Below are 112,603 nucleotides of genomic sequence, written 5' to 3'. Positions count from 1 at the left end.
CAGGTAGGCCACGCAGTAGCCGTTGAAGAGGCCGATCACGACGCCGACGGCCAGCCCCAGCGGCACGGCGAGCATGGGCGGCAGTCCGAACTGAACCATCATCCCCGAGGCCAGCGTGCCGGAGAGCGCCACCACCGCGCCGACCGAGAGATCGATGCCGCCGGTGAGGATGGCGGCGGTCATGCCGACCGCGATGATCGCGTTGATCGAGGACTGCAGTGCGATGTTCTGCAGGTTGCCCCAGGAGAGAAAGTTGTCGGTTGCGACGATCATGAAGACCGAGATCGCTACCAGTCCTACCAATGGAAGAAAGGCTGTGGAGCGGCGCAGCTGGGTGAAGAGTCCTCCATCAAGCGCCGGTGGTGTCGGGTGGGTTGCGGTTGCATTCATTTCAGGTGCTCCATGGCGCATTGCTTGAAGATGGGCGCTGTTGTTCAGGGTGTGTGCACAGGCCACCGGGTACTCCCCTCCGCGAATGTCCCCCGCCTTCGGCTCCTCCTTTATTTCGCTGCGGGGAGCACCCGATGCCCTGTGCACGATGGGCGCGGCCGTTGTGCTGGCCGATCAACCGGTGCTCTGAACAACGATCACGTCGATGGGGTGCCTTGCGCAGCGAAATCAAGGAGGAGGCCGCAGGCCGGGGGACATTCGCGGAGCAAGGTACCCCGTCGGCGGGAGCGCGCCCTGAAGCAACAGTCATTGCAAGCCTCCAGAAGACGTAGCGTGCCGCATGATGTCCCCCGAATTGATGGCGTCGCCCTCGAGCGTGGCCACGATGGCGCCGCCCGAGAACACCGCCACGCGGTCGCACATGCCCACGATCTCGGGCAGCTCGCTCGAGATCATGAGGATGGACTTGCCTTGGCGCGTGAGTTCGCGCATCAGGCCGTAGATCTCGGCCTTGGCGCCCACGTCGATGCCGCGCGTGGGCTCGTCGAAGATCAGCACTTCGCTCGCGTGGCCGAGCCAGCGCGCGATCACCACCTTCTGCTGGTTGCCGCCCGACAGCGTGGCCACGCGCGTCTCGATGCCGGGCGCCTTCACGCCCACGCGCTTCGAGAGTTCGGTGGCCGACTGTTTTTCCGACCTCTGGCTCACGAGCCCGCCGCGCCTGTGGCGGCCGAGGTTGTTCATCGAGATGTTGAAGCGGATCGTGAAGTCGGTGATCAGCCCCTCGACCTTGCGGCTCTCGGGCAGCAGGCCGATGCCGTTCTCCAGGGCCTCTGTCGGGTCGCTCAGCCGCACGGGCCGTCCGTTGCGCAGCACCGTCTTGCGGTGCACGCGGTCGGCGCCCATCATGCCCAGCGCGAGCTCGGTGCGGCCCGAACCGACCAGCCCCGCGAAGCCGAGGATCTCGCCTTCGTGCAGGTCGAAGCTGTTGACCGGCCCGCCCCTGGCGAGCTGGATCTCGGGCACTTCGAGCACCTTGCGTCCGCACGGCGCGGGCTGCGGCTTGGGCGGAAAGCTGTGCTCGATGCGGCGGCCGACCATCATCTCGACCAGCGCATCCACATTCGTCGCGCCCACCTCCGCATGCCCTGCATTGGCGCCGTCGCGCAGCACGCTGATGCGGTCGCACACCTCGAAGATCTCCTCCAGGTGGTGCGAGATGAAGATCATCGCCACGCCCCTGGCACGCAGCTCGCGCATGATCTTGAAGAGATGCCCGGCCTCGTTCGGCGTGAGCGTGGCGGTGGGCTCGTCGAGCACCAGCAGCTTGGCGTCGAGCGACAGCGCCTTGCCGATCTCCACGAACTGCTGCTGCGCCACCGAGAGCCGGCAGATCGGCACGCCAAGGTCGATCTGCACGCCCAGCTCGTCGAAGAGCTGCCGCGCCGAACGCTTCATCGCGGCCTTGTCCATCAGTCCGAAGCGGTTTGTCAGGTAGCGGCCAAGAAAGATGTTCTCCACCGCGTTCAGGTACGGCACCAGGCTGAACTCCTGGAAGATGATGCCGATGCCCGCCGCGATCGCATCGTTGTAGCCCGCGAAATTGCGCTCCCTGCCCTCGATGAAGATGCGCCCCTCGTCGGCTTGGTGGATGCCGCCGAGGATCTTCATCAGCGTCGACTTGCCCGCGCCGTTCTCGCCGAGCAGCGCATGCACCTCGCCCTTGCGGATCGAGAGGTCGATGCCCGAGAGCGCCTTCACGCCCGGAAAGCGCTTGGACACGCCTTCCAGCCGGAGCATCTCTTCTGGTGCGGAGGAGGAGGTCATGGCCCGCGCCGATTACCAGGTGAAGGTCTTCGCGCCCTCGGCGTCGATCAGCTTCACGTCCACCGGCACGGCGGCCGGCACGTTGGCGCCCCACTTCCTGGCAAGCGCGATGCCGATGGCCAGGCGGATCTGGTCGCGCGGGTACTGCGCGGTGGTGGCGATGAACTTCGAGCCCGGCTTCTGCATTGCCTTGATGGCTTCGGGCGCGCCGTCCACGCTCGCGAGCTTCACGTCCTTGCCGCTGGCCTCGATGGCCGCCAGCGCGCCCATCGAGCCGCCGTCATTCACGCTGAAGATGCCCTTCAGGTCCTTGTTGGCCTGCAGGATGTTCTCGGTGACGGTGAGCGCGGTGGCGCGCTCCTGCTTGCCGTTCTGCGTGCTGACCACCTTGATGCCGGGGTACTTGGCGAGCGCTTCGCGGCAGCCCTTCACGCGCTCCAGGATCGGCACCACCGGAATGCCGTCGAGGATCGCCACGTCGCCTTTCTCGCCGATGCTCTTGGCAAGGTATTCGCAGGCGAGCCGGCCGGCGTCGGTGTTCTTCGAGCCGACGAAGGAGTCGACCGGTCCCTGCGCGTTGGCATCCACCGCCACCACGATCAGCCCCGCCTTCTTGGCCGAGCGCACGGCCGACTGCACAGCGGTGGAGTCGGTCGGGTTCAGCAGCAGGATGTCGATCTTCTTCTGGATCATGTCCTCCACGTCGCCGATCTGCTTGGCCACGTCGTGCCGCGCGTCGGTGGTGACCACCGTCGCGCCGATGCTGGCCGCGGCTTCCTCGAGCGCCTGCTTCATCGTCACGAAGTAGGGGTTGTTGAGTTCCTGGAAGGTCATGCCGATGCGCAGCGGCTGCTTCGGTGCCTGCGCCTGGGCGGCGGAGGCGCCGCAGACCAGCGCGGCGGTGAGGGCGGTGGCTTTGAGGATGTTCTTCATGGTGGCTGTCTCCTTGAGGTTGTCTCTGTTTGAAAAACGCTGGCAAAGGGTCGCCCTGCGCGGCGCCTGTGCGCCGCGCCAGAAACGACGCGGGGGAACTCGGGGGCGCGCTAGGGCGGACTGGCGGCGCGCGATGCGGCGGCCTGCATGCGATGAAAACTGCGGAACTTGCTCGGCGGCATGCGCTTGTGCAGCAGGAACTGCCGGTTGAAGTTCGACACGTTGTTGAAGCCCACGTCCATGCAGACGTCGAGCACCGGCTTCTCGCTGCTGGTGAGCAGCTCGCAGGCCCGGCTGATGCGCAGCCGGTTCACGTAGCGCACGAACGACTGGCCCGTGTGCTTGCGGAAGGCACGCGAGAACGCGCTCGGGCTCTGGCCCACCAGCTCGGCCAGCATCGGCTCGCGCAGGTCGTCGCCGAGGTTGGCCGCGATGTGCGCCAGCACGTTGTTGATGGCGTGCGACATGAAGGCCTTGGGGTCGGGCTCGAACGCCGGGCTCGCAAGCCGCTGGCGGTCCTTGCTGTCCACCAGCAGTTCGAGCAGCGAGAGCAGCAGGATCACGCGGCGCAGACCGCGCGCTTCGAGCAGCGACTCCATGATCGGCTTGGCGGCAGCGGCGGTTTCGGCCGAGAACAGCAGGCCCGAGCCCGATTCGGCCAGCAGCAGCGCGATGCGCTCGAACTCGGGAAAGGTGGCCGCCATGTTCTTCGCCAGCTGCGCCGGAAACTGGATCACGATGCCGCGCCGCTCCACGCTCTGGCCCGTCGGCACGTCGCTGATCCAGTTGTGCGGCAGGTCGGGGCCCATGAGCACGAGGTTGCCGGGCTCGAAGTGGCCGACGTGGTCGCCCACGAAATACACGCCGCGGGTCTCGACGATCAGCTGGATTTCGTACTCGGGGTGGAAATGCCAGCGCACCGTGCGATACGGATAGCCGTGCGCCCAGGCGGTGAACGATTCGTCACCGCGGACTTCGACGATTTCCAGATCGGGTTGCATGGACGGTTCCTTTTCCTTGTCTCGGGGCGCACTGTACGAATCGCCCAGGGCGCCAACAACCAGAGATGGCGCCCGAAATTGATACTTTTTTGACCTTTGTGCAAGCCTGCCGGCCCAGGCATTGCATCGCAGCAAAGCCCTTTCTCCTCGGGAGAGAGGCCGTGCCGCGCGGCGATTGCTGCACTGCCGCAAGAGCGAACGGCGTGGCGTCAAGAATTCATAGGTGTTTTCCCGCCCCGCGAAGGCCCGGCGGCGGCACGGCACACTCTGGCGCCATGACGAACACCTCTTCTTCTCTCCCGGCCGCAGGCCCGCTGGCCGGCCTCAAGGTCGTCGAGCTCGGGCAGCTGATCGCCGGGCCTTTCGCGGCGCGCACGCTGGCCGACTTCGGCGCCGAGGTCATCAAGATCGAGCCGCCTGGCGCGGGCGATCCGCTGCGCAGCTGGCGGCTCCTGAAGGATGGCACCTCGGTGTGGTGGCAGGTGCAGTCGCGCAACAAGCGTTCGCTCGCGCTCGACCTGCGCCAGGCCGAGGCACAGGCCGTGGTGCGGCAGCTGGCGGCCGAGGCCGACGTGCTGGTCGAGAACTTCCGCCCCGGCGCGATGGAAGGCTGGGGCCTCGGCCCCGACGAACTGCTGGCCGCCAACCCCGCGCTCGTGATGCTGCGCATCAGCGGCTACGGCCAGACCGGCCCCTACCGCGACCGGCCGGGCTTCGGCGTGGTGGCCGAGGCCATGGGCGGGCTGCGCCACCTCACGGGCGAGCCCGGCCGCGTGCCGGTGCGCGTGGGCGTGTCGATCGGCGACACGCTGGCCTCGCTGCATGGCGTGATCGGCGTGCTGATGGCGATGCAGCACCGCCATGCCACCGTCAGCGCCGAGCATCCGAAGGGCCGCGGCCAGGTGGTCGACGTGGCGCTCTACGAGGCGGTCTTCAACTGCATGGAGAGCCTGCTGCCCGAGTACAGCGCGTTCGGCGCGGTGCGCGAGGCGGCCGGCAGCGCGCTGCCCGGCATCGCGCCGACCAACGCCTACCGCTGCGCCGACGGCGGCTACGCCATCGTCGCGGGCAATGGCGACAGCATCTTCCGCCGGCTGATGGAATGCATCGGCCGGCCCGACCTTGCGGCCGATCCGTCATTGGCCGGCAACACGGGCCGGGTGGCGCAGGTGGAAATGCTCGATGCCGCGATCGGCGACTGGACCGCGGGCCGCACGGTGGACGAGGTGCTGGCCGCACTCGATGCGGCGCAGGTGCCGGCCGGCCGCATCTACACCATTGCCGACATCGCGGCCGACCCGCACTACGCCGCGCGCGGCATGTTGCAGCAGGTGCGCATGCCCGACGGCAGCGCGCTCGCGGTGCCGGGCTTCGTGCCCAAGCTGTCGCTCACGCCGGCCAGCCACCGGCGCAATGCGCCGGCGCTGGGCGCGGACACCGACGCAGTCCTGAAGGAGATCGGCCTCAACGCCAAGCAGATCGCCGCGCTGCATGCGCGCGGGATCGTCGGCTGAGCGCTGCGGGTCAGGCGCGAAGCGACTCGATCAGGTCGATGTACTTCTGCTTCGCCTCGTCGGCGCTCAGGCCCTTTTGCGCGGTCCAGGCATCCCACTTGGCGCGCGCGACGATGTCGCTGAAGCTCGGCTTCTTGGCGGTGTTGTCGCCTTCGGTGGCCTGCTTGAAGAGGCCGTAGATCTTGAGCAGCGTCGGGTTGTCGGGGCGCTCCGGCAGCAGCTTGGAGTTGGCCTGGGCGGCTTCGAAGAGGGCGTTGAGGTCGGACATGGCGGTCGGAGTGGAAAAGCGGGAAACCCGCATCTTAAAGTGCGCGGTACCCGTGGGTACCAACGCGCGGCTCAGTCCGTCAGGCCGGCGCGCGCCAGTTCCACGTCGAGCCGTTCCTTGGCATCCGCCGGCTTCAGCGCGGCGGCCTTCTCGTAGAGCTGCGTGGCCTCGCCCAGGCGCGCATCGCCGTGCAGCATGAGCAGCGCGCGGCCGTATTCCATGAGCGCGCTCGGCGAATGGGGATGCAGCTCCAGGCCGCGCTCGAACAGCTCGACCGACATTTCGGCGCGCACGCCGTAGGTCATGCGGCCGACCAGCGCGCCCACCTTGTCGATCACTTCGGCGTGGAAGGCGGCCAGCGCGATGTGCGCATCGGCATGCTGCGGCTGCAGCTCGATCACGCGCTCGAGTGCCTCCTTGAGCTTGCTGCCGAGGCCCTGCGCCAGCGCGCGCGCCACGCTGATGCCCTGGCTGTAGCGCCCGAGCGCATAGGCCTGCCAGTAGAGCGCGTGGCAGTTGTCGGGCTCGGCGCTGGCTTGTGCGGCGGCGCGTTCGATGACCTGCCGGAACATCGAGAGCCGGACTGATTCGCGCGGCTCCAGGTAGTTGGCATAAACGGCGGTGGCCTGGTTGGCCAGCACCAGGCCCTCCGGGCCGTGCGCCAGGCCGAGCGCGGCGGCGCGCTCGAACTCGCCGTTGTGATAGAGCGCCCAGCCATCGGCCAGCGGATGTCCGCTCGGCGGGGGCGGCAGGGCGTGGCCGGCGTGCAGCCGGGGCCAGTGCCGCAGCAGGCTGTGCGCGTCATAGCGCGGCAGGTCGGCGTAGGGCAGCGGTGTCCAGGATTGCGCAGCAGCCGCGGCAACCGGGCTGGCGGACATCAGCGAGAGCGGCTTGAAATCTGGATGGGACATGGCGTTAGCGGGCCTCGGCTGCCAAATCGGCGGCGGCCTCCGCAGGCCGCACGCTTGCGGGATCATCGCCGCTGTAGGCGTTGCTCAGTGTCAGCAAATGCCGCCGCTGCTCGCCTTCGAGGTACGGCGCGAGCAGGTGCAGCGTGTGCTGGCCGCCGCGCATCAGCGCGCCCTGGGCGTGGGCCGGTTCGAGCGCCTCGCGCGGATTGCGCACGTACTCGTAGCTGAGCCAGTAGGTCAGCACCACCACCATGCTCTGGGCGAGGGTGTCGACCTCGTGCACGTCGATGTCCAGGTGGCCGGCCCGGCTCAGCCCCGCGATCAGCATGCGGATGGCGCGCGTCTTGTTCTTGAGCACCAGCTGGAACTGCGTTTCCAGGTGCCGGTTCTTGCTCAGCAGGTCGTTCAGGTCGCGGTAGAGGAAGCGGTAGCGCCAGATCAGCTCGAACAGGCTGTGCATGAAGAACCAGGCGTCTTCCACATCGTGCACGCCTTCGCTGGCATGCAGCAGCTCGTTGAGCTCGGCCTCGTAGCCTTCGTAGAGCTTGTTGATCAGCTCTTCCTTGGCGGGGTAGTGGTAGTAGAGGTTGCCGGGGCTGATGTTGAGCTCGCCCGCCACCAGCGTGGTGGAGACGTTCGGCTCGCCGAAGCGGTTGAACAGCTCGAGTGCGGCTTCGAGGATGCGTTGCGCTGTGCGGCGTGGCGCCTTCTTGGCCATGTCAGTCCCCGTTTTTTATCTCTTGGGGACACTCTAGCCTATGTGCACTGCACCATGAATGCGCCAGCGCAATGTTTTGCGGCGGCGTGCGTTGTGCACCGCCGCAAAAATGGGCCCGGAGGGAGAGCTTTCAGCCCGCCTTGGGGCTGCGCCGCACGGTCTTCTTGGTGGCGGCCGCGGGTGCTGCGCTGCGGCCCGCCGTCTTGCGGGTGGTGGTGGTGCGCCCCGTGGCCGCGGTGGGCTTGCCCGGCCGGTGATGCAGCTCGGCCTCGAGCGCGGCCACGCGGGCCTGCAGCGCGGCGTGCTCGGCGGCCGAGGGGATGCCCAGCTTTTCGAGTGCGCGCGCCACGCGCTCCTCGAAGATGTTCTCGAGCTTGCCCCACTGGCCCGCGGCCTTGGTGCCGAATTCGCTCGCGAAGCCGGCCATGCGCGTCTGTGCCTGCGCCAGGGTTTCCTCGGCGGCCTGCTGGGTCTTCTTCTGCAGGCCGGCGCCGTCCTTCACCAGCGCCTCGAAGGCCTTGCTGCCTTCCTGCTGCATCTTGGCGAAGGCGCCAAGCCCCGCAAGCCAGATCTGCTGGGCCGAGTCCTTGATGCGGTCCGAGCCCTTGTTGCCGTGGTCGTCGTCCTGGGTAGCCATGATGCGAATGTTCCTGTGAAAACAACGAGCGACTCTAGCCGCTCGGCCCGCTCATCATTAGAGCTTTATGCCTATGGCTGCGGGCTAAGCCGTTGCTCCGGCAGCGCGGCTGGCGTCCAGATGCGCCTTGGCGCGCTCCGCAAGCGCCATTTCGCCCGGCGTGCCCGGCACGTAGGGCTGCACCGGCAGCGGCCGGCCGTGCGAATCGACCGAGACGAAGACGATCAGGCATTCGGTGGTCTTGTCCATGGTGCCGCCCTTCATGTCGCCGCTGCGCACCTCGACCGAGATGTTCATGCTGGTGGTGCCGGTGTAGGCGAGCCGGGCCTCGACCTCGACCAGGTCGCCGATCATGATCGGATGGTGAAAGCGGATGCTGCCGATGAAGGCCGTCACGCAGTAGCGCTTGGCCCAGCTGGTGGCGCAGGCGTAGCCGGCCTCGTCGATCCATTTCATGACGGTGCCGCCGTGGACCTTTCCGCCGAAGTTGACGGTGCTGGGCTCGGCCAGAAAGCGAAGGGTGATGGAGGACATGCGCCGCCTTTTTGTGTGAGCCGTGGGTGGGGTTCCGATTATGCGAGCGAGCGCCGGCCGCGGCGCGCGCCGCCGGTCGGCGCGGCGCGCACGCTCAGCCGCCGCCGAACAGCTCTGCCAGCGTGCGCCGCAGCCAGGCGTTGCCGGCGTCCGCGTGGAAGCGCTCGTGCCAGTGCTGCTTGACGGCGTAGGCCGGCAGCTCGAAGGGCGGCTCCAGCAGCTTCACCGGCTCCTGCGTGGCCAGCACCTTGCCGAGGATGGCGGGCACGATCACGATCAGCTCCGTGTGCGCCACGATGCGCGCCACGCTCAGGAAGCTCGACAGGCTGGCCACCACGTTGCGCCGTAGCCCCAGCCGCGCGATGGTCTTGTCGACGATGGCGTGGCCGGTGCCCGACGAGGCCACCACCGCATGCGCCTCGCTCTCGAAGCGCTTGCGCGTGAGCCGCTCGCCGATGCGCGGATGGTTGCGCGCGGCCAGGCAGACGAAGTTCTGCATGAAGAGCGTCTGCTGGTAGAAGCCCGCGTCCAGCTGCGGCATGAAGCCTACCGCCAGGTCCACCGCGCCGTCCTCGAGCCGGCGCCCGCTCTCGGTGGAGATGATCTCGGTCTCGATGCGCACCCCGGGCGCCGTGCGCCGCAGGTGGTCGAGCAGGCCGGGCAGCAGCACCACCTCGCTGATGTCGGTCATGCAGATGCGAAAGCTGCGCGCCGCGGTGGCGGGGTCGAAGCTGGCGCGTCCGCCCTTGGCCCGGTTCAGCTGGTCGAGGATGCCGAGCACCAGCGGCTGGATCTGCCGCGCATAGGGCGTGGGCTCCATGCCGCGCGAGGTGCGCACGAACAGCCTGTCGCCGAAGTGCGTGCGCAGCCGGGCCAGTGCGGTGCTGGCCGCCGACTGCGACATGCCGAGCCGTTCGGCGGCGCTCGACACGTTGGCCGTCTTGTAGACCTCGTCGAACACCAGCAGCCATTCGAGATCGAGCTGGGCCATGGAACATCTCCTTTGCGGCAATCACTATCAAAAAACCAGATCGGGCCTATCGTCAGGGACCCGTTGCGCCAATAGTAGTGCCGGCGGAAGATCGCACTTCCCCGGAGACAACCGCCGCACGACGGCCGGAACTGCTGCTGCCCATGAACCCCACCGCCCAGAAACCCGCCGCCCCGGCGCCTGCCAATGCCGCGGAGCGCCGCAACTACTACGAGCGCATCCGCCCGCTCCACCTCACGCCGCTGTGGGAGTCGCTACATGCGCTGGTGCCGCGCGAGCCCGCCACGCCCTGCGTGCCGGCGCTCTGGCGCTACGACGAGATCCGCCCGCTGCTGATGGCGTCGGCCGCGCTCATCACCGCCGAGGAAGCGGTGCGCCGCGTGCTCGTGCTTGAGAACCCGGCGCTGCCCGGCAGCTCGTCGATCACGCAGTCGATCTACGCCGGCCTGCAGCTCATCATGCCGGGCGAGGTGGCGCCCTCGCACCGCCACGTGCAGTCGGCGCTGCGCTTCATCGTCGACGGCAAGGGCGCCTACACCACGGTGGGCGGCGAGCGCACCACCATGTACCCGGGCGACTTCATCATCACGCCGTCCTGGGCCTGGCACGACCATGGCAACGAGGGCGTCGGCGGCACGGTGGAGCCGGTGGTCTGGCTCGACGGGCTCGACATTCCGATGCTGCGCTTCTTCGACGCCGGCTTTGCCGAGAACGACGACGCCAAGGTGCAGCACGTGGCGCGCCCCGAGGGCAACAGCCTCGCGCGCTTCGGCCACAACATGGTGCCGGTGCGCCACGACCACGTGTCGCCCACCTCGCCGATCTTCAACTACCCCTACGCGCGCAGCCGCGAGGCGCTGGCCCTGCTGCAGAAGCAGGAAGCGCCCGATGCCTGGCTGGGCCACAAGCTGCGCTACATCAACCCCCTGACGGGCGGCGCGCCGATGCCCACCATCGGCACCCAGCTGCAGCTGCTGCCCAAGGGCTTCGCGGGCAAGGCGCACCGGGCCACGGACGGCACCGTCTACAGCGTGGTCGAAGGCCGCGGCATCGCGGACATTGCGGGCCGGCGCTTCGAGTTCGGGCCGCGCGACACCTTCGTGGTGCCTTCGTGGGCGCCGCTGCGCCTGTCGGCACCGGCCGACGACGTGGTGCTCTTCAGCTTTTCGGACCGTCCCGTGCAGCAGGCCATGGGCATCCTGCGCGAAGCCTTTCTCGAAGACGCCTGAAAACCGTCCGCACCATTTTTCTTTCTTCTCTTGTCTTGACCCTGTGCCGCCGCGCGCGGCAGGAGCCCACATGTCCTTCGTCTTCACGCCTCCTTCCATCGTCGGCCTGCCCATCGTGGGTTCGAGCGAGCTGTTCCCGGTGCGCCGGGTCTATTGCGTGGGCCGCAACTATGCGGCGCATGCGCGCGAGATGGGCTTCGACCCCGACCGCGAGCCGCCGTTCTTCTTCTGCAAGCCCAACGACGATGCCTCGGTGGTGCCCGTGGCCGAAGGCGAGACCGGCGCCATTCCCTACCCGCCGCTCACGAGCAACTACCACTACGAAGCCGAACTCGTGGTGGCCATCGGCAAGGGCGGCAAGGACATTGCAGTGGCAGAGGCCGCCGGCCACATCCACGGCTATGCCGTGGGCCTGGACATGACGCGGCGCGACCTGCAGATGAAGATGCGCGAAGCCGGCCGGCCATGGGAAATCGGCAAGGCCTTCGACTTCTCGGCGCCCATCGCGCCGCTGCGCACGCTGGCCGAGGTGGGCGAGATCAACGCCGGCGCCATCACGCTCGAGGTGGACGGCCAGGTGCGCCAGAACAGCGACATCACGCACCTGATCTGGTCCGTCAACGAGGTGATCGCCAATCTCTCGACGTTCTTCACGCTGCAGCCCGGCGACCTGATCTTCACGGGCACGCCCGAAGGCGTGGGCGCGGTGAAGCCCGGCCAGACCCTCAAGGTGAGCATCGACAAGCTGCCTTCGCTCACCGTGCGCATCGACTGAGCAAACGCAGCGCAGCAGAGGCCCCGCGATGAGCACATCTCCCCCGAAGAATCCCCCCACCGTGCTGCTCGTCGGCGGCGGCATCGGCGGCATGGCGGCCGCGCTGGCGCTCGCGCGCATCGGCGTTTCCATCGACCTGCTCGAGCAGAGCGCCACCATCGGCGAGATCGGCGCCGGCCTGCAGCTCGGCCCGAATGCCTTCGCGGCGCTCGATGCGCTCGGCGTGGGCGAGGCGGTGCGCCGCAACTCGGTCTTCACCGACCGGCTGGTGATGATGGATGCGGTCGACTGCGGCGAAGTGGCTTCCGTGCCCGTGGGCGAGGCCTTCCGCGCGCGCTTCAAAAACCCCTATGCCGTGAGCCACCGCGCCGACCTGCACGGCGCCATCCACGAAGCCGTGAAGCGGCATCCGCTGATCCGCTTCCACACGTCGGCGCAGGTCGAGTCCCTCGACATCGGCGCAGGCGGCGCGAAGGGCGTGGTTGCCACCACGCGCGACGGCCGGCGCTTCAAGGCCGATGCGATCGTGGGCTGCGACGGCGTGAAGTCGGTGGTGCGCGCCCAACTGGTCGGCGACGAGGCGCGTGTTTCGGGCCACGTGGTGTACCGCGCGGTGGTGCCGGTGGCCGACATGCCGGCCGACCTGCGCTGGAACGCGCCCGTGGTCTGGGCCGGGCCCAATTGCCACCTGGTGCACTATCCATTGCGCCATGGCGAGCAATACAACCTGGTCGTCACCTTCCACAGCCGCGAGCAGGAAGAGTGGGGCGTTTCCGAAGGCAGCAAGGAAGAAGTGCTTTCCTACTTCGAGGGCGTGCATGCGCGCCCGCGCCAGCTGCTCGACCGGCCGAGCTCGTGGCGGCGCTGGAGCACGGCCGACCGCGATCCGGTGGCGCGCTGGAGCGACGGCCCGGCCACGCTGCTCGGCGACGCCGCGCATCCGATGATGCAGTACCTCGCGCAGGGCGCCTGCATGGCGCTGGAGGACGCCGTCACGCTGAGCGCCGCGGTGCGGGCCTGCGATTTCGACATGCCGGCCGCCTTCAAGCTCTACGAGGCCGCGCGCATTCCGCGCACCGCGCGCGTGGTGCTGTCGGTGCGCGAGATGGGACGGCTCTATCACGCCAGGGGCGTGGAGCGGCTGGTGCGCAACAGCCTCTGGGTGGGCCGCACGCCCGAACGCTTCTACGATGCGGTCGAGTGGCTCTATGCCTGGCGGCCCGAGCATTGCCTGGACGACGCGCCGCTGCCGCTGCAGCGCCCCGTCGCGGCGCCCGGCGCCGATGTGGCCGCGGTGCTTTCGCCACACTGAGCGAGCGGGTTTCTTTCATCATCACCATTCGAGGCCACAGGCCCAGGAGACAACAAGCCATGACCTTTCCATCACGCGCATTGCTGGCAGGCGTCCTTGCCCTGGCCGGCGCCGTCGCCAGCAGCGCTGCCCTGGCGCAGGCCGCCGACTACCCGAACAAGCCGGTCACGCTGGTCACGCCCTTCGCGGCCGGCAGCGGGCCCGACGCGGTGCTGCGGCTGGTCTCCGACAAGCTCTCGCGCCTGTGGAACCAGCGCGTGCTGATCGACAACCGGCCGGGCGGCGGCGGCTTCATCGCTATCGACCAGGCGCGGCGCGCGGCGCCCGACGGCTACACGCTGCTGCAGCTCGACAGCGAACACATCGCCGCGCTGCCGCACCTGTACAAGTCGCGCAACTTCGTGACGCTGCAGCACTTCGACCCGGTGGCCTCGCTGTTTCGCACGCCCTTCTTCGTGGCGGTGTCGAGCGAGTCGAAGTGGAAGAGCATGGGCGACCTGATCGCGGCCGCCAAGGCCAATCCCGATGCCATCGTGTACGGTTCGTGGGGCGTGGGCAGCCCGGGCCACCTGGGCGCGCAGCAGCTCGAGGCGCTCACCGGCATCCGTATGCGGCATGCGCCGTTCCGCGAGGTATCGCAGCTGTTCTCCAACGTGGGTACGGGCGAAGTGCCATGGAGCTTTGCCAGCATTCCGTCGAGCCAGGGCATCTACAAGGCCGGCAAGCTGCGCTACCTGGCCATTGCCGCGCCCCGGCGCATTCCGCAGATGCCCGACGTGCCCACCATGGCCGAGGCCGGCGGGCCGGCCTCGCTCGAGGTCAACTCCTTCGTCTCGCTGCTCGCGCCCAAGGGCGTGCCGGTGGCCGTGAAGGCCAGGATCAATGCCGACGTCGCCAAGGTCATTGCCGACCCCGAGATCCGCGCGCGCTTCGACACCTTCGCCTTCGAGCCGCTGGCCTGGTCGCCCGAGGAGATCGAGCGCAACGCCGAGGCCAAGTCCAAGGTGTATGGCGAACTGGTCCGCCGCGGCAACATCAGCCTCGACTAGCGGCTCTCATTACCATTACGTTTTTTCACATTTCCTTTTCAGCTTCCATGCACGCCACCAAGAGAGCCCTCCTGATCGCCTGCGGCCTGGCCGCCGCCGCCGCGCTGCCGCTGGCGGCCAGCGCACAGAACAATGCCTGGCCGACCAAGCCGATCCGCCTGCTCGTGGGTTTTCCGGGCGGCTCCACGCCCGACATTGCCGCGCGCACCATCGCCGAGCCACTGGCCAAGGCGCTGGGCCAGCCCGTGGTGGTCGACAACAAGCCCGGCGCCTCCGGCAACATCGCCGCCGACATGGTGGCCAAGGCCACCGACGACCACACGCTGGGCATCGTCATCAACGGCAATCTCACCTCGTCGAAGATGCTGTACCCGCGGCTGCCCTACGACCCGGCCAAGGATTTCACCTACCTCTCGCTGATTGCCACGGCCCCGCTGGTGCTGGTGGCGCAGAACAACCTGCCCTCGGGCACGGCCTTCTTCGACGCCGCGCGCAAGGGCGGCGACAAGTGGAACTACGGTTCGGTGGGCGTGGGCTCGGTCGGGCACCTGGGCATGGAATTGCTCAAGAGCCGCGTGGCCGGCTTCAACCCGGAGCACGTGCCCTACCAGGGCAACCCGCAGGTCGTGACCGCGATGCTCGGCGACCAGGTGCAGATGGGCCTCATCCCGCCGGGCGTGGCCATGCCGCAGGTTCGCGCCGGCAAGCTCAAGGCCATCGGCCTCACGGGCGGCCGCAGCGCGCTGGTGCCCGAGCTGCCGCCGCTCGCCGACGCCGGCGTGCGCGACTTCAACCTCGAGGTGTGGGTGGCGCTGCTCGGCCCCGCCAACCTCTCGAAGGCCGCGCAGGCGCGCATCAGCCGCGAGATCGAGGTCATCATGAAGCAGCCCGAAGTGCGCCAGAAGCTGTTCGAGCAGGGCTGGCAGGCCGTGGGCACCTCGCCCGACGGCATGCGCCTGCGCGTGAAGGAAGAGGCGGCGATCATGACGCGCATCATCTCGGCCCGCGGCATCAAGATCCAGTGATGACGGCCGTGCAGCACAGGAAGACCCTGTCCGAGCCGGCGCGCGAGCTGCCGGTGTTCGGCGAATACGACGTGGTGGTGGTCGGCGGCGGCCCCGCCGGCATTGCCGCCGCCGTGAGCGCGGCGCGCCACGGCGCGAACACGCTGCTGGTGGAGCGCTACGGCTTTCTCGGCGGCATGGGCACCGCGGGCGGCGTGACCAACTTCGCGGGCCTCTACGGCAAGCGCCGCGGCGAGATGACGCTGCTGGTGCGCGGCGTGGCCGACGACCTGTTGGCGCGCATCGATGCGCTGGGCGGCCTCAACACCCCGCAGGACGGCATGCAGGGCCGCATCCGCGTGCGCTCCTACGACACCTCGGCCTACAAGATCGCGGCCGACCAGCTGCTGCTCGATGCCGGTGTCAAACTGCTGTTCCACGCCTGGGCCGCCGCGGTGGTGCGCGAGGGCGACCGCATCGCGGCGCTTGTCGTGGAAACCAAGTCGGGCCGGCAGGCGATCCGCGCCAATGCCTTCATCGATGCCAGCGGCGACGCCGACGTGGCGGCCTTTGCAGGCGTGCCCTTCGAAGTGGGCGACGGCCATGGCAGCGGCCTGTTTCCGACCACCATGTTCCGCGTCGGCCAGGTCGATGCGCAACCCGCGCTTGCGGCCGTCGGCGAGTTCAAGGCCATCAACGAGCTGATGGCACGGGTGCAGGCGCAGAAGCCGGGCGCTTACAAGTTCCCGCGCGAAGGCGCGATCCTGCGGCCCAACATCGATCCGCGCGAATGGCGCGCCAACGTCACGCAGATCCGCAACGCGGCCGGCCGCGCGATGAACGGCGTCGACGCGCGCGAACTCACCGAAGGCGAGCTCGAAGGCCGGCGCCAGATCGCCGAGTACTTCAAGTTCATGAAGGCCGAGGTGCCGGGCTTCGCGCAATCGGCCATCGTCGAGATCGCGCCGCAGGTCGGCATCCGCGAAACGCGCCGCATCGAGGGCCTCTATGCGCTCACGGGCGAGGACATCCTGTCGTCGGCCAGCTTCGACGACAGCATCGGCATCAACGCCTGGCCCATGGAGATGCATGCCGACGGCCGCATCGAGTGGGCCTTTCCGCGCGACGAGAGCCGCACCTACAACCAGCTGCCGTGGCGCATGCTGGTGCCGCGCACCGTCGACAACCTGCTGGTGGCCGGCCGCTGCGCCGCCATGACGCACGAAGGCCAGTCGGCCGCACGTGCGAGCGGCGGCTGCTTCGTGATGGGGCAGGCGGCGGGCACGGCCGCGGCTTCGCTGGGTGCCAGCGCGAAGTTCGCGGACGTCGACGTGCCGGCGCTTCAGAAGAAGCTGGCGGCCGACGGCGCCGATCTCGATCGCTGAGCCCCTGGCGGCGCGCTGACCGCCCCGCGACAGCCCGCGGGCGCGGCCTTTGCTATGGTCGAGGGTTGCTTCCTTCGCATTGAACGTTCTTCCTCCGATGACCACCGATCCCGCCACCGCTGCCCGCCTTGTCGCCGAACTCGTTGCGCTCATGCAGCTCGAGCCGCTCGGGGGCGACCGCTTCCTGGCGCAGAGCGAAGACATCGGCACACCCGCCGTGTTCGGCGGCCAGGTGCTCGGCCAGTCGCTCGCCGCCGCCAGCCTCACGGTGGGCGCCGAGCGGCCGGTGCATTCGATGCATGCCTACTTCCTGCTGCCGGGCGAGCATGCGCCCATCGAATACAGCGTGGACCGCGTGCGCGACGGCCGCAGCTTCACCACACGGCACGTGGTGGCGCGCCAGCAGGAACGCATCATCTTCGAGATGTCGGCCTCCTTCCAGACGGTGGACGACGGCGTCGAGCACCAGTTCGCCATGCCGGCGGTCGAAGGTCCCGAGGGGCTCGCGAGCGAACTCGACCAGCGCATCGCGCTTGGCGACCGCCTGCCCGAGCGCTGGCGCGTCAAGGGCCTGGAGCCGCACGGCATCGAATACCGCGGCGTCGAGGCCGACGACCTGCTGGCGCCGGTGGTGCGCTCGTCCGACAGCGCTATCTGGATGCGCGCCATCGCGCCGCTGCCCGACGATCCGGTGGTGCACCGCGCGCTGCTCGCCTACGCCTCCGACCACGGCCTGCTGCGCGCCGCGATGCTGCCGCACGGCCTGAGCTTCATGAGCGGACAGGTGCGCCCCGCGAGCCTCGACCACGCGATGTGGTTCCACCGCGATTTCCGCATGGACGACTGGCTGCTCTACGTGCTGGATTCGCCGAGCGCCAGCGGCGCGCGCGGCCTGTGCCGAGGCAGCCTGTTCACGCGTGACGGGCGGCTGGTGGCGTCGACGGCGCAAGAGGGGATGCTGCGCGTGAGGCGCTGAAGGGCTGGTTGCCGCTATGGCGGCGTTTCGGTGGTCATCGGCCCCGAAGCGCCGTCGCGGCTGCGCTCGTCGAGCAGCCGCTGGTAGTTGTCGCGCAGCAGGATGCCCGCGTAATACACGTGCTCGCGCATCAATTGCTCCGCGCGTGCCGCATCGCCCGAGATCACCGCATGCACGATGCGGTGGTGGTCGTCGTGCGAACGCAGGATCACGCCGTGGTCGTTCCACAGCATGATCCGGTCCGATGCGAAGGGAACCGCCTGCGCCTGCGCGCCGAAGCGCATGACCCACGGATTGCGGGCACCCTGCATCAGCGCGTTGTGCAGCCGCACGTTCATCTGCTGGTAGGGCGCCAGGTCCTCGACCAGCAACTGTCCCTTGGCCAGGATCTCGTCGCCTTCTCGCAGGCAGTCGTGCAGCAGTGCTGCGGTTGATTCGTCCACGCCGAGCGCGGCAAAGCGTCGGCATGCCAGCCCCTCGAGCACGGAGCGCACCTCGTAGGCCGCCAGGATGTCCTCGAGCGCGAACGAGCGCACCAGGTAGCCCTTCTTCGGCTGGTGATCGATCAGCCCTTCCATCGCAAGCGCGGCCAGTGCGGTACGCACCGGCGTGCGCGACACCTTGAGGCTTTCCGCGATCGGCACTTCCTCCACGCGCGTGCCGGGCGCCAGCCGGCCGCGAAGGATCCAGGCGCGCAGCGTCTCGGTGACCTGTTGGGAGAGTGTGTCCATATCAGGTATACATGATGCCAGTAGAAATCGTGAAGATAGCGCGATATTAGGGAAAACGAGGGAGATTTGAGGCTGTCATGTATACACAATGCGACCCTTCGATCAATATTCACGCTGCATCGCGCAGCCGGAGACATCGCAGCCCATGGCGGAACATCATGCACAACCCCACGGCCGGCTGGCCCTCGTGACCGGCGGCGGCCGGGGCATCGGCGAGGCCGTGTGCCGCCGCCTCGCGGCCAGCGGCTTTCGTGTCGTGGTGGCCGACATCGACGGCGGCAACGCGCGCACCGTGGCGCGGTCGCTGGGCGAGGGCCACCACTTTCGCCAGTTCGACGTGAGCGAGGAAGCAGCGGTGGAAGCGGCGTTCGAGGACATCGAAGCCCATCTGGGCCCGGTCGCCGCACTGGTCTGCGTCGCCGGCGTGCTGCTGATGCCCGGCGGCGAGCGTTCGCCCATCAAGGACACCACGCTGGAGGACTGGGAGCGCACCTTCGCGGTCAACGCGCGCAGCGTGTTCCTCTGCGGGCGCGCCTACCTGCGCCGACGCGAGGCCAGGCCGGTCGCGCACGGCCGCATCGTCACCTTCGGCTCGGTGGCGGCGCAGCTTGGCGGCTACCGCTCGAGCGCGACCTACATCGGCGCCAAGTCGGCGGTGCTCGGCCTCACCAAGGCCATGGCGCGCGAATCGGCGCACCTGGGCGTGACCGTCAACGCGGTGGCGCCCGGCCTCATCGACACCGACATGCTGCGCGGCACCGTGCGCAGCAGCGGAGCGCTGGAGGCGGCGGCCGCCAACATCCCGCTCGGGCGCATCGGCACGGTGGACGACGTGGCGGGTGCGGTCGACTACCTCGCCTCGGAGCAGGCGGCCTACATCACGGGCAACGTGATCGATGTCAACGGCGGTTACCGCATGCAGTAGGGCCCACGCCCCGCCTTCCCTTTATTCCAACGGAGACAGCACCATGAAGAAGAATCTGCTTTCGGCCCTGGCCGCCAGCGCGGCACTGTGCGCGCTGGCGCCCGCCGCGTTCGCGCAGTCCGAACCCGGCCTTACCGACAAGACCATCAAGATCGGCATGTTCTCGCCGATGTCGGGCGCCTCGATGAACTACGGCTTCGACGTGATCAACGCCGCCAGGATGTATTACGACAAGGTCAACAAGGAAGGCGGCGTGAACGGCCGCAAGATCGAGCTTGTGGTGGAGGACGACCGCTGCAATGCCAACGACCTGCTGGCCGCGGTGAAGAAGCTCACCGAGCAGGACCAGGTGTTCCTGCTCAACGGCGGGTCCTGCTCGGCGGCCGTGGTGGGCGCGCGCGAGTATGTGGAGCGCGCAAAGATCCCGCTCGTGATGCTCAACGCCTCGGGCGACGGGGCGCTGTATCCGCCGTCGAAATACATCTACGGCGCGTTCTCCATCTCGCAGCATGCGGTGGGTGGCTCGATGGTGCAGTTCGCGAGCGAGCAGCTCAAGGCGAAGAAGATCGGCTACATCAACCACGACGACGCCTACGGCGGCTGGAACCTCGAGTCGGCCCAGGCGCAGGCGAAGGCGCTCGGCGGCGTCGACCTGCAAGTGCAGTCGGTCAACCCCAACATCACCGACGTCACGGCGCCCATGCTGAAGATCAAGGCCGCCAACCCCGACGTGCTGCTGCTCACCACCTACGCGCGGCCCGTGAGCCTGATCGTCAAGCGCGCCTTCGAGCTGGGTTTCAACAAGCCCATCGTGCTGGCCGTGAATTCCACCGCCGACCTGAAGCAGCTGGTGGAGAACGTGGGCAACAAGGACGCCTTCAAGAACGTCTACATCCAGGAAGTGCTGGCCGATCTTCCCGGAGGCCCCAAGCTCAAGTGGGTGTACGACATGTACAGGGCCGCCTACCCCGACCTGGCCTCGAAACCCGGCTATCCGCAGACCTACATGCCCTACGGCATTCCCTCGGCGATGGCGGTGGTCAACGCGCTGAAGGCCGCGGGCCCGAACCCCACGCGCGAGAAGGTGCTGGCGGCGCTCTCGACGATGAAGTTCGACTCCGGCGTGATGGCCGGCCCCATCGAGTTCGGCCCGGACGACCGCGCGGCGCAGGAGGCGGCGATCTACATCAAGTTCGACGGCAGCAGCATGGCGCTGGTGCCGGGCAGCTACAAGAGCGTATGGAAGTACAAGCCCTGAGGGCGGCGGGCATGACATGAGCCTTTCGGACATCTGGCTTTTCGTGCAGCAGGGCGTGCTGTCCGGCGTCGTCACGGGCAGCGTCTATGCGCTGCTCGCGGTGGCGATCGTGATGGTCTTCAAGACCACCGACGTGCCGAACTTCTCGCAGGGCGAGATCTTCATGGCCGGCGGCTACGCGGCGCTCTTTCCCATGGTGGTGTGGGGCTGGCCCTATTGGGGCGCAGTGCTTGCGAGCATCGCCGTCACCGCGCTGCTGGCCGCACTGTTCCAGCGCGTCGTGATGCAGCGCGTGACCGCCTCGCGCGGGGTGGGCGTGCAACTGGTCATCGCCACGCTGGGCTTCGCCTACCTGCTCAAGGGCCTGGTGCGCAAGACGGGGCTGGGCGACACGCCGCGCTCGCTGCCTTCGCTGGTGCCGCAGGACCCGGTCATGATCGGGCAGGCCTCGCTCACTCTGCTCGACCTGGTCATCCTCGGTTCGGCCCTCGTGGTGATGGTGCTGCTCTACCTGATGTTCACGCGCACCCGCACCGGGCAGGCCATGCGCGCGGTGGGCATGAACCCGCGCGGCGCACAGATCGTGGGCGTGAAGCTTGGCACCATCCGCATGAAGATCTGGGCGCTCACGGGCGTCATCTCGGCCATCTCGGCGCTGCTCATCACCCCCAAGATCCTCATCACGCCCGACATCGGGCACATCGCGATCCTGGCCTATGCGGCCGCCATCGTCGGCGGCTTCACCAGCCTGCCGGGCGCGGTGGTCGGTGGCTTCATCATCGGTATCGTCGAGAACCTGGTGGGGCTGTTCATCTCGTCCAACGCCATCGTGGTCGCGCCCTTCGTGGCGATCATGGTGGTGCTGCTGGTGCGTCCGCAGGGGCTGCTCGGCGGCAAGCCGCAGGTGAAGAAGGTATGAGTACCTCTTCGATTTCTTCGCCCTGGTGGGATCGCACGGTGCTGCTCGCCATGGCGGTGGTGCTCGCGGTGCTGCCCTTCGCCACCAGCGGCTATGTGCTGTACGTGGTCAACCTGCTGATGGTGTTCACCGTGCTCGCGCTCGGCATGCATCTGGTCATCGGCGAGACGGGGCAGTTCGCGCTGTCCCATGCGGCCTTCTTCGGCATCGGCATCTACACGGCCGGGCTCATCAACAACCAGTGGCAGCCGCCGTTCTTCGTGTCGATCCTCGCGGGTGCCGTGCTTTCGGCCGCACTGGGCTGGGTCATCGGCCTGCTGGCCCTGCGCATGCGCGACATCTACCTGGCGCTCGCGACCTTCGCCTTCGGCGAGGCGATGCAGTGGGTGTTCCTGAACTGGGAGCAGGTGACCAACGGTTCCAACGGCCTGCAGATGAAGCCGGCCTCCCTTGGCGGCTACCAGCTGATGAACGACCTGCAGGCCTACCCCTTCGTGGTGGCCATCGCGGCGCTGATGCTGTGGCTCACGGTGGCGCTGTCGCGCTCGCGGCTGGGCTCGTCGTTTCGCGCGGTGCGCGAGAGTGACGTGGCGGCCATTGCCATGGGTGTGAACACGCGCGCGGTCAAGGTCGCGGCTTTCGTGCTGTCGGCGGCCTTCGCGGGCGTGGCGGGCGGCATGTATACGCTGTTCACCTCGTTCATCCATCCCGAGAGCCTGGGCTTCCAGACCACCATCCTGATCCTCACGATGGTGGTGGTGGGCGGCCTCGGATCGGTGCGCGGCGCGGTGGCCGGCGCCATGGTGTTCGGCCTGGTGTCTGAGCTGCTGCGGCAGGCCCCTTCGTACCAGGAAATCATCTACGGCGGCATCCTCATGCTCTTCATGATGTTCCTGCCCAAGGGCATGGCATCGCTCTTCGCGGTGCGCCGCAGTGAGCAGCGCACCGCATCGGTGGCCGTGATGGAGAAGCAGGCATGAGCGCGACCGCATTCCTCGACGTGCGCGACGTCAGCGTGGTGTTCGGCGGCCTCAAGGCGGTGAACGGGCTGTCGTTCCAGGTGGAGCAGGGGCGCATCCATGCGCTGATCGGGCCGAACGGCGCGGGCAAGTCGACCACCTTCAACTGCATCTCGCGCTTCTACACGCCCAGCAGCGGCAGCGTGGTCTTCGAAGGCCAGGAGCTCACGCGCGTGTCGCCGCACCGCATGGCGTCGCTCGGCATCGCGCGCACCTTCCAGAACCTGGAGCTGTTCGCCGAACTGTCGGTTCTGGAGAACGTGCTGCTCGGTACCCACGCGCGCGGGGCGAACACGCTCGGGCGGCTGCTGCGCCGCTCCGACCGCGAGACCGAGGACTTCGCGCTGCACCTGCTGGAGCGCGTAGGCCTGGCCGGCGAGCGGCATCAGCCGGCGCGCGATCTGGACTTCGGCCGCCAGAAGCTGCTCGAACTCGCACGCGCGCTCGCCATCAGGCCCAAGCTGCTGCTGCTCGACGAGCCCGCGGCCGGCCTGCGCAACCGCGAGATCGAAAGCCTCGACCGCCTGCTGAAGGAGCTTGTCGCGCGCGACGGCATCACCGTACTGCTGGTCGAGCACGTGATGCAGCTCGTGATGTCGATCTCGGACCGCATCACCGTGATGGCTTTCGGAGAAAAGATCGCGGAAGGCACGCCTGCGGAGATCGGCCGCAACGCCCGCGTCATCGAAGCCTACCTGGGAAAAGGAAATGGGAAAGGGACCGCACATGGCTGAAGCCCTGTTGTCGCTGCGTTCGATCTCGGCCGCGTATGGCCGCATCCAGGCGCTGTGCAGCGTGTCGGTCGACGTGCCCGAAGGCGAGATCGTCGCGTTGCTCGGCAGTAACGGCGCGGGCAAGACGACCACGCTCAACTGCATCTCGAACATCGTCGAGTGCACGCATGGCGAGGTGCGGCTGGCCGGCGAGCGCATCGATCGCCTCGGCTCCGACGCGCTCGTGAAGCGCGGCATCGTGCAGGTGCCCGAGGGTCGGCAGGTGTTCCGCGACATGAGCGTGCGCGAAAACCTCGACCTCGGTGCCTACCTGCGGCGCGACCGCGCGGGCATTCGAAGCGACCTCGACGCGGTGTACGAAATGTTCCCGCGCCTCAAGGAGAGACAGGGCCAGATGGCTGCCACGCTCTCGGGCGGCGAGCAGCAGATGCTGGCCATCGGCCGTGCCGTGATGGCACGTCCGCGCGTGATGCTGTTCGACGAGCCGTCGATGGGCCTGTCGCCGCTGCTGGTGGAGCAGATGTTCGGGATCATCGAGCAGCTGCACCGCGAACAGAAGATCACCATCCTGCTGGTCGAACAGAACGTGCAGCTCGCGCTGGCGGTGTCGAGCTACGGCTACATCCTGGAGAACGGCGAAATCTCGCTGCACGGGCCGGCCGACCGGCTTGCCAACGACGAGGCCGTGCGCCGCGCCTACCTCGGCGTCTGACGGCGCCTGCGCAAAAGGAAATCCCGATGCTTCTCGAAGACAAACTCGCACTCGTGACTGGCGCCGCGCGCGGCCTGGGCGAGGCCATCGCGCGCCGCATGGCTGCCGAAGGCGCGCATGTGCTGGTGGTGGACCGCGATCTTGAGATCGCGCAACGGGTGGCCGAATCGATCCGCGCGGCGGGCGGCCGCGCCGATGCCGACAGCGTCGACGTGAGCGACGCGGCGGCGGTCGATGCGCTGGCCGCGCGCATTGCAGCCTCTCGCGGGAACATCGACATCCTCGTGAACAACGCCGGCATCTCCGCGCGCTCGAAGTTCGACGAGCCCGGCGCGCGCGAGGCCTGGGACCGCGTGATGTCGGTCAATCTGCAGGGCGTGTTCAACGTGACGCAGGCCTTCGTGCCGGCGCTCAAGCGCACGCAGGGCAACATCGTGAATCTCTCGTCCATCGTGGCCTTCGGCGCAGGCATCTCCTCGGCCGGCTACGTGGTGGCCAAGGGCGGGGTGCGATCGCTCACGCAGGTGCTGGCGCGCGACCTCGCACCCTATGGCGTGCGCGTGAACGCGGTGGCACCGGGCCTGATGGTCACCGACATGACGGCCGGCCAGCGCGAGACCGAGCACGGCACCGACTGGTACCTGAGCCGCGTACCCGTCAAGCGGCACGGCGAGGCCGACGAAATCGCCGGGCCGGTTGTCTTTCTGGCTTCCTCGATGGCGAGCTACGTCAACGGCGTGGTGCTGCCGGTCGACGGGGGCTACCTGGCGGTCTGAAGGCCGCATTCCAACGGAACAAGCATGAACAACAGCAGTGAAGACAAGCCGCTCATCCTCGTGACCGGCGGCGCCAGCGGCATGGGCCGCGCCATCGTCGAGCGCATGGCGCGCGACGGCTGGCGTGTGGTGATGGCCGACCACAACGGCGAGCTCGCCGAGCGCGAGACGCAGGCGCTGCGCGCCGCGGGCCTCGACGTGGAATGCCGCGCCATCGACCTCACCGACGAACCGGCGGTGCGCGCGATGGTGCAGGCGCTGCCGCCGCTCACCGCGCTGGTCAACAATGCGGGGATCTTCGACGAGCGCAAGTTCATGGACGTGAGCTCGGCCGACTTCCGCCGCATGTACGAAGTCAACCTGCTGGCCGTGGCCACGCTCACGCAGGAGGCCGCGCGCAAGATGGCGGACGGCGCGCGCATCGTCAACATCGCGTCGCGTGCCTACCTGGGTGCGAAGAATCATCCGCACTACGTGGCCTCGAAGGCCGCGCTGGTGGGTTACACGCGCGCCAGCGCGATGGAGCTGGCGCCGCGCGGCATCATGGTCAACGCCATCGCGCCGGGGCTCATCGACACGCCGCTGCTGCGCGCGCTCACGCCCGAGCGGCTGGCCGCGCAGCTCGCGCTGCAGCCCACGGGTGCCGCCGGCCGGCCCGAGGACATCGCCAACGCCGTGGCCTTCTTCGCATCGCCATCGACCGGCTTCGTGACGGGGCAGGTGCTTTTCGTCGACGGCGGCAAGTCGCTCGGCGGCTCGGGGGCCTGATGGCGCGGCAGCAGGATGAGAAGACCACGTACGACGTCGTGGTGATCGGCAGCGGCGCGGGCGGACTCTCGGCCGCGCTCACCGCGAAGCTCGAAGGGCTCGACGTGCTTGTGGTCGAGAAGACCGACCGCATCGGCGGCTCGACCGCGATCTCCGGCGGTGCGGTGTGGGTGCCGCTCAACGACCAGGCGGAGGCGGCCGGCCACCCGGACACGCGCGAGAAGGCCCTGGCCTATCTGCAGAACACCGTCGGCAGCGCCGGCGACGAGGCGCTGCGCCATGCCTTCCTCGATGCCGGTCCGCGCGCGCTGCGCTACCTGCGCGAGCGCACCGACGTGCAGCTGGCCGCACGCACCTACTCGCCCGACTACTACCCCGACCGCGAAGGCGCAGCCATGGGCGGGCGTTCGCTCGATCCCATCGAGTTCGACGGCCGGCTGCTGGGCCCGCACTTCAAGACCCTGCGCGACCCGCTGCCGGAGTTCTGCGTGCTCGGCGGAATGATGGTCAACATGACGGACGTGAAGCACCTGCTCGGCGTCTGGCGTTCGCTCACCTCATGGAAGCACGGCGTGAAGCTGGTGCTGCGGTACTTCGGCGACAGGTTGCGCGGCCATCACCGGGGCACGCGCGTGCTGCTGGGCAATGCGCTGGCGGCGCGGCTCTTCCACAGCGTCCTGAAGCAGGGCATTCCGTTCTGGACCGGCACGCCGGCGCTGGGCCTGGAGCAGGACGCTGGCGGCAAGGTCGCCGGTGTGAAGCTGCGCCGCAATGGCAAGGAGATCACGGTGCATGCGCGTCGCGGCGTCGTCGTCGCCACCGGCGGCTTTCCGTGGAATGCCGCGATGCGCGGCCAGCACTATCCGGCGCCCACGGGTCCGTATTCGATGTCCCCGCAGGACAACGCAGGCGAGGGCATCGCAATGGCGCGCGAGGCCGGCGGCACGCTGGGTACCGGCCACGCGGGGCCGGCACTGTGGGCGCCGGTGTCGCTGCTGACGCGGTCCGACGGCAGCGTGCTGCGCTATCCGCATCTGGTGTGGGACCGCGCCAAGCCCGGCCTCATCGCGGTCGATGCGCGCGGCGAGCGCTTCGTCAACGAATCCACCTCGTACCACGAGTTCGTGCGCGGCATGTACCGCGCGAACGATAAGGCACCCGCCATTCCCGCGCTGCTGGTGTGCGACAGCGACTTCATCGAGAAATGGGGCCTGGGCCTCGCCCTGCCCGGCGGGCGCCCGCGCGAGCACCTCGTGCGCGCGGGATATCTCTTTCGCGCCGACACGCTGGAAGCGCTGGCGAAGCTGGCGGGCGTGGACCCCGCCGGCCTCGCGCGCACGGTGGCCGCCTACAACCCGCCCGCCGCGCAGGGACAGGACCCGGCCTTCGGCAAGGGCGGCGACGCCTACAACCGCTATCTTGGCGACCCGGATCACCAGCCCAATGCCTGCCTCGCTCCGCTGCGGAAGGCGCCGTTCTACGCGGTGAAGGTGTACCCAGGCGACATCGGCACCGCGCTTGGCATCCGTGCTGACGGCAGCGCCCGCGTGCTCGACGCGCAGGGCGCGCCCATCGCCGGCCTCTACGTCGCCGGCAACGACATGCACTCGGTGATGGGCGGCGAGTACCCCGCGCCCGGCATCACCCTCGGCCCCGCGCTAACCTTCGGCTGGGTCGCCGGCATGCATCTGGCCCACGGTTCCGAGGCATGCGCCTGAACGAACACAACCCGCTTCCACCCCATCATGAAAATCTTCTTCTCCCCCGCTTCCCCCTTTGTGCGCAAGTGCATGGTCGTGGCGCACGAACTCGGCGTTGCCGACCGCATCGAGAAGCTGCCCAGCGCGGCCGGCCCGGTGAAGCGCGACACCACCATCATCCCGAAGAACCCGCTCGGCCAGGTGCCCACCTTCATCACCGACGACGGCCAGGTGCTGTTCGACAGCCGCGTGATCTGCGAATACCTGAACGCCGCGCAGTCGGGCAGGCTCTTTCCCGCCGGCGGCAAGGAACGCTGGGCCCGCCTCACCGAACTCGCGCTCGCCGATGGCATGACCGGCGCCGCGCTGCTCGCGCGCTACGAGACCGTGCTGCGCCCCGAGGAACTGCGCTGGTCCGACTGGACCGATGGCCAGCTCGCCAAGGTGCACACCGGCCTCGAATGGCTGGAGACCGCCGCGCCTTCCTTCGGCGACCGCGTCGACATCGGCACCATCGCCTTCGGCTGCGCGCTGGGCTACATGGACTTCCGCTTCCCCTCGGTGGACTGGCGTGCCGAGGCGCCGAACAGCGCGAAGTGGTTCGAGGTGTTCAACCGGCGGGCTTCGATGCAGGCGACCCTGCCTGCTGCCTGATTTGCGTTCGATTCCGTGCGGGGCGCGATCACGCCGGCAGGGCACCATTCGCACACTCCCGAACGCAGGTGCAAATCCTCGCCTGGCAGGGGAAACAATTCCTTGGCTAAATGCGGGGTTCCGCATGAACGAACCAAGGAACCAAGCATGTCTTCCGAAGAAAACAAGAAAGTAGCCATCGTCACCGCCGGCGGCAGCGGCATGGGTGCCGCCGCGGCGCGCAAGCTTGCGGACGACGGTTTTCGCGTCGCCATCCTCTCGTCGTCGGGCAAGGGCGAGGCGCTCGCCGCCGAGCTCGGCGGCATCGGCGTGACCGGCTCCAACCAATCGAACGACGACCTCCAGCGGCTCGTCGACAAGGTCGTGGCCCAGTGGGGCCGCGTCGACGTGCTGGTCAACAGCGCCGGCCATGGTCCGCGCGCGCCGATCCTCGACATCAGCGACGAAGACTGGCACCGCGGCATGGACGTCTACCTGCTGAGCGCGGTGCGGCCGGCGCGGCTTGTGGCGCCGCTCATGGTGAAGCAGGGCGGCGGCGCGATCATCAACATCTCGACCTTCGCCGCCTTCGAGCCCGACCCCGTGTTCCCGACCTCGGGCGTGTTCCGCGCCGGCCTCGCGGCGTTCACCAAGCTGTTCGCCGACACCTACGCCGCGCACAACGTGCGCATGAACAACGTGCTGCCCGGCTTCATCGACAGCCTGCCCGAGAAGGCCGAGTTCCGCTCGCGCATTCCGATGGGCCGCTACGGCAAGAGCAGCGAGATCGCGGCCGTGATCGGCTTTCTCGCGTCCGAGGGCGCGGGCTACATCACGGGGCAGAACCTGCGCGTGGACGGCGGCATCACGCGTTCGGTGTGAAGCCCTGAGCGCGGGGGAGGGCGGCTGCCGCTCCTTCCTGCAATCGAGACCCTCTGCCCGTGAGGCGCGGCGCGGCCTGTCGCCGCGCACGGGCTGTTCTCCATCCATGTCTTCCCCACACAGCCGCCTGCGCACCGAGTGGTGCCCGAGCATCCCGCGCGAGCTCATGGCCGTCGCCGTCGCCACCTTCGCGCTCATTCCCGATGTCATCGCCTTCTCCTTCGTGGCTGGCGTCGACCCGGCGGTCGGGTTGTTCGCGTCTTTCATCATCGGCATCGTCATTGCCTTCACGGGCGGCCGTCCGGCCATGGTGTCGGCCGCGGGCGGGTGTCGACGCTGTTCGCGGGCGCGTTCCTGCTGATCTCCATGGTGCTGCTCAAGCCCTGGGTGTCGCAGGTGCCGGTGGCGGCGCTGGTGGCGATCATGGTGATGGTCTCGGCCTCGACCTTCGACTGGGGTTCGCTGCGCGCGCTGGTGCGCCATCCGCGCATGTCCAGCGCGGTGATGCTCAGCGGCGTGTTCTTCACCTTCAAGGTGGCGCGGCTGCTGCACCTGCATGCCGCACAGGACGCCGATAACGCGCGAATCTACCGCGTCACCGGCCAGGTGTTCTTCGCTTCCGCCGACATGCTGGGCGACGCCTTCGACGTGCGCGAGATCGACCGCAGCGGTGCACGTCGGTCAAGCGGGCGCCGTGCCTTCCCGCGCACGAGCTTGCGTGCGAAAGCGTCCGGGGCTTTCGCCCACCATGCGCCGGAAGGCAGCGCTGAACGCCGTCTCCGACTGGTAGCCGATGCGCTCGGCAATGCGCGCAATGGCCTCGTCACTGTTGCGCAGCGCATTGCGCGCCACCGTCATGCGCCAGCCGCCCAGGTAGTCGAGCGGCGTTGACCCCGTCAGCGTCTTGAAGCGCACCGCGAAGGCCGTGCGCGACATGCCCGCCGACTGCGCGAGGCGCTCCACGGTCCACGGTTGCGCGATGTCGCCGTGCATGCGCGACAAGGCCTCGCCGATGCGCGCATCGGCCATCGCGCCCAGCCAGCCTTCGGGCTGCGGCGCATTCGCCAGATGCACGCGCAGCGCCTGTACCAGCACCAGTGCGGCGAGATTCGTGCGCGCGATCGACGCACCCGGCCGCATCTCGGCCGTCTCCCAGCCCAGCAGGTCGAGCAGCCCCACGAGCGGCCGCGCGCCGGGGTCGCTCGCGCGCAGGTGGATCAGCGGCGGCAAGTGGCGCAGCAGCAGTTCGCCGGCCTCGCCGTCGAGCGTGAAGCGGCCGCTGGCCATGGTGACTGCCTCGGCATCGCCCGCACCCCGGCCGTCGTAGCGCAGCACGCCGTCGGGCCCGCGATGGTCGCGGCTGACCTGCATGCCGTCCTGTACCGGGCCCGGCGGATCGCTGGAGGAAGTGAATGGCTGGCCGTTGGTCAGCAGATAGAAATCGCCGGCTTCCAGTGCAGCCGGCGCGCCCGTGTCTCCGATCTGCAGCAGCAGTCGGCCTGTGAGCACGCCGCCCAGCTTGATGTGCGAGTCGTAGTGCGGGTAGCGAAAGGCCCAGCGCCCGAACGCCTCGAAGCGCGAAGACAGCGTGCTGCTCACCGTGAGCATCGAAAGCACGTCGGACAAGGGGTCCATGGTTTCTGTACGGATGAATAGGAAACGCGGCCTGTTGATTATTCAATCATCCAGCCCCAAGCGCGACCATTGGCGCATGTCCTCATCGAACGCTCAACTTTCCCGCTACGCCGTCGTGCTGGGCCTGCTCACCGCGATCGGACCTTCCGCCATCGACATGTACCTGCCCGCGTTGCCGGCCATCGGGCACGCGCTAGGCGCCGACCCGCATGCGGTGCAGGCCAGCCTGATGGCCTTCTTCATTGCCAGCGGTGCGGGCCAGCTCGTGGCCGGCCCGCTGTCGGACATGTTCGGACGCAAGCGGCCGATGTACGCTGGCCTTGCCGTGTTCGTGGCCGCAAGCATCGGTTGCGCGCTCGCACCAAGCATCGGCGTACTGATCGCCTTCCGTTTCCTGCAGGGACTCGGCGCCTGCGCGAGCATGGTGACGCCGCGTGCCGTGGTGCGCGACCTGCATGCCGGCACCGAGGCGGCGCGTCTGATGTCGCTGCTGATCCTGGTCTACAGCGTGTCGCCGATCCTCGCGCCCCTGGTGGGCAGCTTCGTGGCGGAAATGGCCAGCTGGCGCGCGGTGTTCTGGGTGATTGGCGTACTGGCGGTGCTGGCCGCGGCGATGGTGGCGGTGCTGCTGCCCGAGACGAGGCCACCGGCCGCGCGGGCGCAGAGCAGCCTGCGCGCCGCCATGGCTGCCTACGGGGCGCTGTTGCGCGACAGGCATTTCCTGGCCGTGGCTTCCATGGCCTCGATCACGCTGTCGGGCTTCTTCGTCTACGTGGCGAACTCGTCGTTCGTAATGGGTACGCACTACGGAATCTCGCCGCGCACGTATGCCGTACTGTTCTCATTGAACGCGGTGTCGATGATCGCGGTCTCGCAGGCCAACGGCCGGCTCGCCGCGCGCTTCGGCATCCGCCGCGTGCTGCGCACGGCGGTCGTCGCGCATGCCGCCGTCGCGGGGCTGCTGCTCGCGCTGACCCTGTCGGGCGTCGATCGGCTCGGCGCGCTGGTCGGCCTGCTGATGGTTGTCTACGGACTCAACGGCGTGATCGTGCCGTCGGCCTTCGTGGTCGCAATGGAAGGGCACGCTGTGCGGGCCGGCACCGCCTCGGCGCTGCTCGGTACGCTGAACTTCGCCGGCGGCGCGGTGGTGGTCGCGCTGGTGTCGCCATTCGCCAACGGCACGCCGCTGCCGATGGTGGCGGGCATCGCGTGCTGCTCGGCCGTCGTGCTGGTACTGGCCCTGCGCACGCTGGGTCGGCCGCGCGCTGCCGCGATGGCGGGCGCCTAAACGCCCAGGTAGCGCGTCCAGAGCGACCGGTCGGCGTCGAGCGCGGCCGAATCGCCCTGCCACACCACGCGCCCGCGCTCGAGGATCACATGGCGGTCGGCCAGCGGCAGCAGGCGCTGCACGTACTTGTCGACCACCAGGATCGCTTCGCCCTCGGCCTTGAGCGTGGCGATGCAGTGCCAGATCTCCTCGCGGATCACGGGGGCCAGGCCCTCGGTGGCCTCGTCGAGGATCAGGAGGCGCGGATGCGTCGACAGCGCGCGCGCGATCGCCAGCATCTGCTGCTCACCGCCCGAGAGCTGGTTGCCCGCATTGGCCTTGCGCTCCGCGAGGCGCGGGAACAGGCCGTACAGCGCCTCGACCGTCCAGCGCGGCGCGCTGCCGGGGCGGGGCCGCGCGAAGGCGCGCAGGTGCTCGTCGACGCTGAGGTTCGGAAACACGTGCCGCCCCTCGGGCACGATGGCCACGCCGCGCCGCGCGATGGCATCGGGCTTGTGGCCGCCGATGGCGGCGCCGCCAAAATGCACGCTGCCGCGCATCGGCGACAGCGTGCCGGTCAGCACCTTCAGCAGCGTGCTCTTGCCCATGCCGTTGCGACCCAGCAGCGCGAGCACTTCGCCCGCGCCGATCTTCAGGTCGATGCCGAACAGCACCTGGCTGGCGCCGTAGCCGGCCTCGACGGATTTCGCGTCGAGCAATGTGGTGGCCGCGTTCATGCGTGTCCCTCCGCTTCCGTACCGAGGTACACCGCCTGCACGTCGGGATGCCCGCGCACTTCGTCGGCCGTGCCGCTCATCAGCACGCGCCCCTGCACCAGCACCGTGAGCCGGTCGGCCAGGCGGAACACCGCGTCCATGTCGTGCTCGATCAAGAGGATGGCCATCGACTCGCGCAGCGATTCGATCAGCTCCACCATGCGCGCCGATTCGTCGGGGCCCATGCCGGCCATCGGCTCGTCCAGCAGCAGCAGCTTGGGTTCGGCCGCAAGCGCCAGCGCCACGTCGAGCGCGCGCTGCGCGCCGTGCGGCAGCGTGCCCGCGATGCGGTGGCGTTCGCTGCCGAGGCCCACGCGGTCGGCCAGCGCCACGGCGCGTTCCACCAGGCCGCGTTCCGCCGCGCGCGGCGCCATGAAGCGCAGGCTGCTGCCGGCATGGGCCTGCGCCGCGAGCATGAGGTTGTCGTGCACCGTTTCCTTGGCGAACACGCGCGTCACCTGGAAGCAGCGCGACATGCCGGCCGCCACGCGCTGGTGGTCCTTGAAGCCGGTGATGTCCTTCTCGTCGAGCAGGATGCGCCCGGCATCGGCCTTGAGCAGCCCGGTGATCAGGTTCACGAGCGTGGTCTTGCCCGCGCCGTTCGGCCCGATCAGCGCATGCACTTCGCCGCGCTCCACCGTGAGGTTCACATGGTCGGTTGCGAGCAAGCCGCCGAAGCGCTTGACCAACCCTTCGATTCTGAAAAGGCTCATGCTTTGCTCCCTCGCCCCTCTGGGGAGAGGGTTGGGGTGAGGGGCAAGCGGCGCTTGTACAAAGCTGCGAGTCCTTTAGGCGCCCACAGTGCAACAGCAATCAACAACAACCCGAGTGGCATGTGCCAATGCTCGGTGTGCTGCTTCAAGGCCTCTTCGAGCACCAGCCAGACCACGGCGCCGACAGGCCCGCCCCAGCTGCGCCCGAGCCCGCCGATGACGACCATCACCAGCAGCGTGGCCGACTGCGTCCAGTGCATCGTCGCCGGGCTCACGAAGCCATTGCCGCCCGCGAGCAGCGCGCCCGCCAGTCCCGCGATGCCGCCGGCGATCGCAAAGGCCACGAGCTGCAGCTTGAACACCGGATAGCCCAGGGCCCGCATGCGCGTCTCGTTGTCGCGGATGCCCATCAGCGCATGGCCGAAACGCGATTGCGTTGCGCGCTGCAGCCACCAGAGCGCGAGCGCCACGATGGCCAGCACCGCCCAGTAGAAGTTCGATTCGTTGCCCAGGTCCAGCCCCGGCAGCAAACTGGGCCGGCTCGTCAGCGTGTAGCCGTCGTCGCCGCCATAGCGCCGCAGCGACACCACCGCGAAGTACAGCATCTGCGCAAAGGCCAGCGTGGTCATGATGAAGTACACGCCGCGCGTGCGCAGCGCCACGGTGCCGATCAGCGCCGCGACGAGGCCGGCGACGAGCACGGCCGCAGGCCACATCACCCAGGCCGACACCACGCCCGCATCGCTGAGCGCCACCACCGTGTAGGCGCCCATGCCGATGAAGCCCGCATGCCCGAGCGCCACCATGCCGCCGAAGCCCAGGATGAAGTTGAGGCTGGCCGCAGCCAGCGCCACCACGAGCACGCGCCGCACGAAGCCGATGTAGAACTCGAGCCCGAACAGCGGCGCGACCAGTGGAAAAGCCGCGAGCAGCAAGAGGAGCAGCCCGAGGCCAAGAGAGCGTGGGGAAGGCTTCATGATCGGGCCGAGAAGAGACCCGAAGGCCGGAAGATCAGGACAACCACCATCAGCGCGTACATCGCGACTTCGGCGAACAGCGGTCCCAGGTCGGCGGCGGTGGCGGGCGGCAGCGTGGCGCGCAGCAGCATCGGCACGAAGGCGCGTCCGACCGTGTCGACCACGCCCACCATCAGTGCGGCCACGAAGGCGCCGCGCACCGAACCGATGCCGCCGATCACCAGCACCACCAGCGCCGGGATCAGGATGGCCTCGCCCATGCCCACCTGCACCGCGACGATCGGTCCCATCAGCGCGCCGGCCAGCGCGGCCAGCGCCGCGCCGAGCAGGAACACGCCGTTGAAGATGCGCCCCACGCGCACGCCCATCAGTTCGGCCATCGGCCGGTCGGACGCGCCTGCGCGCACCCGCATGCCGATGCGCGTGTGGTTCACCAGCAGGTAGAGCGCGAGCGCCACCAACAGGCCGCCGGCGAGGATCACGAGGCGGTAGGAGGGGTAGGGCAGGCCGTCCACGAGCTCGATCGGCCCCGACAGCGCGGCCGGCGTCGGTGCCATCACCGGCGACGGGCCCCAGGCCATCTTGACGATGTCATCGGCCACCAGGATCACGCCGAAGGTGGCCAGCACCTGCGCGAGGTGGTCGCGCGTGTAGAGGCGGCGCATCAGCAGCACTTCGAGGAGCAGCGCCACCACCACCGTGACCGCCACCGCGATGACGATGGCTGCCGTGAACGAGCCGGTGCGCGTGTGCGCCTCGGCCGCCAGGTACGCGCCCGACATGAAGAGCGAGCCATGCGCGAGGTTCAGCACGTCCATGATGCCGAACACCAGCGTGAGCCCCGCTGCCAGCAGGAACAGCATCAGCCCGTAGCCGAGGCCGTTGAGCAGCTGCTCGAGAACAAGAATTCCACTCATAGGATCCAATGAATTGCCCGCATTTCATTCGGGAAACACCGAGGAGCCGGCTCCGCCGGGCCTCTGGTGTTGCCCCCGGTAGGGGGAGGGAGGAGCGACACGAAGTGCGCGCAGCCTGGGGGCGAGCCTATTTCAGCGGGCACTTGTCTGCGTAGCTGTCGCCGTAGTTGGTCAGTACGGTATTGATCAGCTTGTTCGTGACCTTGCCCTGCGCATCCTTGCCGATCACGCGCAGGTAGAAGTTCTCGACCGGATAGTGGTTGTTCGCGTACTTGAAGCTGCCGCGCGTCGAGGCGTAGTTGGCCTTCTTGAGCGCGGCGACCACGGCCTCGCGGTTCTGCGCGTTGCCACCGGCCTGCTTCACGGCCGCGTCCATCGCGAGGATCGCGTCATAGGCCTGCGCCGCATACACCGACGGATAGCGGCCGTTGTATTCCTTGCGGAACGCGGCCACGAAGGCCTTGTTGGCGGCGTTGTCGAGGTCGTGCGCCCAGTGCGAGGTGTTGAACAGGCCGAGCATCGGCTCGCCCACCGCGCCGATCACGTCCTCGTCGGCCGAGAAGCCGCTGGTCACGAGCGTGATGTCCTTCGACAGGCCCGCGCCCACGAACTGCTTGATGAAGTTGATGCCCATCGCGCCGGGCAGGAAGAAATAGATCGAGTCGGGCTTGGCAGCGCGCAGCTGCGCGAGTTCGGCCGCGTAGTCGATCTGGCCGAGCTTGGTGTAGAGCTCGTCGGCCACCTGGCCCTTGAACTGGCGCTTGAAGCCGCCCAGCGCGTCCTTGCCGGCCGGGTAGTTGGGGGCGATCAGCACGGTCTTCTTGAAGCCGCGGTCCTGCGCGAACTTGCCGGCGGCCTCGTGGAACTGGTCGTTCTGGTAGGCCGTGCCGAAGAAGTAGGCATTGCACTGCGCACCCGCGAACTGGCTCGGGCCGGCATTGGCCGAGAGGTACGGCACCTTGGCGTTGAACAGCGTTGGGCCCACGGCCAGCGCCACATTGGAGCCGATCGGGCCGCTGAAGAGGTCGATCTTGTCGCGCTGGATCATGCGGTCGACCAGCTGCTTGGCCTGGTCGGGGCTGCCCGCCATGTCGGCCTGCACGAATTCCACGTCCTGCCCGCCGAGCTTGCCGCCCAGCTGCTTGATGCCGAGCGCGAAGCCGTCGCGCGCCTCGGCGCCCAAGGCCGCGAACGGGCCCGAGATGTCGAGCGCGAGGCCCACCTTCACGGGTGCGGCCATGGCCGATGCCGCGCCGCCAAGGGCTGCACCGCAGAGCAGCAGCGAAAGCAGGGTGCGCGGCAGCAGCGCGGGCGACTTCGGGGACGGGTGGCTCATGGATTCTCCGGCAGAGGAAGGGTGAAACGACGCCCCGGCGCTGCGCCATGCAGCACCGAAGACACCGAACCGTTGATAGCTAAATACTTTAACCATAAACAATTCGCTGTCAACGGTGCTAGCACGAATGGTGCCAATGGTCCGTGCCGCTTCCTGGTGCGCGGGCTCCGTTTTCCGGGGCCTTTCGCCGGCTTCAGCCGAAGGGATTGGCCGTTGCGAACCACAGGCCGATACCGGTGGCGATGATGAACGCGCCGTCGGTTACGCCCGCCACCAGGAAGAACTTGGTCTGCAGCGTGTCGACCAGTTCGGGCTGGCGCGCGGTGCTTTCGAGAAACTTCTGGCCGACCAGCCCGATGCCCAGGCAGGAGCCGAGCGCGGCCACGCCGATGAGCAGGGCGACTGCGAGGGGAAGGATGTTGAAGCCGGTCATGGTGTTTTCTCCTGTGGTTGATCGATGGAGGTACTTTCCCAGAGCGGGTGCGTGCGGTCCATGACGTGGGAGGTCATCGGCGGGACGAAAAAAAAGCCGGCCGCGGGAGGCGGCCGGCTTTCAGTGGAGCGCCGGTGCGTCAGGGCAATTGCGTCCAGTTCTGGTTGTTGCCGCCGTTGCAGGTCCACGTGATCAGCGCGGTGTCCTGCGCCGTCGAGCCGTTGGGCACGTCGAGGCACGAGCCCGAGGCGCGGTTGCGCAGCGTGCCGCCGACCAGGCTCCACTGCGCCGTGTTGCCCACCGTGCACGCCAGCTGCACCACCGGCGCATTGGTCGTCGCGGTGCCGTTCTGCGCCAGGCACAGGCCGCTGTGCTCGGCCACCAGCTGCACATAGCCGCCCGTGATCGAAGTCACCGTGAACCTCTCGTTGCTCGCAGTGCCGCAGGGCCACTGCACCGCCACCGTGCCGCTCGCGGTCGACCCGCCCTTGATGTTCACGCACATCGTCGGGTTGAGGTCCGAGCGCAGGCGCGTGACCACCGCCGGGGACGTGTCCAGCGAGCGCACGTATTCGCGCAGCGCCACGACGTCCGTTGACGGCAAGCTCGATGCGTTGCCATGGCCGCTGTTCAGCACGTCCTGCAAGGTGGCCGCCTGCCCGTTGTGGAAGAAGGCCGTCGTGTTCCAGGTGCCCGAGAGCGTCGGCGTGTCGAAGCCCACGCCCGCCAGCGGCTGGTTCATGCCCTTGCCCGACGAGAGCTGGATCGTGCCCACGTCGTGCCGCAGCCCGTCGCGGAAGGTGCCGCCGGTGTGGCAGGTGGCGCACTGCGCAGTGTTGAACACCGTCTGGCCGCGCGCCGCCTCCACACTCAGGCTGCCGTCGCTGGCACGCGCCGGGCTGCGCATGTACTTGTTCAGCGAACTCAGGTAGGCCGCGAGATCGTCGAGTTGCGCACTCTTGCCGGCCTTGGGCGCACCCAGGGGGTCGGCCGTGGCGGCGAAGTCGGCATTGGTGAGGAAGCCGGTGCCGCCGAACTCGTTGCGGATGTCGTTCTCGAAGTCCTGCACCTCGTCGAAGTTGGCGGTCCAGTGCATCTTGCCGTGGCCCGCGCCGCGCCGGCCCTGCAGGCTGATGGTGCGCCGCAGCCCCTCGCCGCGCTGCGTGAAGTCCCACACCATGCCGTCGTCGCCGCCGTCCGCATGGCAGCTCGCGCAGGAGATGTAGTTGTCCTTGCTCATGCGCCGGTCGGAGGCGTTGTAGAACACCTGCTTGCCGCGCAGGGCCGCGGCCGCCATCGGCTCCTGCGCCACCGTCGCCACGTTCTGCAGGAAGGTCGCCGCCGCCGATTCCGACGACAGCACCAGGGCCACGTCGTGCACCGACACCGAGCGCGCCAGGAAGTTGTTGACGAACAGCCGCTTGCGCGCCGCGTCCAGGTACAGGCCGTGGGGCGCGCTGCTCGCGTTGATCTCGCCGCGCACCGTTCGGCTGTACGGGTCGACGATGGCGACGCGGTTGCCTTCCATCTGCGCCACGAAGAGGTAGTCGCCGGGCGGAGAGAACAGCGCCGCGTGCGCCGGTGCGCGGTCGTCGAAGTCGATCTGCTCGTCGAACACTTCCGCGGCCGCCTGCAGGTCGACCTGCGAGAGGATGGAGCGCACGCTCTGGTCGTGCGTCAGGTCCACGCCGTCGCGGAAGCGGCCGCGCACGATGTTGTCCTTCTTCGAAGGCAGCACCGCGCGCCTGCCGTCGGGCGAGATCACCACCTGGCTCAGGTAGTTGGCCACGCCGCGCGCGCGGCTCTCGGTGTCTACCGTGGTGGTGTCCACCGGCAGCGCGATCGCGGGCATCGCGCTCATGCTCTGCAGGTTCACCTTGTGCAGCTGGCCTCCCGTCATCTTCGACTTGAAGCGCGTGACGTAGGCCACCTGCGCATCGGAGCTCACGGCGATGCCGCGCAGGTTGCCTTCGAGGGCGACCGCGCCGGTGGTGGCGCCGTTGCTCGGGTCGAAACTCATCAGCACCGACTTGCTCTCCAGCGTCAAGAGGCCCTTCGCGCCGTCAGGCGTGAAGGCCACGCCGTAGGGGCCGCTGCCGTAGGCCAGCGGCACGGTGGCCGAGAGGCTGCCATCGGCCGCGCTGAGCGCCACCAGCTTGTCCTCGCCCTGCACAGTGACCCAGATGCGCCCGTCGGGGCCCACGGCCAGCGTCTTCGGCTCGTCGCCCACGCGCACTTCCCAGCGCTTGGCCAGGGTCTGCGCGTCGATGGCGGCGACCGTGCCGCTGTCGGGGTTGAGCGAGTAGACCGAATTCGCATCGCCCGCGATGTTGGTGGTGTGCGTGGGCGCCCGCGCGGTGACCGGCATGATCACCGTGAGGTTGTAGGTGTAGAAGGTCTCGCGGCCGCTCGCGTCCTTTACCGTCAGCGTCACCGTGTAGTGGCCGGGGCGGGTATAGGTGTATGTGTAGTTCGGCTGGGTCGAATAGGCGGTCTGCGTGCCGTCGCCGAAGTTCCAGCGGAACTGCGCGCCGCTGCTGCCGAGCGTGGCCGGGTTGAACACCAGCTGGCCGTTGACGATCTTCGGTCCGCCGCCGATGCCCGGGTCACCGATGATGGCCTGGCCGCGCAGCGTCGCCACCTCGCCGTCGGTGAGCACGCGGCTGTACACGCGCACTTCCGCCAGCGTGCCCTTGAACAGGTCGGCGTTGCCCTGGATCTGGCCCAGCACCTGGAACTTGTTCGCGAGGCCCTTGGTACCCGTGAGCCCGGTGGAAGTGGTCTTCACGCCGTCGACGTAGACCGCCTGCGCGCCGGAGGCCGCGTCGCGCGTCAACACCACGTGGTGCCAGTTGCCGTCGTTCACCGCCGCGCCGGAGGCGGTGCCGGCGTCATTGCCGACCGACAGCTTGATGCGCCCGTTGCCGTCGAGCCAGCCCCAGAACACGTCGTCGGCGCCGCCGGCCTGGTCGCGCCCGAAGATGCCGGGCGCGGTCCATGAGCTCGCGCCGCCCGCCTGCGAGGTCTTCATGTAGAAGCTCAGCGACGCGGTGCCGCCGAGCACGGTGGCCACGGAGTCGTTCTTCAGCGGCACGCCGGCGGTGCGGTTCGCGAAGTTCATGCCGATGCTCTCGAACGCGTCGCCCGACACCGGCGTGCCGTTGTTGCTGCCGATCTGGTCCGAGAGGTTGCCCGCCAGCGTCCAGTAGTGCTGCAGGTTGATGTCGGTCGCATTGCCGGTGTTGAAGGTCGACTTGTAGTCCGCGCCGATGGCGTTGCCCGCATAGTCCTTCACACCGTTGGCCGGCAGGAACACTTCATAGCTGGTGCCCGGCGACAGCGGCTGCTCGGGATGGAAGTTGATGATGCCCAGCTGCACGCTGTAGGTGCCCGCGAGCGTGTTGCCGCCCACCGGGCGCACGATGAAGGTGTTGGCGTTGACGCTCTCGGGCCGGATGTTGTCGGTCATGCCCAGGCCGATGCGCGAGGTCAGCGCCTGCTGCTTCGCGCCGTTGGCCGGCGAGACCTGTTTCACTTCGGGCCGGGTGGTGTCGGGGTCCACCGCATGCACGACGAAGCCGCTGCCCGAGCCGTGGTCGTTGCCCACGAAGACGAGGTTGCCGAACATCGCGACCTGGCCGTTGTCCGAATGCGAGAAGTTCGGATCGTCCTCACGCAGGATGCTGCCGCGGCCCACCTCCACGTGGTTGAGCGGATTGCTCACGTCGACCTTGTGGATGCGCGTTTGCGCGCCCTGGATCACGTAGTTGTCCTGCGTGGCGCAGTACAGCTGCTCGTCGATGACCAGCCGGTTGTCCTCGGCCACGAAGCGCGAGCGGTCGCCCAGGTCATAGCTGTACATTTTGGCGCCGCTGCCGCGCGTCGAGACGTGCAGGTTCCTGCCGTCGAAGCAGGTGGCGTAGTAGAACGGCGTGGTGCCCACGATGGAATCGAGCACCTTGGGGTTGAGCGGGTCGGAGATGTCCAGGCTCGCGAATCCGCCGTTGCTTTCCATCGCGGTCAGCACCATGTGGTTGCCCATGGTGAAGATCGGACCGATCCGGAAGTTGCCGAGTTCGCCCGTGGGCACCGGGTTGGGCTTGCCGGCGCCGCGGTTCGCAACCACGGCGTTCGCGGGGTCCCTGGCATCGACGATGAAGATGCCGCGGCCCGCCGAGGCCACGTACAGGTAGGGTGCCTGCCACCAGAGCTGCCAGGCGACGTTCTCGTAGTCGCCGGCGTTGACGCCGGGCAGCGCCAGCTTCTTCACCTGCTGGATGTCGTTGATGTCGGTGAAGTCCCAGAATTCGACCCCGTTGATGCTGGGCAGAACCACGTAGGTCTTGCCGCCGATCTTCGCGGTGCCGAAGGAGTGCGTCTCGCGGAACTCCTTGGTGCGGCCCTCGGGTTCGTAGATCTTCTTGACCAGCTGGATCTGGCGCGGGTTCGACACGTCGTACAGCAGGAAGCCGCCCGGGCCCAGGCCGCTGTCCGGCGCGAAGGAGGTCAGGAAGTAGCCGTTGATCATGATGCCCGCGTTCATGCCGTAGTCCTTGCGGCCCGGGTAGGTGGCGGGCACCTCGCGCGATTCGTAGGCGTCGCTGTGCGCCGGGTCGAGCGGATGCGCCGCGCTCGTGATCATCGACACCGGCTTGAACAGTTCCGCCGATGTGTATGTGAGGTTGCCCAGGCCCGGCCCCTGCAGCGGGAGCGGGTCGGCGACGGCTTCGGAAACCGCTGCCGCCATGTTGCCAAGGGTGGTCATCGGGCTGACCCCGGTGATGGCCGCATGCGTCAGCAATGTGACGAGCGGGGCCAGGAACGCCATCAGGAAATACCGGATCTTCATCGTCGCCTCCAGGTTGTTGGAAATTCGCAGGGCAACCCATTTGCTCGATCCCTCTCCAGTGCGCGCGCAGGACGCACCCCGGCTGGCGACGGGTGCATCGCCTGCCGTGCTGATTTCTTCTTGGTTCTGCGCCGGCGCTCGTTCTTTGTCTTACTTCGCGCCGCCCGATTCGTAGAGCGCCCAGGCCGCCTCGGCGCTCGCGCCGCGGTGGATCATGGCCATCAGCGCACTCACCACCGCGGAAGGGTTGGCGTGCTGGTAGACGTTGCGCCCATACACCATGCCGACGGCACCCTGGTCCAGCAGCACGCGAGAGCGCGCGAACACCTGCTGCAGGTCTTCGCGCCCGCCGCCGCGCACGAGCACGGGGCAGCGCGCGGCCTGCACCACGCGGTGAAAGTCTTTCGGGTCGCTGGTCGGGTCGGCCTTGACGATGTCGGCGCCCATCTCGCGCGCCAGGCGCACCAGCGTGACGATCTTCTCTGCGTCACCGTCGACCTGGTAGCGGCTGCCGGGCGTGGGCGACTGCATCACCAGCGGCTCGATCATCAGCGGCATGCCATAGCGGTCGCAGTCGGCGCGCACGCGCGCGATGTTCTGTACGCACTGGCGGAACAGGTCGGGCTCGTTGGGCAGCATGAAGAGGTTGACCACCACGCAGGCCGCGTCGCGCTGTACGGCGGGCAGCACCGGGTCGTGCTCGTTCTGGAGCTGGGCCCACATCACGCGATGCAATGTGGCGTTGTAGGGATTGCCCATGTCGATGCGCATCACCAGCGCGGGCTTGTTGCGGCCCGGGCGGTCCTGCAGCAGGTCGGACTGGCCGTAGTTGAGCTGGATCGCATCGGGGCCGGCGGCCAGGAGCTTGTCCATGACCTGGGGCATGTCTTCCAGGCCATCGAGGAAGGAAGGTTCGTTGCACACGCCGTGGTCCAGCGCGATGTCCAGGCAGCGGCCGTTGGTGAGCAAGCGGTTGAGCCGCGCTGTCTTGTCTTTCGACATGGGAAAGAACTCCTTGTTGGGGATGGAAAAAAGGGGAAGTGAAGCTCAGGCGAGCGCGCCCAGGTGGCGCTTGGCCGCGGCGTCGATCAGCCGCAGCGCGTCGTCGCCCAGTTCGACCGCGCCGGCGCCCGCGTTCTCGATGGCCTGCTGGCGCACGCGCGCGCCGCACAGCGCGACAGCCACGGTGCCGCGCGCGATGGTCCACGCGATCATCATCTGGCCGAACGAGCAGCCCAACTGTTCGCGCAGTGGATCGAGCGCCTCGAAGAAGGCTTTGAGCTTCGCGCGGTTGGCTTCGCTGAAGCGCGGGTTGCTCGCGCGCTGGTCGTCGCCCTTGAACTCGCGTGCCGGATCAATGGGCCCCGCGAGCAGCCCGAGCGCCAGCGACGAGTAGCCCAGCACCGCCACGCTGTGCTCGCTGCACAGGGGCGCGAGCGTCTGCTCGATCTCGCGGTCGATCAGGCTGTAGCGCTCCTGCGCCGCATCGACCGGGCCGTGGCGCAGGTATTCGGCCAGCGTCTCGGGGCTCACGTTGCTCACGCCGATGGCGCGGATCTTTCCCTGCTTCTTGAGCGCCAGCAGCGCGTCCATGGTCTCGGCCACGGGCGTGGTGCCGTCCTGCCAGTGCGTGATGTAGAGGTCGATGTAGTCGGTCTGCAGGCGCTTCAGGCTCTCTTCGCATTCATGGAAGATCGACTCGCGGCCGAGGTAGCGGTACACCGGATGCCCGTCTTCCTCGAAGAAGTGCGTGCCCTTTTGCGTATGCCACACCAGTCCGCACTTGGTCGCGATCACGGCCTCGTGGCGGCGGCCCTTGAGGGCGGTGCCCACGATGCTTTCGGAACGCCCCAGGCCGTAGGCCGGCGCGGTGTCGATCAGGTTCACGCCCGCGTCCAGCGAGGCCTGGATCGCCACCACAGCCGCCGCGTTGTCGCCGCCGCCCCACATCCATCCGCCCATCGCCCAGGTGCCCAGGCCGATGGCCGAGCATTCGATGCCCGACGGGCCCAGCGTTGTCTTCTTCATCATCGTCTTCATCGCGTCGTCTTTCTCGTGTTCAGCAGGTGGTCGATGGTCACGGCCGCGAGCAGGATCAGGCCCTTGATCACGTCCTGCCAGTAGGGCGAGACGTCGAGCAGGATCAGCGAGCTGGTCACCACCGACAGCAGCGCGAGGCCCAGCACCGCGCCCAGCACCGTGCCGGAGCCGCCCTTGAGGCTCGCGCCGCCGATCACCGCGGCGGCAATCACGTTGAGCTCCATGCCCACGCCGAAGGTGGGCGTGGCGGCGCCGAAGCGGGCCGTGTAGATCACGCCGGCCAGGCCCGCCGATGCGGAGCACAGCACCGTGACCCAGAACTTCACCCGGCCCACGCGGATGCCCGAGTACAGCGCGGCCTTCTCGTTGCTGCCGGTGTAGAACACGCGCCGCAGCAGGGTCGAGCGGCGCAGCACGAAGTCGCTCACGACCACGATCGCCACGAAGATCAGGATCACGGCCGGAACGCCGAGCAGCGTGCCCTGGCCGATGAACTTGAACTCCGCCGGCAGCGAGAACAGCGACTGCGGCGTGCCCTGCGTGAGCGCCAGGCACAGCCCGCGCACGATCACCATGAAGGCCAGCGAGGCGATGAAATGGTTCAGCCCGATGCGCGTGACGCAGCCGCCGATCATGGCGCCGACGAGCCCGCTCGCGCCGATGGCCACCAGGCTCGCGATCCATGGGTCCACGCCCATCAGGAACAGCTTGCCCGTGACCACCATCGCAAAGCACACCACCGAGCCCACCGACAGGTCGATGCCGCCGACGATCAGCAGGATCGTCATGCCCACCACCACGATGCCTTCGATCGAGAAGGACAGCAGCATGGCGCGCACGTTGTCCCAGGTGAGGAAGTAGGGCGACGCGAAGCTCATCGCCACGCACATCGCCGCAATGATCAGCAGCAGGCCCATCTCGCGCATGCTCGTGAACTTGTTGGCGGGCTTCACGGGGCCGCCTCCCGATGGGCGCGGTGCCAGGCCCGCATCGAGTTGTGCCGGGTAGTTCATGCCATCTCCTGTTCGCAGAGTCCGGAGGCGAGCCGCAAGAGGGCCTCCTCCGTCATTTCGTTGGAATTCAATTCGCCGGCCAGCCGGCCGTCGCGGATCACCAGGGCCCGGTCGCACAGGCCGATGATCTCGGGCAGCTCCGAAGAGATCACGATCACGCCCACGCCCTGGTCCGCGAGCTCGCGCAGGATGTGGTGGATCTCCGACTTGGCGCCCACGTCCACGCCGCGCGTGGGCTCGTCCATCAGCAGCACCGACGGGTTGGTGGCCAGCAGCTTGGCAATCGCCACCTTCTGCTGGTTGCCGCCCGATAGGCTGGACACTTCGATGGCCACGCCGTCCGACTTGAGCTTGAGCCTGGCGCCCAGCTCGCGTGCCAGGCGGTGTTCGGCCGAGCGCTGCAAGAGGCCCCAGCCGGAGCTCACGCGCCGCAGCGCCATCGACGAGATGTTCTGTGCGATCGGCAGGTCGAGAAAAACACCCGCCGCCTTGCGGTCTTCGCTGAGGTAGGCAATGCCTTCGCGCAGCGCATCGCTGTACTTGCGGATGGAAAGCGTCTTGCCGCGCAGGCGCACCGTGCCTTGCGTGGCGGCGCGCAGGCCGCACAGCGTCTCGGCCAGTTCGCTGCGGCCGGCGCCCATGAGTCCGGCAATGCCGAGGATCTCGCCGCGCTGGAGCGCAAACGAGATGCCGTGCACGCGCTCGCCGTCGGCGATGCCAACCGCCTCGAGCACGGGCTCGGACGATTCCGTGGTCTCTTGCTTGGGCGGGTAGTAGTTGCCGAGCTCGCGCCCGACCATGCGGCGCACCAGCTCGTCCGCGCTCAGGCCGGCCAGCGGGCCGCTGTGCACGTTGCGCCCGTCGCGCAGCACGGTGACGCGGTCGCAGTGCGTGAATATTTCAGCCATGCGGTGGCTGATGTAGATGATGCCGATGCCCTGCGCCTTCAGGTCGTGCAGCACGCGAAAGAGCGCGGCCGACTCGTTGTCGGTCAGCGCGGCCGTGGGCTCGTCGAGGATCAGCACCTTGCAGTCGAGCGTGAGCGCCTTGGCAATCTCCACCAGCTGCTGGCTCGAAATGCTCAGCTCGCGCACGGGCGCGGCGGGATCGATGTCCTGCCCGAGCCGCGCCAGCACCCGGGCGGCGCGCGCGTTCAGGCTGGCGTAGTTCATCCAGGCCTGCCGGCCGGCGTTGATCTCCGGCATGAAGATGTTTTCGGCCACGGTGGCGTCGGCGCACAGCGCGATCTCCTGGTGCACCAGGCCGATGCCCAGGCGCATGGCGTGCGCCGGGCCGTCGATGACCACCTTCTCGCCGTTCAGCAGGATGTCGCCTTCGTCGGGGCGGTGGATGCCGTCGATGATGTTCATCAGCGTCGACTTGCCCGCGCCGTTCTCGCCGCACAGCGCGTGGATCTCGCCCGCCGAGAGCGAGAAATCCACGCCCGAGAGCGCGCGCGAAGCGCCGAAGCGCTTGCTGATGCCGCGCAATTCGAGCAATGAAGAAGAGCCCACAGCGCTCACTCGCCGATTCCCTTGGTGCCGCGGCGCGCGAGGTACTTGTCCCAGTAGAAGTCGTCGGCGTTGGCCTTGCTGACCACCGACAGGCCGTTGTCCAGGAACGGCACCGACATCGGATTGGTGCCGTTGCGCTTGGCGTCGTTCATCGGATCGATGAGCTGCGGGTTCCTGGCCAGGAACAGCATCATCATGCCCATGTAGCCCTGCATGCCCTGGTTGGGGTTGATGGCGCCGAACACGTCGCCGGCCTTGATCATGTCGAGGATCTTGGCGTTCACGTCGCAGCACATCACGCGGATGTTCTTCTTCGACTCGATCTTGGCCTGCGCGGCGCCCAGGGCCGAGTTGGCCTCGGGCATGAACAGCGCACCCAGGTTCGGGTTGGCCTGCGCGAGGCTCAGCACCGCCTGGTAGGCCTTGCTCGGGTCCTGGTTGCTGGCGGCGCGGCCGACCAGCTTCATGCCCGTGTGCTTGGTCTTCATGCGGTTGACGAAGGCCGCGATGCGGCGGTCGTGGTTGTCCTGGCCGGGGTTCTCGAGCACCGCGTATTCGCCCTTGCCGCCCAGCGCCGCGGCAATCGCGTCGGCCGCCTGCGTGCCCTCGCGGTCGTTGTCCGAAGTGACGAAGGAGGCGCGCTTGGAGTTGGGCGAGTCGGCCGCAAAGGTCACGACCGGGATGCCCATGGCCACCGCGCGGTTGATCGGCTCGATGAACGGATCGGGGTTCATCGGGTGCAGCAGGATGCCCGCGGGCTTGCGCGCCAGCTCCTGCTCGAACGAGGCCAGCTGCTTGTTGACGTCGTACTCGGGCGTGCCGGTGTAGCGCGTGCGCACGCCCAGCGTGCGGCCGAGCTGCTTCATCATTTCGTAGACCGGAAACCAGTATTCGACGCCCGACACCATCACGTTCATCACGTAGACGTCGCTGGCGTTGCCGCGCAATCCGGTGGCGGCGGCCGTGGGGGTGGACTGCGCAAATGCGCTGGCGCCGGCCAGGCCGATACCGGCGGCCGCAGCGGACTTCAGGAAATTTCGCCTCATTCTTTGTCTCCTCGCGTTGACTGGCAGAGCTTGCGACCTGCTTTTGCGAGCAGATCTTCGGACCTCATTGTCACGACAGTTGTTATGACAGGTAGAATGTAATCGCGGGTTGTTTGCCGCGATAACTAGGGGAAACGCTACTGGCAAGTGGCTTTCAACTCGCCGAAGCTGTTATGACATGAAGCCAAATATACTGATCGGCGTCGACATGGGCTCGAGCAGCCTGAAGGCGCTGGCCCTCGAAGCCGCGAGCGGCCGCACCGTCGCCTTGTCCCGCATGTCCCTGCCGCACGACCGGCTGCCCGGCGGAGGCTGCGAGGTGGGCGCGCCAGCGATCCGCGCTGCGCTGACCCGCGTGCTGCAGGACGTGGCCCGCCAGCTCGGCCCGCGCGCGGCCGAGGTCCGTGCCATGGCCTGCACCGGCCACGGCGCCGGCCTCTATGCGCTCGATGCCGGCAACCAGCTCGTGGGTGGACGCGCCGTCGCCTCCACCGACCAGCGCGCCGATGCCCGGGCGCGCGCCCTGGCCGCAAGCCGCGGCGCGCAGTTGTTCGAGGACGTGGGCTGCAGCCCCTGGCCCGGGCAGCCCACGGTGATCGCGGCCGAGCTGCTGGGCGCGGATGCGGTGCAGCGCGGCGAACTGCACCGCCTGCTGTTCGCCAAGGACTACCTCGGCTTTCTGCTGACCGGCCAGATCGCCACCGACGCCAGCGATGCGAGCACCGCCGGCCTGGTGTCGCTTGCCACCGGCAGCTGGTCGCGCGCGGCTTTCGAGGCCTCGGGCATCGCGGAGCTCGGTGCGCGCGCCTTCGGCCCCATCGTGCCGAGCGGCACCATGATCGGAAAGCTCCTGCCCGCCGAGGCCGCGCTGTGCGGCCTGCCCGCGGGCATTCCGGTGGCCATGGGCGCGATCGACCTGCTCGCCTCGATGACCGCGATCCGCGCGGAAGGGCGCGGCCGCGCCGTGTCGGTGCTCGGCACCTGGTGCGTGAATGCGGTCGTCGGGCCGGTGATGGCGCCCAAGCCCGCCGTTGCCGCCATCGTGAACTTCGGCCGCGGCAATGCGCGGCTCTACATGGAGAACAGCCCGTCTTCGATGGCCAACATCGCCTGGCTGGCCGGCGCGCTCGCACTGGCCGATGCGCGCGCGGTGGTCGACCTGGCCATGGCGGTGCCGCTGGGCGCCAACGGCCTGCGCTTCCTGCCCTTCGTCAATGGCGGCGGCGGCGTGACGGCCGGCTTCGTGGGCATCAAGAGCCACCACACGCGCGCCGACATGGCGCGCGCCGTGGTCGATGCCGTGGCGGCGCTGCATGCGCGGCACACGGCGCGCCTGGCCGCGGCCGGCCTCGCGGTGGGCCAGACGACGGTGCTCGGCGGCGGCGCGGGCGATGCCCGCCTCGTGCGGCTGCTGGCGGCCTTCCTGGGGCGGCCCGTCGAACGCTGCGCCGACGACGAGACCGGCGCACGCGGCGCTGCGATCTACGCCGCCATGTCGCAGGGGCTGGACGACGCGTCGCAGGGCAGCGCACTGCTCGCGCCCTGCGAAGTGATCGAGCCCGATGCGCGGCAGGCCCGCGCCCATGCGGATTTCAACGCCGGCTTCAACGAACTGATCGACAGCATGTCACCTGTATTCACCCACCTCGCGGGCGGTGCCGAATGAGCGCCTGGCAACTTCCCTTCGTGCGCCCGGCCTCGCTGGCAGGCCGCCATTTCTCCACCGTGATCGTGGGCGCCGGCATCAACGGCGTGGGCGTGTTCCGCGACCTTTCGCTGCAGCGCGTCGACTGCCTGATCGTCGACAAGGGCGACTTCGGCGCCGGCGCCAGCAGCGCGCCCTCGCGCATGATCCACGGCGGCCTGCGCTACCTGGAAAACGGCAGCTTCTCGCTGGTGGCCGAAGCCACGCGCGAGCGCAACCTGCTGCTGCGCAATGCGCCGCACCTGGTGCAGCCGCTCAAGACGGTGGTGCCGCTCGCGAGCTTCTTCGGCGGGCTGATGAGCAGCGCGCTCAAGTTCTTCGGCCGCACGCCGCCGCAGCGCACGCGCGGCCTGCTGGCCGTGGCGCTGGGCCTGCGGCTCTACGACCTTTTGGGACGCCGCCAGCGCGTGATGCCGGGGCATCGCATCAGCCGCGTGCCGCCGGCCGACCGCGGCCTGTTCCGCGCGGCCATCCGCTGGACCGCGACCTTCTTCGATGCCTGGATCAGCCATCCCGAATGGCTCATCCTCGAACTCATAGCCGATGCCTGCCGCGACCAGCCGCGCTCCGCGGCCGCCAACTACTGCCGTGTGATGGGCTGCGCGGGCAACATCCTCACCTTGCGCGACGAGATCACCGGCGCACTCGTGCGCGTGACCGCCGACAGCGTGGTGAATGCCACCGGCGCCTGGCTCGACCGCAGCGCGGCCGTGCTCGGCGGTGCCGGCCCGCGCGTGATGGGCACCAAGGGCTCGCACCTCGTGCTCGACCATCCCGCGCTGCGCGATGCGCTCGACGGCCGCATGGCCTACTTCGAGGCGGTCGACGGGCGCGTGTGCATCGTCTATCCCTTCCTCGACCGGGTGCTGGTGGGCTCCACCGACATCCCGGTCGAAGACCCGGACCAGATCGTCACCGAGCCGGCCGAGGTCGACTACCTGATCGACGTGCTGCGCGAGGTCTTCCCGAACATGGCCTTCGGGCGCGGCGACGTGGTCTACACCTATGTCGGCGTGCGGCCGCTCGCGCGCTCCGAGGCCGACAAGCCGGGGCAGATCTCGCGCGACCATTCGGTGGTGGTGGATCCGCCGAACGCGACGCGCGACATCGCCATCGTCGGCCTGGTCGGCGGCAAGTGGACCACTTTCCGCTCGCTGGCCGAGGAGGCCACCGACGAAGTGCTGCAGCTGCTGGGCCGCTCGCGCACCGCCTCGACCCAGCTGCTGCCCATTGGCGGCGGCGCGGAACTGCCGGCCGATGGGCCGGCGGCCGATCGCTTCGTCGAAAAGATGATGGCCGCCTGCGGCATCGGCCGCGCCCGCGCGCTGACCCTGCTCGGCCGCTATGGCTCGAAGGCGCTGCCGCTCGCGCAGCGCCTGGCGGCCTCGGGCGACCAGCCGCTGCTGCATGCGCCGGACTACTCGGCCGCCGAGCTTTCCTACCTGTGCCTCGAAACCGGCGTGGTGCACCTCGACGACCTCGTCATCCGACGCACGCTGCTGGCCATTCGCGGCCTCGTCACCGATGCCGCGCTCGCCCAGATCGCGGGCGTGGCGGCCGAGGCGCTGGGCTGGGACGCCATCCACGCCCACAACGAGCTGTGCGCCTGCGCCACCGCGCTGCGCGAGCGGCACAACGTGCGCCTGCATGCCGTGGCCGCCGGCGAGGCGCCTTCTTTCGATGCATCATTGATGGCCAGCTCAGTCCTCGGCCAAGCCTAAAAGTGAACAGTCCCAACGACATGTCGACCGTGCTCGACCGCAATTCCGAATCGCCGCTGTGGGCGCAGTTCCGCGACGCCATCCGCTTGCAGATCCTGCAGGGCGTGCTGCCCATCGGCGCCAAGCTGCCTTCGGAGGCGGAGCTCGGCGAGCAGTTCGGCATCTCGCGCATCGTGGTGCGCGAGGCCTTGGCCGACCTCGTGCGCAACAACCTCATCTACAAGATCAAGGGCCGCGGCGCCTTCGTGTCGGCGCGCGAGCGCGACGAGGATTTTGTTTCCACCGTGCTCGGCTTCTCCGACGAGATGGAGCGCAAGGGCCGCTCGGTGCGCACGCAGATCCTCGCGCAGGAACTGCGCGCACCCACCGAGCATGAAGCCGCATCGCTGGGCCTGGCCGACGACACCCAGGTGGTGGCCCTCAAGCGCCTGCGCAGCGTGGATGGCGAGCTGCGCCTCTTGGTCGAGACCGCGGTGCCGGCGGACCTGGCGCCCGGCCTGCACCGCGCGCGGCTGGAAGACCGCTCGCTCTATGACGTGCTGCGCCGGCAGTACGGGCTGCGCCTGGTGCGCGCCGAGCGCTGGATCGATGCGGTGCTGCCCGACGCCGAAACCTGCAGGCTGCTCGACCTGCCGCAGCCCGAGCCGCTGCTGCGCATCGAGTCGATCGCCTACGGCGCCAACGGCCGGCCGCTGGAGCACTACCGTGCGCTGCACCGCTGCAAGACCAGCCGCCTGCACGTGCAGACGACCACCTGATTTTTCCTCAGGCCTTGGCGGCGCTGCGCGAGGGCCAGAGCACCGAGGCAATGGCCACCACCATCAGCGCGACGGCGACCCAGTCCTGCCAGTGCACCACTTCGCCAAGCCACACCGCGCCGCTGAAAACGCCCAGCACGGGGATGAACATCACGCTCAGGGTCGAAGCCACCGGCGGCAGGCCGCGTGCCAGGTAGAACCAGGCCGCGTGCGCGAAGCCGAAGATCAGCACCGCGTTGTAGGCGATCGAGCCCCAGGTCACGGGGCCGGGCCAGCGCCATGGGCCGCGCTCGAACAGCAGCGACAGCACCGTCATCACCACGGCCGTCATGGCCGTCATCCAGAACGACAGCGTGAGCGTCGCCAGCCCGATGCGCGAGTGGCGCAGCAGCTGCGTGCCCAGCGCCCAGGTCGCGGCCGCCACCAGTGCGAGCGCCACGTAGCCGGGCCGGCCCGCGAGGTCGGTGAGCTCGTGCCACAGCAGGAGCCCCACGCCGATCGCGCAGGCGCCCACGCCGAGCCATGAGCGCCGCGTGAGCACGGCCGAGAACAGCAGCGCGCCGATCACCGCGGAGAACACCGGCATCGTGTAGCCCAGGATCGCGGCGCGTCCGCCCGACAGCGCCTTCACCGCCAGGATGATGCAGGCGTGCCAGATGAACATGTTGGTGGCGCCCAGCCGCACCAGTTCGGGCCAGGCGCTGCGCGGCACGCGGAACGGCACCTTCATCCACACCAGCGCGAGCCCCAGCACAGGCACGCCGAGCCAGATCGATATCGCGCGGAAGGCCAGCGGCGGATAGTCCGCCACGCCGAGCTTCATCACGGGCCAGTTGAGGCCCCAGGCAAGCGTGAGGAGAACGAGCAGGACGAACTGGCGCGGCGTGAAGGAAGGCATGGGCCGCGATTGTGGCGCGGCCCGCGCATCCGTGCCGGGAGCAGGCGCCGCTACAGCAGCCGCTTGAGGTAGCGCCCCGTGTGGCTCGCCTCGTTGGCCGCGATGTCTTCGGGTGTGCCTTCGCCCACCACCGTGCCGCCGCCGGCGCCGCCCTCGGGGCCCATGTCGATCAGCCAGTCGGCCGTCTTGATGACGTCCAGGTTGTGCTCGATCACCACGATGGTGTTGCCCGCGTCGCGCAGCTGGTGCAGCACCTTGAGCAGCAGCTCGATGTCGGCAAAGTGCAGGCCGGTGGTCGGCTCGTCGAGGATGTAGAGCGTGCGGCCGGTGTCGCGCTTGCTGAGCTCCAGCGCGAGCTTCACGCGCTGCGCCTCGCCGCCCGAGAGCGTGGTGGCCGACTGGCCGAGCTGGATGTAGGACAGGCCCACGTCCAGCAGCGTGCGCAGCTTGCGCTCGATGGTCGGCACGGCCTTCAGGAACTCGTGCGCGGTCTCCACCGTCATCTCGAGGATCTGCGCGATGTTCTTGCCCTTGTAGAGCACCTCGAGCGTCTCGCGGTTGTAGCGCTGGCCGTGGCAGACCTCGCAGGGCACGTACACGTCGGGCAGGAAGTGCATCTCGACCTTCACCACGCCGTCGCCCTGGCAGGCCTCGCAGCGCCCGCCCGCCACGTTGAAGCTGAAGCGGCCCGGGCCGTAGCCGCGTTCGCGCGCGGTGTTGGTCTCGGCCATCAGCTCGCGGATCGGCGTGAACAGGCCCGTGTAGGTGGCCGGGTTGCTGCGCGGCGTGCGGCCGATGGGACTCTGGTCGACGTTGATGACCTTGTCGAAATACTCGATGCCCTCGACCGACTCGTGCGCGGCCGGCTCTTCGTGCGCGCGGTAGAGCGTGCGCGCCACGGCCGTGTAGAGCGTGTCGTTCACGAGGGTGGACTTGCCCGAGCCCGAGACGCCCGTCACGCAGGTCAGGAGGCCGACCGGGAAGGCCACGCTCACGTTCTTCAGGTTGTTGCCGGTGGCGCCGACCACGCGGATTTCCTGCAGGTCGGTCTGCGAGGCCAGGTGCGCCGCTTCGCGCGCGGCGCGGCGTTCGGCCGCGGGGCTCGGCGGAAAGCGCGAGGCCTTCCTGCCTTCGTTGAAGGCCGGCTTCTTCACGACCGGCAGCCAGGCGGTGCGGCGCTTGGGCACCTCGATCTTCTTCGTGCCCGAAAGGTACTGGCCGGTCAGCGAATCGGGGTTGGCCGCCACCTGGGCGTAGCTGCCCTGCGCCATCACGCGCCCGCCGTGCACGCCCGCGCCCGGGCCCATGTCGATCACGTGGTCGGCCGCGTGGATCATGTCCTCGTCATGCTCGACCACGATCACGCTGTTGCCGATGTCGCGCAGGTGCTTCAGCGTGCCGATGAGCCGGTCGTTGTCGCGCTGGTGCAGGCCGATGCTGGGCTCGTCGAGCACGTACATCACGCCCGTCAGGCCCGAGCCGATCTGCGAGGCCAGCCGGATGCGCTGCGCCTCGCCGCCCGAAAGCGTCTCGGCGCTGCGGTCCAGGCTCAGGTAGTTGAGGCCCACGTCGTTCAGGAACTTCAGCCGCAGGCCGATCTCGCGCACCACCTTGTCGGCGATGTCGGCCTTGGCGCCGCGCAGCTTGAGCTTCTGGAACCAGGCGAGCGAATCGCGCAGCGTGAGGTGGCTCAGTTCGAAGATCGCCATGCGCGGAGGCTCGCCGCCATCGGCCGGACGCGCCGACTCATCGACCAGGAACACGTTGCGCGCCTCGGGCCGCAGCCGCGAGCCGCCGCAGTCGGGACACGGCTGCAGGTTGCGAAAGCGCGCGAGGTCTTCGCGCACCATCACCGAATCGGTCTCGCGGTAGCGCCGCGCCATGTTCGGGATGATGCCTTCGAAGGGATGCTTCTTCGTGAGCTTCTTGCCCGCGAAGTTGCCCGACTCCATGGTGTAGTTGAACTTGATCTCCTCGGCCGCCGAGCCGTGCAGCAGCACCTGCTGCACCGAGGCCGGCAAGGATTCGAAGGGCGCGTCGACGTCGAACTTGTAGTGCTTCGCGACGCTCTCGATCATGCTGAAGTAGTAGCCGTTGCGGCGGTCCCAGCCCTTGATGGCGCCGCTTGCGAGCGAGAGTGAGGGAAAGGCCACCACGCGCGCCGGGTCGAACACCTCGCGGTGGCCGAGGCCGTCGCAGCTGGGGCAGGCACCCACCGGCGAGTTGAACGAAAAGAGGCGCGGCTCCAGCTCCGACAGCGAGTAGTGGCAGATCGGGCAGGCGAACTTGGCGTTGAACAGGTGCTCCTTGTCGGGCGCCCCCTCGGTGCCCAGCTCCAGCGCGATGGCGCGGCCTTCGGCCAGCCGCAGCGCGGCTTCGAAACTCTCGGCCAGGCGCTGCTGCATGTCGGGACGCGCGCGCAGCCGGTCGATCACCACGTCGATGTCGTGCTTCTCGGTCTTCTTGAGCTTGGGCAGGTCGTTGTATTCGCAGGTTTGCCCGTCGACGCGGAAGCGCACGTAGCCCGCGGCCTGCATCTCGGCGAAGAGTTCGAGGAATTCGCCTTTCTTCTCTCTTGCCACCGGTGCGAGGATCATCAGCCGCGGCTCGTCGGGAATGGCCAGCGTGGCATCGACCATCTGCGAGACGGTCTGCGCCTGCAGCGGCAGGTGGTGGTCGGGGCAGTAGGGCGTGCCGGCGCGCGCATAGAGCAGGCGCAGGTAGTCGTGGATCTCGGTCACCGTGCCCACGGTGGAGCGCGGGTTGTGGCTGGTGGCCTTCTGCTCGATGCTGATGGCGGGCGACAGGCCCTCGATCACGTCGACGTCGGGCTTGTCCATGAGCTGCAGGAACTGCCGCGCATAGGCCGAGAGGCTTTCCACGTAGCGCCGCTGGCCTTCGGCGTACAGCGTGTCGAAGGCCAGGCTCGACTTGCCCGAGCCCGACAGGCCGGTGATCACCACCAGCTTGTTGCGCGGGATGTCGAGGTCGACGTTCTTCAGGTTGTGGGTGCGCGCACCGCGGATGCTGATGCGCTGCTGCGCGAGCACCGCGCCGAGGTAGGTGTCGCGTTCGAGTTCCGCGTCGCGTGCGCGCTGCGCGTCGTCGTCGGCGTATTCAATGGCTTTGGAATTCAAGGGGGCGATCGTCCGAGGGCAACCGGACATGATAGACCGCCGACGATTTCATGGCGAGGGAGAGGGAACCGGCGGTTCGGACTTCGGGGTCTCTGCCGGCGCCGGGTGCACCGCTTCGGTGCCGCCTCCGCTGCTGATCGCGCGGCCCACCATGTACTCGGCCAGCGTGTCGTACAGCGGACGGCTGATCATCCGGGAGACCAGGCTGGCCAGCATCGCGGCGGCCATCAGGCTCAGCACCATCGAATGGCCGTCGACCATTTCCATCACGATGATGAAGGCGGTGAGCGGCGCCTGTGTCACTGCGGCCAGGAAGCCCGCCATGCCCATGGCGATGAGCGCCGGGCCCAGGTCGCTGCTGGCGAGGCGGGCCACCGCGTCGCCGATGCCCGCACCGATCGACAGCGACGGCGCGAAGATGCCGCCCGGCACGCCGCACCAGGCGGTGAGCCAGGTGGCGACGAACTTGAGCACCGTGTAGAGCGGCGTCAGTTCGTCATGGCCCTGCAGCATCTGCTTGACCGCCTCCGAGCCCGCGCCGAAGGTGACGCCGCCCGTCGCCAGCCCGATGAGCGCCACGGCCAATCCGCCGGCGGCCGCGAAGCGCACCGGAAAACGTGCGCGCCAGCGGTTCAGGCGCCCGGGCGCGCCGGTCAGCGAAGCGGTCAGCAGCCGCGCGAACAGCCCGCCGGCCGCGCCGCTCAGCAAGGTGGCCAGCAGGCCCGGGCCGAGGGCATCCCAGCCGAGCCGGGGCACGCGGATCACGCCGAAATAGCTGGTATTGCCGAAGGCCGACACCGCCACCAGGCCCGCCAGCACGATGGCCGTGATGATGAGTCCGCTCGAGCGTGCCTCCAGCCGGCCCGAGAGTTCCTCGATGGCGAAAACCACGCCTGCCAGCGGCGCATTGAAGGCCGCCGCGATGCCGGCCGCCCCGCCGGCCACCAGCAGCGCGCGCCCGTCGATGGCGGTGTTGGGCGAGAGCCAGCGCCGCGCGTGCTGCATCACGCCGGCCGCGACCTGCACCGAGGGCCCTTCGCGGCCGATCGACAGGCCGGCCGCGAAGCCCGCGGCGCCCAACCCGATCTTCGCCACCGTCAGCCGCAGCGACGCGAAGGCGAAGCGCCGCTCCTCGGGAAGCGCAGGATGCAGCGCCGCCTTGATCTGCGGAATGCCCGAGCCGCCCGCGCCGGGGAAGAAGCGCAGCGTGAACCACACGATGCCCGCCGTGACGAGCGGGGTCGCCAGCAGCACCGCCCAGGGATGGGCCGCATAGAGGCGATGGAAGCGGCCGAAGGCCCAGTCGCTCGCGTACGTGAAACCCACGACGAAGAGCCCTGCCGCAATCGCATAGCCGAGCACGATCGCCCGGTCGAGCCAGACGCGGCCGCCCCGCAGCTCGGTGCGCAGATGCTCGAAGAAGTCTGGTTCTCTGTTCATGCCGAAGACGCATTCTGGCATCGGCCGGGGCTGCGGCCGGCCGCCTTGGGGCACAATCGAGGGTTCCTTTCAACCTTCTCCTTCATCCACTTATCAGGGGCAGTGCATATGGCATCGGTCAACAAAGTCATCGTCGTCGGCAACCTGGGGCGCGACCCCGAAATGCGTACCTTCCCGAGCGGCGACCAGGTCGCAAATGTCACCGTGGCCACCACCGATCGCTGGAAAGACAAGCAAAGCGGCGAAATGCGCGAAGCCACTGAATGGCACCGCATCGTCTTCAACGGCCGCCTGGCCGAAATTGCCGGCCAGTACCTGCGCAAGGGCTCGCAGGTGTACGTCGAAGGCAGCCTGCGCACGCGCAAGTGGACCGACAAGGACGGCATCGAAAAATACACCACCGAAATCCGCGCCGACCAGATGCAGATGCTCGGCAGCCGCCAGGGCCAGGGCGGCCCCTCGGGCGGTCCCGAGGACGACGGCGGCTATTCGCAGGGCGGCGGCTACTCGCAAGGCGGCGGTGGTGGTGGCGGCGGCTACGCCCCCCGTGCACCGGCCGCGGCACCGCGCGCTCCGGCGCCGGCACCGCGCCAGGCTCCGGCCAAGTCGTCGTCGGGCTTCGACGACATGGACGACGACATTCCGTTCTGAGCTGAATCGCAGCACCGTGGCTGAAGCCGTTCCATCGCTGCTTCAGCCGCGCGGCTTGCCGGGAACGCACCTGTTCCCGGCTGTTTTTTCCTGAACCGGAGCGGGCAGGCCGCACGCCGATGAGCCTCGGATCTGCGCGGCGGCTGCTCGAGCACTTCGCCAGATACCGTCTTGCCTCGTTCTGGGCGAACGGGGTGCTCGTGGTTTCCATCGCACTGCTGGTCGCCATGGCCGCCTTTTTCGGCACGACCGGCGCCGCGCAGCCCAACGCGGCGCTGCACCTGACGCAGGCCGACTGGCAGGTGGAAGACGCACCCGGCTTCCGCGCACTGCCGCTTGCCGTGGACAGCGAGGCCCTGCCTCCCGCCTGGCAGCCGGTCGAGTTGCCGCTGGCGCTGCCCATCGCCTTGCTGCGCCAGGCCGATGGCAGCGCGTCGACGGATGCAACCCGCATCACCTGGCTGCGGCTTTCCACGCGCAATCTGCCCCTCACGACGGCGCCGCTCGCGCTCTATGGCGCGCGCATCAAGACCGACGGCACCATTGCGGTGTATGCCAATGGACGGCTGGTCCACCGCGCGCAGGTGCAGGGCCCGCTGTGGAACAGCACGCGCACGCCGCTGTGGGTGCTGCTGGGCAAGACGATCGACGGCGCGCCGTTGAACGAGATCCTGGTGCGGATGGAGCACACGCGCGGCGCGCAGGTGGCGGTTTCGTCGCTGTGGCTCGGGCCCGCCGAAGCGCTGGAGCCCCGCTACCGCATGCGGCAGTGGCTGCAGCAGGAGCTGCCGGCCATGCTCAGCGCGGCCTTCATGGCCGTGGGCGTGTTCGCGCTGTTCGTGTGGTTCAGGCGCAGCCACGAGACCGGCTACCTGCTCTTCTTCAACCTCGCGACCACCTCCTTCCTGCGCAGCCTGCACTTCTATGTCGGCGTCCCGGTCGCCAACGACTGGTTCGCCTGGCTCACGGTCAACTCGCTGTTCTGGCTGGTGGCGGTGGTGCACTTCGCGCTGCGCCAGCTGCACGGCCGTCCGCTCCGTTGGTTCACCGGCGCGGTGGTGGCGTGGACGGTGCTGACCGGCGTGTTGACGCTGCCGGGCCTGGCGATCCTGAGGAACACGCCGCAGGTCACGCCGCTGATCTACCTGGGCGCGGCGCTGATGGGGGTCGCCGTGGCGCTGGTGGGCGGCATCAGCGCCTGGCGCCGCTCCGGCGAGGGGCGGCTGGTGGCCGTGGGCATCGGCTTGTGCGTGCTGCTGGGCGTGTCCGACTGGCTGCTGCAGAACAACTTCGTGAGTCCCGAGGGCTGGTACCTGGGCGCCTACACCAATGCCGTCACGTTCAGCGTGTTCGGGGTGCTGCTGTACCGGCGCTACGTCAATGCCATTGCCGAGGTCGAGCGGGTCAACGCCAGCCTGGCCCAGCGCCTTGCGGCGCGCGAAGCCGAGCTCGAGCTCAGCCACCGGCGGCTGCGCGAGGTCGAGAAGAAGCAGACCATCAGCGACGAGCGCCAGCGCCTCATGCAGGACATGCACGACGGGCTGGGCTCCTCGCTGATCAGCGCCATCCGCTCCGTGGAAGGCGGCAGCATGAGCGACGACAAGGTCTCGCAAATGCTCCAGAGCTGCCTGGACGACCTCAAGCTCACCATCGATTCGATGGAGCCGCTCGAGGACGACCTGCTGCTGCTGCTCGCCACGCTGCGCTACCGGCTCGGGCCGCGGCTCGAGAGTTCGGGCGTGGCTCTGCAATGGCAGGTGCAGGAGCTTCCGGCGCTGGACTGGCTCGACCCGACCAGCGCGCTGCACATCCTGCGCATCGTGCAGGAGAGCATTGCCAACGTGCTGCGCCATACCCGCGCCACCGAGATCCGGGTGGCCACCGAGCCAGAAGCGTCGGGCGTGCGGGTGAGCATCGAGGACAACGGGCAGGGCTTCGACGTCGAGAAGGCCCTGGCCGGCGCCGGCGGCCGCGGCATGCAGAACCAGCAGCGGCGGGCGCAGGCGGTCGGCGGCGAGGTGTCGTGGCGCTCGGGGCCCGGGGGCACGCTGTTCACGCTCTGGCTGCCGCTCCAGCGCGGCGGACGGGCGGCGTAGCAAGGCCGAGGCTCAATCGGCGTCGGCGTGGCCCGCGTATTGGGGCAGGTCGTCGGTGATCGTGAACCAGGGCGCCTTCGAGCCCACGAAGATGTGCGCGCGCGGGCGGATCGACGGCTCGTCGGCCAGCGTGCCCAGGGTCACATGCACGAACAGGCCTTCGCGCACCACCGAGTAGAGCAGCGAGCCGCAATGGCGACAGTGCACGTCACCCGCGTCTTCCTTGCCGAAGACCAGGAGTTCGGCCTGGCCTTGTGCAATGGCCAGCTTGTGCCGCTCGATGCCGGCGAAGGGCTTGAAGGCCGATCCGGTCGCGCGCCGGCAGTCGGCGCAGTGGCAGTTCAGCGCATAGGCGAACGCGTCGGCCACGGTGTAGCGCACCGCGCCGCAGAGGCACTGGCCGGCGAGCGTGCGGGGGGCCGCATTCTCGGGGCGGGTCACCGGACTCTCCATCGGATGAGAGGCAGCGGCTCAGCCCGCCAGGCCCACGAACACGTTCTGCACGTCGTCGTTCGCATCGATGGCCGCGAGGAACACTTCGACCTCTTCGAGGTGCTCCGCACTGAGGCTGGCCGGATCGACCGGGTTCCTGGGCTTGTAGCCCAGCTTGGCCGACAGCACCGTGAAGCCCTGGGCCGGCAGCGCGCGGCTCACGAGGTCGAGATCGGTCGGGTCGGTCAGGAACACCGTGGCGCTGCCTTCGCCGGCCGCCTCGAAGTCCTGCGCGCCCGCTTCGATGGCGGCCACTTCGGCATCGGCATCGGCACGCGAGGGCTCGGCCTCGATCATGCCCACGTGGTCGAAGTCCCACGACACCGAGCCCGAGGTGCCGAGCTGGCCCTTGCGGAACAGCACGCGCATTTCAGGCGCGGTGCGGTTCACGTTGTCGGTCAGGCATTCGACCATCACAGGCACCTGGTGCGGCGCAAAGCCTTCGTAGATCACATGCTCGAAATGCACCGCCTCGCCGGTGAGCCCCGCGCCTTTCTTGATGGCGCGGTCCAGCGTGTCCTTGGGCATCGAGACCTTGCGGGCCTGCTCCACCACCAGCCGCAGGCGCGCATTCGAGGCCGGATCGGCGCCGCTGCGCGCGGCCACCATGATTTCCTTGGCCAGTTTTCCGAACAGGCGGCCCTTGGCATTGGCCGCCAGATCCTTGTGTTTTGCTTTCCACTGTGCGCCCATGGCTGATGTTCCTTGTGTTGTGTGTGGCTGGATGGGCCGTTTGGGGCGACTACTTTAGCCGCAGCGCTGGGGGGCGGCAGTTTTTTCCAATCTGCGAAGGCCGGTGTCCATGGCCCCGGTCTTTCGCTTTGGCGATGCGATTGTTTCCTTTCCGTGAACGCCGTGGTTCTTTTTGCTAAGGGTTTTTACGTAGAAGACGGCGCACAATTCATCTCACAGACCGGCCCCCAAGCCGATCTGGGTGAACAGGGCCCCGAGCGAGGTGGCCGCCCCCCAGAAGAGGGACGGTGACCCACCCAAGACCGGTTCGAAATCATCCAAAGCCAAAACTGAACTGAATTGAAGGAAATCAAAATGACCGCCTCGAAGATCCTCTCCGCCGTTGCTGTTGCCCTCATGGCCGTTGCCGGTGCCGCCCATGCCGAAACCTACGAAGGCGTGCATCAGCTGACCTCGGCCGCCAGCCGTGCCGACGTCGCCGGCCAGGCCGTGGTTGCCGCGCACAGCGCCAACCCGTACGCCACCGGCGCCAATGCAGGCCCGGCCCAGGTGTTCGTTTCGTCGACCAGCCGCGATGCGGTCCGTGCCGAAGCCGTGGCTGCCGCCCGCAGCGCCGATCCGTACGCCGAAGGCGCCTCGTCGGGCGTGGCCCCGATCGTCGCCAGCACGGTGGACCGCGCCACGGTGCGCGCCGCAGCCCGCGCTGCTGCCCGCGGCGACGCACTGCCGCTGTAAAAACGGCCTCGGCGCTCGGCGAGCGCCAACCCTCCCAAAAGCCGGCCATGCGAAAGCATGGGCCGGCTTTTTGCCGTGCTGGCCGCCCCGGACGCGAAGGCGCGGCCCGGGCGTGGTTGATTTGCCACGCAGGCAAATGCTTTCGCCTTACAAAACGGCCGCCGCCTTCGCGGGCGGACATCGAGCTTTGGCCGCAGCCCGGTACGATGGTGCCCGCCGCGGCGGGGCTGGCCGGCGCGGCTTCGATGGCCTCCCATCCGCGAGATTCCCACAACGTGAGCTGCACCCTGGTTCTGAAAGACGCCGCCGGCCGCTTCGAAGCCGATGCCTTCGCGTGCCTGGCAGGTTGAGCCGAGCACGCATGGCCCTCACGCTCGACCCCGAAGACACGCGCGCACGCATTCACGGCCTGGCGTGGTGCGGCTTCCATCCCGACGGCGACATCGAATGGATGATCACCGACGAGTACCTCGATCCCGACGAGCTCACGGCCGAAGACCGCGCCTGGGTCAGGGCCGAGGCGGCGCGCGCCTGCGCCGCCAAGCGCGCCGCCGAGGCTTCGTGGCCCGCGCAGACCGAATACGACCGGCTCGAAGCGGTGTTCGCCCAGCTGCGCAGCGAGAAGATCATTGCGCTGCACCGCGCCGGCAACACGCTGGCCGACGGCCACGACGACGTGCGCGAGCAGTGGCGCGCCGCAGGCCGGCTCGCTTCGGGCATTCGCGGCTGCTGCTTCTATCACGCGCAGGATCTCGACACTGCGGTGCGCACCGGCCGCCTCTACCTGGCGTTCAGCGGCGGCATGATTCCCGAGATCGACCAGCGCGAGGCCAACACCGTCGCGGTCGGCCGGCGCATCGTCGAGCTGCTGCGCGCGGCCGGCTTCGGCGCCCAGTGGAGCGGCAACATCAACGAACGCATCGAGGCCGACCTGGGCCAGTGGCGCAAGCGAAGCCCGTAGCCGGGCCGCGGCCAGCCCTAGCAGAGCGGGCAATGGCTTGCACGAGCAGGGATCGCCGGATCGCGCCATCATCCGGTCCATGATTCCGTTCTCGATCCTCGACCTTTCCCCCATCACCGAAGGCAGCGACGCCGCGCAGTCGTTCCGCAACTCGCTTTCGCTCGCGCAGCACGGGGAGAAGCTGGGCTACACGCGCTACTGGCTCGCGGAGCACCACGGCATGCCGGGTATCGCGAGCGCGGCCACGGCGGTGCTGCTGGCCTACATCGGCGCCGGCACCTCGACCATCCGCATCGGCGCCGGCGGCGTGATGCTGCCCAACCATTCGCCGCTGGTGATCGCCGAGCAGTTCGGCACGCTGGAGTCGCTGTATCCGGGGCGCATCGACCTGGGCCTGGGCCGCGCGCCCGGCTCCGACCAGCGCACGGCGCGCGCGCTGCGCCGCAACCTCGAATCCGATGCCGACCAGTTCCCGCAGGACGTGGTCGAGCTCATGGACTTCATGTCGAAGGCGCCGCAGCAGCCCGTGCGCGCGGTGCCGGGCGCGGGGCTCGAGGTGCCGGTGTGGATCCTCGGGTCGAGCACCTTCGGTGCCCAGCTGGCTGCGCACCTCGGCTTGCCCTATGCCTTTGCCTCGCACTTCGCGCCGCAGCAGCTGATGCAGGCGATCCAGATCTACCGCGAGACCTTCAAGCCCTCGGCGCAGCTGCAGAAGCCTTATGTGATGCTGGGCTTCAACGTGTTCGTGGCCGACACCGACGAAGAGGCCGAATTCCGCGCCACCTCGTGGCAGCAGGCCTTCGTGAACCTGCGCAGCGGCCGGCCGGGGCGCCTGCCGCCGCCGGTCGAGGGCTACCGGCAGAAGGTCGGCCCGGCCGAGAACGCGCTGCTCGACTCGGTGCTGTCGTGTTCGGCCGTGGGCTCGCCCGCCCGGGTGCGCGAAGGCGTGCAGGCCTTCATCGAGCGCACGGGCGCCGACGAGCTGATGATCACCTCGCAGGTGTTCGACCACGCGGCGCGGCTGCGTTCCTACGAGCTGCTGGCCGGCCTGCGCCGCCAGGGCTGATTCCCCCACGCCGGCCGCCCGGGCGCCGGGGCTGGGACAATGGCGGGCTTATGGCAAAGCAACGAATCGTGGTGGGACTGAGCGGCGGGGTCGATTCCGCGGTCACGGCGCACCTGCTCAAGCAGCAGGGGCACGAGGTGGTCGGCATCTTCATGAAGAACTGGGAAGACGACGACGACAGCGAATACTGCTCGTCGAACATCGACTTCGTGGACGCCGCCAGCGTGGCCGACGTGCTGGGCATCGAGATCGAGCACGTCAACTTCGCGGCCGACTACAAGGACCGCGTGTTCGCCGAGTTCCTGCGCGAATACAAGGCCGGCCGCACGCCCAATCCCGACGTGCTGTGCAATGCCGAGATCAAGTTCAAGGCCTTCCTCGACCATGCGATGCGCCTGGGCGCCGAGAAGATCGCCACCGGCCACTACGCGCGTGTGCGGCTGAACGAGGCCACGGGCCGGCACGAACTGCTCAAGGGGCTCGATCCCTCCAAGGACCAGAGCTACTTCCTGCACCGGCTGAACCAGGCGCAGCTGTCGAAGACGCTGTTCCCCGTGGGCGAGCTGCACAAGACCGAGGTGCGCCGCATTGCCGAAGAGATCGGCCTGCCCAACGCGAAGAAGAAGGATTCGACCGGCATCTGCTTCATCGGCGAGCGGCCGTTCCGCGAATTCCTCAACCGCTACATCTCCAAGGAATCAGGCCCCATCAGGGACGACCGTGGCCGCAGGCTCGGCGAGCACCAGGGCCTGAGCTTCTACACGCTGGGCCAGCGGCAGGGGCTGGGCATCGGCGGCGTCAAGGAAAAGGGCGCGCAGCGCGGCTCGGGCGACCACTCGCCGTGGTTCGTGGCACGCAAGGACGTCGAGAAGAACACGCTCTGGGTGGTGCAGGGCCATGACCATCCCTGGCTGCTGTCCTCGGCGCTGGCGGCCGGCGATGCGAGTTGGATCTCGGGCGAGGCGCCCGCGCCGGGCCGCTACGGATCGAAGGCGCGCTACCGCCAGGCCGATGCGGCCTGCGAGCTGGAAGCAGGCGGCGGCGACCCCGCGGCGAGCTTCAGCCTGCGCTTCGGCGAGCCGCAATGGGCCGTCACGCCGGGGCAGTCGGCCGTGCTCTACGACGGCGAGCGCTGCCTTGGCGGCGGGGTCATCGTCTGAGCGCCTGAGGCCGGCGCGCGGCAGCCTTCAGCGCACTGATTCGTGGACGTGGATCAGGTCGAGCGGATACCGCTTGCCGGCCAGATGGTCCTCGACGCACTGCAGCAGCAGCGGGCTGCGGTGGCGCGGCACGCTGGCGCGGATTTCGTCGGCGCTCATCCAGACCGTGCGCACGATGCCTTCGTCGAGGGCTCGGCCCGCTTCCTGCGCGCCGAGCGTACCGGCAAAGGCAAAGCGCAGGTAGGTCACGTCTTCCTTGCTGCCCGTGCGGTGGCTCGAGCGCGCCATGTAGATGCCGACCAGCGCGGTGGGCGTGAAGGCATGGGCGGTCTCTTCGAGGGTTTCGCGGGCACAGCCTTCGATCGGCGATTCGCCCGGATCGAGGTGCCCCGCCGGGGTATTGAGCCTGAGTCCCTGGGCGGTGTGTTCTTCCACCAGCAGGAAGCGGCCGTCCTGCTCGATCACGGCGGCCACGGTGACATTGGGTTTCCAGCGCGGGGTCGTCATGGTCTTGGGCTCTTGGTTCAACGCAGCACGTAGCCGCTGAAGCGCCAGATGCGGTCGCGATCGAGATGGAAGCTCACGAGTTCGCGCAGGGTGCCATCCGGCTTGTTGCTGAAACGGGTCTCATACTCGATGCTGACATACTGGCCGGCCGTTTCGGCATCAGGGTCGGCCACGGCCCGGCGGTTGACCGCCACCCAGGTGCGCTGCAGCGGCGCCCCCAGCGGCGAGCGGCTGCTGGAAACCTTGGCGGCGAACTCGGTGCGCGCGATGCGCTTGCGGGTGGCGGCCGTGGCGCCGTCCCAGAGCTCGCCGATCCTGCCCTGGTCGATCATCCGGATGGCCTGCATGCCGCCCTGCACCATCTCGCTGGCTTCCACATCCTGAGCGGCGGCCGTGCCGAAGGCGCCCCAGCACAGTACGGCGGCCAGCAGCAGCCTCGTGAGAACTTTCATCGGCTTCATTCCTTGGGGCGGCCCACGGCAAGGGCCCGAAGCCGTTTGGAGCCCGTATCGGGGCGGAGATTCCCGGGCGGGCCTCAGCGCGCGAGGCTGTCCGGGTGTGTGCTGGCGTCGACCACTTCGAGCCGGTAGCCCAGCCCGTAGATGGCCAGCAGCAGGAAGCCGCTCGAGGGCCCGAGGCCCAGCTTGGTCCGCAGGCGGGAAACGTGGGTGTCGAGCGACCGCGACAGCGCCGCCGTGCCGGCGCCCCACACCGCCTCGTGCAGATGCTCGCGCGACAGCAGCCGGCCGAGGTTCTGGAACAGGAACAGCGCGAGCGCGTATTCGCGGTTCTTCAGCTCGACGGTCGCGCCATTCACCTTGAGGACCCGCGCGGGCGGGTAGAAGTGATAAGGGCCGAACACCAGCTCCGTCTCGTGCTGCGCGGGATAGGACCGGCGCAGCAGCGCATTGACCCGGGCCTCGAGCTCGGTGGCGCGAACCGGCGCGATCATGAAATCGTCGGCGCCCGCATTGAGCCCTTCGACCACGGCGGCCTCGTCGCGCGTCGTGGTCACGAAGAGAATGGGCGCGCGGCTTCGCAGCTCGTTGCGGGCGGTCTTCACGAGCTCGATGCCGTGCACGTCCGGCGGGTTCCATTCGAGGATCAGAAGATCGAAGGTTTGCCGGCGCAGCGCCTGGAGCAAAGGGCGCCCTTCGGTGTACGAGTGACATTCGTGGCCGAGCCCCGACATCGCCTGGGCGATCAGCTGAAGCTGATCGGGCTCGTGATCAAGTACTGCAATACGCATTCCATCCCCCCAAATTTGCCTCTGCGGGCTTTCGAGTGAAAGAAGTGTATCTATCTGCGTCTTCGGAAAAAAGCCTTGGTGCAACTTATGCACGAAATGAAGGTATCTTTCTTGGAGTTGATAGCAATTGCAAACAAATACGTGCCAATTGACGACAAGGGTTGCCGGCCGCCGCTGCCTGGCAGCCGGGCGCATCCGCGCGCGGGGAGCGCGGTGCTGGGGAAACAACCGATGTACGGGCGTGGCGGCTTCGAGGTCGCCAGCTTCGCTACCATTTATATAGCTACACATGCAATGACTACGGTCATCAAGCGGCGAACAGGCGGTGGATTTTGGCGACAGCGCGGCCGTAATCTTGCTGTAAGCTCTGGCCGCGTTCCCGTATTGCCCTTGCCCTGAGGAGATCTCTATGCTGATAGGCGTGCCTGCCGAGACAATGGCCGGCGAAACCCGCGTGGCCGTAACGCCCGAGACGGTGAAGAAACTGGCCGCTTCCGGGCACACCGTGCGCGTGCAGTCCGGGGCCGGCATTGCGGCCAGCGTCACCGATGCCGCCTACCAGGCCGCCGGTGCCGAGATCGTCAACATGAACGCCGCCTTCGCGGCCGACATGGTGCTCAAGGTGCGCACGCCCAGCGATGCCGAAACCGCGCTCATGAAGCCCGGCACCGTGGTCATCGGCATGCTCAACCCCTTCGACGCGGCCGGCCTGCAGCGCCTGGCCACGGCCGGCCTCACGGCCTTCGCGCTCGAAGCCGCGCCGCGCACCACCCGCGCCCAGAGCATGGACGTGCTCTCGTCGCAGGCCAACATCGCGGGCTACAAGGCCGTGATCATTGCGGCCGACAAGTACCAGCGCTTCTTCCCGATGCTCATGACCGCCGCCGGCACCGTGAAGGCCGCGCGCGTGGTCATCCTGGGCGTGGGTGTGGCGGGCCTGCAGGCCATTGCCACCGCCAAGCGCCTGGGCGCCGTGATCGAGGCCTCCGACGTGCGTCCGAGCGTGAAGGAGCAGATCGAATCGCTCGGCGGCAAGTTCATCGAGGTGTCCTACGACACCGACGAAGAGAAGGAAGCCGCGGTCGGCGTCGGCGGCTACGCCAGGCCCATGCCCGCGAGCTGGCTCGCGCGCCAGCAGGTCGAGGTGGCCAAGCGCGTGGCGCTGGCCGACATCGTCATCAGCACCGCGCTCATCCCGGGGCGCGCCGCGCCGACGCTCATCACCGAGGACATGGTCAAGGCCATGAAGCCCGGCTCGGTGATCGTCGACATCGCGGCCGGCAAGGGCGCGGACGGCGTCGGCGGCAACTGCCCCTTGTCGGAGGCCGACAAGACGGTGGTCAAGCACGGCGTGACCATCGTCGGCGAAACCAACCTGCCGGCGCTGGTGGCGGCCGACGCGTCGGCGCTCTATGCGCGCAACGTGCTCGACTTCCTCAAGCTCATCGTCACCAAGGAGGGCGCCCTGAAGATCGACCTCGAGGACGACATCGTCGCCGCCTGCCGCGTTGCGCAGGACGGCCAGGTCACGAAGCAATAAGCGGTCACGCGAGGAGAAGAAATCATGGATCCCGTTTCCCATACCGTCATCAACCTCATCATCTTCGTGCTGGCCATCTACGTGGGCTATCACGTGGTGTGGACCGTCACGCCTGCGCTGCACACGCCGCTGATGGCCGTGACCAACGCGATCTCGGCCATCGTGGTCGTGGGCGCCATGCTGGCGGCCGCGCTCACCGAAACCCCGCTGGGCAAGACCATGGGCGTGCTCGCGGTGGCGCTCGCGGCGGTGAACATCTTCGGCGGCTTCCTGGTCACGCGGCGCATGCTCGAGATGTTCAAGAAGAAGGACAAGAAGGCCGCACCCAAGGCCGAAGCGGGAGCCTCGCAATGAGCATGAACGTCGTCACGCTGCTGTACCTGGTTGCCAGCGTCTGCTTCATCCAGGCCTTGAAGGGGCTGTCCCATCCCACCACCTCGATCCGCGGCAACATCTTCGGCATGGCCGGCATGGCCATCGCGGTGGTCACCACCGGTGCGCTGATCTACAAGATCGCCGGCGGCCAGCTGACGGGCCTGGCCTGGGTGCTGCTCGGGCTGGTGGCCGGTGGCGGCTACGGCGCCTACCGCGCCAAGACGGTCGAGATGACCAAGATGCCCGAGCTGGTGGCCTTCTTCCACAGCATGATCGGCCTGGCGGCGGTGTTCATCGCGGTCGCGGCCGTGGTCGAACCCGCGGCCATGCTCGAAGGCATCGCCAAGGGCGCGCCCATTCCCGCGGGCAACCGGCTCGAGCTGTTCCTGGGGGCGGCCATCGGCGCCATCACCTTCAGCGGCTCGGTGATCGCCTTCGGCAAGCTCTCGGGCACCTACAAGTTCCGGCTGTTCCAGGGCGCGCCGGTGCAGTTCGCTGGCCAGCACATGCTGAACCTCGTGCTCGGCCTGGCCATGATCGGGCTGGGTCTGGTGTTCATGTTCACAGAGAGCTGGCCGGCCTTCTTCGCGATGCTGGCGCTGGCCTTCGTGATGGGGGTGCTCATCATCATCCCGATCGGCGGGGCCGACATGCCGGTGGTGGTGTCGATGCTCAACAGCTACTCGGGCTGGGCGGCCGCGGGCATCGGCTTCAGCCTGAACAACGCGATGCTGATCGTGGCCGGCTCGCTGGTGGGATCTTCGGGTGCCATCCTGAGCTACATCATGTGCAAGGCCATGAACCGCTCGTTCTTCAACGTGATCCTGGGCGGCTTCGGCGGCGAGGCGGTCAGCGCGGCCGGCGGCGCCAAGGAGCAGCGCCCGGTCAAGAGCGGCAGCGCGGACGATGCGGCCTTCGTGCTGGGCAATGCCGAGACGGTGGTGATCGTGCCGGGCTACGGCCTGGCGGTGGCGCGCGCGCAGCATGCGGTGAAGGAACTTGCCGAGAAGCTCACGCACAAGGGCATCACCGTCAAGTACGCGATCCACCCGGTGGCCGGGCGCATGCCGGGCCACATGAACGTGCTCCTGGCCGAGGCCGAGGTGCCCTACGACCAGGTGTTCGAGATGGAAGACATCAACGGCGAGTTCGGCCAGGCCGACGTGGCGATCATCCTGGGCGCCAACGACGTGGTGAATCCGGCGGCGCTGCAGAAGGGCAGCCCGATCTACGGCATGCCCATCCTGGAGGCCTACAAGGCCAAGACGGTGATCGTGAACAAGCGCTCCATGGCGGCGGGCTATGCGGGCCTGGACAATGAGCTCTTCTACATGGACAAGACCATGATGGTCTTTGGGGATGCGAAGAAAGTAGTGGAAGATATGGGCAAGGCCATCGAATAGGCCCAAGGTCCGCGCCCGCGCAGTGCGGGCAGATCATCACCGCGGCGCCACTTGTGCGCCGCTGTCGTTTCAAAACACGCGATTCCGAGGAGACACACCCATGACCGACCGCCCCTGGCTCAGCAGCTATCCGCAAGGCGTGCCCGCCGACATCGACGCTTCGCAGTATTCCTCGCTGGTCGGTCTCATGGAGGAGAGCTTTGCCAAGTACGCCGACCGCACGGCTTACAGCTTCATGGGCAAGGACGTGAGCTATGCGGAGACCGACAAGCTCAGCAAGGCCTTCGGCGCCTACCTGCAGGGGCTCGGCCTCGCCAAGGGAGACCGCGTCGCGGTCATGATGCCCAACTGCCCGCAGTACCCGATTGCGGTCGCGGCCATCCTGCGCGCCGGCCTGATCCTGGTGAACGTGAATCCGCTGTACACGCCGCGCGAGCTCGAGCACCAGCTCAAGGACTCGGGCGCCAAGGCGATCGTCATCATGGAGAACTTCGGCACCACGCTGCAGCAGTGCATCGCGGCCACGCCCATCAAGCACATCGTGCTCGCCGCCATGGGCGACCGGCTCGGCTTCCTCAAGGGCGCGCTCGTCAACTACGTCGTGCGCAACGTGAAGAAGCTGGTGCCGCACTACAGCCTGCCGGGCGCGGTGCGCTTCAACGATGCGCTCGACCAGGGCGCGAGCCGCACGCTGAAGGCGCCGGCCATCGGCCCCGACGACGTGGCCGTGCTGCAGTACACCGGCGGCACCACTGGCGTCTCCAAGGGCGCGGTGCTGCTGCACCGCAACGTCATTGCGAACGTGCTGCAGTCCGAAGCCTGGAACGAACCCGTGATGGCGCAGGTGCCGATGGGCGAGCAGCCCACGAGCGTCTGCGCGCTGCCGCTCTATCACATCTTCGCCTTCACCGTGGGCATGATGCTGAACATGCGCACGGGCGGCAAGCTGATCCTGATTCCGAATCCGCGCGACCTCGCGGGCGTGCTCAAGGAACTCTCCAAGCACACGATCCACAGCTTTCCCGCGGTCAACACGCTGTTCAACGGGCTGGCCAACCACCCCGACTTCAACACCGTCAACTGGAAGAACCTCAAGGTCTCGGTGGGCGGCGGCATGGCCGTGCAGGCGGCTGTTGCGAAGCTCTGGCTCGAGAAGACCGGCTGCCCGATCTGCGAGGGCTACGGCCTGTCCGAGACCTCACCCTCGGCCACCTGCAACCCGACCAACAGCAAGGCCTACACCGGCACCATCGGCCTGCCGCTGCCGAGCACCTGGCTCAAGCTGCTCGACGACGAGGGCCGCGAAGTGGCGCCGGGCCAGCCCGGCGAGATCGCGATCAAGGGCCCGCAGGTGATGGCCGGCTACTGGCAGCGCCCCGACGAGACCGCCAAGGTCATGACGCCCGACGGCTACTTCAAGAGCGGCGACATCGGCGTGGTCGACGAGCGCGGCTACTTCAAGGTGGTCGACCGCAAGAAGGACATGATCCTGGTGTCGGGCTTCAACGTGTACCCCAACGAGATCGAGGACGTGGTGGCGCAGATTCCGGGCGTGCTCGAATGCGCGGCGGTCGGCGTGGCCGACGAGAAGACCGGCGAGGCCGTCAAGCTGGTGATCGTCAAGAAGGACGAGTCGCTGACCGAAGCGCAGGTGCGCGAATACTGCAGAGCAAACCTTACGGGTTACAAGCAGCCGCGAATCGTGGAGTTTCGTACCGAGTTGCCGAAGACGCCGGTCGGAAAGATCCTGCGGCGCGAACTGCGCGACGTCAAGAAGTAAGGGTTCGGCCCGGGTAGGGCCACGGCATCGATCTTGCATATTGCGGGTCGATGCTTCGCTTCCTCCTCACGCGCGTGAGCCTGCTGGTGCCGACCTTCATCGGCATGACGCTGCTTGCCTTTTTCCTGATCCGGCTGGTGCCGGGCGATCCCATCGAAACCATGGCCGGCGAGCGCGGCATCGACCCCGAGCGCCACGCCCAGCTGCGCGCGGCCTATGGCTTCGACAAGCCGGTGATCGTGCAGTACGGCATCTACATCGGCCGCGTGCTGCATGGCGATCTCGGCAAGTCGCTCATCACGCAGGAGTCGGTGGCCAGCGAATTCCTCGCGCTGTTCCCCGCGACGGTCGAGCTTGCCGCGTGCGCGATTGCCTTTGCGCTGCTGCTGGGGCTGCCGGCGGGCATCCTGGCGGCGGTGCGGCGCAATTCCATCTTCGACCACGGCGTGATGGCCACCTCGCTCACCGGCTATTCGATGCCGATCTTCTGGTGGGGGCTGCTGCTGATCCTGTTCTTCTCGGTGCAATTGGGCTGGACGCCCGTGTCGGGCCGCATCTCGGTGCAGTACTTTGTCGAGCCTGAAACGGGTTTCCTCTTGATCGATGCGCTGCGCGCCGGCGACACCGGCGCCTTCTGGTCGGCGCTGCATCACCTGATCCTGCCGGCCATCGTGCTCGGCACCGTGCCGCTCGCGGTCATCGCACGCATGACGCGCTCGGCCATGCTCGAGGTGCTGGGCGAAGACTACATCCGCACCGCGCGCGCCAAGGGCCTTTCGCGCCTTCGCGTGGTGGGGCTGCATGCGCTGCGCAATGCGCTGATTCCGGTGGTCACGGTGATCGGGCTGCAGGTGGGCGTGCTCTTCACGGGCGCGATCCTCACCGAAACCATCTTTTCGTGGCCCGGCGTGGGCAAGTGGCTGATCGAGGCCATCGGCCGGCGTGACTACCCGGTGCTGCAGGGCGGCATGCTGCTGCTGGGCGGCATCGTGATGCTGGTCAACCTGCTGGTCGACGTCACCTACGGCGTCATCAATCCGCGCATCCGGCACTGACTGATTCCATGGCAACGACGACAACACACGCAGTTTCGGGCAGCGCAGCGCCACCCGGTCCCTGGCGCGAGTTCTGGACCGCCTTCTCGGCCAACCGCGGCGCGGTGGCCGGCCTTGCCACCGTCGCGCTGCTGCTGCTGGTCGCGCTGTTCGCGCCCTGGATCGCGCCGCATGCGCCCAACCAGACCAACAGCGCCGTCTTCCTGCTGCCACCGGCCTGGCAGCAGGGCGGCTCCGCGAGCTATCTGCTGGGCACCGACGCCATCGGGCGCGACATCCTTTCGCGCCTCATGTACGGGGCGCGGCTGTCGCTGTCCATCGGCGTTGCGGTGGTGGCGCTGTCGGTGCTTGTCGGCGTGGTGCTCGGCCTGGTCGCGGGTTTCTTCCGCGGCGTGCTGGAGATCGCGATCATGCGGCTGATGGACATCGTGCTCACGATGCCGAGCCTGCTGATGGCCATCGTGATCGTCGCGATCCTCGGGCCGGGGCTGGTCAATGCCATGGTCGCGGTGGCCATCGTCGTGCTGCCGCACTACGTGCGCATCACGCGCGCCGCGGTCATTGCCGAGATCTCGCGCGACTACGTGACCGCCGCGCGCGTGAGCGGCGCCGGCACGCTGCGCCTGATGTTCCGCGAAGTGCTGCCCAACTGCGCGGCGCCGCTGATCGTGCAGGCCTCGCTCGGCATCTCCACCGCCATCCTCGATGCGGCGGCGCTGGGTTTCATCGGCCTCGGCGCGCAGCCGCCGTCGCCCGAATGGGGAACGATGCTGGCCGATGCGCGCGAGTTCGTGCTGCGCGCCTGGTGGGTCGTCACTTTTCCGGGGCTCGCGATCCTCGCGGCCGTGCTGGCCTTCAACCTGCTCGGCGACGGCCTGCGCGATGCGCTCGACCCGAAGCTCAAAAGATGAACATGCTTCTGGACATCAAGGACCTGCACGTCGAGTTTCCGACGCAAGGCGGCGTGCTGCACGCGGTCGACGGCGTGAGCCTCACGCTGGAGGAGGGCGAGGTGCTCGGCATCGTCGGCGAGTCGGGTTCGGGCAAGAGCGTCACGATGATGGCGCTGATGGGCCTCGTGGGCTTTCCGGGCCGCGTGCGCGCGCAGCACATGCGCTTCGCGGGCAAGGAGCTGCTCGGCATCTCCGACAAGGCCCGCCGCGCGCTGGTCGGCAAGGAGGTCGCGATGATCTTCCAGGAGCCGACCACCAGCCTCAACCCCTGCTTCACCATCGGCTTCCAGCTGATGGAGACGCTGCGGCTGCACCTGCATCTGGACCGGCGCACGGCGAAGAAGCGCGCGACCGAACTGCTCGAGCAGGTCGGCATACCCGCCGCATCGTCGCGCCTGGGCAGCTATCCGCACCAGCTCTCGGGCGGCATGAACCAGCGCGTGATGATCGCGATGGCCATTGCCTGCAACCCGCGCCTGTTGATCGCCGACGAGCCGACCACCGCGCTCGATGTGACGATCCAGGCCCAGATCCTTGACCTGCTGCGCGAACTGCAGAAAGAGCGCGGCATGGCGCTGGTGCTCATCACGCACAACATGGGTGTGGTCAGCGAAATGGCGCAGCGCATCGCCGTGATGTATGCGGGCCAGGTGATGGAGCAGCAGCGCGTCGACCGGCTCTTCGCGGACCCGCAGCATCCCTACACCGAGGCCCTGCTGGCCGCGCTGCCCGAGCGCGCCGCGCCCGAGGGGCGGCTGGCCACCATCGCGGGCGTGGTGCCGGGCGTGCACGACCGGCCGGCCGGCTGCCTGTTCGCGCCGCGCTGCAGTTATGTGACCACGAAGGCCTGCAACGTGCGGCCAGCGCTGCGCGCGGTCGCCTCGCCGCCGGGTGCCGAGGTGCGCTGCCATTTCCCGCTCGGCGAGCCCGGGCGGATGGCGGCCATCGAGGCCGACCGGCCGCGGCCGCAGGCCCCGGAGGCGCTGCCATGAGTGGCGATCCCGTCGGCGATGTCGTCGTGGAGGCGCGCAACCTGAAGCGCACCTATGCCGTGCGGCGCGGCATGTTCCGCGCGCCTGCGCAGTTGCGCGCGGTGGGCGACATTTCGTTTCGCATCGAGCGCGGCCGCACGCTCGCGGTGGTCGGCGAATCGGGCTGCGGCAAATCGACGCTCGCGCGCATGGTCGCGCTGATCGAAAAGCCCACGGCCGGGCAGCTCACGCTGGTCGGCCACGATGCGGTGGAGCCGCCGCCCGCGTACCGGCGCGAGCTGCGCCAGGCCGTGCAGCTGGTGTTCCAGAACCCCTATGGTTCGCTCAATCCGCGCAAGAAGATCAGCGCCGTGCTCGAGGATCCGCTCGCCATCAACACCGCGCTCGGCAGGCCCGAGCGGGCCGCCAAGGCGCGCGAGATGCTCGCGCGCGTGGGCCTGCGGCCCGAGCATGCGAACCGCTATCCGCACATGTTCTCCGGCGGCCAGCGCCAGCGCATTGAAATTGCGCGCGCGCTCATGCTGGAGCCGCGCCTGCTGGTGGCCGATGAGCCGGTGTCGGCGCTCGACGTGTCGATCCAGGCGCAGGTGCTGAACCTGCTGGCCGACCTGCAGGCCGAACTCGGCCTGGCCTATCTCTTCATCTCGCACGACCTGGGCGTGGTGCGGCACATCGCGCACGACGTGCTGGTGATGTACCTCGGCCATGCGGTGGAGCAGGGGCCCAAGGCACGCATCTTCGCGCGGCCGCTGCATCCCTACACGCAGGCGCTGCTGGCGTCCACGCCCGGGCTCAGCAGCCAGCGCATCGTGCTCAAGGGCGAGCTGCCGTCGCCGCTCGATCCGCCCGCGGGCTGCGTCTTCAACACGCGCTGCCCGCATGCGACGCAGCGCTGCCGCGAGGAGCGGCCGCTGCTGCGCGCGCTCGACGAGCGGCTGGTGGCCTGCCACTACGCAGAGAAATTCCTCGATGGCACGCCGCCGGTCAGCGCCGATGTGCCCTTGTCCCCGCCGTTCGCCGCGCCCCTGGCGGCGAACCCCTAGTTCACTTCAACCGTGCCCAAGGAGTTGCCATGAAGAAGACCGCTCAGCCTCTCGTTTCGCGCCGCTCGCCCAGGCTTGTTGCGCTGCTCGCGCCAACGGCACTCGCCATACTCGCACTGGCCGCGGGCGCCGCGTCCGCCAAGACGCTGGTCTATTGTTCGGAGGGCAGTCCCGAGAACTTCTATCCGGGCGTGAACACCACCGGCACCTCGTTCGACGTGACCACGCAGGTCTACAACACCATTGTCGAGTTCGAGCGCGGCGGCACCAAGGTCGTGCCGGGCCTCGCGGAAAAATGGGACATCTCGGCCGACGGCACGGTCTACACCTTCCACCTGCGCAAGGGCGTGAAGTGGCACAGCACCAGCAAGAGCTTCAAGCCCACGCGCGACTTCAATGCCGACGACTTCATCTTCATGCTAGAGCGCCAATGGAAGGAAAGCGATCCCTTCTTCAAGGTCACGAGCCAGAACCACTCCTACTTCAACGACATGGGCATGCCCAAGCTGCTGAAGTCGGTGGACCGCATCGACGACCTGACCGTGAAGATCACGCTCAACCAGGCCGAGGCGCCGTTCCTTGCCAACCTTGCCATGCAGTATGCGGGCATCCAGTCGAAGGAATATGCCATTGCGATGCTGAAGGCCGGCACGCCCGAGAAGGTCGACCAGGACCCGATCGGCACCGGCCCGTTCTACCTCGTGCAATACCAGAAGGACGCAGTCATCCGCTTCAAGGCCTTCCCGCAGTACTGGGCCGGCAAGGCGAAGATCGACGACCTGGTGTTCGCGATCACGCCCGACGCCTCGGTGCGTTGGGCCAAGCTGCAGAAGGGCGAATGCCACGTCATGCCATATCCGAACCCGGCCGATCTCGACGCGATCCGCAAGGACCCGAACGTGCAGGTGCTCGAGCAGCCCGGACTCAACGTCGGCTACCTTTCGTACAACACCACCAAGAAGCCCTTCGACGACGTGCGCGTGCGCAAGGCCCTCAACATGGCGATCAACAAGAAGGCGATCATCGACGGCGTGTACCTGTCGACCGGCGTGGCCGCGAAGAACCCGATCCCGCCGACCATGTGGTCCTACAACGACTCGGTCAAGGACGATCCCTACGACCCCGAAGCCGCGAAGAAGCTGCTGGCGCAGGCCGGATTCCCCGATGGCTTCGCTACCGACCTGTGGGCCATGCCGGTGCAGCGGCCCTACAACCCGAACGCCAAGCGCATTGCCGAGCTGATGCAGGCCGACCTTGCCAAGATCAACGTCAAGGCCGAGATCAAGAGCTTCGAGTGGGGCGAATACCGCAAACGCCTGCAGGCCGGCGAGCACCAGATGGGCATGCTGGGCTGGACCGGCGACAACGGCGACCCCGACAACTTCCTCTACACGCTGCTGGGCTGCGCCTCGGCCAAGTCGGCCAGCGGCAGCAACATCTCGAAGTTCTGCTACCAGCCCTACGAAGACCTCGTGCTGAAGGCCAAGAGCGCGACCAAGCAGGCCGACCGCGATGCGCTCTACAAGAAGGCGCAGCTCATCTTCAAGGAGCAGGCGCCGTGGTTCACCATCGCGCATGCGGTGCAGCTGAAGCCGGTGCGCAAGGAGGTGGTCGACTTCAAATTGAGTCCCTTCGGCCGCCACACTTTCTACGGCGTGGATATTAAGTAAACCCCCAGGCTTCGCGCACTTCGTGTCGCTACTCCCACCCCCTTGCAGGGGGCAACACCAGCGGTCCGGCAAAGCCGGTTCCGCGGTGTTCCTGGAAAGAGAATGATGAGTTCCTCGGTACATGCGCCCGTTGCCGTCGTCGCTGCAATGCACGAGGAGCTGAGTGCGCTCCTCGCGCAGATGCCCGACGAGCAGCGCGTGCGCGCTGCGGGGCGTGACTTCTGGGTCGGCCACCTGCACGGCCAGCCGGTGGTGGCCGTGCTGTCGCGCATCGGCAAGGTCGCGGCGGCGGTGACGGCCACGGTGCTGCTCGAGCGCTTCGGCGTGCGCGCGATCGTGTTCACGGGCGTCGCGGGCGGGCTCGCGCCGGGCGTGGAAGTCGGCGATGTGGTGGTCGCGACGCAGCTGCTGCAGCACGACCTCGATGCCTCGCCGATCTTTCCGAAGTACGAGGTGCCGCTGATGGGCCTTTCGCGCTTTGCGGCCGATGCCGCAGTCAGCGATGCGCTGGCGGCCGCGGCCGAAGCCGCGCTGCGCGATCCGGTGGCGCTGGTGGGGCAGGCGGCCGTCGATGAATTCGGCCTCCGGTCTCCGAAGGTGCATCGAGGCTTGCTGGTGAGCGGCGACCGCTTCGTCTCGACCGCGGCCGAAAGCGATGCTTTGCGGCGCAGCCTCCCCGATGCGCTCGCAGTAGAGATGGAAGGCGCGGCGGTGGCGCAGGCATGCCACGACTACGGCGTGCCGTTTGCGGCCGTGCGGACCATCTCGGACCGGGCCGACGACGCCGCGCATGGCGACTTCGCGCGCTTCGTCGCCGAGGTGGCGAGCCGCTACAGCCTCGCGCTGGCGAGCGCGTGGCTGGCCACGCTGCCTTCTTGCCGCGAAACGCCCGCGGCTACTTGAGCCAGCCGCGCCGGCGGAAGTACCACATCGGCACCAGCGCGCTCGCCGCCATCAGCGCCAGCGCATACGGATAGCCCAGCGACCAGTCGAGTTCGGGCATGAGCTTGAAGTTCATGCCGTAGATGCTCGCGATCAGCGTGGGCGGCAGCAGCGCCACGCTGGCCACCGAGAAGATCTTGATGGTCTTGTTCTGGTTGATGTTGATGAAACCGACGGTCGCATCCATCAGGAAGTTGATCTTGTCGAACAGGAAGGCCGTGTGGTTGTCCAGCGATTCGATGTCGCGCAGGATCTGCCGCGCCTCCTCGAACTGCTCGGCGTTGAGCATGCGGCTGCGCATCATGAAGCTGACCGCGCGGCGCGTGTCCATCACGTTGCGGCGGATGCGGCCGTTCAGGTCTTCCTGGCGCGCGATGGCGCCCAGCACCTCGCCCGCCAGCTCGTCGCTCACGTTGCCCTCGAGCACCTTCTTGCCTGCGATCTCGAGCTCGTCGTAGATGTTCTCCAGCGTGTCGGCCGAGTATTCGGCGTCGGCATCGAACAGCTTGAGCAGCACTTCCTTCGCGTCTTCGATGAGGCCCGGTGCGCGGCGCGCACGCATGCGCAGCAGCCGGAACACGGGCACGTCCTCGTCGTGGATCGAGAACAGCACGCCGCGGCTGCGAAGCTCGGTGTTGTGCTGGTTCAGGATGAAGGCCACGCGCACAGAGCGCGGGTCTTCGTCGTCGTCGATCAGGAAGTCGGAGCGGATGTGCAGTTCGCCGTTGTCTTCTTCATAGAAGCGGGCCGATTCCTCGATGTCCTCGTCCATCGCGTCTTCGGGAATCGAGAGGCCGTAGTACTGCTTGATCCAGCGCTTTTCCTCGAGCGTGGGCGATTCGAGGTCGACCCAGATCGGCTGGAACTTGGAAAGCTCCTCGAGCGCCTCGATCTCTTCCTGGACAAGGCGGCCGTTGGCGAGCGTAAAGATATTGAGCATGGGCTCACTCCCGTGAAATGGCTGAGGCGATGGGGCGAGGGGAGGGGTGCTTTCAATCCCCGGGCCCTGGTGTCAGCGATCGAGGCGCGTCAGGACGCGGGAGTTGAAAGCTGCCGAGACGGTGCGGTTTCCATGATGCGGTCTCCAGTTGCAGCGAGCGGCAATTATGTCATCGGCCATGTGACGGCAGGTCCATCGATCTGGATGGACATACAGTAAAGTTGCGGCCATGCAGACTGCTGCGCTCCCCGTTTCCCACACCCCCGGCGCCACCCAGGCCGAGCGCCTCGCCGCGGCGCTCTCCGCCCTCAACGACGAGCAGCGCGCTGCCGTCGAGCACGGCGTCGGCACGCTGACCGGGCGCGACGAGCGGCCGCTGCTGGTGATTGCCGGCGCGGGCTCGGGCAAGACCAGCACGCTGGCGCACCGCGTCGCGCACCTCATTGCCGGCGGCGTCGATCCGCAGCGCCTGCTGCTTTTGACCTTCTCGCGCCGCGCGGCGCAGGAAATGGAGCGCCGCGCCGGCCAGGTGCTGGCGCGCGTGCTCGGGCTCAAATCCGACAAGCCGCCCGCGCTGCCCTGGGCCGGCACGTTCCACGGCATCGGCGCGCGCCTGCTGCGCGAATACGCCGCGCACATTGGCCTGAACGACCACTTCACGATCCACGACCGTGGCGACGCCGAGGACCTGATGGGCCTCGTGCGGCACGAACTCGGCCTGTCGTCGAGCGTGAACCGATTTCCGCGCAAGGGCACCTGCCTGTCGATCTATTCGCGCTGCGTCAACACGCGCGCGCCGCTGGCCGATGTGCTGGCCGAGGCCTTTCCGTGGTGCGCCGAATGGGAGGCCGAGCTCAAGCGCCTGTTCGGCGCCTACGTCGAAGCCAAGCAGCAGCAGAACGTGCTCGACTACGACGACCTGCTGCTCTACTGGGCCGGCATGGTGGCCGAGCCCGCGCTGGCGGCGCTGGTCGGCGCGCGTTTCGACCACGTCCTGGTCGACGAGTACCAGGACACCAACCTGCTGCAGGCCTCGATCCTGCTGGCCCTCAAGCCCGATGGCCGCGGTGTGACGGTGGTGGGCGACGACGCGCAGTCGATCTACTCGTTTCGCGGTGCAACCGTGCGTAACATCCTCGACTTTCCGTCGCAGTTCTCGCAGGCTGCGCGCGTGGTCACGCTGGAGCGCAACTACCGCTCGACCCAGCCCATTCTCGACGTGTCGAACCGGGTCATCGCGCAGGCGGCCGAGCGGCACGCCAAGACGCTCTGGACCGACAAGCCCTCCGCGGGCCGGCCGCAGCTGGTGCTGGTGCCGGACGAGGCGCAGCAGGCCGTCTGGGTGGCCGACAAGGTGCTGGCGCACCGCGAGGGCGGCCTGGCGCTCAAGTCGCAGGCGGTGCTGTTCCGCGCTGCCACGCACAGCGCGCCGCTCGAATTCGAACTGGCGCGCCGCAACATCCCGTTCGTGAAGTACGGCGGCCTCAAGTTCCTCGAAGCCTCGCATGTGAAGGACCTGCTCGCGGTGCTGCGCTTCGCCGAGAACCCGCGCGGGCGCATGGCGGGATTCCGCGTCACGCAGCTCATTCCGGGCATCGGGCCGGCGACCGGCGCGCGGCTGCTCGATGCCATGGACCAGGCCGCCGATCCGGTGGCGGCGGTGCGCGAGTTCGTGCCGCCATCCGCCGCCCGCGTGGAATGGGCGGTGTTCGCCGAAGCCTATGCCGCGCTGTGTGCGCCCTCGCTGCCGTGGCCCGCCGATGTGGAACTGGCGGTGCGCTGGTATTTGCCGCACCTCGACCGGCTCTACGACGACCCCTCCGGCGTGCGCCGCGGCGACGTGGAGCAACTGGCGCGGCTGGCCTCGGGCTACGGCTCGCGCGAGCGCTTCCTGACCGAGCTCACGCTCGATCCGCCCGAAGCCACCAGCGACAAGCCGGGTCCGCCCTCGCTCGACGAAGACTACCTGATTCTTTCGACCATCCACTCGGCCAAGGGGCAGGAGTGGAATTCGGTGCACGTGCTCAACGTGGTCGACGGCTGCCTGCCGGCCGACGTGGCGCAGAGCGCGCATGAACTCGAAGAAGAGCGGCGGCTGCTCTACGTGGCGATGACGCGGGCGCGCGACCACCTGCATCTTCTGGTGCCGCAGCGCTTCTACGTGACGCAGCAGGCCGTGCGCGGCGACCGGCACCTGTATGCCAACCGCACGCGCTTCATTTCCGAACGCGATCTTGCCGGCTTCGAGCAGCAGACCTGGCCACCGCCGCCCGAGCGTCCGCCCGCAGTGCCGCCGCCGGCCGCGGTGATCGACCTGCGCAACCGCATGCGTGCGGCCTGGAGCTGAGCCGGCAGGCCCTTCGCCTGGCAGGGTCACCGCTGGTGACGCACTGAAACACTTGCTGCCAAAGAGCCGCACCGGCGGGCCAGCATGCGCCGGCAGCTATGGAATCGCTAGCGTGAGTGGCGCATGGCCCATTGGCGTCCGCCACCCGGAGAAGTCAGCTATTGCAATACCGTGACAGCTTGGGCATAGTGAATCGACAGCTTCTTCTTTTCTCTTCTCCCTCTTCCCTCCCCAACCCATACCTGTTTCGCCGGCCACGCCCCATCCCGGAGCGGGGCCATTTTCCCAACCGTCAATTCTCAGGAGGTCATTCATGAATTTGACGATCAGCGGTCATCACCTCGACGTCACACCTGCCTTGCGCACCTACGTCACGAGCAAGCTGGACCGGATCACACGGCACTTCGACCAGGTGGTCGATGTGAAGGTGCTCCTTACGGTGGAAAAGCAGAAGGAAAAGGAACGCCGTCAAAGGGCGGAGTGCAACATTCACGTCAAGGGTAACGACATGTTCGCGGAGTCGAGCCACGCTGATCTCTATGCTGCGGTCGATGAACTGGTCGACAAGCTCGACCGCCAGGTGGTGCGCCACAAGGACCGCCTGCAAGACCACCATCACGCCGCCCCCAAGCGCGTGATGTAGGCCACGGGCAAAGGGCTGCGGCCCCTGCTGATAAGCCGCCTCCGGGCGGCTTTTTGCTGCCTGCTCCTGTTACCGGCACTGACAGGGACGCGAGGCCTCCGGGCAACATGTAGCCAAAAAGTAAGTAACGGGAGTGGGGGTTTTTACCAAGCGGGTGCATAATCGCCCCCGCCCTTCCCCCACCATGAATCGCCTCGCGTCCATCCTGCCGCCCGCTCAAGTGCTTGTGAGCGTTGACGCCACCAGCAAGAAGCGTGCTTTCGAAGAAGCCGGCTTGCTGTTCGAGAGCCTCCACGGCCTCGGCCGCGCGCTCATCACCGACAGCCTGTTCGCACGCGAACGCCTCGGCTCCACCGGGCTCGGACACGGGGTGGCCATTCCGCACGGCCGCATCAAGGGCCTGAAGGCCCCCATGGCCGCGGTCTTCCAGCTGGCAAACCCGATCGGCTTCGACGCGCCGGACGAGCAGCCCGTCGGGCTGCTGATCTTCCTTCTGGTGCCTGAGGCGGCCACCCAGAAGCACCTTGAAATCCTCTCCGAGATCGCCGAGCTGCTGAGCGACGCCAACCTGCGCGAGCAGATCAAGTCGAGCACCGACGCGGCCGAACTGCACGGACTCATTGCCGGCTGGCAGTCGACGCAAGTCGCCTGAAGTGCCTGCCCGCAGGCTCGCGCGGCCCCGCCGGGCCGGTTCCGCGGTATTCTGGCCGGCCTCCAACTAGGCGCGCAGCGCCATCTCCCTACGCATGAAGCCGACCGTCATCAGTGCCGACGCCATGTTCGAGGAATTCCGCGGGTCGCTCCGCTGGGAATGGCTCGCCGGGCTCGGGGCGTCAGAGCGCCAGTTCGACCCTGAAGTCATCAGCCGCGCCCAGTCGGCGGCCGATCTGGTCGGTTACCTCAATTACATCCATCCGTACCGCGTGCAGATCCTGGGCGCGCGCGAAGTGGCCTACCTGACGCGCGGCAGCCAGGAAGACTGCGCCCGGCGCATTGCCCGCATCGTCACGCTGGAGCCGCCCATGCTGGTGCTGGCCGACGGCCAAGCCGCGCCGGACGAGCTGCTATCGATCTGCGAGCGCGCGCAGCTGCCGCTGTTTGCCACCCGCGAGTCGTCGGCCTTCGTGATCGACCTGCTGCGCGCCTACCTGTCCAAGCATTTCGCGGAACGCACCTCGATGCACGGGGTGTTCATGGACATCCTGGGCATGGGCGTCATGATCACCGGCGAATCGGGGCTCGGCAAGAGCGAGCTCGGGCTGGAGCTGATCTCGCGCGGCAACGGCCTGGTGGCGGACGACGCGGTCGACCTGTTCCGCATCAACCAGAACACCATCGAGGGCCGCTGCCCCGACCTGCTGCTCAACCTGCTGGAGGTGCGCGGCATCGGCCTGCTGGACATCCGCGCGATCTTCGGCGAGACGGCGGTGCGGCGGAAGATGCGGCTCAAGCTCATCGTGCACCTGGTGCGGCGCGACAGCTTCGAGCGCGACTACGAGCGCATGCCCTCGGCGCCGCTCACGCAGGACGTGCTGGGCATTCCGGTGCGCAAGGTCATCATCCAGGTGGTGGCCGGGCGCAACATCGCCGTGCTGGTGGAAGCCGCCGTGCGCAACTCGATCCTGCAGCTGCGCGGCATCGACACCTATGCCGATTTCGTGGCGCGCCACCACAAGGCGATGGAAAGCGGGCGCGACGGCGACTGAACGGGCGCGCGGCGCTGCGGGACCGTGCGGCCGCCGCCGGGCCGCCCCAAGGCGGGCCGCGCCTCCCCCTCGGGGGGTGGAGTTACACGCAGCGAAGCGAAGTGAAAAGCCGGGGGGCCTTACCTCTTGCTGGCGCAGTCGCCGCACAGGCCGTAGAGCGACATCGCGTGGTCCTGCAGGATCCAGCCCTTGTCCTTGGAGATCATCTGCTGGCGGCGCTCGATCTCGGCGTCGTAGAACTCCTCGACCTTGCCGCACGAGGTGCAGATCAGGTGGTCGTGGTGCGTGCCCTCGTTCAGCTCGTAGACCGCCTTGCCGCTTTCGAAATGGCTGCGCTCGAGGATGCCGGCCTGCTCGAACTGCGTCAGCACGCGATAGACGGTGGCCAGGCCGATGTCGGAGTGCTCGTTCAGCAGCACGCGGAAAACGTCTTCGGCCGTCATGTGGCGCTGGCTGCCGGTCTGGAAGATCTCTAGGATCTTCAGGCGTGGCAGAGTGGCCTTGAGGCCGGTGTTCTTGAGTTCGTCGATGTTGGCCATGATGGTTCCTGCGCCCTGGGCTGCGGACGGGCCCCAAAAAGGGCCAGCCGCTACAATGGCCGATCATATCGCTACCCCCTTTTTTTCCTCCCATGCCTGCCATTCTCCAACGCCGTCCCTGGCTGCTGGCCGCGGCCGTCGCCGCGACGTTCAGCCTCGGTGCCTGCAGCGGCTTCAGCGATCGCACGCGTGGTGCGCTGACGGCCATCACGCCCTACAAGGTCGAAGTGGTCCAGGGCAATTTCGTGTCGAAGGAACAGGTCGAGGCGCTCAAGCCCGGCATGTCGCGCCAGCAGGTGCGTGAAATCCTCGGCACCTCGCTTTTGACCGACGTCTTCCACAAGGATCGCTGGGACTACGTCTTCACGATCAGGCGCCAGGGCGTCGATCCCCAGGAACGCCGACTGACGGTCTTCTTCAACGGCGAACTGCTCGAGCGCTTCGAGGGCGACCCGATGCCCAGCGAGGAAGAATTCGTCGCCGCGCTCGACACCCGCAAGAAGAGCGGCAAGGTGCCGCCGCTCGAGGCCTCGGAAGAAGAGCTCAAGAAATTCGCTCCCAAGGACGACGGCAAGAAGGCCGATGCCACCGCCACGGCAACCAGCCTGCCGCCGCTTCCCGCCGCATATCCCCCGCTCGAAGCCGCGCGCTGAGCACGCGCCAAACACAGGGCGAGGGCGGGCGCACCCGCCGGGTCAGGCGGGGCGTGCCGGTTTCCATGCCAATTTCGAAGGCTGAATCCGCGTGACTGAATCCATTTCCACTTCTTCGCACCTTTCCGAGTCTTCCACGCCCCCGCTGCGGCGCATCGCGATCGCGGGCGCCTCGGGCCGCATGGGCCGCATACTGGTCGAGGCGGTGCGCGAGGCGCCCGATTGCCGGCTGGCCGGCGCGCTCGACATGGCGGGCAGCAACGCCATCGGCGCCGATGCGGCCGCGTTCCTCGGCTTCACGAGCGGCGTGCCGATCGTGGCCGACCTGCGCACCGGCCTCAAGGACGCGCAGGTGCTCATCGACTTCACCCGCCCCGAAGGTACGCTCGCACACCTGGCAGCCTGCCGCGAGCTCGGCGTGCAGGCCGTGATCGGCACCACCGGCTTCAGCGATGCGCAGAAGGCCGAGATCGCCGAGATCGCCAAGGACATCGCGATCATGGTCTCGCCCAACATGAGCGTGGGCGTCAACGTCACCTTCAAGCTGCTCGAAATGGCGGCCAAGGCGCTCTCGACGGGCTACGACATCGAGATCATCGAGGCGCACCACCGCCACAAGGTCGATGCGCCCTCGGGCACCGCGCTCAAGATGGGCGAGGTGATCGCCGGGGCGCTGGGCCGCGACCTGAAGGAGTGCGCCGTGTACGCGCGCGAAGGCATCACCGGCGAGCGCGACCCGTCCACCATCGGCTTCTCCGCGATCCGCGGCGGCGACATCGTGGGCGACCACACCGTGCTGTTTGCGGGCACCGGCGAGCGCATCGAGATCACCCACAAGTCGGCGAGCCGCGTGACCTACGCGCAGGGCGCGCTGCGCGCCGTGCGCTTCCTGGCCGGCCAGAAGGCGGGCCTGTTCGACATGTTCGACGTGCTGGGTTTGCGCTGAAAGAACGATGAGCGTCCTCGAACTGCTCACCCACGGAGACAGTGTCAGCCGCTCGGTGGCGGCGCTGCTGCTCGCGATGTCGATAGCAAGCTGGGTGGTGATTCTCTGGAAGGGCTGGCTGCTGCGCGGCGGCACGCGCGATGTGTTGCGCAGCATCGCGGCATTCTGGCAGTCGGCCACGCTCGCCGATGCGCAGCAGCGGCTCCAGGCCTTCGACCGCGCCACGCTGGTGGGGCCGGCCGTGAGCGCCATCAGGAATGCGGCGGCAGCAGATGCAGGCGAGTCCACGCTCGGCGCCACCACCGGCGACCGCAACCAGCGGCTCACGCGGGCGCTGCGCGGCGCGCTGCATGGTGCGCTGCGGCGCCTGCAGTCCGGCCAGATCCTGCTGGCCACGGTCGGCGCCACGGCGCCCTTCGTGGGCCTGCTCGGCACGGTGTGGGGCATCTACGGCGCGCTGTCGGGCATTGCCGGCCAGACCGGCGGCTTCACCATCGACAAGGTGGCCGGGCCGGTGGGCGAGGCGCTGGTGATGACGGCCTTCGGCCTGGCCGTGGCCATTCCGGCCGTGCTGGCCTACAACGTGTTCGGCCGCGTCATCGGCCGCATCGAAGCCGAGCTCGAGGGCTTTGCGCACGACCTGCTCGGCAGCTTCGGCAGTCCGCCGCCGCCGCCCGCGCCGCCGCCCGCGCGGCCCATGCCGGTGTCGGCCTAGCCGAACGGAGCACGCGCACCATGGCCTTCGGTCGCACCTCCCTGGGCAGCAGTGCCGCCGGCGGCGGGCGCGCGACCGGGGCGGGCGGCCAGCGGCCGCTGTCCGACATCAACGTCACGCCGCTGGTCGACGTGATGCTGGTGCTGCTGGTGATCTTCATCATCACCGCGCCGCTGATGGCGAGCTCGATCAAGCTCGACCTGCCGCAGACCGATGCCGGCCAGCCCAACGACACGCCCAAGTTCGTGAGCGTGTCGGTCGATGCCGCGGGCAAGACCTTCCTCAACGACCAGCCCGTGACCGACGAGGAACTGGCCGCCCGGCTGCAGAAGGCCGCCGCCGACAGCAAGGACACCGAGGTGCAGCTGCGCGCCGACCAGACCGTGCCTTACGGCAAGCTGGTGGCGCTGATGGGCATTGCGAACAAGGCGGGCCTGAACCGCATCGGCTTCGTGACCGAGGCGCCCGCGCCAGGCCAGCCGCCGCCCGCCCCGCGCTGACGCCCGGGACTCCCGGCCGACCTGTCCGATCAGCTCAATCGGGTGCCGATGGCGCGCGCTTCTTCAGGCCCGGCAGCGCCCAGCCGAGTGTCATGCCCGCGGCCGCCAGCAGGATCGCGGCGGCGCCCAGAAGCTGCGCGGGATGCAGCCGCTGGCCGAAAGCCAGGTAGTCCACGCCGATCGCCACCACCGGATAGATGAAGGACAGCGCGCCCGCCGTGTGCGTCGGCAGCTTCTGGATCGCGCCGTAGAGCAGCGTGAAGACCAGCCCCGTGTAGACCACGCCCATGGCCAGATGCGTGCCCCAGACGCCGGCGTCCTTCGGAAGCCCCGCCAGGTTGGCAAACGGCGCCAGCAGCACGCTGCCCACGCAGACCTGGACCAGCGCGATCAGATGGGGCGGCGTGCCGTCCAGCTGCTTCGCGACGATGGCTGCAATGGCGTAGAAGAACGCAGCTCCCAGTGCCATCAGAATGCCCAGCACATACGAGGCGCCATGGCTGCCGCCGCCCGGCTTGGCCTCGGCAATCAGCAGGACGCCCGCGAACGCGATGCCCAGCCAGGCCAGCTTGGCGGCCGTCAGCCGCTCCGAGAAGAACAGGGCGCCAAGGCCCACCAGCATGAACGGCTGGGTGTTGTAGACCGCCGTGGCGATGGAGATCGACGCATGCGAGAACGACGCGAAGATCAGCAGCCAGTTGAGCACCAGCGCGGCGCCACCCAGCGCCGCCAGCGCAACGACGCGCAGCGTCAGCAGCCGCCTGCGAAGCAGCCCGAGCGCGGCGCACACTGCAACGAGCGTGAGGGCGCCGAAGGCGCAGCGCCAGAACAGCAGGTCGGCCAGCGGCTGGCCGGAGCGGATGACGAACCAGCCGATGGTTCCGGAGATCACCATGGCCGCACTCATCTCGAGCGCGCCCCGCACTTGTCTTTGCATGATCCGGATTCTTGTGAAGCAAGCCTCAGGTTGCCATCGAAGCGCCGCCGGGCCTATGATTTTCCGAAGGGAAAAATCCATTCGAGGCTAAGAAAACAAGGCAAGGCCCCGTTGTCTCCAAAGGATCTGAAATGCTGGACGAGGTCGAACAAAAGATTCTCGAGGTGATGCTGCAGGACGCACGCATCTCGCTGAAAGACCTGGCCGCTCGCGTCGGCATGTCTTCGCCGAGCGTCTCGGAGCGCCTGCGGCGGCTCGAGGAGCGCCGCGTGATCCGCGGCTACACGGTCGAAATCGATCCCAAGGCGCTGGGCTACCAGCTGCAGGCGATCGTGCGCATCCGCCCGTTGCCCGGCCAGTTGCAGGTGGTGCAGAAGCTGATCGAGAACACGCCCGAGTTCGGCGAGTGCGACAAGGTCACGGGCGAAGACTGCTATATCGCGCGCCTGTTCGTGCGCTCCATCGAGCAGCTCGACCAGGTGCTGGACCGCATCGTCGACAAGGCCGAGACGCACACGGCCATCGTCAAGATGCAGCCGATACGCCGGCGCGCGCCGCCCTTGCGCATCGGCTAGCGCCGCATTGCAGCCGGCTCAGCCCAGCACCACCGGCTTCGTGTGCCAGATCTCGTGCGCGTACTGCGCAATGGTGCGGTCCGACGAGAACGCGCCCATGCCCGCCACGTTGAGGATGGCCATGCGCGTCCAGGCGTCGGGGTCGCGGTAGAGCGCATCGACCTCGGCCTGCTTCGCGACGTAGCTCGCGTAGTCGGCCAGCAGCAGGTAGTGGTCGCCCCAGTTCACCAGTGCGTCGTAGATGCCCTGGTAGCGCGAGGGCTCGCTGGCCGAGAAGGCGCCGTCGCGGATCGCATCGAGCACGCGCTTGAGCTCGGCGTTCTCTTCGTAGATGTCGCGCGGCTGGTAGCCGTGGGCGCGGATGTCGGCCACCTGCGGCGTGGTGTTGCCGAAGATGAAGATGTTCTCCGCGCCCACGTTGTCGCGCATCTCCACGTTGGCGCCGTCGAGCGTGCCGATGGTGAGCGCGCCGTTGAGCGCGAACTTCATGTTGCCTGTGCCCGAGGCCTCGGTGCCCGCGGTCGAGATCTGCTCCGACAGGTCGGCCGCGGGCATGATCACCTCGGCCAGGCTCACGCTGTAGTTGGGCAGGAACACCACTTTCAGCAGCTTGCCCACGCGGCTGTCGTTGTTGATGGTGTGGGCCACGTCGTTGACCAGCCGGATCACGAGCTTGGCCATCTGGTAGGCCGAGGCCGCCTTGCCGGCGAACACCACCACGCGCGGCACGATGTCGATCGGGCCGCCCGCGGCCTGCGCATCGAGGATGCGGTGGTAGCGCGTGACCACGTGCAGCACGTTGAGCAGCTGCCGCTTGTATTCGTGGATGCGCTTGACCTGCACGTCGAACATCGCGTCGGTGTCGAGCACGATGTCCATGTGCTGCTCGATCCAGTTGGCCAGCCGCAGCTTGTTCTCGCGCTTGGCATGGCGGAAGGCGCGCACGAAGGCCGGCTGCGCGGCCATGGGCCTGAGCGCCTCCAGCTGCGAGAGGTCGCGCCGCCAGCCCCTGCCGATGCGCTGGTCGAGCAGCGCCGCCAGCGGCGGATTGGCCTGCGCGAGCCAGCGCCGCGGCGTGACGCCGTTGGTCTTGTTGTTGAAGCGCTCGGGGAAGATCTTCGCGAAGTCGGCAAAGATCGATTGCTTCATGAGCTCCGAGTGCAGGCCCGACACGCCGTTGATCGAGTGGCTCGCGAGCACTGCCACGTAGGCCATGCGCACGCGGCGCTCGCCCGCCTCGTCGACCAGCGAGAGCCGGCGCAGCAGCTCGACGTCGTTGCCGGCCTTCTGCGTCACGGCCGCGAGGAACTTCGCGTTCATGTCGTAGATGATCTGCAGGTGCCGCGGCAGGATGCGCCCGAGCATCTCGACCGGCCAGGTCTCCAGCGCCTCGTGCATCAGCGTGTGGTTGGTGTAGCTGAACACCTTCTGCGTGTGGGCCCAGGCCGCGTCCCAGGCCAGGCCGTGCTCGTCGAGCAGGAGGCGCATGAGCTCGGGCACCGCGAGCACCGGGTGCGTGTCGTTCAGGTGGATGCTGACCTTGTCGGCCAGTTGGTCGAAGCTCTTGTGGTTGCGCAGGTAACGCCGCAGCAGGTCCTGCACGCTCGCGCTGCAGAAGAAATATTCCTGGTGCAGCCGCAGCTCGCGGCCCGAGGGCGTGGAGTCGTCGGGGTAGAGCACACGCGAGACGTTCTCGGAGTGGTTCTTGCTCTCCACCGCCGCCATGTAGTTGCCGCGGTTGAAGGCCGAGAGGTCGATCTCCTCGGTGGCGCGCGCCGACCACAGGCGCAGCGTGTTGGTGGCCTGCGTGCCGTAGCCCGGAATGATGGTGTCGTAGGCCACGGCCAGCACGTCGTGGGTGTCGACCCAGTCGGCCGCGCCATAGGGCGCGTTCTTTCCCTCGCGCTTTTGCACGCGGCCGCCGAAGCGCACGCGGTAGTTGACCTCGGGCCGCTGGAACTCCCAGGGGTTGCCGCGGGTGAGCCAGTAGTCGGGTGTCTCGACCTGCTGGCCGTCGACGATGCGCTGGCGGAACATGCCGTATTCGTAGCGGATGCCGTAGCCCATGCCCGGCACGCCGAGCGTGGCCATCGAGTCGAGGAAGCAGGCCGCGAGCCGGCCGAGGCCGCCGTTGCCAAGGGCCGCGTCGGGCTCGCGCTCGGCGAGCGCCGCCATGTCGACGCCGAAGTCGGCCAGCGCTTCGCGCACCGTGTCGTAGAGGTCGACCGCCAGCAGCGCATTGGTGAAGGTGCGCCCGATCAGGAACTCCATCGAGAGGTAGTAGACGCGCTTCAGGTCCTGCGCATAGTTGGCGCGCGTGGTCGCCATCCAGCGCTCGACCAGCTGGTCGCGCACGGCCAGCGCGGTGGCGTGCAGCCAGTCGTCCTGGCTGGCCGCGACGGGGTCCTTGCCGACCGCATAGATCAGCTTGTTGGCGACGGCGCGCTTGAACGCGGCCACGTCGCGGTCGGGATGGTCGTAGGCGAAGTCTTTGATGGTCATGGGCTTCGGTGAAGAGTGGTGGGGTGGTGCGCCGTGGCGCTTCATTCAGGTGCCGGCGGACTCGAGCGCCTGCCGGTAGACCTCGATGTACTGGCCGGCCGCAGTGGCCCAGTCGGCCGGGCGCCGCATGGCATTGCCGCGCACGCGGCGCCAGTCGGGCGCGCGCTGGTAGAGCGCAAAGGCCCGCCGCAGCGCGCGATGGTAGTCCGCGGCGTCGAAGCGGTCGAACACGAAGCCGGTGGCGTCGCCGCTGGCCATGTCCTCGAGCGTGCAGTCGACCACGGTGTCGGCCAGTCCGCCGACGCGGCGCACCAGCGGCAGGCTGCCGTACCTGAGGCCGTACATCTGCGTGAGTCCGCAGGGTTCGAACAGCGAGGGCACCAGCGTCACGTCGCCGCCGCCGAAGAGCTGGTGCGCCAGCGTTTCGTTGTAGCCGATGGTGACGCTGACCGAGCGCGGCGCGGCCGCCGCGCGCTCGCGGAAGGCGTCCTCGAGCCAGGCCTCGCCGCTGCCCAGCAGCGCGAGCTGGCCGCCTTCGGCCAGCAGGGTGTCGAGGCCGCCGAGCACAAGGTGCAGCCCCTTCTGCTCGGTGAGCCGGCTGACCACGATGAACAGCGGCGCGTCGGGGCGCTCGGCCAGGCCGAGCTGGTGCTGCAGCACCGTCTTGCAGCGCGCCTTGCCCGCCATGTGGCGGCCTTCGGGCGTGTGGTAGCCCTGCACCAGCGCGCTGTCGGCGGCCGGATTCCAGACCTGGTCGTCGACCGCGTTGAGGATGCCCGTGAGCACGCCCCCGCGCAGGCGCAGCAGGCCGTCGAGCCCGAAACCCTGCTCGGGCGTCTGGATCTCGCGGGCGTAGGTCGGGCTCACCGTGGTCAGGCGGTCGGCGAAGTAGAGGCCGCCCTTCATGAACGACACCTGCCCGTGGTATTCGAGCCCGTCCATGTGGAACGCGGGCCCGGGCAGGCCGAGGTCGGCAAAGTTCCACGGCGCCGAGATGCCCTGGTAGGCCAGGTTGTGCACCGTGAACACGCTGCCCGCGCGGGTGGCGCCGGCCTGCCGCGCGAAGTGCAGGTAGGCCGGCGCCAGCCCCGCATGCCAGTCGTGCGCATGCACGACCTCGGGCTGCCAGGTGGGATCGAGCCCCTGGGCCAGCTGCGCCGCGGCCCAGCCCAGCAGCGCGAAGCGCCGGTGGTTGTCGCCATAGGGCTGGCGCGTGGCGTCTTCATAGGGGTTGCCGGGCCGGTCGTAGAGCGCCGGCGCATCGATCACGTAGGCCGGGATCGGCGCGGCCGCGCCGTCGATCGCGATGCGGCCCGCGCGCAGGCCGAAGCGTTCCGGGCCCCAGGGCGCCGTGAACTCGGCCACCGGCGCGAGATCGCGCACGCCGGCCAGGATGGCCGGGAAGCCGGGCAGCAGCACCCGCGCGTCCTGCCCGGCAGCCATGAGTGCGAGCGGCAGCGCACCGGCCACGTCGGCGAGGCCACCGGTCTTGAGCAGGGGAAAGAGTTCGGCGCTGACCTGGAGGATTCGCATCGGGAAAGCGGTGCGGCTTCAGGCAGCCAGCAGGCGCTTGAGCATTTCGCGGGTGACCAGCACCACGCCGTTGTCGGTGCGCTCGAAGCGCGCGGCATCGGCCGCGGCGTCTTCGCCGATCACCATCTCGTCCGGAATGACGCAGCCGCGGTCGATCACCACGCGGTTGAGCCGGGCGCCGCGGCCCACCTCGACGTCGGGCAGCAGCACGGCCTCGTTGATGTCGCAGAACGAATGGATGCGCACGCCCGAGAACAGCACCGAGCTGCTGACCTTGGAACCCGAGACGATGCAGCCGCCCGAGACGATGGTGTTGACCGTCATGCCGTGCCGGCCCTCGCGGTCGAGCACGAACTTGGCCGGCGGCAGCTGCCGCTGGTAGGTCCAGATGGGCCAGTCCGTGTCATAGATGTCGAGTTCGGGCGTGATGGAGGCCAGGTCGAGGTTGGCTGCCCAGAATGCATCAATCGTGCCCACGTCGCGCCAGTAGGCCTTGGCGCCGGGCCCGCGCGAGGCACGCGTGACGCAGGACATGCCGAAGGGATGCGCGAGCGCGCGGCCCTGCGCCACCGCGCGCGGGATGATGTCCTTGCCGAAATCGTGGCTCGAATCGGGGTTGGCGGCGTCTTCCTCGAGCAGCTGGTAGAGGTACTCGGAATCGAACACGTAGATGCCCATGCTGGCCAGCGCCGTGTCGGGCCGCCCCGGCATGGCGGGCGGGTCGGCCGGCTTCTCGAGGAAGGCCGTGATCTGGCGCCCGTCGTCGATGGCCATCACGCCGAAGGCGGTGGCCTCCATGCGCGGCACCTCGATGCAGCCGACCGTGCAGCCCAGGCCGCGCTCGGCATGGTCCTTGACCATGATCGAGTAGTCCATCTTGTAGATGTGGTCGCCGGCCAGCACCACCACGTAGTCGTGCCTGGTTGAGCGGGTCTGGATGATGTCCAGGTTCTGGTAGACCGCGTCGGCCGTGCCGCGGTACCAGTGCTCGTCGCCCGTGCGCTGCTGCGCGGGCAGCACGTCGACCATCTCGTTGAGCTCGGCGCGCAGGAAGCTCCAGCCGCGCTGCAGGTGGCGCATCAGCGAATGCGACTTGTACTGCGTGACCACCGCCATGCGCCGGATGCCCGAGTTCAGGCAGTTCGACAGCGCGAAATCGATGATGCGGAACTTGCCGCCGAAGTACACCGCCGGCTTGGCGCGCCGGTCGGTCAGCTGCTTGAGGCGCGAGCCGCGGCCGCCGGCCAGCACCAGGGCGATGGTGCGGCGGACCAGTTGATGCGCCTGCAGAGGGGCCTGCGGCGCGCTGTTGCTGATGCTGTGGTTGTCCATCCTGTGTCTCCGTTCGTTCGTCGGTTTGTCGTCTTCTCTTCGTCAGCGTTTCTGCAGCCAGCCTAGCACCGTGCGGCGCGGCTGGCTTCTACCTTCTTGCAATCCGGATGCTCGAATGAGGGACCTCCACCGTGCCGGCATGGGGCTGCTGCAGCGCGGCGCCGGCATCGGGCGCCGGATCGTCAGTTGCGAGCCGCCACCGCCACGAGCCCGCCGGCAGCCTGAACGGCACGGCCGCCGGCCCCGCATTCACCAGCACCAGCCAGGCGCCTGCCTCCGCCGCCATGGCTTCGAAAAGGATTGCAAGGGCCGTGCCGCCATGCCAGTCGGCCTCTTGCATCGGCTCGCCGTCGGGCCGCAGCCAGCGGATGCCCGGCGCACCCTCTGCCGGCAGCGCCGGCCACCAGCGCGTGCTGCGCAGCGCGGGCGCTTCGCGGCGCAGGGCAACGAGCCGGGCGACGAAGGCGCTCAGGCGCGCTGCTTCGCTCGCGGGATCGTGGGCGCCGATCCAGGCGAGCCAGGTGGTTTCGTTGTCCTGGCAGTAGGCGTTGTTGTTGCCTTGCTGGCTGTGGCCGAGCTCGTCGCCGGCCAGCAGCATGGGCGTGCCCTGCGACAGCAGCAGCGCGGCGAGCAGCGCGCGCTGCAGGCGGCCGCGTTCGGCCTGCACGGCGGGGTCGTCGCTTGGGCCTTCGACGCCGCAGTTGTTGCTCAGGTTGTGCGCATGGCCGTCGCGGTTGTTCTCGCCGTTGGCCAGGTTGTGCCGCTCTTCGTAGCAGAGCAGGTCGCGCAGCGTGAAGCCGTCGTGCGCGGTGATGAAGTTGACGCTCGCGGTGGGCGCGCGGCCGTGGTGGGCGAACTGCGCGCTCGAGGCGGTGAAGCGGTGCGCGAAATCGCCGAGGCCCGCCGCGCCCTCGCGCCCCTGCCGCAGCCAGAAGCCGCGCTGCGTGTCGCGGTAGCGGTCGTTCCATTCGAGCCAGCCCGGTGGGAATTCGCCCAGGCGGTAGCCGCCCGGACCGATGTCCCAGGGCTCCGCGATCAGCAGCGTGCGCGAGAGCACCGGGTCTTGCGCGATGGCCGCGAAGAAGGGCGCGCGCGGGTCGAAATTGCCATCGGCGCCGCGCCCCAGCACCGGTGCGAGATCGAAGCGGAAGCCGTCGACGCCGAGCTCGCAGGCCCAGTGGCGCAGGCTGTCCATGACCAGCTGCAGCACGCGCGGCTCGGCCAGGTTGAGGCAATTGCCGCAGCCGGTCCAGTTGGCGTAGAGCGCGCGGTCGTCGGGGCGCAGGTGGTAGTACAGCGCGTTGTCGATGCCGCGCAGCGAGAGCGTGGGGCCGAACTCGTCGGTTTCGGCGCTGTGGTTGTAGACCACGTCGATCACCAGCTCCATGCCGCGCGCATGCACCGCGTCGGCCATGGCGCGGAATTCGCTGGCCGGCGTGGTGCCGGCGCGGCCGCTCCAGTAGCGCGCCTCGGGCACGAACCAGCCGATGGTGTTGTAGCCCCAGTAGTTGCTCAGGCCCATGGCGAGCAGCCGCTGCTCGTCGGCGCGGTGCTGCACCGGCATCAGGCTCAGCGTGGTGACGCCGAGGCCCTGGAGGTGGTCGAGCACCACGGGCTCGGCCAGGCCGGCATAGGTGCCGCGCAAGGCAGCGGGCACGCCCGGGTGCAGCCGGGTCTGTCCGCGCACATGCAGTTCGTAGAGCACGCGCTCGCCGGCCGGGATGCGGGCGTGGCCCGGCGCGTCCGGGCTGCTGCCGGCCGCCGCCACGCGGGCCTTGAGCGCGACGGCGCCGTTGTCGCGCGTGTTGCGCTGGTCCGGATTCGCGGGATCGTGCCCCGCGAACAGATCACTGCCGTCGTAGCGGCCGAGGATCTCGCGCGCATACGGGTCGAGCAGCAGCCTCGCGGGATTGAAGCGCTTTCCCTCGTGCGGCGCCCAGGGGCCATGCACGCGAAAGCCGTAGACCAGGCCGGCGCGCCCGCTCGGCAGCAGGCCGTGCCAGACGCCGTCGGTGAAGGCGGGCAGCCGCAGGCGCTGCTGCTCGTGCTGGCCTGTGCTGTCGAAGAGGCAGAGCTCGACCGATTCGGCGTTCGGGGCGGCGAGGGCGAAGTTCACGCCGCTCGGCGACAGCGTCGCGCCCAAGGGGGAAGGGTTGCCTGGGCTCAGCATGTTGCTGGCCTCTTTGAGGATTTGCTTTCGGGGGCCGGGATTCCGCCCGGCGGCGGCCTCACTTTCTTTTGCTTCGCCAAAAGAAAGTAAGCAAAGAAAAGGCGACCCCACTGTCTGCGACCCCTTCGCTGCGCTACGGGGCAACCTGCGGTGCTCGGGTTTCGCGGGGTCTCGCAGAACTCGCTTCGCTCAAACAGCTGAGAGCCCTGATCCGCGAAACCCTGCGCTCCTCGGCGCAGCCAGAGGGGAGGGCAAACCGAACGGGCCATTGCTGCGCTCGGCCACCAAGCCACCGCAGGCGCGCAGCGCCTGCGGTGGTTGGACTGTTGGTATTGGCTGTTGGAGTTGGGGCCGAGCGAAGCGAAGGCCACCCGCTCCCACCCCTTCTGTATGCGCCGAGGAGCGCAGATGGAGGCGGGATCAGGGCCGCAGCTGTTTGAGCGAAGCGAGTTCTGCGGACCCCCGCCGGAATCGAGCACCGCAGGTTGCCCGCAGCGAAGCGAAGGGACGCAGACAGCAGGGTCGCCTTTTCTTTGCTCACTTTCTTTTGGCGAAGCAAAAGAAAGTGAGTCGCCCGCCGGGGCGAGACCCGGTCCCGGGAAAAAAACCAAAGCCAAGAACCTCAAACCAGCACCCACATCACGGTAGCCAGCGGCGGCACGCTGATGACGATCGAATCGGCCCTTCCATGCCACGGAACCGGCGAACTCTCAACCACGCCATTGCCGACGCCGCTGCCGCCATACACCGCGCCGTCGGTGTTGATGGCCTCGCGGTACGCGCCCGCCGCAGGCACGCCGAGCCGGTAGCCGTGGCGCGGCAGCGGCGTGAAGTTGCACACCGCCACCACGAAGGAGCCGTCGCGGGCCCGGCGCACGAAGGCGAACACCGACTGCTCCCAGTCGTCATGCACCAGCCATTCGAAGCCGGCCCTTTCGGTGTCGAGCTCGTGCAGCGCGGGAAAGTGCCGGTACACATTGTTCAGGTCGCGCACCAGCCGCCGCATGCCCTGGTGCGGCGCCTGCTCGAGCAGGTGCCAGTCGAGGCTGCGGTCGGCGTTCCATTCGGCCACCTGGGCGAATTCATTGCCCATGAACAGCAGCTTCTTGCCCGGATAGGCCCAGAGGTAGCCATAAAGATTGCGCAGCCCCGCGAACTTCTGCCACTCGTCGCCGGGCATGCGCCCGAACATCGACCCCTTGCCGTGCACCACCTCGTCGTGCGAGAGCGGCAGCACGAAGTTCTCGCTGTGCGCATACATCAGGCCGAAGGTGATCTGCTGGTGGTGGTGCTTGCGGTGGACCGGGTCGATGCCCGCATAGGCGAGCGTGTCGTTCATCCAGCCCATGTTCCATTTGTAGTGGAAGCCGAGGCCGCCGTCCTCGGGCGGCCGCGTCACGCCCGGAAAACTCGTCGACTCCTCGGCCAGCGTGATGGCGCCCGGGCGCTCGATGCCCACCACCCGGTTCATGCGCCGCAGGAAGTCGATGGCCTCGAGGTTCTCGCGCCCGCCATGGACGTTGGGCACCCATTCGCCGGACTTGCGGCTGTAGTCGCGGTAGAGCATGGACGCCACCGCATCGACGCGCAGCCCGTCCACGCCGTAGCGCTCGAGCCAGTACAACGCATTGCCGACCAGGTAGTTGCGCACCTCGGTGCGGCCGTAGTTGAAGATGAAGGTCTTCCAGTCGTTGTGGAAGCCTTCGCGCGGATCGGCGTATTCGTAGAGTGCAGTGCCGTCGAAGCGGCCGAGGCCGTGCGCGTCGGTGGGAAAGTGCGCGGGCACCCAGTCGAGGATCACGCCCAGCCCCGCGGCATGCGCGGCTTCGACGAGATGGCGGAAGTCGCCGGGCGTGCCGAAGCGCGAGGTGGGCGCATACAGGCCGATCGGCTGGTAGCCCCAGGAGCCGTCGAACGGATGCTCGCTGACCGGCAGCAGCTCGATGTGCGTGAAGCCCATGTCGCGCGCGTACGGCACCAGCGTGTCGGCCAGTTCGCGGTAGTCCAGCCATTCATGGCCGTTCTTGCGGCGCCAGGAGCCCAGGTGCACCTCGTAGATGCTCATCGGCGCATGGCGGCCGTTGGCCGCGGCGCGCTCGGGCGGCATCGCCACCGGCGCGGGCAGCGGCGCGACCACGCAGGCGGTCTCGGGCCGCAGGCGCGAGGAGAAGGCGAAGGGGTCGGCCTTGCGCAGCACCTCGCCCTGGGCCGAGAGGATCTCGAATTCGTAGCTGTCGCCCGTGGCCACCTGCGGCGCGAAGATCTCCCACACGCCGCACTCGCGGCGCAGCCGCATCATGTGGCGCCGGCCGTCCCAGTTGTTGAAGTCGCCGACCACCGAGACGCGCCGCGCGTTGGGCGCCCAGACTGCGAAGGCCACGCCCTTGACGCCATCCATCTCGCACAGGTGCGCGCCCAGCCGCTCCCAGGGCCGCAGGTGCGTGCCTTCGGCCAGCAGCCACACGTCGGTGGCGCCCAATACGAACGCAAAGCGGTACGGGTCTTCGAGCCGCGAGCTGTGCGTGCCCCAGTCGACCTGGAACGAATAGCCCAGCAGCGCCTCCGCCGCGGGCACCAGGCCCGCGAAGAGATCGGAGCCTTCCTGCCGCGACAGCATGGCCAGCGGCCAGCCCGTGCGCGTGTGCACCACGGCCACGCTCTGCGCGCCCGGCAGCAGCGCGCGCACCAGCAGGCCGTCGCGCGTCTCGTGCGGGCCGAGCACCGCGAACGGATCGCCGTGCTCGGCGCGCATCAGCGCATGGACTTCGCGTTCGGGCAGCAGCAGGGAAGGCATGTTGTTCTTCACATCGGTTCTTCTTCGCCGGCGGGTCGGCCGAAAAAGACGCCGTACGGCGCCAGCTTCAGCATGCGCCTTTCGCCGCCGGCCTGCAGGGACGACGACGATGACAGCGGATGCCCCGCGAGCGGCTCGAGCGCCTCGCGCAGCGCGATGGACACCGACTCGCCTCCCAGGTTGAAGACGGCCTGCAGCGATTGGTTCCCCTCGCGCCGCTCGAACCACAGCACCGGCTCCGGCGCATCGATGAAGGCGATGCTGCCGGTGCGCAGCAGCGGCTGGGTGCGGCGCCAGCGCAGCAGCGCGCGGCTGAATGCGAGCATCGAGTCGGGATCGGTGGACTGGCGGTCGACCGCCAGCGGCAGGTGGCGGCCATAGACCGGCAGCCAGGGCCCGCCGGTGGTGAAGCCGGCGTGCAGTTCGTCGGCCTTCCAGGGCATGGGCGTGCGGCAGCCGTCGCGGCCCTTGAACTCGGGCCAGAAGGCGCGGCCGTACGGGTCTTGCAGCAGCTCGAACGGCACCTCGGCTTCGGGCAGGCCGAGCTCCTCGCCCTGGTAGATGCTGGCGCTGCCGCGCAGCGCGAGCAGCAGCGCGAGCCAGAGCCGGTCGCGCCGCGTGTCTTCCGGGCCGCCGCCGCTCCAGCGCGTGGCCACGCGCGGCACGTCGTGGTTGGACACGGCCCAGCAGCCCCAGCCGCCCGTCGGCGCGAGTGCGTGGTCCAGCGTCTCGACCTGGTGGCGCAGGTGCCTGGCGCTGTGCTCGGCCGTCAGCAGGCTGAAGCTGTAGGCCAGGTGCAGGCGCTTGCCAAGTTCGGTGTACTGCGCCATGACGGGCGGTGCGTTCTCGTCGCCGACCTCGCCGAGCGCGACCGCGCCGTAATCGTCGAGCAGCCCGCGCAGGCTTTCGAGAAAGAGCAGGTTCTCCATCTGGCTCTTGTCGTAGAGGTGCTGCTGCATGGCATAGGGGTTGTCGGCCCGCACCGTGCTCACCTCGTCCAGCGAGGCGGCGCTGGCCGGCGGGTTGTCGCGCAGCAGCGCGTCGTGGAATTGATGGTTGCAGGCATCGAAGCGGAAGCCGTCCACGCCGCGCTCGCACCAGAAGCGCACTTCGCCGAGCAGCGCCTGCTGCACCTCGGCGCAATGGAAGTTCAGGTCGGGCTGCTCCTTGAGGAAGCTGTGCAGGTAGTACTGGCGGCGGCGCGAATCCCATTGCCAGGCCGGCCCGCCGAACACCGACAGCCAGTTGGTGGGCGGCGTGCCATCGGGCCGCGCGTCGGCCCAGACGTACCAGTCGGCCTTGGGGTTGTCGCGGCTCGCGCGGCTTTCGGCGAACCAGGCGTGCTGGTCGGAGGTGTGCGAGAGCACCTGGTCGATGATGATCTTCAGGCCCAGCGCATGGGCGCGCGCCAGCATCTCGTCGAAATCGGCCAGCGTGCCGAAGATCGGATCGACCGCGCGGTAGTCGGCCACGTCGTAGCCGAAGTCCTTCATCGGCGAGCGGAAGAAGGGCGACACCCAGATCGCGTCGACCCCCAGGCTCGCCACGTGTTCGAGCCGCGAGGTGATGCCGGGCAGGTCGCCGATGCCATCGCCGTTGCTGTCCATGAAGCTGCGCGGATAGATCTGGTAGATCACCGCGCCGCGCCACCATTCGCCATTGCTGCTGTCGTTGCTGCGCATGCTGCCCCTGTGGTCTGAAAATCATTGTGGCATGCGAGATCCGGGCCCGGTCTGTGCATGGGCCTGTCCCGGTCCCGCCTGAAAAGCTTTCTACACTGGGCGGGGTTCCATGCGAACCCGCCTCCCGTTTCGTTTTGCAAGATGACCATCGACGCCGCTTCCCCCGCCCCATCCTCCCACCCGCAAGGCCTTGCCGCGCTCGAGCAGCGGCTCGCCCGGGATCTCGAATGCCTCGGCTGGCCCGCGCGTGCGTGGATGCCGGTTCGCACGCACGGCGGCGAACCCGTGCTGGACGTGGCCATCATCGGTGCCGGCCAGGCCGGGCTGGCGGCCGCCGCCGCGCTGGCCCAGCAGGGCATCCGGGCCGTGGTGTTCGACCGCTCGCCCGCGGGCAGCGAAGGGCCGTGGGCCACCACAGCGCGCATGGAAACCCTGCGCTCGCCCAAGGAGCTGACCGGGCCCGCGCTGGGGCTGCCCGCGCTGACCTTCCGCGCCTGGTTCGAGGCCCAGTTCGGCACCGAGGCCTGGGAGTCGATGGACAAGATCCCGCGCCTGCAGTGGATGGACTACCTGCGCTGGTACCGCCGCGTGATGAACGTCGATGTGCGCAACGACACGGCCGTCACCGGCATCCAGCCGCTCGCCGATGCGGCGGCGGTGCGGCTCGCGCTGCGCACGCCGGCGGGTGCAGCGCAAGTGCTGGCGCGCCGCGTGGTGCTGGCCACGGGGCGCGACGGGCTCGGCGGCCCCGCGGTTCCGGCCTTCGTCAACGCACTGCCGCGCTCGCAATGGGCCCACTCGTCCGACGAGATGGACTACGGCAAGCTGGCCGGACTGCGCGTGGGCGTGGTCGGCGCGGGCTCGTCGGCCATGGACAGCGCCGCCACCGCACTGGAGGCCGGCGCGCACAGCGTCGAGCTGCTGATCCGCCGGCCCGACCTGCCGCGCGTCAACAAGGGCAAGGGCGCCGGCGTGCCGGGCCTGACGCAGGGCCACTACGACCTGCCCGATGCATTCAAGTGGCGCATCCGCCACTACATCAACGTGGCCAACGTGCCGCCGCCGCATGGCAGCACGCTGCGCGTGTCGCGCCACCCGAACGCGTTCTTCAATTTCGGCTGTCCGGTGCTTGCGGTCGAGCCGCAGGGCGCGGCAATGCGCGTGGCCACGCCCAGGGGCGACTTCGTGTTCGACTTCCTCGTTGTTTCCACCGGTTTCAAGATCGACTGGCGCTGCCGTCCCGAGTTCGACACCATTGCATCGCATGTGCGAACGTGGAAGGATCGTTTCGTGCCCGCGCCCGGCGACGAAGACCAGGAGCTGGCCGATTCGCCCGATCTCGGGCCGGTGTTCGAATTCCGCGAGCGCGCAGCGGGCCAGTGCCCGGGCCTGGACCGCATCCATTGCTTCTGCTATCCGGCGGCCCTGTCGCACGGCACGGTGTCGGGCGACATTCCCGCGATCAGCGATGGCGCCAGGCGGCTTGCGAGCGGCATGGCCAGCCTGTTCTATCGCGAAGACTTCGAGCAGCACTTCGCCAACCTCGAGGCCTACAGCGAGCCCGAACTGTTCGGCGACGAATGGGTGCCCGCGCCGCCGCCGTCCGAACGCGGCTGAACTCCAGACTTCTTCATCGAAACGCATGACCACTCTTTCCGAATCTTCTCTTGCCCTCGACGTGATCGACGCCGCGGTGCCGCTGGTGCCCGGCCACGCCACCCGCCTGCTGCGCCAGCAGCGCGACAAGGTCGTGGCGGCCACGCAGGGCAGCTACGACGCGATGTTCTCGTCCTCGGTCGAAGGCCTGTCGGTGGCCGAGCGCCTGCTGGTCGCGCTGCACGCCTGCAGCGTCTCCAAGGCCGCGACGCTCGCCGCGCACTACCGCGAGCGGCTGCTGGCCGAGGGCGTGGACCGCGAGCTGATCGCGGCCGTGGGCAGCGGCGCGCCGGTGGCCGATGCGCGGCTGCGCACGGTGCTGGCGTTCACCGCGAGCCTGATCGAGCGCCCCATCGAGGGCGACAAGGCCGCGGTGCAGTCGCTGGCCGACGCAGGGCTTTCGACGCCCGCCATCGTCGCGCTGGGCCAGCTGATCGCCTTTCTCTCCTACCAGGTCCGTCTGGTCGCGGGGCTGCAGGCGCTGGCCGCCGTGGAGGTCGCAGCATGAGCAGTACGAACGCGCCGATCCGCATCAAGGGCTTCACCAACGAGGTGCTGAGCTGGAAGCCCTGGCTCGACCCGGTCGACGTCGCCTCGGCCACGCCGGCCCAGCTGGCCGCGCTCGACGAGATGAGCCCGCAGGCGCGCAGCTCGCCGTATTTCCTGGTGCTCGCGCACCAGCCCGAGATGCTGCTGCAGCGCTCCATCGCCTTCAACGCGATCATGTTCGCGCCGGGCGGCATGCCGCGCGCGGAGCGCGAGCTGGGCGCCACGGTGGAGTCGCGCGTCAACGGCTGCGTGTACTGCGCCTCGGTGCATGCGCAGCGCTTCGAGCAGCTGGCCAAGCGCAGCGACGTGATCTCGCAGGTGTTCGAGGAGCCGGCCTCCGCGGGCACCACGGCGCGCGAGAAGGCCATCGTCGAATTCTCGATCCGGCTCGGCGCCGAGCCCGGCAAGGTGTCGGCCGACGATGTGCGAACGCTCAAGGAAGTGGGGCTCAGCGAACTCGAGATCCTCGACCTCGTCCACTCCGTGGCGCTCTTCGCCTGGGCCAACCGGCTGATGCTCAACCTCGGCGAGCCGGTCTTTCCGGCCGCTGCCGCCTCGTCATAGGCGGGCGAGCAGGCCGGCCACGGTTTCGCGGGCCAGGCCCAGCGGCGCCAGCAGGTCGTTGCGCTGCCGGAAGTCGATGCCGCTGACCAGCGAGGCAGCGTCCACGATGGTGCGCGTCGCGGGTGTCGCCACGCCGGCGATGGCGCCGAGCGCTTCGACGAAGGCCAGGCCGTAGGGCATGTCTTCGCTCAGGTAGCGCGTGTCGGTGCGCACGGGGCCGGGCGGTCCGCCGCGCTTGGCATGCAGCTCGGCCGCGATGTCCTCGAGCCGCGCCGATTCCGTGCCGAAGGAGCGCGCGAAATGCTCCTCGATCGGCCCGAGCGCGATGCCGAAGGCGCCGGCCACGGCCCGCCGCTCCCGGTCCAGCGCCTCGATCGCGCGGGCCACGCCGGGCGTCATGCAGTGGTACTGCGGCCAGTTCTCCGCGTGCTCGATGCGGGTCCAGTTGAAGACGGCCAGCGGTCCGTGCGACTGCGGGTTGACGTTCGCGAGCGCGCTGGCGAGCGTGTTGTCCTGCGCGAAGAAGCCGCCGCCGAACAGCGCGGTGCACAGTTCGATGGCGCGCTCGATTTCCGAGCTCGGCAGCGCGGAGACGCCGACCGCCTGGCGCCGCGTCATCACCCGGACCTGCGTGGCGGATTCGCGGCGCGCGGTCAGCACCGTGGTGCCGAAGCTGGCGACCGTCACCCGCTTGCCCGCGCGCCCTGCGCTTTCGTGCAGATAGAGCGAAGACAGCGAGGCCATCGAGCTGACGATCACGGTCTGCCCGTCGCGCAGGAAGGGCAGCAGCGCATCCATGACGCGCTTGTGGCCGTTGACCGGCAGGGCGATCAGCAGCACATCCGATGCGCCGCAAAGCTGCGCCGCATCGCCGGCCACTTCGACCGCCACGCGGCAGGGCTGCACGCCGACGGCTTCGAGCGGCTGCGTGCGCAGGACCTCGGCACCCTGGCCGCCCGGCGACCAGAGCATGGCGCCGTGGCCCGCCTGGCGCAGCCACGCCGCATTGGCCAGGGCGATCGCCCCGGCCCCCGCGATGCCGACGCGATACAGCCCGTCAGCCTCCGTCACCCTGCGGGCCCCTTTCGCGAACACCGCGGAACCGGCTCTGCCGGGCCGCCGGTGTTGCCCCCGGTGAGGGGGAGGGAGAAGCGACACGAAGTGCGCGGAGCCTGGGGGAGAGCCACGTCAATCAACCTTGATCCCGCCTTGCTTGATGACCTTCGCCCAGCGCTGGCTGTCCTCCGCGATCACCTTGCCCAACGCCGCGCCGCCGCCGCAGGTGTTCACCGCGCCCAGCTGGGCGAAGCGCTGCCGGGTCTCGGGCAGGTTGCACACCTCGACCAGCGCCGCGGAGAGTTTTTCGATGCTGGCCGCCGGCATGCGCGCGGGCGCCATCACGCCCACCCACACCGGCACGTCCATGCCCGCGAGGCCCGCCGCCTCCGCGACCGTCGGCGGCGTGCCGAGGCTGGGCAGCGCCGCGCGGGAAAAGGTGCCGAGCACGCGGGCCTTGCCGCTCGCGACCATCGGCTCGATGGAAGCGGCGCTGGTCACGATCAGCGCCACCTGGCCGCCCAGCAGGTCGGTCAGCGCCGGCGCCGCGCCGCGGTAGGGCACATGCAGCAGGTTCACGCCGCTCGCCTGGGCCAGCAGCGCGCCCGTGAGGTGCGACACCGTGCCGTTGCCGGTGGAGGCATAGGTCACCTGGCCCGGCTTCGCCTTGGCGTCGCGCAGCACGTCGGCCAGGGTCTTGTAGGGGCTTTCGGTGCGCACGGCCACGGTCATGGGCGTGTCGCCGACCAGGGCCACGGGCGCGAGGTCTGCCATGGGGTCGTAGGGCAGCTTGGCCTGCAGGTGGGGCGCGATGGTGATGGCGCCGCCGGTGGCCAGCAGCACGGTGGCGCCGTCGGTCGCCTTGGCCACCGCGTCGGCCGCCACGATGCCGCCCGCGCCCGCCTTGTTGTCGACGATCACGCTGCCGCCGAGCTTGTCCGAGAGCTTGGCGCCCAGGTAGCGGGCGATCACGTCCTGCGCCCCGCCGGCGGCGAAGGGCACCACGATGCGCAGCGGCTTGTCGCCGGCCGGCTGCGCATGCAGCGGCATCACGGCCAGGCTGGCGGCGGCCGCGAGGCCCAGGGCGAGGTGTTTCAGGAACAATTTCATGGCATTCCAGGCGGTGCGAAAAATCTGCCGAAGGGTAGGCGTAACCCGTGCAACACGCAGGTTACGTGCCTCAAGTCTAGAGTCTGCCGGCCGGGCGCGATAATCCGCCTTCCCCGGCCGCTCCGAGCCGGGCTCCTGCCGAACCGTCATGAACCCCAGCTACAAACCCAGCGACGTCGAGTCCGCTGCCCAGGCGCAATGGAGCGCCGCCGATGCCTACCGCGTCATCGAGGACGCGAGCCGTAAAAAGTATTACGCCTGCTCGATGCTGCCGTACCCCAGCGGCAAGCTGCACATGGGCCACGTGCGCAACTACACCATCAACGACATGCTCACGCGCTACCTGCGCATGAGCGGCTACAACGTGCTGATGCCCATGGGCTGGGACGCCTTTGGCCTGCCGGCCGAGAACGCGGCGCTCAAGAACGGCGTGCCGCCGGCCAAGTGGACCTACGAGAACATCGATTACATGCGCGGCCAGCTCCAGGCCATGGGCCTGGCGATCGACTGGAGCCGCGAGATCGCCACCTGCGATCCCAGCTATTACAAGTGGAACCAGTGGCTGTTCCTGAAGATGCTCGAGAAGGGCATTGCCTACCGCAAGACCCAGGTCGTCAACTGGGACCCGGTCGACCAGACCGTGCTGGCCAACGAGCAGGTGATCGACGGCAAGGGCTGGCGCACCGGCGCCACGGTCGAGCGCCGCGAGATCCCCGGCTACTACCTGAAGATCAGCGACTATGCCGAGGAATTGCTCGAGCACACCCAGCACAAGCTGCCGGGCTGGCCCGAGCGCGTCAAGCTGATGCAGGAGAACTGGATCGGCAAGAGCGAGGGCGTGCGCTTCGCCTTCACGCACGACATCAAGGACGCGGGCGGCCGGCTGATCCAGGACGGCCGCATGTACGTGTTCACCACCCGCGCCGACACCATCATGGGCGTGACCTTCTGCGCCGTGGCGCCCGAGCACCCGCTGGCCGTGCACGCCGCCACGCTCGACCCCAAGGTCGCGGCCTTCATCGAGGAATGCAAGAGCGGCGGCACCACCGAGGCCGAGCTCGCCACGCAGGAAAAGAAGGGCGTGCCCACGGGCCTGACCGTCAAGCACCCGATCACCGAGGAGCAGGTGCCGGTGTGGGTCGGCAACTACGTGCTCATCAACTACGGCGACGGCGCCGTGATGGGCGTGCCGGCGCACGACGAGCGCGATTTCGCCTTCGCCAACAAGTACGGCATCGAGATCATCCAGGTGGTGCTGGTCGACGACGAGCCGCACTTCGACTATCACAAGTGGCAGGACTGGTACGCCGACAAGCAGCGCGGCGTGACCATCAACTCCGACAACTTCAGCGGCATGACCTACAAGGAGGCCGTGGCCGCCGTGGCGCATGCGCTCGCCCAGAAGGGCCTGGGCGAGATGCAGACCACCTGGCGCCTGCGCGACTGGGGCGTGAGCCGCCAGCGCTACTGGGGCACGCCGATCCCGATCATCCACTGCGACGAGCACGGCGCGGTGCCGGTCCCCGAGAAGGACCTGCCCGTGGTGCTGCCCACCGACTGCGTGCCCGACGGCTCGGGCAACCCGCTCGCCAGGCATGAAGGCTTCCACGCCGGCGTGGTCTGCCCCGTCTGCGGCAAGCCCGCGCGGCGCGAGACCGACACCATGGACACCTTCGTCGACAGCTCCTGGTACTTCATGCGCTATTGCGACCCGAAGAACGACCAGGCGATGGTCGCCGAGGGCGCCGACTACTGGATGCCGATGGACCAGTACATCGGCGGCATCGAGCATGCGATCCTTCACCTGCTGTACGCGCGCTTCTGGACCAAGGTGATGCGCGACCTGGGCCTGGTGAAGGTCGACGAGCCCTTCAGCAAGCTGCTCACGCAGGGCATGGTGCTCAACCACGTCTACTACCACCGCGACGAGAAGGGCGGCAAGAACTACCACCCGCCGCTGGAAGTCACGCCCACGCTCGACGCGCAGGGCCGCATCGTCGGCGGCGTCGCCGCGGACGGCACCAAGGTCGAATACGGCGGCGTCGGCAAGATGGGCAAGAGCGAACGCAACGGCGTCGACCCGCAGGACCTGATCGAGAAGTACGGCGCCGACACCGCACGCCTCTACACCATGTTCACCGCGCCGCCCGAGGCCACGCTCGAGTGGAACGACGCGGCCGTCGAGGGCAGCTACCGCTTCCTGCGCCGGGTCTGGAACTTCGGCGTGGCGCAGGCCGACGTGGCCCCGGTGGCGTTCGGCGGCCAGGCCTTCGGCAAGGCCGCGCAGGCGCTGCGCCGCGAGGTGCACACCGTGCTGCGCCAGGTCGACTACGACTACCAGCGCATGCAATACAACACGGTGGTGTCGGGCGCGATGAAGCTGCTCAATGCGCTCGAGGGCTTCAAGCCCGATGGCAGCGCCGGCGATGCCGCCGCGCTGCGCGAAGGCCTCGGCATCCTGCTGCGCTGCCTGTATCCGGCCACGCCGCACATCGCCTGCCAGCTCTGGCAGCAGCTTGGCTACGACAAGGAGCTGGGCGGCCTGCTCGACGCGCCCTGGCCCGTGGTGGACGTGGGCGCGCTGGAGCAGGACGAGATCGAGCTCATGCTGCAGGTCAACGGCAAGCTGCGCGGCGCGCTGCGCGTGCCGGCCGGCGCCTCCAAGGCCGAGATCGAAGCGCTCGCGCTCTCGTGCGACGACTTCGTCAAGTTCGCCGAGGGCGCGCCGGCCAAGCGCGTCATCGTGGTTCCCGGCCGGCTGGTCAACGTGGTCATCTGAACGAAACGATCGATAGAAGCATGAACAATCGCAACGCCCCGCTGCCGCGCCGCGGCTTTCTCCTGGGCCTGGCCACGGCGGGCGCCAGCCTCGCGCTGGCCGGCTGCGGATTCGAACTGCGCAAGGCGCCGGTGTTCGCGTTCAAGACGCTGTCGGTGTCGGGCAATTCGGAGCTGATCAACCGGCTGCGGCGCGAAATGCGCGCCGCCGGCACCGTGACGCTGGTGCCACCCGAGCAGGCCCAGAGCGCCGACGCGATCCTCGAGATCCTGGGCGAGAACCGCGACCGCATCGTGATCTCGACCAATTCGGCCGGCCTGCTGCGCGAGCTGCAGCTGCAATTGCGCGTTCGCTTCAGCCTGCGCACGCCGGGCGGCAAGATGCTGCTCGCGCCCACCGAGGTGTCGCAGTCGCGCGACCTGAGCTTCAACGAAACCAACGCGCTCGCCAAGGAAGGCGAGGCCGAGCTGCTGTACCGCGACATGCAGGCCGACATCGCACAGCAGATGATGCGGCGCCTCGCGGCCGTCAAGGAACTCTAGGATTCCATGCAACTTGCCAGCGCCCAGCTGGGCTCCCATCTGCAGAAGGGTCTGAAGCCTCTCTACACGATCCATGGCGACGAGCCGCTGCTCGCGCAGGAAGCGGCCGATGCCATCCGCGCCGCGGCGCGCGTGGCGGGCTATACGGAGCGCAGTTCGTACACCGTGGCCGGCGCGCACTTCGACTGGAGCGCGGTGCTCGCGGCGGGCGGCTCGCTCTCGCTGTTTGCCGACAAGCAGATCGTCGAGATCCGCATTCCCTCGGGCAAGCCCGGCAAGGACGGCAGCACGGCGCTGCAGCAGCTGGCCGAGGCGGCGCAGGGCAACGACAGCACGCTCACGCTGGTGATGCTGCCGCGGCTGGACAAGGCCACGCGCACGGGCGCCTGGTTCTCGGCGCTCGAGAACAATGGCGTGAGCCTGCAGGTCGACCCGATCGAGCGCAGCGCGCTGCCGCAGTGGATCGCGCAGCGCCTGGGCCTGCAGGGCCAGCGCGTGATGCCCGGCGACGAAGGCCAGCGCACGCTGCAGTTCTTTGCCGACCGCGTCGAGGGCAACCTGCTCGCCGCGCACCAGGAAATCCAGAAGCTCGCCCTGCTGCATCCGGCGGGCGAACTGAGTTGGGAGCAGGTCGAAGGCGCGGTCAACAACGTGGCGCGCTACGACGTCTTCAAGCTCTCCGAGGCCGTGCTGGCCGGCAATCCGCAGCGCGTGGCGCGCATGCTCGACGGCCTGCAGGCCGAAGGCGAGGCCGAGGTGCTGGTGCACTACACGATCGCCGAGGACATCCGCGCCCTGAAGCGCGTGAAGGACGCCATGGCCGCGGGCCGGCCGCTGCCCATGGCGCTGCGCGAGAACCGCATCTGGGGCCCGCGCGAGCGCGCCTTCGAGCGCGTGCTGCCCCGGCTCGACGACCGCATGCTGGCGCGGCTGCTGCGCGCGGCCCATGTGGTCGACGGCATCTGCAAGGGACTGAAGCAGCCCGACTGGCCGGCCGGCGGCTGGCAGGCGCTGCAGCGCCTGGCGCTGATGCTGTGCCGCGCCTGCAGCAGCGCGCCGGCTGCCGCGCGCCGCGCCTGATCCCTGACGAGCGCAGCCAAAAGGCCTGCGTCAGCCGTGCAGCAGGTCCGCGTGGGAAAATAGCTGCATGAACGCGTTCAACGTCAGCGAGCACATGCAGACCCTCGGCCTGCAGGCAAAAACCGCTGCATTCCTCATGGCCCGTGCGGATGCAGCTACCAAAAACAGAGCATTGAAGGCCCTGGCCAAGCGCCTGCGCGAAGCCGGCCCGGACCTCGCCGAGGCCAACCAGAAGGATCTGGCGCGCGCCACCGCCGCCGGCCTGTCGGCGCCGATGGTCGACCGCCTCAAGCTCACGCCCAAGGTCATCGAGACCGTGGCGCTGGGCTGCGAGCAGCTCGCCGGCATGGCCGACGTGATCGGCGAAATCATCGGCATGAAGCAGCAGCCCAGCGGCATCCGCGTGGGCCAGATGCGCGTGCCGATCGGCGTCTTCGGCATGATCTACGAGAGCCGGCCCAACGTGACCATCGAGGCCGCGAGCCTGGCCATCAAGAGCGGCAACGCGGCCATCCTGCGCGGCGGCTCGGAGGCGATCGAGTCGAACAAGGCGCTGGCGCTGCTGGTGTCCGGGGCGCTGGCCGAGGCCGGCCTGCCGGTGGATGCGGTGCAGCTGGTGCAGACCACCGACCGCGAAGCCGTGGGCCAGCTCATCGCGATGCCCGAGTTCGTCGACGTGATCATCCCGCGCGGCGGCAAGGGCCTGATCGAGCGCATCAGCCGCGATGCCAAGGTGCCGGTCATCAAGCACCTGGACGGCAACTGCCACGTCTACGTGGACGACACGGCCGAGTTCGAGATGGCGCTGCGCATCGTCGACAACGCCAAGACGCAGAAATACAGCCCCTGCAATGCGGCCGAAGGCCTGCTGGTGTCGGCCGCGGTGGCGGAAGACTTCCTGCCCCGGATCGCCGCCATCTTCGCGGCCAAGGGCGTTGAAATGCGCTGCGACCCGGTGGCTGCCCGGATCCTGCGCGCCGACGAGGCGCTGGCCGGCTCGGGCGCAAGAATCGTCGATGCGGCCCCGTCCGACTGGTCCGAGGAATACCTTGCCGCGGTGATCAGCATCAAGGTGGTCGAAGGGGTCGACGAGGCCATCGCGCACATCAACCGCTACTCGAGCCACCACACCGACGCCATCGTCACGCGCGACCACGTGCATGCACAGCGTTTCCTGCGCGAGGTCGATTCGGCCAGCGTCATGGTCAATGCGAGCACACGCTTCGCGGACGGTTTCGAGTTTGGCCTGGGGGCGGAAATCGGCATCAGCACCGACAAGTTCCACGCGCGCGGACCGGTCGGCATCGAAGGGCTGACCTCGCTCAAGTACGTGGTGCTCGGGCAGGGCGAAGTGCGCAGCTGATGCGCCGGAGGCGGGCGGACTGAACCAAGTCCGCTCTACGTAGTCTTGTCATTGGGGCGGCCATCCCCAAATCCTACAATTCCGCTCTACCTTTCAAGTACAAATCCAACAAGGCCGCCGCATGGTTCCGCATCTCGTCACCGCCCTGACCGGCCCGATCAACGAACTGGAACAGCGGGTACTCGATTCCACGCCCGCCATCGAGCGCTGGTTCCGGCTCGAATGGATGGAGCACACGCCGCCGTTCTACAGCGCGGTCGACATCCGCAACGCGGGCTTCAAGCTGGCGCCGGTCGACACCAATCTCTTTCCCGGCGGCTGGAACAATCTCACCAAGGAGATGCTGCCGCTGGCGGTGCAGGCCGCGCAGGCGGCCATCGAGAAGATCTGCCCGGAAGCGCGCAACCTGCTCGTCATTCCCGAGAACCACTCGAAGAACACCTTCTACCTCGCCAACGTCGCCCAGCTGGTGCGGATCTTCCACATGGCGGGACTCAACGTGCGCGTGGGCTCGATCGATCCGGCCATCAAGTCGCCCAAGAAGATCGAACTGCCCAACGGCGAAACCGTGTGCCTGGAGCCCGTGGTGCGCAGCAAGCGCCGCCTCGGGCTCAAGAACTTCGATCCCTGCACCATCCTGCTCAACAACGAGCTGTCGGCCGGCACGCCGGGCATCCTGGAAGACCTGCACGAGCAGTACCTGCTGCCGCCGCTGCACGCGGGCTGGTCGGTGCGGCGCAAGAGCAACCACCTGCACAGCTACGAAGAACTGTCCAAGCGCTTCGGCAAGCTGCTGGGCATCGACCCCTGGCTGATCAACCCGATCTATGCGCGCGCCGACGGCGTCGATTTTTCCGAAGGCCGCGGCATCGATGTGCTGACCAGCCACGTGGACGCGGTGCTGACCAAGGTGCGCCGCAAGTACAAGGAATACGGCATCAACGAGAAGCCCTTCGTCGTCGTCAAGGGCCATGTCGGCGGCGACGGGCCGGGCGTGGTCACCGTGCGCGACGCGAAGGAAGTCGAGGGCCTGGTCGGCAAGCCGCGCAGCGCCCCGGCAGGCAAGGCGGGCGCGGCCGCCAGGGAACTGCGCGAGCCCGGCGAGGTGATCGTGCAGGAGGGCGTGCTGACCAATGAGCGCGTGCACAACGGCGTGGCCGAGCCGGTGGTCTACATGATGGACCGCTACGTGGTGGGCGGCTTCTACCGCGTGCATGCCGAGCGCGCCCCCGACGAGAACCTCAAGCTGCCGGGCGCGAGCTTCGTGCCGCTGGCGTTCTCCGAAAGCGCGCATCTGCCGCAACCCGGCGCCAAGCCCGGCGCGAGCGCCCCCAACCGCTT

The 112,603-nt window shown here is 68.4% G+C and carries 100 protein-coding genes and 1 pseudogene (2 of these 101 only partly in view); 57 read left to right on the top strand and 44 right to left on the bottom strand.

What is annotated here, in order from left to right:
* The 4 genes from FB547_RS12900 to FB547_RS12885 all read right to left on the bottom strand — a co-directional run.
* Positions 1-390: the start of an ABC transporter permease gene (locus tag FB547_RS12900; RefSeq protein ID WP_145742768.1), read on the bottom strand. Its footprint begins 591 nt before the window's first position; only the first 390 of its 981 coding nucleotides appear in the window; its start codon is at positions 388-390; the stop codon falls past the left edge of the window.
* A 306-nt stretch (positions 391-696) separates the two neighbouring features.
* A complete protein-coding gene (locus FB547_RS12895) occupies positions 697-2,217 on the bottom strand; it encodes a sugar ABC transporter ATP-binding protein (RefSeq protein WP_145742766.1) in 1,521 nt (506 codons plus the stop codon).
* Between the two features lie 12 nt (positions 2,218-2,229).
* A complete protein-coding gene (locus FB547_RS12890; protein WP_145742764.1) occupies positions 2,230-3,150 on the bottom strand; it encodes an ABC transporter substrate-binding protein in 921 nt (306 codons plus the stop codon).
* Positions 3,151-3,260: 110 nt separating this feature from the next.
* Positions 3,261-4,151: a helix-turn-helix domain-containing protein gene (locus tag FB547_RS12885; protein WP_145742762.1), complete on the bottom strand. Its 891-nt coding sequence runs from the start codon at positions 4,149-4,151 to the stop codon at positions 3,261-3,263.
* Positions 4,152-4,426: 275 nt separating this feature from the next.
* Between FB547_RS12885 and FB547_RS12880 the strand changes: the two genes are divergently transcribed.
* Complete coding sequence (locus FB547_RS12880; RefSeq protein ID WP_145742760.1) at positions 4,427-5,665, top strand: CaiB/BaiF CoA transferase family protein; 1,239 nt, start codon at positions 4,427-4,429, stop codon at positions 5,663-5,665.
* Between the two features lie 10 nt (positions 5,666-5,675).
* Here FB547_RS12880 and FB547_RS12875 read toward each other — a convergent pair whose 3' ends face one another.
* The 6 genes from FB547_RS12875 to FB547_RS12850 form a co-directional block, all read right to left on the bottom strand.
* Entirely contained in the window at positions 5,676-5,933 is a 258-nt protein-coding gene (locus FB547_RS12875) for an acyl-CoA-binding protein (RefSeq protein WP_145742758.1), read from the bottom strand.
* A 71-nt stretch (positions 5,934-6,004) separates the two neighbouring features.
* Positions 6,005-6,844, bottom strand: a complete 840-nt coding sequence (locus FB547_RS12870; protein WP_186454152.1) for a hypothetical protein — start codon at positions 6,842-6,844, stop codon at positions 6,005-6,007.
* A 4-nt stretch (positions 6,845-6,848) separates the two neighbouring features.
* Positions 6,849-7,562 (bottom strand): TetR/AcrR family transcriptional regulator, encoded by a 714-nt coding sequence (locus tag FB547_RS12865; protein WP_145742756.1) that lies wholly within the window; start codon positions 7,560-7,562, stop codon positions 6,849-6,851.
* Between the two features lie 130 nt (positions 7,563-7,692).
* Positions 7,693-8,199 carry a phasin family protein gene (locus FB547_RS12860; RefSeq protein ID WP_145742754.1) on the bottom strand — a complete coding sequence of 169 codons (507 nt, stop codon included), beginning with the start codon at positions 8,197-8,199 and terminating at the stop codon, positions 7,693-7,695.
* Positions 8,200-8,283: 84 nt separating this feature from the next.
* Positions 8,284-8,733 (bottom strand): acyl-CoA thioesterase, encoded by a 450-nt coding sequence (locus tag FB547_RS12855; RefSeq protein ID WP_145742753.1) that lies wholly within the window; start codon positions 8,731-8,733, stop codon positions 8,284-8,286.
* 94 nt (positions 8,734-8,827) lie between these two features.
* The gene (locus tag FB547_RS12850) at positions 8,828-9,724 is read right to left on the bottom strand and encodes a LysR family transcriptional regulator (RefSeq protein ID WP_145742751.1); all 897 of its coding nucleotides are present in this window, start codon (positions 9,722-9,724) and stop codon (positions 8,828-8,830) included.
* A 143-nt stretch (positions 9,725-9,867) separates the two neighbouring features.
* Between FB547_RS12850 and gtdA the strand changes: the two genes are divergently transcribed.
* The 7 genes from gtdA (at position 9,868) to FB547_RS12815 (ending at position 17,454) form a co-directional block, all read left to right on the top strand.
* Complete coding sequence (gene gtdA, locus FB547_RS12845; RefSeq protein ID WP_145742749.1) at positions 9,868-10,953, top strand: gentisate 1,2-dioxygenase; 1,086 nt, start codon at positions 9,868-9,870, stop codon at positions 10,951-10,953.
* A gap of 70 nt (positions 10,954-11,023) precedes the next feature.
* The gene (locus FB547_RS12840) at positions 11,024-11,728 is read left to right on the top strand and encodes a fumarylacetoacetate hydrolase family protein (protein ID WP_145742747.1); all 705 of its coding nucleotides are present in this window, start codon (positions 11,024-11,026) and stop codon (positions 11,726-11,728) included.
* A gap of 28 nt (positions 11,729-11,756) precedes the next feature.
* On the top strand, positions 11,757-13,040 hold the full coding sequence (locus FB547_RS12835) for a 3-hydroxybenzoate 6-monooxygenase (RefSeq protein WP_145742745.1): 1,284 nt from the start codon (positions 11,757-11,759) through the stop codon (positions 13,038-13,040).
* 59 nt (positions 13,041-13,099) lie between these two features.
* Positions 13,100-14,089 carry a Bug family tripartite tricarboxylate transporter substrate binding protein gene (locus tag FB547_RS12830; protein WP_145742743.1) on the top strand — a complete coding sequence of 330 codons (990 nt, stop codon included), beginning with the start codon at positions 13,100-13,102 and terminating at the stop codon, positions 14,087-14,089.
* Between the two features lie 47 nt (positions 14,090-14,136).
* Complete coding sequence (locus tag FB547_RS12825; RefSeq protein ID WP_145742741.1) at positions 14,137-15,114, top strand: Bug family tripartite tricarboxylate transporter substrate binding protein; 978 nt, start codon at positions 14,137-14,139, stop codon at positions 15,112-15,114.
* Positions 15,114-16,478 (top strand): FAD-dependent oxidoreductase, encoded by a 1,365-nt coding sequence (locus tag FB547_RS12820; RefSeq protein ID WP_145742740.1) that lies wholly within the window; start codon positions 15,114-15,116, stop codon positions 16,476-16,478. The genes FB547_RS12825 and FB547_RS12820 overlap by 1 nt, the downstream gene beginning before the upstream one ends.
* A gap of 97 nt (positions 16,479-16,575) precedes the next feature.
* Positions 16,576-17,454 carry an acyl-CoA thioesterase gene (locus FB547_RS12815; RefSeq protein WP_145742738.1) on the top strand — a complete coding sequence of 293 codons (879 nt, stop codon included), beginning with the start codon at positions 16,576-16,578 and terminating at the stop codon, positions 17,452-17,454.
* A gap of 14 nt (positions 17,455-17,468) precedes the next feature.
* Here the strand turns inward: FB547_RS12815 and FB547_RS12810 are convergent, their stop codons facing one another.
* Positions 17,469-18,185, bottom strand: coding sequence for a GntR family transcriptional regulator (locus FB547_RS12810; protein WP_145742737.1), 717 nt, complete (start codon positions 18,183-18,185; stop codon positions 17,469-17,471).
* A gap of 145 nt (positions 18,186-18,330) precedes the next feature.
* On the opposite strand from FB547_RS12810, the gene FB547_RS12805 reads away from it, so the two are divergent.
* The 12 genes and pseudogenes from FB547_RS12805 to FB547_RS33850 form a co-directional block, all read left to right on the top strand.
* The gene (locus tag FB547_RS12805; RefSeq protein WP_145742735.1) at positions 18,331-19,110 is read left to right on the top strand and encodes an SDR family NAD(P)-dependent oxidoreductase; all 780 of its coding nucleotides are present in this window, start codon (positions 18,331-18,333) and stop codon (positions 19,108-19,110) included.
* Positions 19,111-19,153: 43 nt separating this feature from the next.
* Entirely contained in the window at positions 19,154-20,368 is a 1,215-nt protein-coding gene (locus tag FB547_RS12800) for an ABC transporter substrate-binding protein (RefSeq protein ID WP_145742734.1), read from the top strand.
* Between the two features lie 16 nt (positions 20,369-20,384).
* The gene (locus FB547_RS12795) at positions 20,385-21,287 is read left to right on the top strand and encodes a branched-chain amino acid ABC transporter permease (protein WP_145742732.1); all 903 of its coding nucleotides are present in this window, start codon (positions 20,385-20,387) and stop codon (positions 21,285-21,287) included.
* Positions 21,284-22,267, top strand: a complete 984-nt coding sequence (locus FB547_RS12790; protein ID WP_145742730.1) for a branched-chain amino acid ABC transporter permease — start codon at positions 21,284-21,286, stop codon at positions 22,265-22,267. The genes FB547_RS12795 and FB547_RS12790 overlap by 4 nt, the downstream gene beginning before the upstream one ends.
* Positions 22,264-23,040, top strand: coding sequence for an ABC transporter ATP-binding protein (locus FB547_RS12785; protein ID WP_145742728.1), 777 nt, complete (start codon positions 22,264-22,266; stop codon positions 23,038-23,040). Before FB547_RS12790 ends, FB547_RS12785 begins: the two co-directional genes overlap by 4 nt.
* On the top strand, positions 23,033-23,752 hold the full coding sequence (locus tag FB547_RS12780; RefSeq protein ID WP_145742726.1) for an ABC transporter ATP-binding protein: 720 nt from the start codon (positions 23,033-23,035) through the stop codon (positions 23,750-23,752). Before FB547_RS12785 ends, FB547_RS12780 begins: the two co-directional genes overlap by 8 nt.
* 26 nt (positions 23,753-23,778) lie before the next feature.
* Entirely contained in the window at positions 23,779-24,528 is a 750-nt protein-coding gene (locus tag FB547_RS12775; RefSeq protein WP_145742725.1) for an SDR family NAD(P)-dependent oxidoreductase, read from the top strand.
* Between the two features lie 24 nt (positions 24,529-24,552).
* Positions 24,553-25,296 (top strand): SDR family NAD(P)-dependent oxidoreductase, encoded by a 744-nt coding sequence (locus FB547_RS12770; protein ID WP_145742723.1) that lies wholly within the window; start codon positions 24,553-24,555, stop codon positions 25,294-25,296.
* The gene (locus tag FB547_RS12765; RefSeq protein ID WP_145742722.1) at positions 25,296-27,014 is read left to right on the top strand and encodes an FAD-dependent oxidoreductase; all 1,719 of its coding nucleotides are present in this window, start codon (positions 25,296-25,298) and stop codon (positions 27,012-27,014) included. Before FB547_RS12770 ends, FB547_RS12765 begins: the two co-directional genes overlap by 1 nt.
* 27 nt (positions 27,015-27,041) lie before the next feature.
* The gene (locus FB547_RS12760) at positions 27,042-27,650 is read left to right on the top strand and encodes a glutathione S-transferase (protein WP_145742720.1); all 609 of its coding nucleotides are present in this window, start codon (positions 27,042-27,044) and stop codon (positions 27,648-27,650) included.
* Between the two features lie 147 nt (positions 27,651-27,797).
* Entirely contained in the window at positions 27,798-28,511 is a 714-nt protein-coding gene (locus FB547_RS12755) for an SDR family oxidoreductase (protein ID WP_145742718.1), read from the top strand.
* Positions 28,512-28,677: 166 nt separating this feature from the next.
* A pseudogene (locus FB547_RS33850) lies at positions 28,678-28,839 on the top strand (SulP family inorganic anion transporter); the annotation flags it as partial.
* Here the strand turns inward: FB547_RS33850 and FB547_RS33845 are convergent.
* Both FB547_RS33845 and FB547_RS12745 read right to left on the bottom strand, forming a co-directional pair.
* The gene (locus FB547_RS33845; protein WP_410000799.1) at positions 28,799-29,044 is read right to left on the bottom strand and encodes a hypothetical protein; all 246 of its coding nucleotides are present in this window, start codon (positions 29,042-29,044) and stop codon (positions 28,799-28,801) included. The pseudogene FB547_RS33850 and the gene FB547_RS33845 sit on opposite strands and share 41 nt — an antisense overlap.
* A 148-nt stretch (positions 29,045-29,192) precedes the next feature.
* Positions 29,193-30,146, bottom strand: a complete 954-nt coding sequence (locus FB547_RS12745) for an AraC family transcriptional regulator (RefSeq protein WP_145742717.1) — start codon at positions 30,144-30,146, stop codon at positions 29,193-29,195.
* A 76-nt stretch (positions 30,147-30,222) separates the two neighbouring features.
* Here FB547_RS12745 and FB547_RS12740 point away from each other — a divergent pair, with 76 nt between their 5' ends.
* The gene (locus tag FB547_RS12740) at positions 30,223-31,434 is read left to right on the top strand and encodes a multidrug effflux MFS transporter (RefSeq protein WP_145742715.1); all 1,212 of its coding nucleotides are present in this window, start codon (positions 30,223-30,225) and stop codon (positions 31,432-31,434) included.
* Here FB547_RS12740 and FB547_RS12735 read toward each other — a convergent pair.
* The 12 genes from FB547_RS12735 to FB547_RS12680 form a co-directional block, all read right to left on the bottom strand.
* Positions 31,431-32,150, bottom strand: a complete 720-nt coding sequence (locus FB547_RS12735; protein WP_145742713.1) for an ABC transporter ATP-binding protein — start codon at positions 32,148-32,150, stop codon at positions 31,431-31,433. The genes FB547_RS12740 and FB547_RS12735 overlap by 4 nt on opposite strands.
* On the bottom strand, positions 32,147-32,902 hold the full coding sequence (locus tag FB547_RS12730; protein ID WP_145742711.1) for an ABC transporter ATP-binding protein: 756 nt from the start codon (positions 32,900-32,902) through the stop codon (positions 32,147-32,149). The genes FB547_RS12735 and FB547_RS12730 overlap by 4 nt, the downstream gene beginning before the upstream one ends.
* Positions 32,899-33,879 (bottom strand): branched-chain amino acid ABC transporter permease, encoded by a 981-nt coding sequence (locus FB547_RS12725; protein WP_145742709.1) that lies wholly within the window; start codon positions 33,877-33,879, stop codon positions 32,899-32,901. The genes FB547_RS12730 and FB547_RS12725 overlap by 4 nt, the downstream gene beginning before the upstream one ends.
* Entirely contained in the window at positions 33,876-34,796 is a 921-nt protein-coding gene (locus FB547_RS12720) for a branched-chain amino acid ABC transporter permease (protein ID WP_145742707.1), read from the bottom strand. The genes FB547_RS12725 and FB547_RS12720 overlap by 4 nt, the downstream gene beginning before the upstream one ends.
* Positions 34,797-34,923: 127 nt before the next feature.
* Positions 34,924-36,132: an ABC transporter substrate-binding protein gene (locus tag FB547_RS12715; RefSeq protein ID WP_145742705.1), complete on the bottom strand. Its 1,209-nt coding sequence runs from the start codon at positions 36,130-36,132 to the stop codon at positions 34,924-34,926.
* Positions 36,133-36,325: 193 nt separating this feature from the next.
* Positions 36,326-36,565, bottom strand: a complete 240-nt coding sequence (atpE, locus tag FB547_RS12710; protein ID WP_012745530.1) for a F0F1 ATP synthase subunit C — start codon at positions 36,563-36,565, stop codon at positions 36,326-36,328.
* A 139-nt stretch (positions 36,566-36,704) separates the two neighbouring features.
* Positions 36,705-41,414, bottom strand: a complete 4,710-nt coding sequence (locus tag FB547_RS12705; protein WP_145742703.1) for an RICIN domain-containing protein — start codon at positions 41,412-41,414, stop codon at positions 36,705-36,707.
* 150 nt (positions 41,415-41,564) lie between these two features.
* Complete coding sequence (locus FB547_RS12700; RefSeq protein WP_145742701.1) at positions 41,565-42,416, bottom strand: class I fructose-bisphosphate aldolase; 852 nt, start codon at positions 42,414-42,416, stop codon at positions 41,565-41,567.
* A 45-nt stretch (positions 42,417-42,461) separates the two neighbouring features.
* Positions 42,462-43,454 (bottom strand): aldo/keto reductase, encoded by a 993-nt coding sequence (locus FB547_RS12695; RefSeq protein WP_261380271.1) that lies wholly within the window; start codon positions 43,452-43,454, stop codon positions 42,462-42,464.
* A complete protein-coding gene (locus FB547_RS12690; protein ID WP_145742699.1) occupies positions 43,451-44,467 on the bottom strand; it encodes an ABC transporter permease in 1,017 nt (338 codons plus the stop codon). The genes FB547_RS12695 and FB547_RS12690 overlap by 4 nt, the downstream gene beginning before the upstream one ends.
* Complete coding sequence (locus FB547_RS12685) at positions 44,464-45,990, bottom strand: sugar ABC transporter ATP-binding protein (RefSeq protein WP_261380270.1); 1,527 nt, start codon at positions 45,988-45,990, stop codon at positions 44,464-44,466. Before FB547_RS12685 ends, FB547_RS12690 begins: the two co-directional genes overlap by 4 nt.
* Positions 45,987-47,027, bottom strand: a complete 1,041-nt coding sequence (locus FB547_RS12680; RefSeq protein ID WP_145742697.1) for a substrate-binding domain-containing protein — start codon at positions 47,025-47,027, stop codon at positions 45,987-45,989. Before FB547_RS12680 ends, FB547_RS12685 begins: the two co-directional genes overlap by 4 nt.
* 178 nt (positions 47,028-47,205) lie before the next feature.
* On the opposite strand from FB547_RS12680, the gene FB547_RS12675 reads away from it, so the two are divergent.
* The 3 genes from FB547_RS12675 to FB547_RS12665 are packed head-to-tail and all read left to right on the top strand — an operon-like array spanning position 47,206 to position 51,211.
* Positions 47,206-48,693: an FGGY family carbohydrate kinase gene (locus tag FB547_RS12675; RefSeq protein WP_145742695.1), complete on the top strand. Its 1,488-nt coding sequence runs from the start codon at positions 47,206-47,208 to the stop codon at positions 48,691-48,693.
* Positions 48,690-50,453 (top strand): glycerol-3-phosphate dehydrogenase/oxidase, encoded by a 1,764-nt coding sequence (locus FB547_RS12670; protein ID WP_145742693.1) that lies wholly within the window; start codon positions 48,690-48,692, stop codon positions 50,451-50,453. The genes FB547_RS12675 and FB547_RS12670 overlap by 4 nt, the downstream gene beginning before the upstream one ends.
* 20 nt (positions 50,454-50,473) lie before the next feature.
* On the top strand, positions 50,474-51,211 hold the full coding sequence (locus tag FB547_RS12665; protein WP_225612860.1) for a GntR family transcriptional regulator: 738 nt from the start codon (positions 50,474-50,476) through the stop codon (positions 51,209-51,211).
* A 7-nt stretch (positions 51,212-51,218) separates the two neighbouring features.
* Here FB547_RS12665 and FB547_RS12660 read toward each other — a convergent pair whose 3' ends face one another.
* The 3 genes from FB547_RS12660 to FB547_RS12650 are packed head-to-tail and all read right to left on the bottom strand — an operon-like array spanning position 51,219 to position 56,686.
* On the bottom strand, positions 51,219-52,109 hold the full coding sequence (locus tag FB547_RS12660; RefSeq protein ID WP_145742691.1) for a DMT family transporter: 891 nt from the start codon (positions 52,107-52,109) through the stop codon (positions 51,219-51,221).
* Between the two features lie 50 nt (positions 52,110-52,159).
* The gene (gene uvrA, locus FB547_RS12655; protein ID WP_145742689.1) at positions 52,160-55,276 is read right to left on the bottom strand and encodes an excinuclease ABC subunit UvrA; all 3,117 of its coding nucleotides are present in this window, start codon (positions 55,274-55,276) and stop codon (positions 52,160-52,162) included.
* Positions 55,277-55,294: 18 nt separating this feature from the next.
* Complete coding sequence (locus tag FB547_RS12650) at positions 55,295-56,686, bottom strand: chloride channel protein (RefSeq protein WP_145742687.1); 1,392 nt, start codon at positions 56,684-56,686, stop codon at positions 55,295-55,297.
* Between the two features lie 108 nt (positions 56,687-56,794).
* Between FB547_RS12650 and ssb the strand changes: the two genes are divergently transcribed.
* Positions 56,795-57,337 carry a single-stranded DNA-binding protein gene (ssb, locus tag FB547_RS12645; RefSeq protein WP_145742684.1) on the top strand — a complete coding sequence of 181 codons (543 nt, stop codon included), beginning with the start codon at positions 56,795-56,797 and terminating at the stop codon, positions 57,335-57,337.
* Positions 57,338-57,456: 119 nt separating this feature from the next.
* Positions 57,457-59,433 carry a sensor histidine kinase gene (locus FB547_RS12640; protein WP_225612848.1) on the top strand — a complete coding sequence of 659 codons (1,977 nt, stop codon included), beginning with the start codon at positions 57,457-57,459 and terminating at the stop codon, positions 59,431-59,433.
* A 12-nt stretch (positions 59,434-59,445) separates the two neighbouring features.
* Here FB547_RS12640 and FB547_RS12635 read toward each other — a convergent pair whose 3' ends face one another.
* Both FB547_RS12635 and FB547_RS12630 read right to left on the bottom strand, forming a co-directional pair.
* Positions 59,446-59,886: a GFA family protein gene (locus FB547_RS12635; protein ID WP_145742683.1), complete on the bottom strand. Its 441-nt coding sequence runs from the start codon at positions 59,884-59,886 to the stop codon at positions 59,446-59,448.
* An 18-nt stretch (positions 59,887-59,904) separates the two neighbouring features.
* The gene (locus FB547_RS12630) at positions 59,905-60,618 is read right to left on the bottom strand and encodes a YebC/PmpR family DNA-binding transcriptional regulator (protein ID WP_145742681.1); all 714 of its coding nucleotides are present in this window, start codon (positions 60,616-60,618) and stop codon (positions 59,905-59,907) included.
* Positions 60,619-60,972: 354 nt separating this feature from the next.
* Between FB547_RS12630 and FB547_RS12625 the strand changes: the two genes are divergently transcribed.
* From FB547_RS12625 to mnmA, 4 genes are all read left to right on the top strand, one after another.
* Entirely contained in the window at positions 60,973-61,353 is a 381-nt protein-coding gene (locus FB547_RS12625) for a helicase SNF2 (protein ID WP_145742679.1), read from the top strand.
* Positions 61,354-61,714: 361 nt separating this feature from the next.
* Positions 61,715-62,314 (top strand): DUF6891 domain-containing protein, encoded by a 600-nt coding sequence (locus tag FB547_RS12620; RefSeq protein WP_145742677.1) that lies wholly within the window; start codon positions 61,715-61,717, stop codon positions 62,312-62,314.
* Positions 62,315-62,393: 79 nt separating this feature from the next.
* The gene (locus FB547_RS12615; RefSeq protein WP_145742675.1) at positions 62,394-63,380 is read left to right on the top strand and encodes an LLM class flavin-dependent oxidoreductase; all 987 of its coding nucleotides are present in this window, start codon (positions 62,394-62,396) and stop codon (positions 63,378-63,380) included.
* 50 nt (positions 63,381-63,430) lie between these two features.
* The gene (gene mnmA / locus FB547_RS12610; RefSeq protein ID WP_145742674.1) at positions 63,431-64,540 is read left to right on the top strand and encodes a tRNA 2-thiouridine(34) synthase MnmA; all 1,110 of its coding nucleotides are present in this window, start codon (positions 63,431-63,433) and stop codon (positions 64,538-64,540) included.
* Between the two features lie 27 nt (positions 64,541-64,567).
* Here the strand turns inward: mnmA and FB547_RS12605 are convergent, their stop codons facing one another.
* From FB547_RS12605 to FB547_RS12595, 3 genes are all read right to left on the bottom strand, one after another.
* Positions 64,568-65,047 carry an NUDIX hydrolase gene (locus tag FB547_RS12605; RefSeq protein ID WP_145742672.1) on the bottom strand — a complete coding sequence of 160 codons (480 nt, stop codon included), beginning with the start codon at positions 65,045-65,047 and terminating at the stop codon, positions 64,568-64,570.
* Between the two features lie 17 nt (positions 65,048-65,064).
* Positions 65,065-65,499: a DUF4019 domain-containing protein gene (locus FB547_RS12600; RefSeq protein WP_145742670.1), complete on the bottom strand. Its 435-nt coding sequence runs from the start codon at positions 65,497-65,499 to the stop codon at positions 65,065-65,067.
* A gap of 83 nt (positions 65,500-65,582) precedes the next feature.
* Positions 65,583-66,296: a response regulator transcription factor gene (locus FB547_RS12595; RefSeq protein ID WP_145742668.1), complete on the bottom strand. Its 714-nt coding sequence runs from the start codon at positions 66,294-66,296 to the stop codon at positions 65,583-65,585.
* Positions 66,297-66,705: 409 nt separating this feature from the next.
* On the opposite strand from FB547_RS12595, the gene FB547_RS12590 reads away from it, so the two are divergent.
* From FB547_RS12590 to FB547_RS12545, 10 genes are all read left to right on the top strand, one after another.
* A complete protein-coding gene (locus FB547_RS12590; protein ID WP_145742666.1) occupies positions 66,706-67,836 on the top strand; it encodes a Re/Si-specific NAD(P)(+) transhydrogenase subunit alpha in 1,131 nt (376 codons plus the stop codon).
* Positions 67,837-67,860: 24 nt separating this feature from the next.
* A complete protein-coding gene (locus tag FB547_RS12585) occupies positions 67,861-68,190 on the top strand; it encodes an NAD(P) transhydrogenase subunit alpha (RefSeq protein ID WP_145742664.1) in 330 nt (109 codons plus the stop codon).
* Positions 68,187-69,614 (top strand): NAD(P)(+) transhydrogenase (Re/Si-specific) subunit beta, encoded by a 1,428-nt coding sequence (locus FB547_RS12580; RefSeq protein ID WP_145742662.1) that lies wholly within the window; start codon positions 68,187-68,189, stop codon positions 69,612-69,614. The genes FB547_RS12585 and FB547_RS12580 overlap by 4 nt, the downstream gene beginning before the upstream one ends.
* 100 nt (positions 69,615-69,714) lie before the next feature.
* Positions 69,715-71,394: a long-chain-fatty-acid--CoA ligase gene (locus FB547_RS12575; RefSeq protein ID WP_145742660.1), complete on the top strand. Its 1,680-nt coding sequence runs from the start codon at positions 69,715-69,717 to the stop codon at positions 71,392-71,394.
* Positions 71,395-71,444: 50 nt separating this feature from the next.
* Positions 71,445-72,449 (top strand): ABC transporter permease subunit, encoded by a 1,005-nt coding sequence (locus tag FB547_RS12570; protein WP_145742658.1) that lies wholly within the window; start codon positions 71,445-71,447, stop codon positions 72,447-72,449.
* 8 nt (positions 72,450-72,457) lie between these two features.
* Positions 72,458-73,360 (top strand): ABC transporter permease subunit, encoded by a 903-nt coding sequence (locus FB547_RS12565; RefSeq protein ID WP_145742656.1) that lies wholly within the window; start codon positions 72,458-72,460, stop codon positions 73,358-73,360.
* Positions 73,357-74,394 (top strand): ABC transporter ATP-binding protein, encoded by a 1,038-nt coding sequence (locus tag FB547_RS12560; protein ID WP_145742655.1) that lies wholly within the window; start codon positions 73,357-73,359, stop codon positions 74,392-74,394. The genes FB547_RS12565 and FB547_RS12560 overlap by 4 nt, the downstream gene beginning before the upstream one ends.
* Positions 74,391-75,437, top strand: coding sequence for a peptide ABC transporter ATP-binding protein (locus FB547_RS12555; protein WP_145742653.1), 1,047 nt, complete (start codon positions 74,391-74,393; stop codon positions 75,435-75,437). The genes FB547_RS12560 and FB547_RS12555 overlap by 4 nt, the downstream gene beginning before the upstream one ends.
* Positions 75,438-75,466: 29 nt before the next feature.
* The gene (locus FB547_RS12550; RefSeq protein ID WP_145742652.1) at positions 75,467-77,107 is read left to right on the top strand and encodes an ABC transporter substrate-binding protein; all 1,641 of its coding nucleotides are present in this window, start codon (positions 75,467-75,469) and stop codon (positions 77,105-77,107) included.
* Positions 77,108-77,209: 102 nt separating this feature from the next.
* Positions 77,210-78,010 carry a 5'-methylthioadenosine/adenosylhomocysteine nucleosidase gene (locus tag FB547_RS12545; protein WP_374710107.1) on the top strand — a complete coding sequence of 267 codons (801 nt, stop codon included), beginning with the start codon at positions 77,210-77,212 and terminating at the stop codon, positions 78,008-78,010.
* Here FB547_RS12545 and corA read toward each other — a convergent pair.
* A complete protein-coding gene (gene corA / locus FB547_RS12540) occupies positions 78,003-78,989 on the bottom strand; it encodes a magnesium/cobalt transporter CorA (protein WP_012745564.1) in 987 nt (328 codons plus the stop codon). The genes FB547_RS12545 and corA overlap by 8 nt on opposite strands.
* Before the next feature lie 229 nt (positions 78,990-79,218).
* Between corA and FB547_RS12535 the strand changes: the two genes are divergently transcribed.
* The 4 genes from FB547_RS12535 to hprK all read left to right on the top strand — a co-directional run bounded on the left by FB547_RS12535 (position 79,219) and on the right by hprK (position 83,685).
* A complete protein-coding gene (locus FB547_RS12535; protein ID WP_145742649.1) occupies positions 79,219-81,336 on the top strand; it encodes an ATP-dependent helicase in 2,118 nt (705 codons plus the stop codon).
* A 313-nt stretch (positions 81,337-81,649) separates the two neighbouring features.
* Complete coding sequence (gene hpf / locus FB547_RS12530) at positions 81,650-81,979, top strand: ribosome hibernation-promoting factor, HPF/YfiA family (RefSeq protein ID WP_012745566.1); 330 nt, start codon at positions 81,650-81,652, stop codon at positions 81,977-81,979.
* Between the two features lie 184 nt (positions 81,980-82,163).
* On the top strand, positions 82,164-82,631 hold the full coding sequence (locus FB547_RS12525) for a PTS sugar transporter subunit IIA (protein WP_012745567.1): 468 nt from the start codon (positions 82,164-82,166) through the stop codon (positions 82,629-82,631).
* 94 nt (positions 82,632-82,725) lie between these two features.
* Complete coding sequence (gene hprK / locus FB547_RS12520) at positions 82,726-83,685, top strand: HPr(Ser) kinase/phosphatase (protein ID WP_012745568.1); 960 nt, start codon at positions 82,726-82,728, stop codon at positions 83,683-83,685.
* Between the two features lie 119 nt (positions 83,686-83,804).
* On the opposite strand, the gene fur is transcribed toward hprK, so the two are convergent.
* The gene (gene fur / locus FB547_RS12515) at positions 83,805-84,224 is read right to left on the bottom strand and encodes a ferric iron uptake transcriptional regulator (protein WP_055800769.1); all 420 of its coding nucleotides are present in this window, start codon (positions 84,222-84,224) and stop codon (positions 83,805-83,807) included.
* Between the two features lie 92 nt (positions 84,225-84,316).
* Between fur and FB547_RS12510 the strand changes: the two genes are divergently transcribed.
* The 4 genes from FB547_RS12510 to FB547_RS12495 all read left to right on the top strand — a co-directional run bounded on the left by FB547_RS12510 (position 84,317) and on the right by FB547_RS12495 (position 87,038).
* Positions 84,317-84,877: an outer membrane protein assembly factor BamE gene (locus FB547_RS12510; protein WP_145742647.1), complete on the top strand. Its 561-nt coding sequence runs from the start codon at positions 84,317-84,319 to the stop codon at positions 84,875-84,877.
* Between the two features lie 145 nt (positions 84,878-85,022).
* Entirely contained in the window at positions 85,023-85,823 is an 801-nt protein-coding gene (gene dapB / locus FB547_RS12505) for a 4-hydroxy-tetrahydrodipicolinate reductase (protein WP_410000800.1), read from the top strand.
* A gap of 7 nt (positions 85,824-85,830) precedes the next feature.
* Positions 85,831-86,538: a MotA/TolQ/ExbB proton channel family protein gene (locus tag FB547_RS12500; RefSeq protein ID WP_145742644.1), complete on the top strand. Its 708-nt coding sequence runs from the start codon at positions 85,831-85,833 to the stop codon at positions 86,536-86,538.
* A 20-nt stretch (positions 86,539-86,558) separates the two neighbouring features.
* Positions 86,559-87,038, top strand: coding sequence for an ExbD/TolR family protein (locus FB547_RS12495; RefSeq protein ID WP_145742642.1), 480 nt, complete (start codon positions 86,559-86,561; stop codon positions 87,036-87,038).
* Positions 87,039-87,072: 34 nt separating this feature from the next.
* Here FB547_RS12495 and FB547_RS12490 read toward each other — a convergent pair whose 3' ends face one another.
* Complete coding sequence (locus tag FB547_RS12490) at positions 87,073-87,975, bottom strand: DMT family transporter (RefSeq protein WP_145742640.1); 903 nt, start codon at positions 87,973-87,975, stop codon at positions 87,073-87,075.
* Between the two features lie 131 nt (positions 87,976-88,106).
* Between FB547_RS12490 and FB547_RS12485 the strand changes: the two genes are divergently transcribed.
* A complete protein-coding gene (locus FB547_RS12485; RefSeq protein WP_145742638.1) occupies positions 88,107-88,550 on the top strand; it encodes an Lrp/AsnC family transcriptional regulator in 444 nt (147 codons plus the stop codon).
* Positions 88,551-88,568: 18 nt separating this feature from the next.
* Here FB547_RS12485 and FB547_RS12480 read toward each other — a convergent pair whose 3' ends face one another.
* The 6 genes from FB547_RS12480 to FB547_RS12450 all read right to left on the bottom strand — a co-directional run bounded on the left by FB547_RS12480 (position 88,569) and on the right by FB547_RS12450 (position 100,563).
* Positions 88,569-91,052, bottom strand: coding sequence for a glycogen/starch/alpha-glucan phosphorylase (locus FB547_RS12480; RefSeq protein WP_145742636.1), 2,484 nt, complete (start codon positions 91,050-91,052; stop codon positions 88,569-88,571).
* Positions 91,053-91,097: 45 nt separating this feature from the next.
* Positions 91,098-92,585 (bottom strand): glycogen synthase GlgA, encoded by a 1,488-nt coding sequence (gene glgA, locus FB547_RS12475; protein WP_145742634.1) that lies wholly within the window; start codon positions 92,583-92,585, stop codon positions 91,098-91,100.
* An 18-nt stretch (positions 92,586-92,603) separates the two neighbouring features.
* Entirely contained in the window at positions 92,604-93,917 is a 1,314-nt protein-coding gene (gene glgC, locus FB547_RS12470) for a glucose-1-phosphate adenylyltransferase (protein WP_145742632.1), read from the bottom strand.
* Positions 93,918-94,005: 88 nt separating this feature from the next.
* Positions 94,006-96,087: a glycogen debranching protein GlgX gene (gene glgX / locus FB547_RS12465; RefSeq protein ID WP_145742630.1), complete on the bottom strand. Its 2,082-nt coding sequence runs from the start codon at positions 96,085-96,087 to the stop codon at positions 94,006-94,008.
* Between the two features lie 622 nt (positions 96,088-96,709).
* Entirely contained in the window at positions 96,710-98,881 is a 2,172-nt protein-coding gene (glgB, locus tag FB547_RS12455) for a 1,4-alpha-glucan branching protein GlgB (protein WP_145742628.1), read from the bottom strand.
* A gap of 8 nt (positions 98,882-98,889) precedes the next feature.
* Entirely contained in the window at positions 98,890-100,563 is a 1,674-nt protein-coding gene (locus FB547_RS12450; RefSeq protein WP_145742626.1) for an alpha-glucosidase, read from the bottom strand.
* A 141-nt stretch (positions 100,564-100,704) separates the two neighbouring features.
* Here FB547_RS12450 and FB547_RS12445 point away from each other — a divergent pair, with 141 nt between their 5' ends.
* Genes FB547_RS12445 through FB547_RS12435 form a run of 3 tightly spaced genes read left to right on the top strand, consistent with a single transcriptional unit; the run spans position 100,705 to position 103,332 of the window.
* Positions 100,705-102,180 (top strand): flavin-containing monooxygenase, encoded by a 1,476-nt coding sequence (locus FB547_RS12445; RefSeq protein ID WP_145742624.1) that lies wholly within the window; start codon positions 100,705-100,707, stop codon positions 102,178-102,180.
* 25 nt (positions 102,181-102,205) lie between these two features.
* On the top strand, positions 102,206-102,727 hold the full coding sequence (locus FB547_RS12440; protein ID WP_145742622.1) for a CMD domain-containing protein: 522 nt from the start codon (positions 102,206-102,208) through the stop codon (positions 102,725-102,727).
* Positions 102,724-103,332 carry a peroxidase-related enzyme gene (locus FB547_RS12435; protein WP_145742620.1) on the top strand — a complete coding sequence of 203 codons (609 nt, stop codon included), beginning with the start codon at positions 102,724-102,726 and terminating at the stop codon, positions 103,330-103,332. Before FB547_RS12440 ends, FB547_RS12435 begins: the two co-directional genes overlap by 4 nt.
* Here FB547_RS12435 and FB547_RS12430 read toward each other — a convergent pair.
* Positions 103,327-104,403: an NAD/NADP octopine/nopaline dehydrogenase family protein gene (locus FB547_RS12430; RefSeq protein WP_145742619.1), complete on the bottom strand. Its 1,077-nt coding sequence runs from the start codon at positions 104,401-104,403 to the stop codon at positions 103,327-103,329. The genes FB547_RS12435 and FB547_RS12430 overlap by 6 nt on opposite strands.
* 117 nt (positions 104,404-104,520) lie before the next feature.
* On the bottom strand, positions 104,521-105,498 hold the full coding sequence (locus FB547_RS12425; protein WP_145742617.1) for a Bug family tripartite tricarboxylate transporter substrate binding protein: 978 nt from the start codon (positions 105,496-105,498) through the stop codon (positions 104,521-104,523).
* A gap of 148 nt (positions 105,499-105,646) precedes the next feature.
* On the opposite strand from FB547_RS12425, the gene leuS reads away from it, so the two are divergent.
* The 5 genes from leuS to gshA all read left to right on the top strand — a co-directional run.
* On the top strand, positions 105,647-108,277 hold the full coding sequence (gene leuS, locus FB547_RS12420; protein WP_145742615.1) for a leucine--tRNA ligase: 2,631 nt from the start codon (positions 105,647-105,649) through the stop codon (positions 108,275-108,277).
* Positions 108,278-108,297: 20 nt separating this feature from the next.
* Entirely contained in the window at positions 108,298-108,819 is a 522-nt protein-coding gene (lptE, locus tag FB547_RS12415; RefSeq protein WP_145742613.1) for an LPS assembly lipoprotein LptE, read from the top strand.
* Positions 108,820-108,825: 6 nt separating this feature from the next.
* A complete protein-coding gene (gene holA / locus FB547_RS12410; RefSeq protein WP_145742611.1) occupies positions 108,826-109,899 on the top strand; it encodes a DNA polymerase III subunit delta in 1,074 nt (357 codons plus the stop codon).
* Between the two features lie 67 nt (positions 109,900-109,966).
* A complete protein-coding gene (locus tag FB547_RS12405) occupies positions 109,967-111,262 on the top strand; it encodes a glutamate-5-semialdehyde dehydrogenase (protein ID WP_145742609.1) in 1,296 nt (431 codons plus the stop codon).
* 121 nt (positions 111,263-111,383) lie between these two features.
* Positions 111,384-112,603, top strand: the 5' portion of a protein-coding gene (gshA, locus tag FB547_RS12400) for a glutamate--cysteine ligase (RefSeq protein ID WP_145742607.1). The gene runs 91 nt beyond the window's last position; only the first 1,220 of its 1,311 coding nucleotides appear in the window; the start codon lies at positions 111,384-111,386; the stop codon falls past the right edge of the window.

Source organism: Variovorax beijingensis (genome assembly GCF_007828835.1).
Classification (GTDB): domain Bacteria; phylum Pseudomonadota; class Gammaproteobacteria; order Burkholderiales; family Burkholderiaceae_C; genus Variovorax; species Variovorax beijingensis_A.
This window is presented reverse-complemented; position numbering and strand designations above follow the sequence as displayed.

What these genes read in the sequence shown, in the direction of transcription:
- FB547_RS12895 (WP_145742766.1), bottom strand. Translation starts at nt 2,217, where the DNA reads ATGACCTCCTCCTCCGCACCAGAAGAGATGCTCCGGCTGGAAGGCGTG.
- FB547_RS12890 (WP_145742764.1), bottom strand. Translation starts at nt 3,150, where the DNA reads ATGAAGAACATCCTCAAAGCCACCGCCCTCACCGCCGCGCTGGTCTGC.
- FB547_RS12885 (WP_145742762.1), bottom strand. Translation starts at nt 4,151, where the DNA reads ATGCAACCCGATCTGGAAATCGTCGAAGTCCGCGGTGACGAATCGTTC.
- FB547_RS12880 (WP_145742760.1), top strand. Translation starts at nt 4,427, where the DNA reads ATGACGAACACCTCTTCTTCTCTCCCGGCCGCAGGCCCGCTGGCCGGC.
- FB547_RS12875 (WP_145742758.1), bottom strand. Translation starts at nt 5,933, where the DNA reads ATGTCCGACCTCAACGCCCTCTTCGAAGCCGCCCAGGCCAACTCCAAG.
- FB547_RS12870 (WP_186454152.1), bottom strand. Translation starts at nt 6,844, where the DNA reads ATGTCCCATCCAGATTTCAAGCCGCTCTCGCTGATGTCCGCCAGCCCG.
- FB547_RS12865 (WP_145742756.1), bottom strand. Translation starts at nt 7,562, where the DNA reads ATGGCCAAGAAGGCGCCACGCCGCACAGCGCAACGCATCCTCGAAGCC.
- FB547_RS12860 (WP_145742754.1), bottom strand. Translation starts at nt 8,199, where the DNA reads ATGGCTACCCAGGACGACGACCACGGCAACAAGGGCTCGGACCGCATC.
- FB547_RS12855 (WP_145742753.1), bottom strand. Translation starts at nt 8,733, where the DNA reads ATGTCCTCCATCACCCTTCGCTTTCTGGCCGAGCCCAGCACCGTCAAC.
- FB547_RS12850 (WP_145742751.1), bottom strand. Translation starts at nt 9,724, where the DNA reads ATGGCCCAGCTCGATCTCGAATGGCTGCTGGTGTTCGACGAGGTCTAC.
- gtdA (WP_145742749.1), top strand. Translation starts at nt 9,868, where the DNA reads ATGAACCCCACCGCCCAGAAACCCGCCGCCCCGGCGCCTGCCAATGCC.
- FB547_RS12840 (WP_145742747.1), top strand. Translation starts at nt 11,024, where the DNA reads ATGTCCTTCGTCTTCACGCCTCCTTCCATCGTCGGCCTGCCCATCGTG.
- FB547_RS12835 (WP_145742745.1), top strand. Translation starts at nt 11,757, where the DNA reads ATGAGCACATCTCCCCCGAAGAATCCCCCCACCGTGCTGCTCGTCGGC.
- FB547_RS12830 (WP_145742743.1), top strand. Translation starts at nt 13,100, where the DNA reads ATGACCTTTCCATCACGCGCATTGCTGGCAGGCGTCCTTGCCCTGGCC.
- FB547_RS12825 (WP_145742741.1), top strand. Translation starts at nt 14,137, where the DNA reads ATGCACGCCACCAAGAGAGCCCTCCTGATCGCCTGCGGCCTGGCCGCC.
- FB547_RS12820 (WP_145742740.1), top strand. Translation starts at nt 15,114, where the DNA reads ATGACGGCCGTGCAGCACAGGAAGACCCTGTCCGAGCCGGCGCGCGAG.
- FB547_RS12815 (WP_145742738.1), top strand. Translation starts at nt 16,576, where the DNA reads ATGACCACCGATCCCGCCACCGCTGCCCGCCTTGTCGCCGAACTCGTT.
- FB547_RS12810 (WP_145742737.1), bottom strand. Translation starts at nt 18,185, where the DNA reads ATGGACACACTCTCCCAACAGGTCACCGAGACGCTGCGCGCCTGGATC.
- FB547_RS12805 (WP_145742735.1), top strand. Translation starts at nt 18,331, where the DNA reads ATGGCGGAACATCATGCACAACCCCACGGCCGGCTGGCCCTCGTGACC.
- FB547_RS12800 (WP_145742734.1), top strand. Translation starts at nt 19,154, where the DNA reads ATGAAGAAGAATCTGCTTTCGGCCCTGGCCGCCAGCGCGGCACTGTGC.
- FB547_RS12795 (WP_145742732.1), top strand. Translation starts at nt 20,385, where the DNA reads ATGAGCCTTTCGGACATCTGGCTTTTCGTGCAGCAGGGCGTGCTGTCC.
- FB547_RS12790 (WP_145742730.1), top strand. Translation starts at nt 21,284, where the DNA reads ATGAGTACCTCTTCGATTTCTTCGCCCTGGTGGGATCGCACGGTGCTG.
- FB547_RS12785 (WP_145742728.1), top strand. Translation starts at nt 22,264, where the DNA reads ATGAGCGCGACCGCATTCCTCGACGTGCGCGACGTCAGCGTGGTGTTC.
- FB547_RS12780 (WP_145742726.1), top strand. Translation starts at nt 23,033, where the DNA reads ATGGCTGAAGCCCTGTTGTCGCTGCGTTCGATCTCGGCCGCGTATGGC.
- FB547_RS12775 (WP_145742725.1), top strand. Translation starts at nt 23,779, where the DNA reads ATGCTTCTCGAAGACAAACTCGCACTCGTGACTGGCGCCGCGCGCGGC.
- FB547_RS12770 (WP_145742723.1), top strand. Translation starts at nt 24,553, where the DNA reads ATGAACAACAGCAGTGAAGACAAGCCGCTCATCCTCGTGACCGGCGGC.
- FB547_RS12765 (WP_145742722.1), top strand. Translation starts at nt 25,296, where the DNA reads ATGGCGCGGCAGCAGGATGAGAAGACCACGTACGACGTCGTGGTGATC.
- FB547_RS12760 (WP_145742720.1), top strand. Translation starts at nt 27,042, where the DNA reads ATGAAAATCTTCTTCTCCCCCGCTTCCCCCTTTGTGCGCAAGTGCATG.
- FB547_RS12755 (WP_145742718.1), top strand. Translation starts at nt 27,798, where the DNA reads ATGTCTTCCGAAGAAAACAAGAAAGTAGCCATCGTCACCGCCGGCGGC.
- FB547_RS12745 (WP_145742717.1), bottom strand. Translation starts at nt 30,146, where the DNA reads ATGGACCCCTTGTCCGACGTGCTTTCGATGCTCACGGTGAGCAGCACG.
- FB547_RS12740 (WP_145742715.1), top strand. Translation starts at nt 30,223, where the DNA reads ATGTCCTCATCGAACGCTCAACTTTCCCGCTACGCCGTCGTGCTGGGC.
- FB547_RS12735 (WP_145742713.1), bottom strand. Translation starts at nt 32,150, where the DNA reads ATGAACGCGGCCACCACATTGCTCGACGCGAAATCCGTCGAGGCCGGC.
- FB547_RS12730 (WP_145742711.1), bottom strand. Translation starts at nt 32,902, where the DNA reads ATGAGCCTTTTCAGAATCGAAGGGTTGGTCAAGCGCTTCGGCGGCTTG.
- FB547_RS12725 (WP_145742709.1), bottom strand. Translation starts at nt 33,879, where the DNA reads ATGAAGCCTTCCCCACGCTCTCTTGGCCTCGGGCTGCTCCTCTTGCTG.
- FB547_RS12720 (WP_145742707.1), bottom strand. Translation starts at nt 34,796, where the DNA reads ATGAGTGGAATTCTTGTTCTCGAGCAGCTGCTCAACGGCCTCGGCTAC.
- FB547_RS12715 (WP_145742705.1), bottom strand. Translation starts at nt 36,132, where the DNA reads ATGAGCCACCCGTCCCCGAAGTCGCCCGCGCTGCTGCCGCGCACCCTG.
- atpE (WP_012745530.1), bottom strand. Translation starts at nt 36,565, where the DNA reads ATGACCGGCTTCAACATCCTTCCCCTCGCAGTCGCCCTGCTCATCGGC.
- FB547_RS12705 (WP_145742703.1), bottom strand. Translation starts at nt 41,414, where the DNA reads ATGAAGATCCGGTATTTCCTGATGGCGTTCCTGGCCCCGCTCGTCACA.
- FB547_RS12700 (WP_145742701.1), bottom strand. Translation starts at nt 42,416, where the DNA reads ATGTCGAAAGACAAGACAGCGCGGCTCAACCGCTTGCTCACCAACGGC.
- FB547_RS12695 (WP_261380271.1), bottom strand. Translation starts at nt 43,454, where the DNA reads ATGAAGACGATGATGAAGAAGACAACGCTGGGCCCGTCGGGCATCGAA.
- FB547_RS12690 (WP_145742699.1), bottom strand. Translation starts at nt 44,467, where the DNA reads ATGAACTACCCGGCACAACTCGATGCGGGCCTGGCACCGCGCCCATCG.
- FB547_RS12680 (WP_145742697.1), bottom strand. Translation starts at nt 47,027, where the DNA reads ATGAGGCGAAATTTCCTGAAGTCCGCTGCGGCCGCCGGTATCGGCCTG.
- FB547_RS12675 (WP_145742695.1), top strand. Translation starts at nt 47,206, where the DNA reads ATGAAGCCAAATATACTGATCGGCGTCGACATGGGCTCGAGCAGCCTG.
- FB547_RS12670 (WP_145742693.1), top strand. Translation starts at nt 48,690, where the DNA reads ATGAGCGCCTGGCAACTTCCCTTCGTGCGCCCGGCCTCGCTGGCAGGC.
- FB547_RS12665 (WP_225612860.1), top strand. Translation starts at nt 50,474, where the DNA reads ATGTCGACCGTGCTCGACCGCAATTCCGAATCGCCGCTGTGGGCGCAG.
- FB547_RS12660 (WP_145742691.1), bottom strand. Translation starts at nt 52,109, where the DNA reads ATGCCTTCCTTCACGCCGCGCCAGTTCGTCCTGCTCGTTCTCCTCACG.
- uvrA (WP_145742689.1), bottom strand. Translation starts at nt 55,276, where the DNA reads ATGTCCGGTTGCCCTCGGACGATCGCCCCCTTGAATTCCAAAGCCATT.
- FB547_RS12650 (WP_145742687.1), bottom strand. Translation starts at nt 56,686, where the DNA reads ATGAACAGAGAACCAGACTTCTTCGAGCATCTGCGCACCGAGCTGCGG.
- ssb (WP_145742684.1), top strand. Translation starts at nt 56,795, where the DNA reads ATGGCATCGGTCAACAAAGTCATCGTCGTCGGCAACCTGGGGCGCGAC.
- FB547_RS12640 (WP_225612848.1), top strand. Translation starts at nt 57,457, where the DNA reads ATGAGCCTCGGATCTGCGCGGCGGCTGCTCGAGCACTTCGCCAGATAC.
- FB547_RS12635 (WP_145742683.1), bottom strand. Translation starts at nt 59,886, where the DNA reads ATGGAGAGTCCGGTGACCCGCCCCGAGAATGCGGCCCCCCGCACGCTC.
- FB547_RS12630 (WP_145742681.1), bottom strand. Translation starts at nt 60,618, where the DNA reads ATGGGCGCACAGTGGAAAGCAAAACACAAGGATCTGGCGGCCAATGCC.
- FB547_RS12625 (WP_145742679.1), top strand. Translation starts at nt 60,973, where the DNA reads ATGACCGCCTCGAAGATCCTCTCCGCCGTTGCTGTTGCCCTCATGGCC.
- FB547_RS12620 (WP_145742677.1), top strand. Translation starts at nt 61,715, where the DNA reads ATGGCCCTCACGCTCGACCCCGAAGACACGCGCGCACGCATTCACGGC.
- FB547_RS12615 (WP_145742675.1), top strand. Translation starts at nt 62,394, where the DNA reads ATGATTCCGTTCTCGATCCTCGACCTTTCCCCCATCACCGAAGGCAGC.
- mnmA (WP_145742674.1), top strand. Translation starts at nt 63,431, where the DNA reads ATGGCAAAGCAACGAATCGTGGTGGGACTGAGCGGCGGGGTCGATTCC.
- FB547_RS12605 (WP_145742672.1), bottom strand. Translation starts at nt 65,047, where the DNA reads ATGACGACCCCGCGCTGGAAACCCAATGTCACCGTGGCCGCCGTGATC.
- FB547_RS12600 (WP_145742670.1), bottom strand. Translation starts at nt 65,499, where the DNA reads ATGAAAGTTCTCACGAGGCTGCTGCTGGCCGCCGTACTGTGCTGGGGC.
- FB547_RS12595 (WP_145742668.1), bottom strand. Translation starts at nt 66,296, where the DNA reads ATGCGTATTGCAGTACTTGATCACGAGCCCGATCAGCTTCAGCTGATC.
- FB547_RS12590 (WP_145742666.1), top strand. Translation starts at nt 66,706, where the DNA reads ATGCTGATAGGCGTGCCTGCCGAGACAATGGCCGGCGAAACCCGCGTG.
- FB547_RS12585 (WP_145742664.1), top strand. Translation starts at nt 67,861, where the DNA reads ATGGATCCCGTTTCCCATACCGTCATCAACCTCATCATCTTCGTGCTG.
- FB547_RS12580 (WP_145742662.1), top strand. Translation starts at nt 68,187, where the DNA reads ATGAGCATGAACGTCGTCACGCTGCTGTACCTGGTTGCCAGCGTCTGC.
- FB547_RS12575 (WP_145742660.1), top strand. Translation starts at nt 69,715, where the DNA reads ATGACCGACCGCCCCTGGCTCAGCAGCTATCCGCAAGGCGTGCCCGCC.
- FB547_RS12570 (WP_145742658.1), top strand. Translation starts at nt 71,445, where the DNA reads ATGCTTCGCTTCCTCCTCACGCGCGTGAGCCTGCTGGTGCCGACCTTC.
- FB547_RS12565 (WP_145742656.1), top strand. Translation starts at nt 72,458, where the DNA reads ATGGCAACGACGACAACACACGCAGTTTCGGGCAGCGCAGCGCCACCC.
- FB547_RS12560 (WP_145742655.1), top strand. Translation starts at nt 73,357, where the DNA reads ATGAACATGCTTCTGGACATCAAGGACCTGCACGTCGAGTTTCCGACG.
- FB547_RS12555 (WP_145742653.1), top strand. Translation starts at nt 74,391, where the DNA reads ATGAGTGGCGATCCCGTCGGCGATGTCGTCGTGGAGGCGCGCAACCTG.
- FB547_RS12550 (WP_145742652.1), top strand. Translation starts at nt 75,467, where the DNA reads ATGAAGAAGACCGCTCAGCCTCTCGTTTCGCGCCGCTCGCCCAGGCTT.
- FB547_RS12545 (WP_374710107.1), top strand. Translation starts at nt 77,210, where the DNA reads ATGATGAGTTCCTCGGTACATGCGCCCGTTGCCGTCGTCGCTGCAATG.
- corA (WP_012745564.1), bottom strand. Translation starts at nt 78,989, where the DNA reads ATGCTCAATATCTTTACGCTCGCCAACGGCCGCCTTGTCCAGGAAGAG.
- FB547_RS12535 (WP_145742649.1), top strand. Translation starts at nt 79,219, where the DNA reads ATGCAGACTGCTGCGCTCCCCGTTTCCCACACCCCCGGCGCCACCCAG.
- hpf (WP_012745566.1), top strand. Translation starts at nt 81,650, where the DNA reads ATGAATTTGACGATCAGCGGTCATCACCTCGACGTCACACCTGCCTTG.
- FB547_RS12525 (WP_012745567.1), top strand. Translation starts at nt 82,164, where the DNA reads ATGAATCGCCTCGCGTCCATCCTGCCGCCCGCTCAAGTGCTTGTGAGC.
- hprK (WP_012745568.1), top strand. Translation starts at nt 82,726, where the DNA reads ATGAAGCCGACCGTCATCAGTGCCGACGCCATGTTCGAGGAATTCCGC.
- fur (WP_055800769.1), bottom strand. Translation starts at nt 84,224, where the DNA reads ATGGCCAACATCGACGAACTCAAGAACACCGGCCTCAAGGCCACTCTG.
- FB547_RS12510 (WP_145742647.1), top strand. Translation starts at nt 84,317, where the DNA reads ATGCCTGCCATTCTCCAACGCCGTCCCTGGCTGCTGGCCGCGGCCGTC.
- FB547_RS12500 (WP_145742644.1), top strand. Translation starts at nt 85,831, where the DNA reads ATGAGCGTCCTCGAACTGCTCACCCACGGAGACAGTGTCAGCCGCTCG.
- FB547_RS12495 (WP_145742642.1), top strand. Translation starts at nt 86,559, where the DNA reads ATGGCCTTCGGTCGCACCTCCCTGGGCAGCAGTGCCGCCGGCGGCGGG.
- FB547_RS12490 (WP_145742640.1), bottom strand. Translation starts at nt 87,975, where the DNA reads ATGCAAAGACAAGTGCGGGGCGCGCTCGAGATGAGTGCGGCCATGGTG.
- FB547_RS12485 (WP_145742638.1), top strand. Translation starts at nt 88,107, where the DNA reads ATGCTGGACGAGGTCGAACAAAAGATTCTCGAGGTGATGCTGCAGGAC.
- FB547_RS12480 (WP_145742636.1), bottom strand. Translation starts at nt 91,052, where the DNA reads ATGACCATCAAAGACTTCGCCTACGACCATCCCGACCGCGACGTGGCC.
- glgA (WP_145742634.1), bottom strand. Translation starts at nt 92,585, where the DNA reads ATGCGAATCCTCCAGGTCAGCGCCGAACTCTTTCCCCTGCTCAAGACC.
- glgC (WP_145742632.1), bottom strand. Translation starts at nt 93,917, where the DNA reads ATGGACAACCACAGCATCAGCAACAGCGCGCCGCAGGCCCCTCTGCAG.
- glgX (WP_145742630.1), bottom strand. Translation starts at nt 96,087, where the DNA reads ATGCTGAGCCCAGGCAACCCTTCCCCCTTGGGCGCGACGCTGTCGCCG.
- glgB (WP_145742628.1), bottom strand. Translation starts at nt 98,881, where the DNA reads ATGCCTTCCCTGCTGCTGCCCGAACGCGAAGTCCATGCGCTGATGCGC.
- FB547_RS12450 (WP_145742626.1), bottom strand. Translation starts at nt 100,563, where the DNA reads ATGCGCAGCAACGACAGCAGCAATGGCGAATGGTGGCGCGGCGCGGTG.
- FB547_RS12445 (WP_145742624.1), top strand. Translation starts at nt 100,705, where the DNA reads ATGACCATCGACGCCGCTTCCCCCGCCCCATCCTCCCACCCGCAAGGC.
- FB547_RS12440 (WP_145742622.1), top strand. Translation starts at nt 102,206, where the DNA reads ATGACCACTCTTTCCGAATCTTCTCTTGCCCTCGACGTGATCGACGCC.
- FB547_RS12435 (WP_145742620.1), top strand. Translation starts at nt 102,724, where the DNA reads ATGAGCAGTACGAACGCGCCGATCCGCATCAAGGGCTTCACCAACGAG.
- FB547_RS12425 (WP_145742617.1), bottom strand. Translation starts at nt 105,498, where the DNA reads ATGAAATTGTTCCTGAAACACCTCGCCCTGGGCCTCGCGGCCGCCGCC.
- leuS (WP_145742615.1), top strand. Translation starts at nt 105,647, where the DNA reads ATGAACCCCAGCTACAAACCCAGCGACGTCGAGTCCGCTGCCCAGGCG.
- lptE (WP_145742613.1), top strand. Translation starts at nt 108,298, where the DNA reads ATGAACAATCGCAACGCCCCGCTGCCGCGCCGCGGCTTTCTCCTGGGC.
- holA (WP_145742611.1), top strand. Translation starts at nt 108,826, where the DNA reads ATGCAACTTGCCAGCGCCCAGCTGGGCTCCCATCTGCAGAAGGGTCTG.
- FB547_RS12405 (WP_145742609.1), top strand. Translation starts at nt 109,967, where the DNA reads ATGAACGCGTTCAACGTCAGCGAGCACATGCAGACCCTCGGCCTGCAG.